The sequence below is a fragment of the Brachybacterium alimentarium genome, assembly GCF_002332425.1.
Lineage (GTDB): Bacteria > Actinomycetota > Actinomycetes > Actinomycetales > Dermabacteraceae > Brachybacterium > Brachybacterium alimentarium.
Genome location: NZ_NRGS01000022.1, coordinates 57,028 through 172,370 on the forward strand (window position 1 = coordinate 57,028; position 115,343 = coordinate 172,370).

At 70.3% G+C, this 115,343-nt stretch carries 95 protein-coding genes, 2 tRNA genes and 1 pseudogene (2 of these 98 only partly in view); 63 read left to right on the forward strand and 35 right to left on the reverse strand.

What is annotated here, in order from left to right; genetic code table 11:
- On the forward strand, positions 1 to 501 hold the 3' portion of the coding sequence (locus tag CIK71_RS17775; RefSeq protein WP_158541994.1) for an HAD family hydrolase. Its footprint begins 387 nt before the window's first position; only the last 501 of its 888 coding nucleotides appear in the window; its start codon lies beyond the left edge, outside the window; its stop codon occupies positions 499 to 501.
- On the opposite strand, the gene CIK71_RS12700 is transcribed toward CIK71_RS17775, so the two are convergent.
- The 3 genes from CIK71_RS12700 to CIK71_RS12710 form a co-directional block, all read right to left on the reverse strand.
- Positions 472 to 1,728, reverse strand: a complete 1,257-nt coding sequence (locus tag CIK71_RS12700) for an MFS transporter (RefSeq protein ID WP_096166051.1) — start codon at positions 1,726 to 1,728, stop codon at positions 472 to 474. The two genes, CIK71_RS17775 and CIK71_RS12700, sit on opposite strands and share 30 nt — an antisense overlap.
- A 61-nt stretch (positions 1,729 to 1,789) precedes the next feature.
- Positions 1,790 to 3,325: a UDP-N-acetylglucosamine 1-carboxyvinyltransferase gene (locus CIK71_RS12705; RefSeq protein WP_158541995.1), complete on the reverse strand. Its 1,536-nt coding sequence runs from the start codon at positions 3,323 to 3,325 to the stop codon at positions 1,790 to 1,792.
- 55 nt (positions 3,326 to 3,380) lie between these two features.
- Complete coding sequence (locus CIK71_RS12710; protein WP_241964120.1) at positions 3,381 to 3,959, reverse strand: HNH endonuclease; 579 nt, start codon at positions 3,957 to 3,959, stop codon at positions 3,381 to 3,383.
- 320 nt (positions 3,960 to 4,279) lie between these two features.
- Here CIK71_RS12710 and CIK71_RS12715 point away from each other — a divergent pair, with 320 nt between their 5' ends.
- Both CIK71_RS12715 and nagE read left to right on the forward strand, forming a co-directional pair.
- Complete coding sequence (locus tag CIK71_RS12715; RefSeq protein WP_096166053.1) at positions 4,280 to 5,983, forward strand: cation:proton antiporter; 1,704 nt, start codon at positions 4,280 to 4,282, stop codon at positions 5,981 to 5,983.
- A gap of 160 nt (positions 5,984 to 6,143) precedes the next feature.
- Positions 6,144 to 8,108 (forward strand): N-acetylglucosamine-specific PTS transporter subunit IIBC, encoded by a 1,965-nt coding sequence (gene nagE / locus CIK71_RS12720; RefSeq protein WP_096166054.1) that lies wholly within the window; start codon positions 6,144 to 6,146, stop codon positions 8,106 to 8,108.
- A 105-nt stretch (positions 8,109 to 8,213) separates the two neighbouring features.
- Here nagE and CIK71_RS12725 read toward each other — a convergent pair whose 3' ends face one another.
- On the reverse strand, positions 8,214 to 11,603 hold the full coding sequence (locus tag CIK71_RS12725; protein ID WP_096166055.1) for a phosphodiester glycosidase family protein: 3,390 nt from the start codon (positions 11,601 to 11,603) through the stop codon (positions 8,214 to 8,216).
- Positions 11,604 to 11,756: 153 nt separating this feature from the next.
- Between CIK71_RS12725 and CIK71_RS12730 the strand changes: the two genes are divergently transcribed.
- The 4 genes from CIK71_RS12730 to CIK71_RS12745 all read left to right on the forward strand — a co-directional run bounded on the left by CIK71_RS12730 (position 11,757) and on the right by CIK71_RS12745 (position 18,022).
- Positions 11,757 to 13,181: a hypothetical protein gene (locus CIK71_RS12730; RefSeq protein ID WP_176485644.1), complete on the forward strand. Its 1,425-nt coding sequence runs from the start codon at positions 11,757 to 11,759 to the stop codon at positions 13,179 to 13,181.
- 74 nt (positions 13,182 to 13,255) lie between these two features.
- Entirely contained in the window at positions 13,256 to 13,678 is a 423-nt protein-coding gene (locus tag CIK71_RS12735; protein WP_096166056.1) for a GNAT family N-acetyltransferase, read from the forward strand.
- Positions 13,679 to 13,854: 176 nt separating this feature from the next.
- Positions 13,855 to 16,041: an RNA polymerase recycling motor ATPase HelR gene (helR, locus tag CIK71_RS12740; protein ID WP_096166057.1), complete on the forward strand. Its 2,187-nt coding sequence runs from the start codon at positions 13,855 to 13,857 to the stop codon at positions 16,039 to 16,041.
- 193 nt (positions 16,042 to 16,234) lie between these two features.
- Entirely contained in the window at positions 16,235 to 18,022 is a 1,788-nt protein-coding gene (locus CIK71_RS12745) for a glycoside hydrolase family 2 protein (RefSeq protein ID WP_096166058.1), read from the forward strand.
- 94 nt (positions 18,023 to 18,116) lie between these two features.
- Here the strand turns inward: CIK71_RS12745 and CIK71_RS12750 are convergent, their stop codons facing one another.
- Together CIK71_RS12750 and CIK71_RS12755 are read right to left on the reverse strand one after the other, a co-directional pair.
- Entirely contained in the window at positions 18,117 to 19,529 is a 1,413-nt protein-coding gene (locus CIK71_RS12750) for a peptide MFS transporter (protein WP_241964124.1), read from the reverse strand.
- A 282-nt stretch (positions 19,530 to 19,811) separates the two neighbouring features.
- Positions 19,812 to 21,311, reverse strand: coding sequence for a phytoene desaturase family protein (locus CIK71_RS12755; RefSeq protein WP_096166060.1), 1,500 nt, complete (start codon positions 21,309 to 21,311; stop codon positions 19,812 to 19,814).
- Between the two features lie 168 nt (positions 21,312 to 21,479).
- Here CIK71_RS12755 and CIK71_RS12760 point away from each other — a divergent pair, with 168 nt between their 5' ends.
- The 6 genes from CIK71_RS12760 to CIK71_RS12785 all read left to right on the forward strand — a co-directional run bounded on the left by CIK71_RS12760 (position 21,480) and on the right by CIK71_RS12785 (position 28,935).
- A complete protein-coding gene (locus CIK71_RS12760) occupies positions 21,480 to 22,334 on the forward strand; it encodes a siderophore-interacting protein (protein WP_096166061.1) in 855 nt (284 codons plus the stop codon).
- 141 nt (positions 22,335 to 22,475) lie between these two features.
- Complete coding sequence (locus CIK71_RS12765) at positions 22,476 to 23,138, forward strand: DNA-3-methyladenine glycosylase I (protein WP_096166062.1); 663 nt, start codon at positions 22,476 to 22,478, stop codon at positions 23,136 to 23,138.
- A gap of 245 nt (positions 23,139 to 23,383) precedes the next feature.
- Positions 23,384 to 24,802 carry an O-acetylhomoserine aminocarboxypropyltransferase/cysteine synthase family protein gene (locus CIK71_RS12770; RefSeq protein WP_096166063.1) on the forward strand — a complete coding sequence of 473 codons (1,419 nt, stop codon included), beginning with the start codon at positions 23,384 to 23,386 and terminating at the stop codon, positions 24,800 to 24,802.
- A 50-nt stretch (positions 24,803 to 24,852) separates the two neighbouring features.
- Positions 24,853 to 26,037: an FAD-dependent oxidoreductase gene (locus CIK71_RS12775; RefSeq protein WP_096166064.1), complete on the forward strand. Its 1,185-nt coding sequence runs from the start codon at positions 24,853 to 24,855 to the stop codon at positions 26,035 to 26,037.
- 34 nt (positions 26,038 to 26,071) lie between these two features.
- Entirely contained in the window at positions 26,072 to 26,860 is a 789-nt protein-coding gene (locus CIK71_RS12780; RefSeq protein ID WP_096166065.1) for a PIG-L deacetylase family protein, read from the forward strand.
- Between the two features lie 206 nt (positions 26,861 to 27,066).
- On the forward strand, positions 27,067 to 28,935 hold the full coding sequence (locus CIK71_RS12785; RefSeq protein WP_096166066.1) for a transketolase: 1,869 nt from the start codon (positions 27,067 to 27,069) through the stop codon (positions 28,933 to 28,935).
- A gap of 292 nt (positions 28,936 to 29,227) precedes the next feature.
- On the opposite strand, the gene CIK71_RS12790 is transcribed toward CIK71_RS12785, so the two are convergent.
- The 3 genes from CIK71_RS12790 to CIK71_RS12800 all read right to left on the reverse strand — a co-directional run bounded on the left by CIK71_RS12790 (position 29,228) and on the right by CIK71_RS12800 (position 33,660).
- Positions 29,228 to 30,718, reverse strand: coding sequence for a sugar porter family MFS transporter (locus CIK71_RS12790; protein WP_096166067.1), 1,491 nt, complete (start codon positions 30,716 to 30,718; stop codon positions 29,228 to 29,230).
- A gap of 397 nt (positions 30,719 to 31,115) precedes the next feature.
- On the reverse strand, positions 31,116 to 32,954 hold the full coding sequence (metG, locus tag CIK71_RS12795; protein ID WP_096166068.1) for a methionine--tRNA ligase: 1,839 nt from the start codon (positions 32,952 to 32,954) through the stop codon (positions 31,116 to 31,118).
- A gap of 58 nt (positions 32,955 to 33,012) precedes the next feature.
- Positions 33,013 to 33,660 (reverse strand): HAD family hydrolase, encoded by a 648-nt coding sequence (locus tag CIK71_RS12800; protein ID WP_096166069.1) that lies wholly within the window; start codon positions 33,658 to 33,660, stop codon positions 33,013 to 33,015.
- Between the two features lie 277 nt (positions 33,661 to 33,937).
- Between CIK71_RS12800 and CIK71_RS12805 the strand changes: the two genes are divergently transcribed.
- Complete coding sequence (locus CIK71_RS12805) at positions 33,938 to 35,467, forward strand: ATP-binding cassette domain-containing protein (protein WP_096166070.1); 1,530 nt, start codon at positions 33,938 to 33,940, stop codon at positions 35,465 to 35,467.
- A 62-nt stretch (positions 35,468 to 35,529) separates the two neighbouring features.
- On the forward strand, positions 35,530 to 36,915 hold the full coding sequence (locus CIK71_RS12810; RefSeq protein ID WP_096166071.1) for a UTP--glucose-1-phosphate uridylyltransferase: 1,386 nt from the start codon (positions 35,530 to 35,532) through the stop codon (positions 36,913 to 36,915).
- A 196-nt stretch (positions 36,916 to 37,111) separates the two neighbouring features.
- Here CIK71_RS12810 and CIK71_RS12815 read toward each other — a convergent pair whose 3' ends face one another.
- The 3 genes from CIK71_RS12815 to CIK71_RS12825 form a co-directional block, all read right to left on the reverse strand.
- Complete coding sequence (locus CIK71_RS12815; RefSeq protein WP_096166072.1) at positions 37,112 to 38,389, reverse strand: glycoside hydrolase family 76 protein; 1,278 nt, start codon at positions 38,387 to 38,389, stop codon at positions 37,112 to 37,114.
- 86 nt (positions 38,390 to 38,475) lie between these two features.
- On the reverse strand, positions 38,476 to 39,660 hold the full coding sequence (locus CIK71_RS12820; protein ID WP_096166073.1) for an acyltransferase family protein: 1,185 nt from the start codon (positions 39,658 to 39,660) through the stop codon (positions 38,476 to 38,478).
- A 73-nt stretch (positions 39,661 to 39,733) separates the two neighbouring features.
- The gene (locus CIK71_RS12825) at positions 39,734 to 43,174 is read right to left on the reverse strand and encodes a bifunctional proline dehydrogenase/L-glutamate gamma-semialdehyde dehydrogenase (protein WP_096166222.1); all 3,441 of its coding nucleotides are present in this window, start codon (positions 43,172 to 43,174) and stop codon (positions 39,734 to 39,736) included.
- Between the two features lie 329 nt (positions 43,175 to 43,503).
- On the opposite strand from CIK71_RS12825, the gene CIK71_RS12830 reads away from it, so the two are divergent.
- Entirely contained in the window at positions 43,504 to 43,887 is a 384-nt protein-coding gene (locus tag CIK71_RS12830) for a hypothetical protein (RefSeq protein WP_096166074.1), read from the forward strand.
- Between the two features lie 176 nt (positions 43,888 to 44,063).
- On the opposite strand, the gene CIK71_RS12835 is transcribed toward CIK71_RS12830, so the two are convergent.
- Positions 44,064 to 44,675, reverse strand: coding sequence for a thymidine kinase (locus CIK71_RS12835; protein ID WP_096166075.1), 612 nt, complete (start codon positions 44,673 to 44,675; stop codon positions 44,064 to 44,066).
- Between the two features lie 222 nt (positions 44,676 to 44,897).
- On the reverse strand, positions 44,898 to 46,187 hold the full coding sequence (locus tag CIK71_RS12840; RefSeq protein ID WP_096166076.1) for a GNAT family N-acetyltransferase: 1,290 nt from the start codon (positions 46,185 to 46,187) through the stop codon (positions 44,898 to 44,900).
- Positions 46,188 to 46,251: 64 nt separating this feature from the next.
- Between CIK71_RS12840 and CIK71_RS12845 the strand changes: the two genes are divergently transcribed.
- The 8 genes from CIK71_RS12845 (at position 46,252) to holA (ending at position 57,611) form a co-directional block, all read left to right on the forward strand.
- Complete coding sequence (locus CIK71_RS12845) at positions 46,252 to 47,382, forward strand: sugar phosphate isomerase/epimerase family protein (RefSeq protein ID WP_096166077.1); 1,131 nt, start codon at positions 46,252 to 46,254, stop codon at positions 47,380 to 47,382.
- Between the two features lie 203 nt (positions 47,383 to 47,585).
- The gene (locus tag CIK71_RS12850) at positions 47,586 to 48,623 is read left to right on the forward strand and encodes a 3-oxoacyl-ACP synthase III (RefSeq protein ID WP_096166078.1); all 1,038 of its coding nucleotides are present in this window, start codon (positions 47,586 to 47,588) and stop codon (positions 48,621 to 48,623) included.
- Positions 48,624 to 48,673: 50 nt separating this feature from the next.
- Positions 48,674 to 51,316 (forward strand): alpha/beta fold hydrolase, encoded by a 2,643-nt coding sequence (locus CIK71_RS12855; RefSeq protein WP_096166223.1) that lies wholly within the window; start codon positions 48,674 to 48,676, stop codon positions 51,314 to 51,316.
- Entirely contained in the window at positions 51,313 to 52,308 is a 996-nt protein-coding gene (locus tag CIK71_RS12860) for an NAD-dependent epimerase/dehydratase family protein (protein ID WP_096166079.1), read from the forward strand. The genes CIK71_RS12855 and CIK71_RS12860 overlap by 4 nt, the downstream gene beginning before the upstream one ends.
- 51 nt (positions 52,309 to 52,359) lie before the next feature.
- Positions 52,360 to 53,190, forward strand: a complete 831-nt coding sequence (locus CIK71_RS12865; RefSeq protein ID WP_114306322.1) for a vitamin K epoxide reductase family protein — start codon at positions 52,360 to 52,362, stop codon at positions 53,188 to 53,190.
- Positions 53,191 to 53,284: 94 nt separating this feature from the next.
- Complete coding sequence (locus CIK71_RS12870) at positions 53,285 to 54,193, forward strand: ComEA family DNA-binding protein (protein WP_096166080.1); 909 nt, start codon at positions 53,285 to 53,287, stop codon at positions 54,191 to 54,193.
- Positions 54,194 to 54,229: 36 nt separating this feature from the next.
- Complete coding sequence (locus CIK71_RS12875) at positions 54,230 to 56,590, forward strand: ComEC/Rec2 family competence protein (RefSeq protein ID WP_096166081.1); 2,361 nt, start codon at positions 54,230 to 54,232, stop codon at positions 56,588 to 56,590.
- A gap of 34 nt (positions 56,591 to 56,624) precedes the next feature.
- Entirely contained in the window at positions 56,625 to 57,611 is a 987-nt protein-coding gene (holA, locus tag CIK71_RS12880) for a DNA polymerase III subunit delta (protein ID WP_096166082.1), read from the forward strand.
- A gap of 98 nt (positions 57,612 to 57,709) precedes the next feature.
- Here the strand turns inward: holA and rpsT are convergent, their stop codons facing one another.
- The gene (rpsT, locus tag CIK71_RS12885) at positions 57,710 to 57,976 is read right to left on the reverse strand and encodes a 30S ribosomal protein S20 (RefSeq protein ID WP_096166083.1); all 267 of its coding nucleotides are present in this window, start codon (positions 57,974 to 57,976) and stop codon (positions 57,710 to 57,712) included.
- A 413-nt stretch (positions 57,977 to 58,389) separates the two neighbouring features.
- Positions 58,390 to 59,040, reverse strand: a complete 651-nt coding sequence (locus tag CIK71_RS12890) for a type II toxin-antitoxin system PemK/MazF family toxin (RefSeq protein WP_096166084.1) — start codon at positions 59,038 to 59,040, stop codon at positions 58,390 to 58,392.
- Positions 59,041 to 59,102: 62 nt separating this feature from the next.
- On the opposite strand from CIK71_RS12890, the gene CIK71_RS12895 reads away from it, so the two are divergent.
- The 7 genes from CIK71_RS12895 to hemW all read left to right on the forward strand — a co-directional run bounded on the left by CIK71_RS12895 (position 59,103) and on the right by hemW (position 66,634).
- Complete coding sequence (locus CIK71_RS12895; RefSeq protein WP_176485649.1) at positions 59,103 to 60,791, forward strand: circularly permuted type 2 ATP-grasp protein; 1,689 nt, start codon at positions 59,103 to 59,105, stop codon at positions 60,789 to 60,791.
- Complete coding sequence (locus tag CIK71_RS12900) at positions 60,769 to 61,686, forward strand: alpha-E domain-containing protein (RefSeq protein ID WP_241963850.1); 918 nt, start codon at positions 60,769 to 60,771, stop codon at positions 61,684 to 61,686. The genes CIK71_RS12895 and CIK71_RS12900 overlap by 23 nt, the downstream gene beginning before the upstream one ends.
- A 15-nt stretch (positions 61,687 to 61,701) precedes the next feature.
- Complete coding sequence (locus CIK71_RS12905; protein ID WP_096166086.1) at positions 61,702 to 62,028, forward strand: hypothetical protein; 327 nt, start codon at positions 61,702 to 61,704, stop codon at positions 62,026 to 62,028.
- Entirely contained in the window at positions 62,025 to 62,669 is a 645-nt protein-coding gene (locus CIK71_RS12910) for a M23 family metallopeptidase (RefSeq protein WP_241963851.1), read from the forward strand. Before CIK71_RS12905 ends, CIK71_RS12910 begins: the two co-directional genes overlap by 4 nt.
- A 126-nt stretch (positions 62,670 to 62,795) precedes the next feature.
- A complete protein-coding gene (lepA, locus tag CIK71_RS12915; RefSeq protein WP_096166087.1) occupies positions 62,796 to 64,670 on the forward strand; it encodes a translation elongation factor 4 in 1,875 nt (624 codons plus the stop codon).
- Between the two features lie 66 nt (positions 64,671 to 64,736).
- Entirely contained in the window at positions 64,737 to 65,489 is a 753-nt protein-coding gene (locus tag CIK71_RS12920) for an MOSC domain-containing protein (RefSeq protein ID WP_096166088.1), read from the forward strand.
- Positions 65,486 to 66,634, forward strand: a complete 1,149-nt coding sequence (gene hemW, locus CIK71_RS12925; protein ID WP_096166089.1) for a radical SAM family heme chaperone HemW — start codon at positions 65,486 to 65,488, stop codon at positions 66,632 to 66,634. The genes CIK71_RS12920 and hemW overlap by 4 nt, the downstream gene beginning before the upstream one ends.
- 328 nt (positions 66,635 to 66,962) lie before the next feature.
- Here the strand turns inward: hemW and CIK71_RS12930 are convergent, their stop codons facing one another.
- Positions 66,963 to 67,979: a DUF4870 domain-containing protein gene (locus CIK71_RS12930; protein ID WP_096166090.1), complete on the reverse strand. Its 1,017-nt coding sequence runs from the start codon at positions 67,977 to 67,979 to the stop codon at positions 66,963 to 66,965.
- A 208-nt stretch (positions 67,980 to 68,187) separates the two neighbouring features.
- Complete coding sequence (locus CIK71_RS12935; protein ID WP_096166091.1) at positions 68,188 to 69,090, reverse strand: DUF3097 domain-containing protein; 903 nt, start codon at positions 69,088 to 69,090, stop codon at positions 68,188 to 68,190.
- Between the two features lie 94 nt (positions 69,091 to 69,184).
- Here CIK71_RS12935 and hrcA point away from each other — a divergent pair, with 94 nt between their 5' ends.
- From hrcA to CIK71_RS12965, 6 genes are all read left to right on the forward strand, one after another.
- Positions 69,185 to 70,195, forward strand: a complete 1,011-nt coding sequence (gene hrcA, locus CIK71_RS12940; protein WP_096166092.1) for a heat-inducible transcriptional repressor HrcA — start codon at positions 69,185 to 69,187, stop codon at positions 70,193 to 70,195.
- Positions 70,196 to 70,335: 140 nt separating this feature from the next.
- Positions 70,336 to 71,466 carry a molecular chaperone DnaJ gene (gene dnaJ, locus CIK71_RS12945; RefSeq protein ID WP_096166093.1) on the forward strand — a complete coding sequence of 377 codons (1,131 nt, stop codon included), beginning with the start codon at positions 70,336 to 70,338 and terminating at the stop codon, positions 71,464 to 71,466.
- Positions 71,467 to 71,503: 37 nt separating this feature from the next.
- Positions 71,504 to 72,292: a 16S rRNA (uracil(1498)-N(3))-methyltransferase gene (locus CIK71_RS12950; RefSeq protein WP_096166094.1), complete on the forward strand. Its 789-nt coding sequence runs from the start codon at positions 71,504 to 71,506 to the stop codon at positions 72,290 to 72,292.
- Between the two features lie 328 nt (positions 72,293 to 72,620).
- Complete coding sequence (locus CIK71_RS12955; protein WP_096166095.1) at positions 72,621 to 73,616, forward strand: ABC transporter ATP-binding protein; 996 nt, start codon at positions 72,621 to 72,623, stop codon at positions 73,614 to 73,616.
- The gene (locus CIK71_RS12960) at positions 73,613 to 74,440 is read left to right on the forward strand and encodes an ABC transporter permease (RefSeq protein ID WP_096166096.1); all 828 of its coding nucleotides are present in this window, start codon (positions 73,613 to 73,615) and stop codon (positions 74,438 to 74,440) included. The genes CIK71_RS12955 and CIK71_RS12960 overlap by 4 nt, the downstream gene beginning before the upstream one ends.
- Positions 74,433 to 75,302 (forward strand): ABC transporter permease, encoded by an 870-nt coding sequence (locus CIK71_RS12965; protein WP_096166097.1) that lies wholly within the window; start codon positions 74,433 to 74,435, stop codon positions 75,300 to 75,302. The genes CIK71_RS12960 and CIK71_RS12965 overlap by 8 nt, the downstream gene beginning before the upstream one ends.
- Before the next feature lie 104 nt (positions 75,303 to 75,406).
- Here CIK71_RS12965 and CIK71_RS12970 read toward each other — a convergent pair whose 3' ends face one another.
- Complete coding sequence (locus CIK71_RS12970) at positions 75,407 to 75,949, reverse strand: NADPH-dependent FMN reductase (protein ID WP_096166098.1); 543 nt, start codon at positions 75,947 to 75,949, stop codon at positions 75,407 to 75,409.
- A 78-nt stretch (positions 75,950 to 76,027) separates the two neighbouring features.
- Between CIK71_RS12970 and CIK71_RS12975 the strand changes: the two genes are divergently transcribed.
- From CIK71_RS12975 to leuA, 6 genes are all read left to right on the forward strand, one after another.
- Positions 76,028 to 76,390: a histidine triad nucleotide-binding protein gene (locus CIK71_RS12975; RefSeq protein ID WP_096166099.1), complete on the forward strand. Its 363-nt coding sequence runs from the start codon at positions 76,028 to 76,030 to the stop codon at positions 76,388 to 76,390.
- 6 nt (positions 76,391 to 76,396) lie between these two features.
- A complete protein-coding gene (locus CIK71_RS12980) occupies positions 76,397 to 77,446 on the forward strand; it encodes a PhoH family protein (protein WP_096166100.1) in 1,050 nt (349 codons plus the stop codon).
- A 3-nt stretch (positions 77,447 to 77,449) separates the two neighbouring features.
- On the forward strand, positions 77,450 to 77,911 hold the full coding sequence (gene ybeY / locus CIK71_RS12985) for an rRNA maturation RNase YbeY (RefSeq protein WP_096166101.1): 462 nt from the start codon (positions 77,450 to 77,452) through the stop codon (positions 77,909 to 77,911).
- Positions 77,912 to 77,957: 46 nt separating this feature from the next.
- A complete protein-coding gene (locus tag CIK71_RS12990) occupies positions 77,958 to 79,316 on the forward strand; it encodes a hemolysin family protein (protein ID WP_096166102.1) in 1,359 nt (452 codons plus the stop codon).
- Entirely contained in the window at positions 79,306 to 80,319 is a 1,014-nt protein-coding gene (era, locus tag CIK71_RS12995) for a GTPase Era (RefSeq protein WP_158541862.1), read from the forward strand. The genes CIK71_RS12990 and era overlap by 11 nt, the downstream gene beginning before the upstream one ends.
- Before the next feature lie 196 nt (positions 80,320 to 80,515).
- Positions 80,516 to 82,330 carry a 2-isopropylmalate synthase gene (gene leuA, locus CIK71_RS13000; protein ID WP_096166103.1) on the forward strand — a complete coding sequence of 605 codons (1,815 nt, stop codon included), beginning with the start codon at positions 80,516 to 80,518 and terminating at the stop codon, positions 82,328 to 82,330.
- Between the two features lie 131 nt (positions 82,331 to 82,461).
- On the opposite strand, the gene CIK71_RS13005 is transcribed toward leuA, so the two are convergent.
- A complete protein-coding gene (locus CIK71_RS13005) occupies positions 82,462 to 83,559 on the reverse strand; it encodes an EamA family transporter (protein ID WP_176485646.1) in 1,098 nt (365 codons plus the stop codon).
- 92 nt (positions 83,560 to 83,651) lie between these two features.
- Between CIK71_RS13005 and CIK71_RS13010 the strand changes: the two genes are divergently transcribed.
- Both CIK71_RS13010 and CIK71_RS13015 read left to right on the forward strand, forming a co-directional pair.
- Entirely contained in the window at positions 83,652 to 84,578 is a 927-nt protein-coding gene (locus CIK71_RS13010) for a LysR family transcriptional regulator (RefSeq protein WP_096166104.1), read from the forward strand.
- A 106-nt stretch (positions 84,579 to 84,684) separates the two neighbouring features.
- Complete coding sequence (locus CIK71_RS13015) at positions 84,685 to 85,452, forward strand: methyltransferase domain-containing protein (RefSeq protein ID WP_096166105.1); 768 nt, start codon at positions 84,685 to 84,687, stop codon at positions 85,450 to 85,452.
- A gap of 8 nt (positions 85,453 to 85,460) precedes the next feature.
- Here CIK71_RS13015 and CIK71_RS13020 read toward each other — a convergent pair whose 3' ends face one another.
- Positions 85,461 to 86,177, reverse strand: coding sequence for an EcsC family protein (locus tag CIK71_RS13020; RefSeq protein ID WP_096166106.1), 717 nt, complete (start codon positions 86,175 to 86,177; stop codon positions 85,461 to 85,463).
- A gap of 195 nt (positions 86,178 to 86,372) precedes the next feature.
- Between CIK71_RS13020 and recO the strand changes: the two genes are divergently transcribed.
- Together recO and CIK71_RS13030 are read left to right on the forward strand one after the other, a co-directional pair.
- Positions 86,373 to 87,107, forward strand: coding sequence for a DNA repair protein RecO (gene recO, locus CIK71_RS13025; protein WP_096166107.1), 735 nt, complete (start codon positions 86,373 to 86,375; stop codon positions 87,105 to 87,107).
- A 53-nt stretch (positions 87,108 to 87,160) separates the two neighbouring features.
- A complete protein-coding gene (locus tag CIK71_RS13030; RefSeq protein ID WP_096166108.1) occupies positions 87,161 to 87,967 on the forward strand; it encodes an isoprenyl transferase in 807 nt (268 codons plus the stop codon).
- Here the strand turns inward: CIK71_RS13030 and CIK71_RS13035 are convergent.
- From CIK71_RS13035 to CIK71_RS13055, 5 genes are all read right to left on the reverse strand, one after another.
- The gene (locus tag CIK71_RS13035; RefSeq protein ID WP_377805552.1) at positions 87,949 to 88,524 is read right to left on the reverse strand and encodes a DedA family protein; all 576 of its coding nucleotides are present in this window, start codon (positions 88,522 to 88,524) and stop codon (positions 87,949 to 87,951) included. The genes CIK71_RS13030 and CIK71_RS13035 overlap by 19 nt on opposite strands.
- Complete coding sequence (locus tag CIK71_RS13040; protein ID WP_096166110.1) at positions 88,524 to 88,937, reverse strand: Fur family transcriptional regulator; 414 nt, start codon at positions 88,935 to 88,937, stop codon at positions 88,524 to 88,526. Before CIK71_RS13040 ends, CIK71_RS13035 begins: the two co-directional genes overlap by 1 nt.
- A gap of 64 nt (positions 88,938 to 89,001) precedes the next feature.
- Positions 89,002 to 89,916 carry a metal ABC transporter permease gene (locus CIK71_RS13045; protein WP_176485647.1) on the reverse strand — a complete coding sequence of 305 codons (915 nt, stop codon included), beginning with the start codon at positions 89,914 to 89,916 and terminating at the stop codon, positions 89,002 to 89,004.
- Positions 89,913 to 90,677, reverse strand: a complete 765-nt coding sequence (locus CIK71_RS13050; protein WP_096166111.1) for a metal ABC transporter ATP-binding protein — start codon at positions 90,675 to 90,677, stop codon at positions 89,913 to 89,915. Before CIK71_RS13050 ends, CIK71_RS13045 begins: the two co-directional genes overlap by 4 nt.
- Positions 90,674 to 91,630 carry a metal ABC transporter substrate-binding protein gene (locus CIK71_RS13055; protein ID WP_158541864.1) on the reverse strand — a complete coding sequence of 319 codons (957 nt, stop codon included), beginning with the start codon at positions 91,628 to 91,630 and terminating at the stop codon, positions 90,674 to 90,676. The genes CIK71_RS13050 and CIK71_RS13055 overlap by 4 nt, the downstream gene beginning before the upstream one ends.
- A 137-nt stretch (positions 91,631 to 91,767) precedes the next feature.
- Here CIK71_RS13055 and CIK71_RS13060 point away from each other — a divergent pair, with 137 nt between their 5' ends.
- From CIK71_RS13060 to CIK71_RS13075, 5 genes and pseudogenes are all read left to right on the forward strand, one after another.
- The gene (locus CIK71_RS13060) at positions 91,768 to 93,159 is read left to right on the forward strand and encodes a glycine--tRNA ligase (protein WP_096166112.1); all 1,392 of its coding nucleotides are present in this window, start codon (positions 91,768 to 91,770) and stop codon (positions 93,157 to 93,159) included.
- 98 nt (positions 93,160 to 93,257) lie between these two features.
- Positions 93,258 to 93,425 (forward strand): annotated as a pseudogene (locus CIK71_RS18065) (DUF4037 domain-containing protein); the annotation flags it as partial.
- A gap of 137 nt (positions 93,426 to 93,562) precedes the next feature.
- Positions 93,563 to 93,853: a hypothetical protein gene (locus CIK71_RS18070; protein ID WP_241963894.1), complete on the forward strand. Its 291-nt coding sequence runs from the start codon at positions 93,563 to 93,565 to the stop codon at positions 93,851 to 93,853.
- A gap of 145 nt (positions 93,854 to 93,998) precedes the next feature.
- Entirely contained in the window at positions 93,999 to 94,700 is a 702-nt protein-coding gene (locus tag CIK71_RS13070; protein ID WP_096166113.1) for a ClpP family protease, read from the forward strand.
- On the forward strand, positions 94,697 to 95,299 hold the full coding sequence (locus CIK71_RS13075) for a ClpP family protease (RefSeq protein WP_096166114.1): 603 nt from the start codon (positions 94,697 to 94,699) through the stop codon (positions 95,297 to 95,299). Before CIK71_RS13070 ends, CIK71_RS13075 begins: the two co-directional genes overlap by 4 nt.
- Here CIK71_RS13075 and CIK71_RS18075 read toward each other — a convergent pair.
- Positions 95,277 to 95,693 carry a helix-turn-helix domain-containing protein gene (locus tag CIK71_RS18075; protein ID WP_096166115.1) on the reverse strand — a complete coding sequence of 139 codons (417 nt, stop codon included), beginning with the start codon at positions 95,691 to 95,693 and terminating at the stop codon, positions 95,277 to 95,279. The genes CIK71_RS13075 and CIK71_RS18075 overlap by 23 nt on opposite strands.
- A 269-nt stretch (positions 95,694 to 95,962) precedes the next feature.
- Between CIK71_RS18075 and dusB the strand changes: the two genes are divergently transcribed.
- From dusB to dnaG, 3 genes are read left to right on the forward strand one after another with little or no spacing between them, the layout of a single operon-like run.
- Positions 95,963 to 97,174, forward strand: a complete 1,212-nt coding sequence (gene dusB, locus CIK71_RS13085) for a tRNA dihydrouridine synthase DusB (protein ID WP_096166116.1) — start codon at positions 95,963 to 95,965, stop codon at positions 97,172 to 97,174.
- Between the two features lie 3 nt (positions 97,175 to 97,177).
- Positions 97,178 to 98,536 (forward strand): deoxyguanosinetriphosphate triphosphohydrolase, encoded by a 1,359-nt coding sequence (locus tag CIK71_RS13090; RefSeq protein WP_096166117.1) that lies wholly within the window; start codon positions 97,178 to 97,180, stop codon positions 98,534 to 98,536.
- 4 nt (positions 98,537 to 98,540) lie between these two features.
- Complete coding sequence (gene dnaG / locus CIK71_RS13095; protein ID WP_096166118.1) at positions 98,541 to 100,511, forward strand: DNA primase; 1,971 nt, start codon at positions 98,541 to 98,543, stop codon at positions 100,509 to 100,511.
- Here dnaG and CIK71_RS13100 read toward each other — a convergent pair.
- On the reverse strand, positions 100,453 to 101,199 hold the full coding sequence (locus CIK71_RS13100) for a DedA family protein (protein WP_096166119.1): 747 nt from the start codon (positions 101,197 to 101,199) through the stop codon (positions 100,453 to 100,455). The two genes, dnaG and CIK71_RS13100, sit on opposite strands and share 59 nt — an antisense overlap.
- Before the next feature lie 221 nt (positions 101,200 to 101,420).
- Between CIK71_RS13100 and CIK71_RS13105 the strand changes: the two genes are divergently transcribed.
- The 3 genes from CIK71_RS13105 (at position 101,421) to CIK71_RS13115 (ending at position 105,346) form a co-directional block, all read left to right on the forward strand.
- The gene (locus CIK71_RS13105) at positions 101,421 to 102,593 is read left to right on the forward strand and encodes a sensor histidine kinase (protein ID WP_096166120.1); all 1,173 of its coding nucleotides are present in this window, start codon (positions 101,421 to 101,423) and stop codon (positions 102,591 to 102,593) included.
- Positions 102,586 to 103,290, forward strand: a complete 705-nt coding sequence (locus CIK71_RS13110) for a response regulator transcription factor (protein ID WP_245857556.1) — start codon at positions 102,586 to 102,588, stop codon at positions 103,288 to 103,290. Before CIK71_RS13105 ends, CIK71_RS13110 begins: the two co-directional genes overlap by 8 nt.
- A 319-nt stretch (positions 103,291 to 103,609) precedes the next feature.
- Positions 103,610 to 105,346 (forward strand): glycoside hydrolase family 76 protein, encoded by a 1,737-nt coding sequence (locus CIK71_RS13115; RefSeq protein WP_245857559.1) that lies wholly within the window; start codon positions 103,610 to 103,612, stop codon positions 105,344 to 105,346.
- A gap of 239 nt (positions 105,347 to 105,585) precedes the next feature.
- On the opposite strand, the gene CIK71_RS13120 is transcribed toward CIK71_RS13115, so the two are convergent.
- A tRNA-Ile gene (locus CIK71_RS13120) sits at positions 105,586 to 105,662 on the reverse strand.
- A 144-nt stretch (positions 105,663 to 105,806) separates the two neighbouring features.
- Positions 105,807 to 107,078: a glycoside hydrolase 5 family protein gene (locus CIK71_RS13125; protein WP_096166122.1), complete on the reverse strand. Its 1,272-nt coding sequence runs from the start codon at positions 107,076 to 107,078 to the stop codon at positions 105,807 to 105,809.
- A gap of 166 nt (positions 107,079 to 107,244) precedes the next feature.
- Between CIK71_RS13125 and CIK71_RS13130 the strand changes: the two genes are divergently transcribed.
- From CIK71_RS13130 to CIK71_RS13150, 5 genes are all read left to right on the forward strand, one after another.
- The gene (locus CIK71_RS13130; protein ID WP_096166123.1) at positions 107,245 to 108,336 is read left to right on the forward strand and encodes a LacI family DNA-binding transcriptional regulator; all 1,092 of its coding nucleotides are present in this window, start codon (positions 107,245 to 107,247) and stop codon (positions 108,334 to 108,336) included.
- A 172-nt stretch (positions 108,337 to 108,508) separates the two neighbouring features.
- Positions 108,509 to 108,584, forward strand: a tRNA-Asn gene (locus CIK71_RS13135).
- 75 nt (positions 108,585 to 108,659) lie between these two features.
- Positions 108,660 to 109,190 (forward strand): OsmC family protein, encoded by a 531-nt coding sequence (locus CIK71_RS13140; protein ID WP_096166124.1) that lies wholly within the window; start codon positions 108,660 to 108,662, stop codon positions 109,188 to 109,190.
- Positions 109,187 to 109,675, forward strand: a complete 489-nt coding sequence (locus CIK71_RS13145; protein ID WP_096166125.1) for a peptide deformylase — start codon at positions 109,187 to 109,189, stop codon at positions 109,673 to 109,675. Before CIK71_RS13140 ends, CIK71_RS13145 begins: the two co-directional genes overlap by 4 nt.
- 94 nt (positions 109,676 to 109,769) lie before the next feature.
- On the forward strand, positions 109,770 to 110,261 hold the full coding sequence (locus CIK71_RS13150; RefSeq protein ID WP_096166126.1) for a DUF3145 domain-containing protein: 492 nt from the start codon (positions 109,770 to 109,772) through the stop codon (positions 110,259 to 110,261).
- Between the two features lie 86 nt (positions 110,262 to 110,347).
- On the opposite strand, the gene CIK71_RS13155 is transcribed toward CIK71_RS13150, so the two are convergent.
- The 5 genes from CIK71_RS13155 to aceE all read right to left on the reverse strand — a co-directional run.
- Positions 110,348 to 111,589: a beta-ketoacyl-[acyl-carrier-protein] synthase family protein gene (locus tag CIK71_RS13155; protein WP_096166127.1), complete on the reverse strand. Its 1,242-nt coding sequence runs from the start codon at positions 111,587 to 111,589 to the stop codon at positions 110,348 to 110,350.
- A gap of 71 nt (positions 111,590 to 111,660) precedes the next feature.
- On the reverse strand, positions 111,661 to 111,909 hold the full coding sequence (locus CIK71_RS13160; RefSeq protein WP_096166128.1) for an acyl carrier protein: 249 nt from the start codon (positions 111,907 to 111,909) through the stop codon (positions 111,661 to 111,663).
- 132 nt (positions 111,910 to 112,041) lie between these two features.
- A complete protein-coding gene (locus tag CIK71_RS13165; protein ID WP_096166129.1) occupies positions 112,042 to 113,043 on the reverse strand; it encodes a beta-ketoacyl-ACP synthase III in 1,002 nt (333 codons plus the stop codon).
- Position 113,044: 1 nt separating this feature from the next.
- On the reverse strand, positions 113,045 to 113,995 hold the full coding sequence (locus CIK71_RS13170) for an ACP S-malonyltransferase (protein ID WP_096166130.1): 951 nt from the start codon (positions 113,993 to 113,995) through the stop codon (positions 113,045 to 113,047).
- Positions 113,996 to 114,109: 114 nt separating this feature from the next.
- Positions 114,110 to 115,343 carry the 3' end of a pyruvate dehydrogenase (acetyl-transferring), homodimeric type gene (gene aceE, locus CIK71_RS13175; RefSeq protein WP_096166131.1) on the reverse strand. It continues 1,511 nt past the right edge of the window, so 1,234 of the gene's 2,745 nt are visible here — the last part of the coding sequence; its start codon lies off the right edge, out of view — the gene reads right to left on this strand; it ends in the stop codon at positions 114,110 to 114,112.

Genomic DNA, 115,343 nt, shown 5'->3' on the forward strand with positions numbered 1-115,343 from the left:
GAGGACCGGCCCGGGCTGGGGCCGGGCGAGGAGCTGGACATCGAGCAGGTCGCGGAGAAGGCCCCGCTCGACGCGATCGCCAAGGCGATCTTCCTCGGCGTGACCCCGGACGCCTTCGAACGGGTCCATCAGGCGCTCACGCCCGAGGGCTTCAGCGTGATCACCGGGACGATCACGCATCTGGGCACCGGTGGGGGAGAGGTCTCACTGGCCGGGGTGAACAAGGGCTCGGCAATCCTGGCCCTGCTCGACCAGCTCGGGCTGGACGTGGCCGATTCGATCGGGATCGGGGACAACAACAACGATCTGGAGATGCTGCGCATCACTGGCGTGGGCATCGCGATGGGTGAGGCGACCCCCGAGGCGCGGGCCGCGGCCGATGAGATCACCGGCACGGTGCACCAGAGTGGGATCGCGCAGGCGTTCGCCCGGCACGGTCTGCTGGATACGCCAGCTCCCGAGGGCAAGGGATCAGCGACTGCGGGCGCCGCGCAGCGGTGAGAGCAGCGCGACCAGCACGGCCACCATGAAGATCACCGCCACGACGGCGAACGTGGGCCGGAATCCGACAACGCCGACCAGCACGCCGCCGCTGGCCGCGCCGAGCAGCGCAGCGGTGCGGTTCGCCGAGCGCATGGTGGCGTTGACACGGCCGAGCATCGAGCGCTCGGTCGCAGACTGACGGAAGGCCATCTCGCTGGGCTCCTCGGCCCCCATCGAGAATCCGTAGATCCCCAGGACGACGATCAGGTAGGTCACCACGCCCCACGACTCCGCGTGGACGGGGGTCAAAGCCATCATCACCCAGGTCAGTGCGCACACGATCCGGGCCACGATGATGACGTCCCCCTCCCCGAGACGCACCGCTGCGCGGGTGGCGCAGAGGGCGCCCATGAGGCCACCGACGCCAACCGCCGTGAGCATCAGCCCATAGACGACGGCGGCCAGCCCCAGACCTCGCAGCACGAAGAGGGCGAGCACCGTCAGGGAGATGCTGTTGGCCAGGAACCAGATGTTCGTCGAGATGGCCAGCGGCGCGAGCGTGCGATGGCGATAGGTGAATCGAAGGCCATCGGCGATCGCGCGCCACAGCCGGGGATGATCGGGGCGGGGCGCAGGTTCGGGACGCCGAACCTTGCCGATCATCACCGCCGAGACGACACGACCTGCAGCGCTGATCAGCAGCGTCATCGGGGCCCCCACGATGCCCACGAGAGCTCCGCCGAGCGCGGGACCGGAGGTCTCCGCGACCGTCAGCGACTGGCCCACCCGGGCATTGGCGAGGACCAGGGCCCTGCGCGGCACCAGATCGGGCAGGTACGACCGCTCGGCGGCGGCGATGAACACTCCGCTGCAGCCGATGGCGAACAGGATGCCCGCCGTCGCACCGATAGTGAGCCCGCCGATCACGAACAGCACGGGTATCGCCGTGAGCATCATGGCCTGGACGAGATGGCCGACGACCAGAACGGGTCGGCGACGCCACCGATCGACATACGCACCGGCCAGCAGACCCAGCAGGAGATAAGGCAGGAACTGAACGGCTCGAACGAGCCCGACCTGCGCCTCCGACGCAGCGAGGATGTCGATCACGAGCACGTCGACCGCGACGGTCGAGACCGCGAGCGCGGTGAAGCCCGACGTGCTCGCCAGCCAGTAGCTGCGGAAGCCCCGTAGGGCGAGGGGCTCTCTCACCGTTCGGCGCCGAGCGGTCTCGTCGTCCCTCATCGCCCCACTATCGCGGGTCGAGTCCACGGAGTCGAGTGAGGGAGAGGGGCCGAGATCCTCCTCAGATGTCCTTGAACGTCTCGATCCGTGCGCCGAGCTTGTTCAGGCGCGCTGCGAGGTCCTCGTAGCCGCGGTTGATGACGTAGACGCTGCGCAGCACCGAGGTGCCCTTGGCGGCGAGCATCGCCAGCAGGATCACCACGGCGGGGCGCAGCGCCGGGGGGCACACGATCTCGGTGCCGCTCCAGCGGGTGGGGCCCTCGATGAGCACCCGGTGGGGATCCATGAGCTGCACCTTCGCGCCGAGCTTGTTGAGCTCGGTGAGGTAGATGGCGCGGTTCTCGTACACCCAGTCGTGCAGCAGCGTCTGCCCGTCGGCCGTCGCGGCGATCACCGCGAAGAAGGGCAGGTTGTCGATGTTCAGCCCCGGGAACGGCATCGGGTGGATCTTGTCGATCGGAGCCTTGAGCTGCGAGGGGTACGTGGTGATGTCCACCAGGCGGGTCTGGTCGTTGCGGGCGAGATACTCCTCGGAGCGGTCATAGCGCAGGCCCATCTCCTCGAGGATCGCCAGCTCGATCTCCATGAACTCGATCGGCACGCGCTGCACGGTGATGCTCGAGTCGGTCACGATGGCGGCGGTGATCAGGCTCATCGCCTCGATCGGGTCCTCGCTCGGGGCGTACTCGACATCGGTGCTGATCGAGCTCTTCCCGCGCACGGTGAGGGTGGTGGTGCCGATGCCGTCGATCTGCACGCCGAGCTTCTCGAGGAAGAAGCAGAGGTCCTGGACCATGTAGTTGGGGCTCGCGTTGCGGATCACGGTCTCGCCCTCGTACATGGCGGCGGCCAGGAGCGCGTTCTCGGTGACGGTGTCGCCGCGCTCGGTGAGCACGATCGGGCGGCGCGGTCCGGTGCCGGCCGTGGCGGTCGCCTGGTAGTGGCCCTCGGTCGCGACGACCTCGAGGCCGAAGGGGCGCAGCGCCGTCATGTGCGGCTCTACGGTGCGGGTGCCGAGGTCGCAGCCGCCGGCGTAGGGGAGCTGGAACTCCTTCTGGCGATGCATCAGCGGGCCCAGGAACATGATGATGCTGCGGGTGCGGCGCGCGGCGTCGGCATCGATCGAGTCGAGGTCGAGCGTGGCGGGCACGCGCAGCTCGAGATCGTTGTCGTCGTTCATCCAGCGGGCCTTGACGCCGATCGAGGTGAGCACCTCGAGCAGACGGTTGACCTCCTCGATGCGTGCGACCTTGCGCAGCACCGTGGTGCCGGTGTTCAGCAGCGAGGCGCACAGCAGCGCGACACCCGCGTTCTTCGAGCTCTTGACCTCGATGGAGCCGCTGAGCGTGGTCTGTCCCTCGACCCGCAGATGGCTCGGTCCGGAGGTCCCCATGCCGACCAGCTCGGAATCCAGCGCGGAGCCGATCCGGGAGATCGTCTCCAGCGTCAGGTTCTGCTGGCCCTTCTCGATGCGGTTCACAGCGCTCTGGCTCGTGCCGAGCTCGGTGGCCAGCTGGGCCTGGGTGCGGCCGGAGTGCTGACGGGCGTCCCGGATCAGGGTGCCGATGCGGGCCAGGTAGTCCTCGTTCTCAGTCATGATCCGACCGTATCTCACAGATGAGATAAGGGGACGGTGGAGAGTGCGGAGTCGGTCACACCCCGGCGAGGGCGGGGAGATGCTCGCCGCCGACGCCGACGCCGACGCCGACGCCGCCCCCGACACCGCCGCCCCCGACACCGCCGCGGCCGGCCCGCGTGGGGTCGTAGGGCGCGATGCACAGGGCCATCCCGGCCTCGGCCGGAGTGCGGTCCGCCTTGCGGTTGTTGCACTCCTTGCACGCGCACACCAGATTCAGCCAGGAGGACTCCCCGCCGCGGGAGCGCGGCAGGATGTGGTCGACCGTGGCGAGCAGGCCTTCGCGCGGAGGGGTCTTGGAGACGCTGCGGCCGCAGTAGGTGCAGGTCCAACAGTCCCGTTCGTGGATGGCCCGGTAGGAGAACCCGATCGAGCGCTGCCCGGCTCCTTCCACCCAGGCGCCGCTGAGCTCCCGGGTGAGCTCGAGCGCGGTGGGGATCAGGCGGTCCTCGATGATCGTGATCTCGACGGGGTTCGCGACCTCGCGGCGGATCATGCCGAAGGCATGGCGCACCGACGTGGTGTGCAGCAGCTCGCCGATCCCGGTGTCGACGTCGTACCCCAGGTTGTAGACCTTCACCATCGCCATCGTCATCACCGCCTCTCCGGAGCCGTCCTTCGCAGTGTGGCTCGTTTCAGATCCGGTCTCCACTGAATTCTGCGCTCTGGGGGCGTCGACATCGTGGCTCTCGCCTGTACGGCCAGGAAACTGTGCGTGTCGTCCGACTGCTGCCGACTGCTGCCGACTGCTGCCGACTGCTGTCGGCTGCTGTCGGCTGCTGCCGAACGGTGCCGACCGAGAATCCGGAGGAAAACCCCAGCCGGCGCCTCGGATCGATGGGAAACTGGTCCAGGCGTCACTGACGCCGGGCGCACCGTCGGGCGGCGGGGTGAGGTCGACGGTGAGGACACCCGATGGGATTGGAACAGTTCGAGCTCGTCGCTGTCCTGGCCGTGGTGATCATCGTGGCCGCGTCCTACTTCTCCAGCCGTTTCGGCGTCGCGACCCCGATCATCCTGGTGATCGTGGGCCTCGCCGTCAGCGTCATCCCGGGCATGCCGGCCGTCGCCCCGGAGCCCGAGCTGATCCTCGCTGCAGTGCTGCCACCGCTGCTGTACTCCGCAGCGGTCAACATGCCGGTGATGGACTTCCGGCGCGACCTGAAGACGATCGGAGCGCTCTCCGTCGTCCTGGTGCTGGTCTCCGCCTTCGGGATCGGGACCCTGCTGTGGTCGATCTTCCCGAACCTGAGCTTCGCGGCCGCCGTGGCCGTGGGCGCCGTGGTCAGCCCACCGGATGCTGTCGCCGCCACCGCGATCGGCAAGCGACTCGGGCTGCCGCCGCGCCTGCTCACGATCCTCGAGGGCGAGGGGCTGGTCAACGACGCGACCGCCCTGGTGCTGATGCGCACCGCCGTCGCGGCCACGGCCGGTTCCTTCTCCTTCTGGCACGCCGCCGGGGACTTCTTCTATGCGGTCGTGGTGGCCATCGTGATCGGTGCCGCTGTCGGCGTCATCGCGGTGCGCATCCGTTCGAAGATCGATCAGCCGGTGCTCACCACCGCGATCTCCTTCGTGGTCCCGTTCGTCGCGTTCCTGCCCACCGAGCTCGCGGATGCCTCCGGGGTGCTGGCCGTGGTGGCGGCAGGTCTGGTCACCGGCGCCAGCGGTGTGCGCCGACTCAGTGTCGCGGATCGAAATGCCGAGCGCACCAACTGGCTGACCGCCCAGCTGCTGCTCGAGAACGGTGTGTTCCTGCTGATGGGTCTGCAGCTGCGCACCTTGGTCACGGACGTCTCCGAGGGCGGGCTCTCGGTGTGGCACGCCGTCTGGGTGGGCCTCGCGGTCACGGTGCTGCTGGGTCTCATCCGCGTCGGCTTCGTGGTGCCCGTGGTGTTCACCGCCCGCCGCCGTCGACCGGACTACGAGGAGCAGGCTCGCCGCTTCGACGAAGCGCTGGACAGGGTCTCCTCCGACGAGCGATTCCAGCAGCACCCGCGCGGGGCGCGCTTCGAGCGCTGGCTGGAGCGTCGTCGGGCGGACGCGCGGTTCTACGCGGGCAACGGCCTGGGATGGCGCGGAGGGGCGGTGCTCGCGTGGTCCGGGATGCGCGGCGTGGTCACCCTGGCCGCCGCCCAGTCCCTGCCCACCGACTTCCCCTATCGCACCCAGCTGGTGCTGGTCGCGTTCGTGGTGGCGCTCGTGACCCTGGTGGGCCAGGGCGGGACGCTCCCGCTGCTGATCCGGGTGCTCGGCATCCGCGGCACCGACGAGGAGCAGGCCCGGCGCGAGCTCGCCCTGCTGCTCGTCGAGGTCAACGAGGCTGCCGCCGGTCAGGTCCTCGACAACCCCGATCTGCGTCGGCGCGGTGGGGAGAGGTTCGATCCGGCGGTGCTCGAGAAAGCGCGGCAGGTGCAGGCCCGCATCGCCGAGCCGCGGCGTGGAGCGGGCGCAGAGGACCCGGTGAGGGCGCAGTACGCCGAGCTCATGCAGCTCATCCTCGATGCCCAGCAGGACGCCCTCGACGAGGCGCGCTCCACCGGCTCCTACGACTCCAATACGGTCAAGCGCGCCCAGCGGCAGCTGGACCAGGGATCGGTGCGGTTCACGGGTCCCTGAGCCGGGCGGCGCCCCGGGATTGCGTTATCCGTCATGGTGCGCGGCCCTGAGGGTGGCCGGGCGCACCCTGGGGATGCACAATGGCGGCCGTTCCCGGAGCGCTCCTGTCGGCACCGTCGTCGGCTGTTCCCTGCGCTCTCGACCACCCCGAGAGGTACCCATGAAGTTCTTCCAGCGCCTCGGCAGATCGCTGATGCTGCCGGTCGCCGTGCTCCCTGTCGCCGCGATCCTCAGCGGCATCGGCTATTGGATCCAGACCGCGACCGGCAACGAGGAGAACGTCGTCGGCGGCTTCTTCGCGATCGCGGGCAATGCACTCCTGGACCAGCTGCCGCTGCTGTTCGCGATCGGCGTCGCGATCGGCATGGCCAAGAAGCCGGACGGGACCTCGGCGCTCGCGGGCCTGGTCTCCTGGCTCGTGGTCACCACGCTGCTGTCGCCGGAGAGCGTGGCGATCTTCAAGGGGATCGACGAGGGCGAGGTGAACCTCGCGTTCTCCAACATCGAGAACGTGTTCGTGGGAATCCTGTGCGGCCTCATCGGGGCTTACGCGTATGACCACTTCAAGGACGCGGAGCTGCCGGACTTCCTCGCCTTCTTCTCCGGCCGTCGCTCGGTCGCGATCGTCGCCGCCGGGATGTCGCTGGTGCTCTCCCTCGTGCTGTTCTTCGTGTGGCCGCTGGTGTTCACGGGTCTGGTCGCCTTCGGCGAGTTCATCCTGACCCTCGGTCCCGTCGGCGTGGGCATCTACGGCTTCCTGAACCGGCTGCTCATCCCGCTCGGCCTGCACCACGCCCTGAACTCCGTGTTCTGGTTCGACGTCGCCGGGATCAACGACCTCGGGAACTTCCTCCACGCCACCGGCACCTACGGCGTCACCGGCCAGTACATGACCGGCTTCTTCCCCGTGATGATGCTGGGCCTGCCCGGCGCGGCGCTCGCGATGTATGTGACCGCGAAGTCCGCGCGCCGCAAGGTCGCCGCGGGCGTGCTCTTCTCGAGCGCGATCGCCTCGTTCTTCGTGGGCGTCACCGAACCGCTCGAGTTCTCCTTCATGTTCCTCGCCCCCGGCCTGTACGTGGTCCACGCCCTGTTCACCGGCATCTCCATGGGCATCAGCGCGCTGCTGCCGGTGCGGATGGGCTTCGGCTTCTCCGGCGGCTTCATCGACCTGGTGCTGGGATGGGTGAACCCCATGGCGCAGAACCCCTGGGCGATCCCCCTGATGGGCATCTTCTGGTTCGTGGTCTACTTCGTCGTGTTCCGCGCGATCATCCTGAAGTTCGATCTCAAGACCCCCGGCCGCGACGAGGACGACCAGCTCACCGATGACGGCGTCACCCTCTCCGGCGAGAACAAGCACCTCGCCACCGCGACCGCCTTCCTCACCGCGCTCGGCGGTAAGGAGAACATCATCGACCTCGAGAACTGTGCGACCCGGCTGCGCATGGAGGTCGCCGACACCACGGTGATCGACGAGGCGGCGCTCAAGCGTGCCGGAGCCGCGGGCACCATGAAGCCCGGCGGCCAGTCGGTCCAGGTCATCTACGGCACCAGCGTCCAGTTCGTGAAGGACGCGATGGAGTCGATCATCACCGGCAGGTCCGAGCCCGTCGCCGAGGCGGCGGAGGTGGCGGCAGCGGAGGCCGCAGCGACCGGTGCCTCCGGCACGGCAGGTCCTGCGGCCGACGGCGCAGCAGGCACCGCCGTGCGGACGACGCACCTGGTGCGTCTGCGTCAGCCCCTCGCGGGCAGTGTCGTCCCGCTGTCCGAGGTCCCCGATCAGACGTTCGCGCAGGAGGTCATGGGCCCGGGCGTCGCGATCGATCCCACCGATGGTGAGGTCATCGCCCCGGCCGCCGGGACCGTCGGCCACGTCTTCCCCACAGGCCACGCCGTGGCGCTCGTCCTGGACGACGGCACCGAGCTGCTGATTCACGTGGGCCTGGATTCCGTGCAGATGAAGGGGGAGGGCTTCACCACGCTGGTCGAGCCGGGCCAGCGGGTCAGCGCCGGCACCCCGCTGCTGCGCGCGGACCTCTCGGCGATCCGCGTGGCCGGTCACTCCACGCTCACCCCGATCATCGTGATGAACGACAAGGACGCACGGATCGAACTGGTCTGACGGCAGAAGACAGCGGGAGACAGCGGGAGACCGCGTCAATCCCACCGCACGAGACAGCGGCCGCCCGGAGCATTCCGAGCGGCCGCTGCGTCGTCCGTGGCGACGTCAGCGGCCGGCGACCTCGACCGTGGCGGTCGCGGTGCGGCCGTTGACGGTGACGGTGAGCGTCGCGGTGCCTGGGCGCATGCCGGTCAGCTCCCCGGTCGCAGGATTCAGGCGCACGATCCCGCGGCGGTCGGATTCCTCCGCCTGTCCGCTGACGACCTGCACGCCCTCTCCGCCCCACTGAGCCGTGGCAGGCCAGGCGACCGGCACGGTGCGGCCGTCCTGGGTGAAGCTCGCATCCGCCTCGCCCCTGCCGCCCACGGCGAGCTGCTCGGGCGCTTCCACGGAGACCTCGTCGACCCACGGATGGGTCTCGGCCGCGAGCCAGTCGACCCGATCTTGCGGGGCGGGGTCGGCGCCCATCACACCGGAGCCGGGGTCGATCCCGAGCATGGTCCAGCCGGTGAACCCGCCGGTGGAGGGGGTGCCGGCCGGGTCCTTGCCCGAGTTGCCGTTGATCAGCGTGGTCACGCCCTCGACGGCCGCCCCGTGGAAGGCGCCCACATGGCCGTTGATCAGCGCGACGGATTTCCCGGAGGTGCGACGGAAGTCGGCCAGCAGGGCCTCGATCGCTCGGGCCTCGCGCTGATCGGTGAGCTGGCTGGACGCGCTCGGCAGGGGATCGGCCGTCGGATGGTGGAAGAACACCGTGAACCCGCTGAGGTCGTCATCCGCGGCGGCCTCCTGCAGCGAGCTCTCCAGCTCGGCGATCTGATCGATGCCGCCGCCGGCGAGCGTTCCCGCGGAGCTGTTCAGCGTGAGCACCTTGGTCCCGCCGAGGTCCTGCTCGGTGGTGACGGGGCCGAAGGCCTCCTCGAAGTTCTCGATCTCGCCGCCCATCACCTCGTGGTTGCCGGGCACATAGACGTAGGGGATCTCCTCGCCCCACTCCTCCTCGAGGATCCGCCCGGCGAGCTCGAAGTCCTCGGGGGAGGCCTCGTCGACGAAATCACCGTTGATCACCAGCAGGTCGGGTCGGGCTTGCCTGATCTCGCGCAGGGTGCGCCGAGCGCCCTCGACCGCTCCGGACTCCGGATCGGCCGCGATGAACTGGGCATCGCTCATCACCGCGATCTGCTGCGGGCGGTCGGCCACGCTCCCGGTGGACAGCAGAGCGGCGTCATGGACCGGCGCCTGCTCGGGGGAGTCCACGGTCGGCGTGGTGATCGCCCGCAGATCCTTGACCGCGATGTCGCCGTGGTACTGCGCCTCGGGCCGGGTCTCCATCATCCGCACCCGCTGCACGGTCAGCGGCTGGGCGAGCCCCTCGGGCACGGTGAAGCGCACCTGCTCCCAGCCCTCGTGGTCGATGGTCTCGCCGTCGAGGTTGGTCACGGTGCCCTCGGCGTCCGTCACCTGCAGACGGGGCCAGGCGCCGCTGGCGTCCCCGCGCACGTCCATCGTGAACGCCGTCGCGGTCCCGTCGATCTCGACCGGGTCGTTCGCGACGAGGTAGAAGCCGCGGGTCGCGGTGGAGGTGGTGAAGTCGTAGGTCATCTGGATCGCCGGACCGTCCACGGCGTTGATCTCCCCGGTCGCGCGGTCGGCGGCGGTCGTGAACGAGGAGACGTCGGAGAAGTCGAAGACGCTCTGCTGATCCGTGCCCCGGGTGAGCGCGACGGTGGTGCGCAGCTCGCCGACGGCGAGCTCCACGGTGCCGGTCTCCGCCTCCCCGGTGGCCGTGATGGTCCATGAGCCGGTGCCGTCCTCGATAGCCTCGAAGCCGTCGCTGACGGTCACGACCGCGTCGGCGGCCTCGATCCGGGCGCGCTGCCCGTCGGCGTCGACACCGCTGAGGGTGAGCTGCGCGGAGTCCTCGGTGTCCTGGAGGGCCAAGGACCGGGAGTCGGGCTCGAGGCCGACGGGCCGTCCGAGCACCCGCAGCTCCTGCTGGTCCGTGAAGCCGCCAGCGGCGTAGGTGACCGATCCGGTGCCGCGCTCGGTGCCGCGCACGATCGCGCCCTCCTCGTCGGCGGCGACGAGCTCGAGCGGGCCTGCGGCCGTGAAGTCGCCATCGGCCAGGAGCGGCTCGAGGTTCGCGCCGAGGCCGGTCGCGGTGAGGGTGCGCTGCAGGCCGGGGAACACGGCGGGATCATCGAGAGCGGGGGTGGTCTGCACATCGCTCAGCATCTCCTGCGGAGCGTCCGAAGAGAAGACGAGCGCGTTGGGGACCTCGCGCACGGTCCCGTCCGAGGGACTGTTCCAGATGGCCGAGGAGTCGGCGCCAGCGGTGCGCGCGGCGAGCGCGGAGGAGCCGCCGCCGTCGAGGTTGATCGCGTTGTGCGCACCCATGTCCAGCAGGATCTCTCCGGCCTCGGGCAGCGTCATCCCGCGGGACTCGGAGCTGCGGCCGTCGATCACCAGGACGAACAGTTCGCTGCCGTCGCGCGAGACCCCGACAGCGGTGCGTGGGTGCGCGGTGGTCACCAGGGACTCCTCGCCCATCTCGGGCACCTCCCCGTCCTCGAGGATCTGGTGGGAGCCGGCGATCCCCAGGTCGACGTCTTCGTTCGGGCCCACCTCGACGTCGACGCTCTCGCCCACCTCGAGGGCGGCGACCTTCCCCGCGCCCTCGTCGCGTCCCAGCAGCACCTGCTCGCCATCGGCGATATCCGGATCTCCGGCAGTGTCCTGCACGTCGCTGACCTCGGTGACGACGCCGTCGACGATGCTCGCGCGGGCCACCTCCTCGGCCGGGGCCTCCGGGGCGCCGACGGGGCGATCCAGCGTGTACTTGCCCCAGGCGGCGGTGTAGAGCCCGATGCCGTCGGGGGAGAGCTCGGGAGTGTTCACCCCGGCCAGGTCGAGAGCGGTGCCGCCGTCGAGGGTCGCGGTGCCGCTCGCGGACAGCTCCTGCACTGCCGCCTGCCCATCGGCCATGGTCAGCGCCGGCTGCGGTGCGGGCGAGCCCATCATCGTGCCGTCGCCGGAGAGGGAGGTGTAGATCGGGGCGTCGGAGTGGTCGATGTCGAAGAACGTGCCGTTGACCGCGGCGACGGCGCGCTCGCCCTGCTCCCCGGAGGTCATGATCTCCTGCAGCGGAGCACTCCCGGTGATCGATCCGCCGGAGGCCACGTCCCAGGAGAGGGAGGACGTGCCCAGATCGGCGCTCAGCACGCTGCCCTCGTTCCAGCCTCCCTCCTCCAGCCGCGAGAAGTTGGTGAGGTCCAGACCCGGGGCGACCTGGTACGTGCGCGAGTCGCGCAGCACCCCGCCCGCGGCGAGCTGCTCGTCGGTGACCTCTGCTGCTGCCGGTGCCGGTTCGAGCACCTGGAGGGCCAGGGCAGAGGGGAGCACCAGTGCGAGGGAGGTGACCAGGGAGGCCAGACGCGTCGACGGGGCGTGTGCGGGACGGGTGGAGGTACGGGAGGGTGCAGTGGGGAGGGCCATCACGATTCCGGAGGAGGAGGGGAGGAAGAGGGGTCGGGTCCACCCACCGTAGGGACGATCGCGGAGCGATGAGGGAGGAACGGGTGAACTGTCGATGACGATCCGAGGCGTGCTGCGGTGGCCGGAACCCCGTTCGCCCGTCATGCTGGAGGGATGGCGGAGACGATGGACGAGAGGTGGCGGCACGAGCGCGAGCTCGTGCTGTCCGAATACGGCACCTGGCGTCTCACAGCGGACGAGGACGCTCCGGTCGCGGCCGAAGTGGGAACCCTCGAGACCCTGCTGCGCCTGAAGGCGGAGCAGCAGGACAGCCCCGATCCCGGCCGATGGACCGAGGAGCTCGCCACGCAGCTGCTCACCGAGGTGGTGCCGCGCTCCGTGGTCCAGCCCCGTGAGCGCGCGATGGACATGGTGCCGACCCTCGGCCGTTTCTTCACCTACCTCGCCGAGACCGGCCGCTGGGACCAGGAGTCCATGTCCGTCACCGAGGGGCCCGCGATGCTCGATGCGCTCGAGTTCGCGACGCTCGAGGCGGCCGACGATCCCTCCCGCCGGTCGTTCTCCACGAATGTCCTCGGCCACGGATTGGGCCTCGGTGTCGATCTCGAGGACGACGAGCAGCTGGCCGGCTACATGCACTGGTACAACACCCTCCCGGACGACGAGCGGGTGGAGCTCAGCGATACCGGGCGGCTGACGGAGCCGTCGGTGCCCTTCGACCTGGAATCCTCGATGCTGGCCGCACGCGCAGACCATCGCTCGGTCGGTTCCTGGCCATGGTTCCTGCCCGCCCCCGATGAGGGCGACGGCCTCGCACTGGGCGAGCTGCCGCCGGGAGGGGACGAGGAGATCTACGCCGACAACGACTTCGTGCGTCGTGCGGAGGCGATCCTCCGGCTCGTGGCGGAGAAGGGGCCGCGCGTCACCGGGACCGGTGCCCTCGGGCGAGCCGACAGTACCGCGCTGCTCGCGGAGCTGGGTCTGCCCACGGCGGTGCGGACCATGTGGGAACGGCCTGAGCTGGCCGGCCCCTGGATCACGTTGCTGGACGGCGGCTGGCTCGACATCGATGCCGGCCGCGCGCACCGCGAGACCGGGCCGGTGCCGTACATCCCGCAGGAGACCGACGGCGAGCGTTTCGTGGAATTCGGTCATGCGGTGCTCACCGCAGCACTCTTCGGCCGGGACGCCCGCGACAGCGAGGACGGCGGCTTCCGCGGGATGCCCGACACCATCGCGGCCCTGCTGACTGCTTGCGAACCCTCAGGGCTGGTGCTCCACGAGGCGATGTCCGAGGATCCTGATGCACCGCAGGTGCCCGTCGATCCGTCGACCGGCCAATGGGACCGAGAAGAGCTCAGCCGGTTCGTCGCGGTCGAGCGCGATCTCGTCGATCTCGCCGAGATCGGGATCCTCGAGCGGGACGGGCGGCGGTTCACCGGATCCGAGGCAGTGATGGTCGCGCTGGTCGCGCTGATCAAGGACCAGGGCGATCCGCACGATCACGACGACAGCGACGACGATGGCGACGGTGACGGAGGCTGGCCAGACGTCGTCAGCCGCAACCCCGACGCGTAGGACTCCTCGAATCGGCACGCTCGAGAGGCATCCACGCATCCGGCAGCCTCGCCCCGAGGCCTAGGCTTGCTCGTATGGATCCTGCCGCCTCCTATGACTTCTCCGCAGACAGCTCGCGCCTGGATCCGGAGTGGATCCACCGGCTCCTGCGCAGTACCTACTGGGCTCAGGGGCGCAGCCGCGAGGACCAGGACCACCTGCTGCGGACCTCCCGCAACTACGGGGTCTATGTGTCGTCCACCGGGGCTCAGGTGGGATATGCGCGCATCGTCACCGACGAGGTGACGTTCGCGTGGCTGGCAGATGTGGTGATCGATCCGGCCCACCGGCGCATGGGGCTCGGGAGGCTGCTGATCGACGGCCTGCTCGAGGATCTCGCACCCATGGGGCTGAGGCGTGTGGTGCTCAAGGCCTCGCAGGAGGGCCGCGCGCTCTACGAGCAGAAGGGCTGGCAGCTGCTCGACGCTCCCGATGACTGGCTCGAACTGCGCCGCTGATCTCTGCTGCCCAGCCCTCTGCCGCTGCGTTCTGCTGGTGCACTCTGCGCTGGGCAGTGCTCTCTGCTGCGGCGTAGAGCCAGTATATGCCCTGGTGGGGGGCTTGCCACAAGGCCCCCACGGTGCGCAAGACTCACCGGCTGATCACGCAGAGCACGCGGAGCACCGGGGGAACCATGACATCGACCAGCACCTTCAACCTGCCCGAACGGGCAGCGCACAAAGCCGAGCCAGAGCGCATCGGCGCCGACGACGCCCGGTTCCGCCGGATCCGCGAGGCGCTCGCGGCCGACATCGCCGAGGTCCAGCGCAATCTCGACGCGGCGCTGCTGGCCCGGACGGGCGATGCCCAGGGCCGCGTCGAACGAGAGGCGAGCGTGGACCACTTCCGTCGTCGCCTGCGCGGGCTGCGCAGCGTCGAGCTCGACGCCGTGCTGGGACGGATGACTCCGGCCGATGGCTCGCACCCGCTCTATGTGGGGCGCCTCGCCGTGCACGGACCTGACGGGAAACCTCTGCTGCTGGACTGGCGCTCGCCGGCGGCCGAGCCATTCTTCGCCGCCACTCGCGCCGAGCCGAAGGGACTGGCCTCCCGGAGACGCTATCGCTGGGCGGGCGGCCGGATCCGGGACTACTGGGACGAGACCCTGCAGGACGCTCAGCCGGGGGAGAGCGGCGCTGCCGGCACCGGGAGCACAGCCGGCACGAGCCTCGATGAGGAATCTGCTCTGCTGGCCACGCTGGCGCAGGCCCGCACCCCGAAGATGACGAACGTGCTGACGACCCTCGCCGCCGATCAGGACGCGATCATCCGTGCGAGCTCCCGGCGACCGCTGGTGGTCGATGGCGGGCCGGGAACCGGCAAGACCGTCGTCGCGCTGCACCGCACCGCCTACCTCCTCTACACCGATCCCCGCCTGCGGGACCGCCGCGGCCGAGTGCTGGTCGTCGGCCCCCACCATCCGTACCTCCACTACGTCGCCGACGTGCTGCCCAGTCTCGGCGAAGAGGACGTGCTCACCTGCACTCTCGCCGATCTCGTGCCGGAAGGGGCCACGGCCGTCCCCGAGGGAGATCCGCGGATCGCCGCGCTGAAGAGCAGCTCCGCGCTCATCGCCGCGATCGAGCCCGCCGTCGCGCTGTACGAGGAGCCACCCGCCGTGGGGCACGTGCTGGAGACCGAATGGGGGGCCGTGCAGCTCGAGCGGGACGACTTCGCCGACGCCTTCGAGGCGGTCGACCCGGGCACGGCGCACAACCTCGCGCGGGAGGAGATCTGGGACGAGCTGGCCGAGATCGTCGCCGCGAAGCTCGCCGTCGGTGCCGACGCCGACGAGCGTCCGGATCCCGCAGACGTGCGCGGGCCGATGGCCGTCGACGAGGAGCTGGTCGCTCTCGTGCACCGTGCCTGGCCGCTCCTCGAGGCCGCCGACCTCGTCGGAGATCTCTTCGAGGTGCCTGCCTACCTGAGGCGCTGTGCCCCCTCGCTGTCCGCACAAGAGGTCGACCTCCTGCAGCGCGAGAAGGCCCGGGACTGGACCGTGGAGGATCTGCCGCTGCTGGATGCCGCTCGGCACCGGCTCGGCGACCCGAGTGCCGACGCCCGGAGCCGACGTCAGGACGCCGCTCGACGGGAGACCGTCTCGGAGGTCGCGCTGATGAGCGACTATCTCATCGAGTCGGACAGCTCCGACATGCAGGTGATGTCGATGCTCCGCGGGGAGGACCTCCAGAACGCGCTGGCCGAGGCCACCCCGGTGGAGGCGGCCTCCTCGGGCCGGTGGGACGGGCCCTTCGCGCATGTCGTGGTCGACGAGGCGCAAGAGCTCAGCGATGCGCAGTGGGCGATGATCCTGCGCCGCTGTCCTTCGGGCAGCCTCACCCTCGTCGGCGACAGGGCACAGGCGGCGCACGGCTTCACCGAGACCTGGGAGGAGCGCCTGGCCCGAGCGGGCATCGACCGCATCAAGCGGGCCACGCTGACCCTGAACTACCGGACTCCCGCCGAAGTCATGGAGCAGGCGGAGCCGGTGATCCGGGCCGCCCTGCCGGACGCGAACGTGCCCACCTCGATCCGCGAGTCCGGCCTGCCGATCCGGCATGGTCGCCCTGAGCAACTCGAGGAAGTTCTGGAGCGCTGGCTCGCGGAGCACGAAGAGGGCATCGTCGGCGTGATCGGTGAGGTGGAGATCGCACCGCGCGAGCGCGTCCAGGTGCTCACGCCTCGCCTGGCCAAGGGTCTCGAGTTCGACCTCGTGGTGCTCGTGGATCCCGAGTCCTTCGGGGTCGGCATCGACGGCGCGGTCGCCCGTTATGTGGCGATGACACGGACCACGCGCGAGCTGGTGGTGCTCACCTCCTGAACGCGCGGCGGTCCCGGGCGCGCACTGCGGCGGTGCCTTCCGGCCCTCCGGCCCTCCGGCCTTCCGACCTGCCGATCAACGGTCGCGGGTGTGCTGGCCTGAGGCCAGGCCAGCACATGATTCCCACGTGAGCATGGAGTGTGGCAAGCTGTGCGGACACCGCCTGCCCCACCCTGTTCAGGAGCGATCGACGATGACGCTGCGCGCCAGCACGCATGACGGCACCCACCCCCGGCCGACGATGATGCGGGAGACTTGGAGCTCGCTCGACGGCAGCTGGGCCTTCGCGCACGATGACGACGGCGTCGGCCTGGCCGAGCGCTGGTTCGAACCGTCGCAGGCCGAGGCCTTCGACCGCGAGATCACGGTGCCCTTCGTGCCCGAGTCCGAGGCCTCCGGCATCCACGAACCCGGTTTCCATCCCATCGTCTGGTATCGCCGCACGATCACCGCGAGCGCGGAGCCGGGCCGACGTGTGCTGCTGCACCTGGGGGCCGTGGACCACGAGGCGCACGTCTGGGTCGACGGGCGCCTCGCCGGTCACCACGTCGGCGGGCAGACCGCGTTCAGCTGCGACCTCACGGATCTCCTGGATGCCGGTGAGGAGCACGTGGTCGTGGTGCGCGCGTTCGATGACCCGCACGACGTCGAGCTGCCCCGCGGCAAGCAGGACTGGCGCGAGGAGCCGCACGGGATCTGGTACCACCGCTCCACCGGGATCTGGCGCAGCGTATGGCTCGAGACAGTCGGCGAGCAGCACGTGACCGCCTTCCACAGCGACTTCGACATGCCGCGCGCCTGCGTGACGGTGAGCCTGCGCCTGGCGAGGCGGCCCGAGCCCGGCACCACCGTGCGCATCGCCCTCGTCGCGGGGGAGGAGCGCCTGGGGGCCGTCGAGGTCGCGGCCCATGACACCCGCGTGGAGACCACGGTCGACGTCCCTGCCGTGCGCAACACGCAGGATCGCGACCGCCTGCTGTGGAGCCCGGAGCACCCGCACCTGGTCGACGTGTCCCTGGAGGTGCTCCGCGACGGCGAGGTGGTCGACGCGGCCGCCAGCTATCTCGGGCTGCGCACCACCGGGATCGATCGTGGCTGGTTCCTCCTCAACGGCGAGCCGTACTTCGTGCGCTCCGTGCTCGAGCAGGGCTACTGGCCGTCCTCCCACCTCACGGCTCCGAGCCTGGAGGCGTACCGCGCGGAGGTCGAGCTGATCAAGGAGCTCGGCTTCACCGCCGCACGCATCCATCAGAAGGTCGAGGACCCCCGCTTCCTGTTCTGGGCGGACACCCTGGGGCTGCTGATCTGGGGCGAGACCGCCAACGCCTACTCGTACTCGCCGCGCGCCGTCGGCGCGCTCATGGGGGAATGGACGGAGATCGTCGAGCAGGTGCGACCCCATCCGTCGGTCGTCACCTGGGTGCCGATGAACGAGTCCTGGGGAGTGCGCGATCTCGCCGACCACGCCCCGCAGAAGGACCTCACCATCGCGCTCACCGCGGTCACGCGCGCCCTGGACCCCAGCAGGCCCGTGGTCGCCAACGACGGCTACGAGATCACCGGCGGCGACATCCTCGCCCTGCACGACTACACGACCGATGCGGAGATCCTCGCGCGCCGCTACCGCGATGAGGCCGCAGTGCAGGACGTGGTCGAGAGCCGGGGCCCGCAGGGACGGCGCCCCATCGACGACGCCGCCCAGCACGTGACCGACGGCGCTCCGGTGATGATCACCGAGTTCGGCGGGATCGCCTACGCCGCCGAGGGCACCTGGGGCTACGCGACCGTGACCACCGCGGAGGAGTTCGAGGAGAAGGTCGGCGGGCTGTTCGCCGCGCTGAACGCGAGCCCTGTCCTCGCCGGGCACTGCTACACGCAGCTCACCGACACTCTCCAGGAGGCCAACGGGCTCGCGGATGCGCAGCGCCGGCCCAAGCTCGATGCGGCGAGGATCCGCGCGCTCGTCACCGGACGTCCGTGAGCAGCTGGACGTCCGTCCCGACCGGACGTCCGCAGACGGCGAGCCGCCCCTGCCCACAGGCAGAGGCGGCTCGCAGCGTCGGTGGCGGGAGGGGTCAGAGGACCCCGCGCATGCGCCGATGGACCGGCTTGGAGATCGCGAGCATGATCAGCCCGATCCCGATGGTCACCGCGCCGAGGACACCGAAGTATGCTCCCTCGGTCTCGGCGGAGTAGAACTGCGCGAGCGCACCGGACAGCGACGTGCCCAGGGCGACCGACAGGTTGTACAGCGCCATCATCATCACCGGGAAGGCAGCCGGGGCCAGCTTGGTGGTGAGCGAGAGGCCCACTGGGGACAGCGAGAGCTCGCCGAGCGTGGCGACCAGCATGATCAGCGCGATCCACAGCACCGGCACCGAGGCCACCGGCACCATCGGCAGGAACAGCAGGAACGCGGCGCCCATGAGCATGATGCCGAGCGAGAACTTCTTCGGCGTGGTGGGCTGGCGCGTGCCGAGCTTCGTCCACAGCGCGGCGAACACCGGTGCCAGCGTGATGATGAAGAACGGGTTGAAGGACTGCGCCCAGGAGATCGGCATCTCCCAGCCCAGCAGGTTGCGGTTCAGCCGCGTGTCCGAGTACAGCGTGATCACCGTGAACTGCTGCTGGAACAGGGCGAAGAACGCCGCGGTGCCGATGAACAGCGGAATGAAGGCCACCACCCGGGAGCGCTCGTCGGGCCCCACCTTCTTGGAGGTCAGCAGCATCGCGAAGATGACGATCGCGCCGACGACCGACAGCCCCACCATGATGTTCGCGAGGTTGCCGGGATTCATCATCCCGGTCGCCACGAGGATCAGCACCACCAGCACCACGAGCACGGCGATGGCCGCCCACAGCAGGTACTTCGAACGGGGGAGGGGATCGGGCACCACGTGCACGGTCTGCGGCAGGGACCTGCGCGTCAGCAGGTACTGGGTCAGGCCGATGGCCATGCCGATGGCGGCGAGGCCGAAGCCGAGGTGGAAGCCCCATTCCTTCTGGGCGAAGCCGGTGACCAGCGGCCCGAGGAGGCCGCCGATGTTCACGCCCATGTAGTAGATGGAGAATCCCGCGTCGCGACGGGTGTCCTTGAGGTCGTACAGCGATCCGACCAGCGTCGCCGCGGTGGACTTCAGGCCGCCGGAGCCGATGCCCACCAGCAGCAGACCGGTCACCAGTCCGGGCACGCCCGGGATGAGCGCCAGTGCGATATGACCGAACATGATCATCACGGCGCTGCCGAACAGCGTCCGCTCGGGGCCCAGCAGCCGGTCGGACACCAGTGCGCCGAGGATCGAGAAGATGTACACCGATCCGCCGTACGCCCCGACGATGCTCAGGGCGACGCTCTCGTCGATCCCCAGCCCGCCGGCGGTGGCCGAGAAGTACATGTAGATCGCGAGGATGCCCTGCATGCCGTAGAAGCTGAAGCGCTCCCACAGCTCGACGCTGAACAGGTTCGCCAACGGCCGGGGCTGGCCCATGAAGGTCTTGCCCGACGGGTTGTGGAGCCGTTCGCTGCTCAGGGCATCGAGGGCTGCGCCGCCGTCGCCGCCCGGACGGTCGGGGGCGGACGTCGGACCAGGATCGTCAGAGGAATTCACGGTGACCGATACTGCGACATCTCGCGAGCCGGTGCCAAGGCCCGGGAGCGCCATGTGACAAGTCAGTCGTCAGTCAGATGTCAGAAAAATACGCTGTCCGGCGACAGGCGCGGGCGACGAGTCCGGGCGGCAGGACCGGCGGTGAGCACGAGGACGCCCACCTCAGTCGCGCGGATCGGGGGACAGGTCCGGCATCTCTCGGATCCCGAACTCCTGGCGCAGCACCCGCCGGGCCGCGTGCCACCCGTTCATCCCGTGCACGCCCGGGCCGGGCGGTGTCGCGGCCGAGCAGAGGTACCAGCCGGTGTCGGCCAGACGATACGGATCCCAGCGCGCGGTGGGACGGGCGATCATGTCCCACATCGTCACCCGCCCCATGGAGATGTCGCCGCCCACCAGCGACGGATTGTGATGGGCCATCTCGGAAGCGGGGATCCCGCGCGAGGTGACGATGACGTCGCGGAAGCCCGGGGCGAACCGCTCGATCTGTCGGGTGACCAGCTCGGTCGGATCGATCGTGCTCCCCGCCGGCACATGTGCGTACGTCCACAGCGGGCGCAGGCCCCCGTGGATCCGGGAAGGATCGACGAGCGACGGATCGCTCACCAGCGTCACGGGATGCTCGGGGACCCGTCCGGCGGCGACCTCCGCCTCCGCTGCGGCCATCTGATGACGGGTGCCGCCGAGATGCTGGGTCCCCGCGAGCGCCACGTCCGGATCCCGCCACGGCACCGGACCGGACAGCACGAAGTCGACCTTCGCCGCGGCGTCACCGTGCCGGAATCTCCGCAGCGCGGCTTCCAACGGGCGCGGCAGTCGGTTGGCGAGGATGTCTGCGGCGGCGCCTGCGGTGGTGTCCAGCAGCACCGCCCGGGCGGGAGGCACGTCGCGCCACGTGCGCACGCGATGCCCGGTGGTGAGCTGTCCGCCGTGGGCCCGGAGATCCGAGACCAGGGCGTCCATGATCGACTGCGACCCGCCGACGGGGATCGGCCAGCCCACGCCGTGCGCGATGGTGCCCAACAGTGCTGATGTCGCGCTCAGCGCGAGCGAGGGCAGGCGCCCGATGGCATGTGCGCCGACGCCGGTGAGCAGGGCGCGGGCGCGCTCGGTGCGGAAGGGGAGCGACCAGGCGGGAGTGCCCTGCAGTCCCAGCAGTGCCCCGAACAGCGGTGCGGCGGCGAGCGTGCGCGGAGTCACCAGGGCTTGAGGGATCGAGCGCTTGTCGCCGAGGGAGAGCTCGACCACCAGATCCTGATCGCGGGAGAGCGCTCCGAGGGTGGCGCGCCAGGCAGCGGCGTCCGCACCGAGCCCGTCGGCCGTGCGCTCCGCGTCGCGCCACGCGATCGCCGCCGGCTCGGCATCCAGGGGCTGCGCGTAGGACGCCTCGGGCGCCACCAGCTCGACCCCGCGGGCCCGCACGTCGAACTTCGTGAAGAAGGGACTGGCGAGGGCCAACGGATGACCCGCCGAGCAGATGTCGTGGAGGATCCCGGGGGCGAGCCCGAGGTCGAGAGTGCGCGCACCGCCGCCGAGGGTCTCCTCGGATTCGAGCACCTGGACGCTGAGACCCGCTCGGGCGAGGGTGACGGCGGCGGCCAGGCCGTTGGGTCCGGAGCCGACGACGACCGCGTCGAACTCGTGGGCCGGGGGAACGCTCATGGAGCCAGCTTAGTCAGGGCGGGGGAGGCGGAGTCAGCGCAGGAGCGTCGACAGTGAGCCCTGATCGATGCGCCCGGACATGCGGTGAGCCGTAGGGAGAGCGAGGAGGGCCCTGTCCGTGGACTGGCCTCTCATTTACGAAACACCGATGTCGCGTAATGTGGAGGGATGGAGACCACGACGACGCCCACCCCGCCCCCTGCCGCCGCCGAGCGCGGGGCACGCCGCCCGCGCAAGCAGGCCGTGCTCGAGGTGATCGGCAAGACCCGCATCACACCGCAGCTGCTGCGCGTCACCCTCGGAGGGGACGGTTATGACGACCTCAACCGCAACGAGCACAGTGATGCCTACGTGAAGCTGCTGATCGCCGATCCGGCCACCGGCCTCACGCCCCCGTACGACCTCGATGCGCTGCGTGAGGAGGCTCCCGAGCAGCTGCCGGTGCGCCGCACCTACACGGTGCGCCGCTGGGACGACGAGGCTCGCACCATCGACGTCGACTTCGTCCTGCACGGCCACGGTGAGGACGCCGGCACCGCCGCTCGCTGGGCCGACGAGGCGCTCCCGGGCGACCGCATCGCGATGAACGGCGCCGGCGGCGGATACACGCCCGACCCGGCGTCCACCACGCACCTGCTGATCGGCGATCACGCCGCGGTGCCGGCGATCGCGGCCTCGCTGGAGACGATGGACCCCGGCGCCACCGGCCTCGTCCTCATCCACCTCGATGAGGAGTCCGACGTCCTCACCCTCGAGCACCCCGAGGGCATCGAGGTGCGCTGGGTGATCGGCGAGCGCGAGCAGCTGCTCGACGCGGTCAGCGCGCTGGACCTCGAGACGGACGGGCTGCAGGTGTTCTGCCACTGCGAGCGCGGCCTCACCAAGCAGCTGCGCCGGGTGCTCGTCAAGGAGGCGGGCATCCCGCGGGACCAGATCTCGATCTCGGCCTACTGGGCCCTGGGCCGGATCGAGGACCAGTTCCAGGCCGAGAAGCGCGAGGCGATCGGGAAGATCGATGACTGAGATCGCTGGGATCGCGGGGACTGCTGAGATCGCTGGGATCGCTGGGATCGTGGGGACCGCTGAGATCGCCGGAACCCGTGGGGTCGCTGGGAGAGCAGAGCCAGCGCTCTCCGAGGTCTCGACCGCGGCCGAGCGGACCCGATGACCGACGGGACGGAGCCGCCCTCGCTGGTCGTGGGTGACGACGGGCTCGCCCGCCCCGCCTGGGCCTCGGTGCACGAGGACCTGCGTACCTATTACGACACCGAGTGGGGCCTGCCGGTGCACGATGAGCAGGGCGTCTTCGAGCGCCTCGCCCTCGAGGGCTTCCAGTCCGGGCTGTCGTGGGCGACGATCCTGCGTCGCCGCGAGGGCTTCCGCCGCGCCTTCGCGGGCTTTGCTCTCGAGCCCGTCGCGGCATTCGGCGAGCAGGAGGTGGCCGAGCTCCTCCAGGACACCGGGATCATCCGCCACCGCGGCAAGATCGAGGCCACGATCGCCAACGCCCGCGCGGCCATCGCCCTGCGTGAGCTGGACGGGCTCGGGCCGCGCGGCGATCTCGGGCCCGGCAGCCATCTGGGTCAGCTGGTGTGGTCGTACCGGCCCGAGCGCACACCGCAACCGGCTGCGCCCGCCGAGGTGCCCACCACGAGCACCGAATCGGTCGCCCTCGCCAAGGAGCTCAAGCGCCATGGCTTCCGCTTCGTGGGCCCCACCACGATGTTCGCCCTGATGGAGGCGCTCGGCGTGGTCGACACCCACCTGCTGGGCTCGCATCGTCGCGGCAGCTCCGGCGTCTGGGCCGAGGACGGCACCCCCGCCTGACCTCACCGCCCCCTGCCCCGGGCGGTCGGCTGACCGTCGGTGCCCCGTGACCGCGCTGCGCGCCACCGACGCAGGTGGCGCAGGCTCTCGCTCGAAGAGCCCGGAGGACCCGGTGCGAACTGCGGTCGCCCGACGACGTCCACAGTCCGTCATATTCTTCGCGAGCTCCGCTGGACCTGATGTGTGATGTGTCAGCACGCGCCGCATCCAGCGCGGAAAACGGCAACGATATCGGGGAGGCCGACGTGAGCACTGCATCCATCCACGCGGGCTGGAGAGCCGAGGACATGCACGGCGCCGTCACCCCTCCGATCTACAGCTCGAGCGCCTACGCGCACGACGACCACAGCTCGTTGAAGAACCTCTTCGCCCGGCGCAGCGAGGGCTTCGCCTACTCCCGCTCCGGGAACCCCACCACCGCTGTGCTCGAAGAGCGCATCTCCGCCCTCGAGGGCGGGATCGGAGCGATCGCGGTCGCCAGCGGGCAGGCGGCCACGACCGTCGCGCTGTGCGCACTGCTGGAACCGGGCAGCCACGTCGTCGCCTCCGAGCTCCTCTACGGAGGCACCACCGAGTTCCTCGATGACACCCTCGCTGACCTGTCCGTGACCAGCACGAGCGTGGACCCGTGGGACCTGGAAGCGTGGGAACGGGCGATCACGCCCGATACCCGCGCCGTGATCGTCGAGTCCATCGCCAATCCCGGTGCGCAGCTCGTGGACCTCGACGCGATCAGCGCGATCGCCCATGCCCACGACGTCCCGGTCGTGGTCGACGCGACCCTGTCCAGCCCGGCGCTGTACCGCCCGGGCGAGCACGGGGCCGACGTGGTGGTCCATTCGGCCACGAAGTACCTCTGCGGCCACGGCACCACCATCGCGGGGCTGATCGTGGACACCGGCAGCTTCGATCCGCGGCGATGTCCCGACCGATGGCAGCGCCTCACCACGCCCAACCGACGCTTCGGCGTCACCTTCGCGGACGACTACGACCGCGGCGGCTCCGGACTGCTGTCCTACGCGCGCGCCAAGTACGTCACCGATTTCGGGGCCACGCTCCCCGCCACCAGCGCCCAGCAGATCCTGGTGGGCATCGAGACCCTCGATCTGCGCATGCGCAAGATCAGCGCCGACGCCACCGCTCTCGCCGCTCGCCTGCACGGGGCGACCGGCGTGGAGCGCGTCAACCACCCCACGATCCCCGGCAGGCCGGACGCCGCTCTCGCCGCGCGAGACTTCCCCCACGGCACCTCCGGAGTGTTCTCCCTCGACCTGGCAGGAGGAGAGACCGCCGCCGCGGCCTTCTGCGATGCCCTGGAGCTGTTCACCCTCGCCGTCAACATCGGCGACGCCCGCTCGTTGGTGTGCCACCCGGCCACCACTACGCACTCCCACCTGCGGGAGGAGCAGCGCCGGGCGTGCGGCGTGCTCCCCGGCACGGTCAGGCTGAGCATCGGTCTCGAGGACATCGAAGATCTCGCTGCGGACCTCGACCGGGGCCTCACCGCCGCCGCCCGGGTCGGGAACGACCGCGCCACGTCGGCCGCCGCCGCGGCCCGGGCCGGACACGACCGCGGTGGCGCGTCGGCAGCCGCCTCCGCGGCACCGGACGCCGCGCCGACCGCCACAGCCTCCCCGGACGCGCTGCTCGCTCGGCAGGGGTGATCCCGCTCGCCCAGCGGAACATCCTGGCCCGGCCGCGAGTTCGAGTGAGCATGGAGGGAGCCCTGCGCACCGCGGACGTCGTCGTGATCGGCGCCGGCCAGGCCGGCCTCTCCGCCGCCTACCACCTGCAGCGACGTGGAGTGTCCTCGGTCGTGGTGCTCGACGCCGAGGCCGGGCCGGGCGGGGCCTGGCGGCATCGCTGGGACAGCCTCACCATGGCCACGGTCAACGGCATCCGCGAGCTGCCGGACATGCCCGCCGTGGAGGCGGAACCCCAGGAACCCGCCCGGCGGGCCGTGCCGGACTACTTCGCCGCGTTCGAGCAGCGCTTCGACCTGCAGATCGAACGGCCGGTGCGGGTCACCCTCGTCGAGGACGAGCCGTCGGCAGCATCTGGGGCCCACACCGATGCCGCGCCCCCTCCGAGTGCTCCGGCCGAGGCCGATGCGGGAGCTCTGCCACCGCTGCTCGTGCACTCGATCGATGCCGACGGTGAGCGCCTGCCCCCGATCCTCACCCGCGCGATCCTCAACGCGACGGGAACCTGGACCAGGCCGTTCCTGCCCGCACTGCCCGGAGCCGATGAGTTCCGCGGCCGGCAGCTGCACACGGTCGACTACGTGCGCGCCGAGGACTTCGCCGGCCAGCGGGTCGGGATCGTAGGCGGCGGCATCAGCGCACTCGGCTTCCTGCAGGAGATCTCCGAGGTCGCTGAGACCTTCTGGTACACCCGGCGCGAGGTCGAGCTCTCGGAGCGCTCCTTCGATCGAGAGGCCGGGCGGGCCGCGATCGCAGGGGTCGAGGACCGCGTGCGCCGAGGGCTGCCCGTCGGATCCGTCGTCTCGAACACGGGACTGGTGTGGACCCCCGCACTGCGCGAGGCCCAGCGGCGCGGCATCCTGGAGCGTCGGCCGATGTTCACCCGCCTCACCCCGCAGGGCGTGGTGGAGGCCGACGGCACGCTCACCGAGCTCGACACGCTCCTCTGGGCCACCGGATTCCGTCACGAGCTGCGGCACCTGCGACCGCTCGGGCTGAGGAGCGACCTCGGCGGCATCAGGATCGACGGCACCGCCGCCGCTGCGGACCCCCGGATCCACCTGCTCGGCTATGGACCCAGCGCCTCCACCATCGGTGCCAATCGCGCCGGTCGCGCGGCCGTGAACACGCTGCTGAGGACGTTCGACCTCGAGCGCGAGGGCACCCCCGCCCGCCGCAGCACCAGCGCCGCCTAGAGTGAGAGGCCCGGTCCCCTCGCGAAGGAGCGTCATGTCCGACAGCCTCACGTCCTCTGATCAGGCTGCGCATTCTGATCTGCCCGCGCTGCCGGCGCTGCCCGAGGACGGCGTCCAGCGGGTGCTGTGCGTGGTCGCCCACCCCGACGACATGGAGTACGGGACCTCCGCCGCGGTGCGGGCGTGGACCCAGGCGGGGGTCGAGGTCACCTATCTGCTGCTCACCCGCGGCGAGGCGGGCATGGCCGAGGCCCCGGAGGTGGTCGGTCCGCTGCGTGCCCTCGAGCAGCGCCGCGCCTGCGACCTCGTCGGCGTCAGGGACCTGCTCTACCTCGACCACCCCGACGGCATGCTCGAGGCGGGCCTGCCCCTGCGACGGGACATCGCGCGCGTCATGCGCCGGGTGCGGCCGCACCTGGTCCTCACCGCGAACTTCGACCTGGAGGCCTACGGCTCCTACAACCAGGCCGATCATCGGGCCGCAGGGCTCAGCGCCGTGGACGCCGCCCGCGATGCCGCGAACCCGTGGGTGTTCCGTGAACTGCTCGAGCAGGAGGGGCTCGAGCCCTGGAGCGCCCGCGCGATGCTCATCGCCGGGCATCCCGACCCCACCCACGCCAAGCAGGTGGACGCGGACCAGGTGCAGGCGGCGGTGGAGTCCCTCAAGGCCCATGAGGCCTACCTCGAGCACGTCACCGGCCACCCCGCGCCGGAGGAGTTCATCCCGGAGATCCTTCGCCACGGCGGCGAGGCGGCGGGCACCGCTCACGCCGTCACCCTCCGCGTGGTCGACCTCGGCGGGCTGAGCGGCTCCGAGGAGTAGCACCCGGCGACGAGGAACCGCGCCCCGCCGGCCCCGGCAGCTCCCGCTCGCACGCGGCGCGCGCCCGAGAGCAATCGGACCGCTTGGTCGTCCGTGGCATGTACGCCGACCCCGGAGCCTCCTAGTGTGGAGGTGTACAGGACGACATACCACGGTGCCCCGGCGCGCCCAGCAGCGCGCACGAGGGCCCACGGAAGGAGCAGTCCATGTCCACCACCCAGCACGAGGGTTTCGACCTCTCCCAGATCCCCGGGCTCGCCGCGCAGCTCCGGGTCGACTCGATCCGCTCGTCCACGAGCGCCGGATCCGGCCACCCCACCTCCAGCATGTCCGCAGCGGACCTCCTGGCCACGTTGATGAGCCGTCACCTGCGCTACGACTGGGACTCCCCGGAAGCCCCCGGCAACGACCATCTGGTCTTCTCCAAGGGACACGCCTCGCCGCTGCTGTACGCCGTGTACAAGGCCGCCGGCGTCGTCTCCGACCAGGAGCTGATGAACGGCTACCGCCGATTCGACGAGCGCCTCGAGGGTCACCCCACCCCGGTGCTGCCGTGGGTGGATGTCGCCACCGGCTCCCTCGGCCAGGGTCTGCCCGACGCCGTGGGCATCGCACTGTCGGGCAAGTACCTCGAGAAGGCCCCGTACCGGGTGTGGGTGCTCTGCGGCGACAGCGAGATGGCCGAGGGCTCGATGTGGGAGGCACTGGACAAGGCCTCCCACTACGGGCTGACGAACCTGGTCACGATCGTCGACGTGAACCGGTTGGGCCAGCGCGGCCCGACCGACCTCGGCTGGGACCTGGAGTCCTACCAGCGCCGCGTCGAGGCGTTCGGCGCACGTGCCGTCGTCATCGACGGGCACGACATCGCACAGATCGATCACGCGCTGGCCGAGGCCGACGGCGACCTGGACAAGCCCCTGGTGATCCTCGCGAAGACCGTGAAGGGCAAGGGCTTCTCCGAGGTCGAGGACGCCGACGGCTGGCACGGCAAGCCGCTGCCGCAGGACAAGGCGGAGAAGGCCATCGCCGAGCTCGGGGGCGAGAGCAACCTGCTGGTCCGCGGGCCGGCCGCTCCCCAGATCGATCGCCCCGAGCCGACGGTGGGCACCGCGTCCATGCCGACCTTCGAGAAGGGCGAGGGGGTCGCCACCCGCAAGGCCTACGGTGCCGCGCTCGCCGCCCTCGGCGACGCCGATCCGCGCGTGGTGGCGCTGGACGGCGAGGTCTCCAACTCCACCGGGACCGGCACCTTCGTCGACGGGCATCCGGAGCGCTTCTTCGAGATGTTCATCGCGGAGCAGCAGATGGTCGCCGCCGCCACCGGGCTCTCCACTCGCGGCCACATCGCCTTCGCCTCGTCGTTCGCGGCCTTCCTGACCCGCGCAGCGGACTTCATTCGCATGGCGCCCGTCTCCCGCGTCGACCTGCGGATGGTCGGCTCCCATGCGGGCGTCGAGATCGGGGCCGACGGTCCCTCGCAGATGGGCCTGGAGGATCTCGCCCTGTTCGCCGCCACGCAGGGCTCCACCGTGCTCTACCCGGCGGACGGCACCTCGACCGCAGCCCTCGTGCAGCAGATGGCCGAGACGTCCGGTGTGAGCTACATGCGCACCACCCGCGGTGAGTACCCGGGGCTCTACGAGGCCGGGGAGGAGTTCCCGCTCGGCGGCTCCAAGACCCTGGTCTCGTCCGAGAACGACGACGTCACCCTGATCGGTGCCGGCGTCACGCTCCACGAGGCGCTCTCCGCGGCGGCCACGCTGGCCGAGCAGGGCACCCGCGCACGCGTGATCGACGCCTACTCGATCAAGCCGATCGATGTCGAGGGCATCAGCGCGGCCGTCGAGGCCACCGGCGGTCGAGTCGTCGTCGCCGAGGACCATCATGCCGAGGGCGGACTCGGGGCCGCCGTGCTCGCGGGCCTCGCCTCCGCGCCGATCACGGACCTGCACCTGGCGCATCTCGCGGTCGACGGAGTGCCCGGTTCGGGAACCAGCGCCGAGCTGCTCGACTGGGCCGGGATCGATGCTGCGCACATCGCGTCGGCGGCGCGCAGCCTGCTGGAGGGCTGACGCCGTCGGGAGGGCCGGGCCCTGAGAGCCCGGCCCTCCCGCTGCGGCAGGGCCATCCGCAGCGGACCCTGCCGTCCGTCGCTGCCTCCGCAGAAGAACCGACCGGCCGCACCACAGAGCCGACGGGCCGCAGAGCCGATCGGCGGCAAAGCTGATCGACCGCACCGCAGAGCCGACGGGCCGCAGAGCTGACGGGCCGCATCATGCAGACGTCCGCCCCGGNNCCGGGGCGGACGTCTGCATGAAGCTCGCGTGAGCTCAAGAGCTCAAGAGTTCAAGAGCTGGAGAGGTGTCAGGCGCCGTCCGTGCTCGGTGCCGTCTTCTCGGCGTCCTTCTTGCGATGACCCAGCTGCAGGTCGTCCATGTCTTCGAGCTCGCGGTTCTTCGTCTCGGGGACCCAGAGGAAGACGAACAGCAGACTGATCAGTGCGAAGGCCGCGTACAGTCCGTACGCGAAGCTCAGACCGATGTTGGACAGCGCGGGGAAGGTTGCGGAGACCGCCCAGTTCGCGGCCCACTGCGCGGCGGCCGCGACCGCGAGCGCCGAGGCACGGATCCGGTTGGGGAACATCTCTCCCAGCAGCACCCAGACCAGCGGACCCCAGGTGGTTCCGAAGAACATCACGAAGGCGTTCGCGGCGACCAGCGCGACGGTGGACCACGGATCCGGGAGGGTGATGGAATCGGCGCCCGGGGCGATCTCGCCGAAGGAGAACGCGAGCGCCATCAGACCCAGGGAGACGGTCATTCCGGCCGAGCCGACCAGCAGCATCAGCCGGCGACCGACCTTGTCCACCAGCAGGATCGCGATGATCGTCGCGACGATGTTCATCACCGAGGTGATCGTGCTGGTGAGCAGCGCCTGGGACTCGTCGAAGCCGACGGACTGCCACAGCGTGGTCGAGTAGTAGAAGATGACGTTGATGCCGACGAGCTGCTGGAACAGGGACAGCAGCACGCCGATCCACACGATCGGCTTCAGCCCGAATCGGCCGCCCAGCAGGTCCCGCAGGCTCCCCTTGTCCTCGCGCTCGAGAGTGCGGCGGATCTGTTGGATCTTCAGGTTGACGTCAACCTCACCGGTGAAGTCGTAGAGCACGCGCGACGCCTTGTCGAGGTCTCCCTTGCCGATCAGATAGCGGGGCGACTCCGGCAGGAACAGGGCCATGATCCCGTAGACGGCGGCGGGCACCGCCTCGATCATGAACATCCAGCGCCAGGCGTCCACGCCGAACCACAGGGATTCAGCGGCGCCGCCGGCGGTGTTGGCCAGCAGAGCGTTGGACAGCAGCGCGGTGAAGATCCCCAGCACGATCGCGAGCTGCTGGAGCGAGCCCAGGCGACCGCGGAACTTCGCCGGGGCGACCTCGGCGATGTAGGCCGGGGCGATGACGCTCGCGGCGCCCACGCCGAGCCCGCCCACCACGCGCCAGATGATGAGGTCCCACACGCCGAAGGCCAGGCCGGAGCCGATCGCGGAGGCGAAGAACAGGATGGCGGCGATCACCATGACCGGGATGCGGCCGTAGCGGTTGGACAGGGCGCCGGCGAACCAGGCGCCGACGGCGCAGCCGATCAGCGCGGAGGAGACGGCGAAGCCGGTCAGCCCGGCGCCGAGGGCGAACTCGTCCGACAGTGCGTTGACGGCGCCGTTGATGACGGAGGTGTCGAAGCCGAACAGGAACCCGCCGATAGCAGCAGCGATGCTGATGACCAGGACTTTCGGGTTCAGACGTTGGATCTGGTGGGCCGAGGCGTCGGCGGGCGTCGCGGACGAGGACATGGGAAGCTCGCCTTCGTTGAGGGACGGGAACTCCTGCCACGCTATACCTGGTCCGCCAGGCGGGCATTACCGCGCAGTCACCCCAACAGTGGATCTCATCGGGGCCGACGCGTCCGAGCATTCACGCGCCGCGCTCGTCTCCCCGGCAAGATCCCTCTCGACCAGCAGCGTCGGCCTCGACGAGCAGGCTACGCCGTCGCTACGCCTCGAGGCCGCACAGCCGTCCCGCACGCGGAGGATCCCGGAATGCTGCCGCACCCGGTGGCGCGACCGTCCGGTCGTCCCGACCGCCCGGTCGTATCCTGAAGGATGCCGGGCGCGGAGAGCGGGGCGCGGGCAACGCGGCGCGCATCGTGCCGGAGCAGGCACGTCAGGAGCCGTCGGAGCGAAGTCCGCCTCAGTCGTCGGCCACGGCGTCGGCGTCGGCCGCTGCGGCAGCAGCTTCCGCCTCGGCCTCCAGCCGCTCGAGCTCCTGCTCGGCGACCTCGGGGTCGAGCTTCACGAAGATCGGGGTGGGCTTGACGACGGTCTGGCCCACCGGGACCGGACGGTGCTCCCAGGCAGGGACTCCCGTGTAGTCACCGGTGATGACCGGGTAGCCGGGGCCGCCGTCGAGATCCTCGACCTCGTCGATGCGCGGCATCGGGGCAATCATCAGGTCGCCGCCGAGAGCCTTCTCCACGGCGTTCGAGGACTCGGGGAGGAAGGGCGCCATCATCGTGTTGAGGTCGGTGACGGCCTGCGCGAGCACATGCAGCACGGTCAGCAGCCGCGGACGCTGCTCCTCGGCCTTCAGCTTGAAGGGCTCGGTCTCGGAGACGTATCGGTTCGCCTCGCCCACCAGGTGCATGACCTCGGCGATCGCCGCGCGCTGGCGGTGCGCCTCGATCAGGGATCCGACCACGCCGAAGCCGTCGCGGATGGCGCTCAAGAGCTTCTCGTCGACCGGCTCGAGCTCGCCGGCCTCCGGGATCTCGCCGACGTTCTTGGCGATCATGGCGGCGGTGCGGTTGACGAGGTTTCCCCAGCCGGCCACCAGCTCGTTGTTGGTGCGCGAGATGAAATCGCTCCAGGTGAAGTCGGCGTCCTGGGTCTCCGGGCCGGCGGCCGAGATGTAGTAGCGCAGCGCGTCGGGCTGGTAGCGCTCCAGCATGTCCCGCACGTAGATGACGACCTTCTTGGAGGAGGAGAACTTCTTGCCCTCCATGGTGAGGAACTCGCTGGAGACCACTTCGGTGGGCAGGTGCAGCTCGCCGAACTTCCCGGGCTCGCCGCCCTTGTCGCCCTTGCCGTTCTGGGCGATCATCTCCGCCGGCCAGATCTGGGAGTGGAAGACGATGTTGTCCTTGCCCATGAAGTAGTAGGCGAGGGCGTCCGGGTCGTTCCACCATGCGCGCCACGCGTCCGGGTCGCCACTGCGCCGCGCCCACTCGATGGAGGCGGAGAGATAGCCGATCACCGCGTCGAACCAGACGTACAGGCGCTTGTTGGGCTGGTCCTCCCAGCCCGGCACCGGGATGCCCCAGTCGATGTCGCGGGTCATCGCGCGCGGCTTGATGTCGTCGAGGATGTTCTGGCTGAAGCGGATGACGTTGGGGCGCCACAGTCCGGTGGCCTCCCGCTCGTCGAGCCAGCGGCCCAGCTCGCCCGCCAGGGCCGGGAGGTCCAGGAACCAGTGGGACGTCTCGACGAACTGCGGAGTCTCACCGTTGATGCGGGAGATGGGATCGAGGAGATCCGTGGGGTCCAGCTGGTTGCCGCAGTTGTCGCACTGATCGCCGCGGGCGCCGCCGGCGCCGCAGATCGGACAGGTGCCCTCGATGTAACGGTCCGGCAGGGTACGACCGGTCGACGGCGAGATCGCGCCGGAGGTCGTCTGCTCCACCATGTAGCCGTTGTCCCGCACGGAGACGAACATGTCCTGCACCACCTGGTAGTGGTTGCGGGTCGTGGTGCGGGTGAAGAGATCGTAGGAGAGTCCGAGCGCGACGAGGTCCTCGACGATGAGGCGGTTGTTGCGGTCGGCGAGCTCTCGGGCGGTGATGCCCTCGGAGTCGGCCTCCACCAGGATCGGGGTGCCGTGCTCGTCGGTGCCGGAGACCATGAGCACGTCGTGGCCGGCCATGCGCATGTACCGGGAGAAGACGTCGGAGGGGACGCCGAAACCGGCGACATGACCGATATGGCGGGGACCATTGGCGTACGGCCAGGCGACCGCGGACAGGACTGTGCTCATGGGAGTCGATTCTAGGGGAGAGCGGGCGTGTTCTCCGACGGGACCGGGTTTCGCGTTCTCACTCGGTGTGGTGGAGCACCGCATGCCACCCGTAGGCAGCGGCACCGCGCACGTGCCGCGGGGAGTCGTCGAGGAACGCGACCTGCTCGGCGCGCAGGTCCTCGCCCAGCTCGTGCTCGATCCGCGCATGCGCGAGGGCATAGGCCTCGCGGTCCGGTTTGGCTGCGCCGAGATCCGCCGTGTTCAGCAGGAAGCGTCGGCCCGGACCGAGGAAGGGCGTGATCCCCAGGTCGTCGAGCTCCTCAGGCACCCGGTCGGTGCCGTTGGTCAGGATGAACACCGGGATCCCCGCGCCGCGCAGTGACTCCAGCTCGTCCAGGACCTCTCGATCGATCCGGGCGGGGGAGGACAGCCAACCGCGGATCACGGCGTCGGCGCCCTCCGGGGTGCTGCCTGCCGCCACCAGCGCGGACGCAGCCTGCTCGCGCCATTGGCGGTGAGTGCCGCGGCCTCGCACCACCTCGTCGAGGAAAGGGTGACCGAGCACCGCCTCGTAGACCGTGCCGTCGGGGACCTCGGCGACCGCATCGAGCTCGCCCCACAGGGACGGGTCGAAGCGCCGCAGCACCCCGTCGAGGTCCGACACCACCGCTCGGAGGTCGTGATCGTGCACGAGACCGCGCAGCTGAGTCAGGGAGGTGCTCATCGCGCCATCGTACGGAGGGCGGCGCCGAGGAGCGGGAGCGGCGCTGAGCAGACGATGCGGCGCGATGGTGGCACTGGAGTATTCGCGTGACGCCACGCCGCGGGTGCTCTACGGTCGGCGGCATGTCGTTCTCCTGCCTGTGCTTCGCGACCATCGCGCCGCGCCCCCGCGCCCGCCGCTGACGGCGGCGCCACAGCACCCTTTCTCGCGCCGTCGTCCGGAACCCGACCGGGCGGCGCCCCGCCATGCCCGGTGACCTCCCACCGGAAGGCACGACATGACTTCGCACATCTCTGTCCGCACCACCACCGGCACCGCGCACCTGCGCGCCCGGGGCCTCCACCTCGCCCGCGGCGGCCGCGTGCTGCTGCGCGGGGTGGATCTCACCCTCGCTCCGGGCGACCGCCTCGCCGTGGTCGGCGAGAACGGACGTGGCAAGACCACTCTCCTCGCGGCGCTCGGCGGCGACCTCGACCCCGATGCCGGGACGATCGAACGACACGGCAGCCTCGGCATCGTGCCTCAGGAGCTGGCCGTGGACGACTCGGGCCCGCGCACCGTCGGCGCGCTGCTCGACGTCCTCCTGGCGCACCCGCTCGGCGTGCTGCACGTCCTCGACGAGGCCGCCGCAGCGCTCGGCGAGGACACCGGCGCCGCCGCGGCGCAGCGCTACGACGACGCCCTCGCCGCGGCGACCGCGATCGATGCCTGGGATGCGCCCCGCCGCCTCGAGGTCGCTCTCGAGGAGGTCGGCGCGATCACCGACCGGGGGCGCCGGCTCGACACGATGTCCGTGGGCCAGCGCTACCGGGTGCGCCTGGCCGGGGTGATCGCCGCCCGGGCCGATCTGCTCCTGCTCGACGAGCCGACGAACCATCTCGACGCCCGGGCGCTCGACCACCTGACCCAGGCGATGCGCGAGCATCCGGGGGCGGCCGCGATCATCTCCCACGACAGGGCTCTGCTCGCCGAGATCGCCACCGCATTCCTGGATCTGGACCCCACCAGCGACGGCGAACCGCTGCTGGTCAGCGGCGGCCTGGAGCAATGGCAGGAGGCCAGACGCCGTCATCGGGCCGCATGGGAGGACGCGCACCGCGCGCAGCAGGAGGAGCACGAGCGGCTGCGGTCCCAGGCCGACGCAGCACGTTCCCGTCTCTCCACGGGATGGCGACCCGACAAGGGCACCGGCAAGCATCAGCGGCAGAGCCGTGCCCCGGGCGCGGTGCGGGCGCTGAACGATCGGATCGATCGTCTTCAGGAACATCGGCTCGATGTGCCGACGCCGCCTCCGCGGCTCCGGCTCCCCGCCTCCGACACCCGGGCGGGGGCACCTCTGCTGCGCGTCGAGGAGGTGGAGATCGAGCGGGGAGCAGGGCTGCCGCCGCGTCTGCCCGCGACCTCCCTGCGCCTCGAGGGCGGCGACCGCCTGCTGGTGGTGGGGCCGAACGGCGCCGGCAAGACGACGCTCCTGCGCGTCCTGGCCGGGGACCTGGCCCCTATGAGCGGATCGGTGCGGCGCCTGAGCGATGCGCGCATCGGACTGCTCGAGCAGGAGGACGACCGGGCGAGGTCACCCCATCGGGGCAGCCCGGGGGAGCGGCGACGGCGGGCGCTGGCCGCTGTGTTCACCGCTCGGCCTGACATCGTCCTGCTCGACGAACCCACCAACCACCTGGGGATCAGCGGCGTCGACGACCTGCTCGACGCGCTCGAGAGGACGCCGTCTGCCGTGGTGCTCGCCACCCACGATCGGTCCGTGCTGCGCGCGCTCGCACACTGGCCGCGGCTCGAGCTGGGCGGCTGAGCTTCGCCGGGTGATCGGGACGGACGCAGCAGAGCACGCGCCCGTCCCGATACCCTGGTGGCATGAGCATTGAAGGACTTGCCGCAGCGCAGCAGAAGATGGCCGATGACGGGGTGGCCCAGACCGCGATCGACGTCTTCTCCCACTACTACGGGCAGCTCGAGGACGGCGTCACCGGGTCCATCCCGGAGGACACCATCGAGCCCTACCTCGACCCGCCGAAGCTCGAGGACGTCTCGATCGATCCCGGTCACGCCAAGCAGGTCTTCGACCAGCTGGCGATCATCAACCTCAACGGCGGCCTGGGGACCTCGATGGGGCTGGACCAGGCGAAGTCCCTGCTGCCGGTGCGTGAGGGCAAGAGCTTCCTGGACATCATCGTCGAACAGGTCCTCGCGGCCCGTCGGGGCACCGGGTCGCGCCTGCCGCTGATCTTCATGAACTCCTTCCGCACCCGCGAGGACACCCTCGAGGTGCTCTCGAAGTACGAGGACCTGCCCGTCGGCGACCTGCCGCTGGACTTCCTGCAGAACAAGGAGCCCAAGCTCCGCCAGGACGACCTCACCCCCGTGACCTGGGACGAGGATCCGGCGCTGGAGTGGTGCCCGCCCGGCCACGGCGACATCTACACCGCGCTGCAGACCTCCGGTCTGCTCCGGCAGCTGCTGGACGCCGGCTTCAAGTACGCCTCGGTCTCCAACTCGGACAACCTCGGCACGGTCCCGAACCCGGTGATCGCCTCGTGGTTCGCGAGCACCGGCGCCCCGTACGCCGCGGAGCTCTGCCGCCGCACCCCGGCGGATCGCAAGGGCGGTCACCTCGCCGTGCGGAAGTCCGACGGCCGACTCATCCTGCGTGACACCGCGCAGACCCCGGCCGAGGAGATGGACTACTTCACCGACGAGCACCGTCATCCGTTCTTCCACACCAACAACCTGTGGTTCGACCTCGAGCAGATCGACGCGGTGCTCAAGGAGCGCGAGGGCATCATGGGCCTGCCCCTGATCCGCAACGAGAAGACGGTGGATCCGGCCGACAAGGCCAGCACGCCCGTGTACCAGATCGAGTCCGCGATGGGCGCGGCGATCGAGGTCTTCGACGGCGCCACCGCGATCGTCGTGGGCCGCGACCGCTTCCTCCCGGTGAAGGCCACGAGCGACCTGCTGCTGGTGCGCTCGGACGCCTACACGCTCGATGGACGGGGAGCGCTCGTGCAGCAGGTCGACACGCTGCCGGCCGTATCGCTCGCCCCGAACTCCTACAAGCTCATCCAGGACTTCGAGCCCCGGTTCTCCCACGGCGTGCCGTCCCTGCGCGAGGCCGCGACCCTCGATGTGCAGGGCGACTGGACCTTCGGCGCCGACGTCACCGTCGTCGGCGATGCGGTGCTCGGCGAAGAAGGCGGGGAGGTGCCCGAGGGCGCCCGCGTCGGGACCGCCACGTCCTGACCTGCTGACCTGTCGTGGGGCGGGCTGAACCCGCTGCCCGTGGCCTGCAGCCCGTCGCCCGCAGCCTGCTGCCTCCCGCTCGGCGTTGTACGCGTCGGGCGGGAGGCGGCGCTCTGTGCGGGCGAGACCTCCCGGGAAGCCCGGGAGCCCGGGGAACCCGGACATCACGGAGTGTTCGGGGAGCTCGCCGGATCGGTCAGTTCAGGTGCGTCCACTGGGCTCGCGGCATGGCGGCCAGAGCGAGGGTGCGGGCGAATCCGGCCTGGTCGAGCAGGTGGGTGCCCTCGTCGGTCTCGCGGGATCCGTTGATGAGATCGGTCTCGGGATCCCGTCGGTTCTCCCACAGACGCTGTGCGTAGGACTGCGTGATCTTCCGGCCCGGGATGTGCCCGCCCAGGATCGATTCCGCCATCAGCAGGTTCGACAGCAGGATCGCGTTGAACTGGATCGGCTGGTCATCGAACGCCGAGTCCTCGACGAACGGCGAGTAGTGCGCGATGACCGCGTCGGCCAGGGCGGCGGCGCGCTCGCGGTGGACGGGATCGCCGGTGATCTCGAAGGCGAGTGCCTCGCAACCCAGCGGCACGCCCTGGTTGTAGGTCCAGAACGTCTTGTCGACAGTGCCGTCGAGATCGATGTTGTCCCAGAACAGGCCCTTCTCCGGATCGAGCAGGGTGTCGCGGCCCCAGTCCATCCAGCGCAGGGCGTCCTCGAGGGCCTGGTCCTCGCCGGTGATCTGGTGCAGCCGCAGGGCGACCTTGGCGGAGGGGAAGGTGGAGACGGTGTTGCGGCAGGTGTTCCAGTCCCCCTGCGTCCAGAAGATGCCGCCGGGGCAGGGGAGCGACGGATCGGTGGACTCCCCGGAGCGGAACAGCTGGAGCAGCGTGCCGGCGCGCTCGAGATCGCCGGCGTCGGCGCCGGTGAGGAGGTGCTGCTCGATCTCCAGCAGCGCGATCCAGTCGTTGTCGTCGTAGAAGAAGTCGCCGTTGGCGCCCTGTGCCGAGTCGGTGGCGGCGGTGTAGCCGGGCAGGCCGGTGGTGCCGCCCTGCGGGTACCAGTAGTGCTCCTGCGCCCGGATCAGTGCGGCGTCGGCGGCGGCCAGATCTAGCTCCCCTGAGTCGTGCTCGCCCCGGGAACCGCTGACCGCTGCGATCAGCTCGGTCACGGCGGCGCGCGCCTGGGAGAGCGGCCAGACGTAGGTGAACTCCGGGTCCTCCTCCTGGCGCGGCACGCGCTCGATGAGCATGTCCGGATCGGTCTCGGCCCGGAAGCTCTCCAGCAGCGCCTTCGCTGCGGCGAGGGCACGGGAGGTCGCCTCGTCGGCAGGGAGCGGGCGGGAGGGCTGGTTCTCGGTCATGGCGGGTTCGGTCCTCTCACCGGGGGCGGCGACGGCGGGCGATACGGCCAGCCCGCCACCTCCCAGGGCAGTGGCGGCGAGGACGCCGCGGCGGGACGGACTGTGCGGAGCGGTCATGACGGGGGCACCTCGATGTGCACTCGGGAGTCGGCCGCCCTCACGGTAGTCCCAGCCGGCGGGCCGCGCACGGCATTCCGCTGAGCTCAGGCCCCGACCGGGCGGGAGGCCTTGGGCTCCTCCGGCTTGACCAGGAGGTTCCCGATCGGCGGATCGGTCAGCCAGCGGGTCAGCTTCCCGACGATGCCGCTGCCCAGGACAGCGGTGAGCACGACGGCCGCGGCGATCAGGCCGAGCGTTCCCCACCAGGTCGACGTCACGTCCGGCACCTCATCGGCGTAGCGGAACGGCATCAGGAAAAGGGGATGCAGCAGATAGATGGTCAGCGAGCGCTCGCCCAGGGCCGTCAGCGGGGAGCGGCCGCGGGGCGAGACGAGCAGCAGCGCGACCGAGGCGATCACGCCCACGACCAGCACGGCCACACGCAGGGCCATGCTCATCAGGATGCCGGAGTCCTCGCCGTAGGCCGAGCGCAGGAAGAAGATCGAGGTGCGGAAGTCCTCGCGCAGGAGGAAGGCGCACGCCAGCGCCGCCAGCAGCACGACGCCGCCCACCCAGCGATGGCGGAAGGCCTTCAGCCGTTCGAGGGCCTGCGGCGTGGTCACGAGCCCGAGCACGAAGAACGGGAGCATCCCCACCAGGCGGCCCAGGGTGAAGGTCGAGTCCAGATCGGCATCCAGGGGAGAGATCACCGCGATCGCGACGGCGAACACCAGCGGGTAGCGCAGCTGGCGCAGCACCGGGGTGGCCAGGCGCCACAGCAGCAGCGCGAGGAGGAACCACAGGGTCCATGCCGGCAGGAAGAGCTGGAGGTGGAACTCGTGGCCCTGCAGCAGCATCTTGGCGAGCTCATGGATCACCTGGAAGATCAGGTACGGCACGACCATCGCCGTGAGCAGACGGCGCACCTGGCGCGGCTCGTTGCGGTAGGAGCGCGAGAGATAGCCCGAGATCAGGACGAACGCTCCCATGTGGAACGAATAGATCCACGTGTACACGGTGTCGGGGAAGACCTGGGAGCTCTGGAAGAAGCACTCGATGGTGTGCGCGACGACCACGAGGGTGATGAGGATGCCGCGGGCGTTGTCGAGGAACGGATCGCGGGGCCGACGTGCGGTCGAGGGCGGGCCCTCGGGGGTCGCCTCGCCTGACCCCGCGCCCGACGGGGCAGCGATCCCCGAGGAGCCGGTGGAGTCGGCGGAGTCGGAGGAGCGGGGGCGGCGACTGCGCGGGGTGCCGCGCCGCCGGGTCGTCGAGTCTCCGTCGGGCATGAGGCTCCTTCGAGTTCGAGCGTGATCTGGGGGCGGACCCGAGCAGAGTACGACGTCGGACCGAGGCGAGCGCTCAGGCGGTGCCGCGCAGCCAGCCCTTTCCACCGGTGAGGTCCATCGGGTGGGGCAGCGGGTTCCCGTAGCGATGGTCGGTGGCGCTGATCGCCTGCTCATGCAGGAAGGCCAGCTGCTCCACGCGTCCGCTCCTCACGACAGCGCCGGTGAACAGGGCGACCTCGATCCGGTCCGCGATCGCGTGTCGCAGGGCGTCGTCGGCCGTACCGATCAGACGGATGCGGGCCTGCTCGACCTGGGGGACACGGCTCGAGAACTCCTCGGCGTCCTCGATCTGCACGTCACCCGCCTCGAACCCGCTCGCGGTCGCGGCCTCCATGAGCTCGGCGTCGGCGAGGGACACCTCCACCTCGGCACCCACCGTGGCCGCCGCATGCAGCACCCGGGTCAGTTCGGCGGCGGTGGCGTCCGCAGCGGCACGCACCAGAACCGGCAGCGGGAGGTGCCGCAGCACGTTGACCTCGCCCTGGAGGTCCTGCACGTCGCGGGGCGCGAAGGTCGAGGACCAGTGCTCGCGATCGGAGTGCCGGGCGGCGGCCAGCCACTCCTGCGTCGCGTCCGCGCCCGCGGTGCGGTCGACGGCCTCGGCCTCGGGATCGGAGGCATCCATGAGATGCACCAGGTAGTTCGGGCCGCCTGCCTTGGCGGTCTGGCCGATCGCGGAGCGCTTCCAGCCGCCGAAGGGCTGGCGCTGCACGATCGCACCGGTGATGCCGCGGTTCACGTAGAGGTTGCCCGCCTCGGCGCCCTCGGTCCAGCAGGCGATCTCCTCCGGGTCCAGGGAATGCAGGCCCGCAGTGAGCCCGAAGTCGGTGCCGTTCTGGATCCGTATCGCCTCCTCGAGGCTGCCGGCGTGCATCATGCCCAGCACCGGGCCGAAGTACTCCGTGAGGTGGAAGGCGGAACCCTCCGCGACCCCGGTGCGCACGCCGGGGGAGTAGACACGCCCCTCCTCGTCGAGCTGATGCGGCCGTGCCAGCCAGGACTCCCCGTCGCCGAGCTCCGTGAGGCCCGCGGTGAGCTTCTCGCCGGGCTGCTCGATCACCGGACCCATCTGGACGGTGGGATCTGTCGGCTCGCCGACATGGAGACTGAGGACGGCGTCGGCGAGCTGTGCGGAGAACCGCCTCGAGTGGGAGACGGATCCGACGGTGATCACGAGGGAGGCTGCCGAGCACTTCTGGCCGGCATGGCCGAAGGCGCTGGCGGCGACATCGCGGGCGGCGAGATCGAGATCCGCGTGCGGGGTGACGATGATCGAGTTCTTGCCGCTGGTCTCCGCGAGGATCCGCAGCTCGGGCCTCCAGGACGCGAACAAGGCCGCGGTGTCCGAGGCGCCGGTGAGGATCAGCTGGTCCACGCGCGGATCCGAGATGAGCGCCCGACCCACCTCGTTCTCGGGCACGTCCACCAGGGTGAAGACCCCCTCGGGCACCCCGGCCTGCCGCAGGAGGCCGCCGATGTAGGCGCCGCAGCGGCGAGCCTGCGGGGCGGGCTTCATGATCACCGAGCTGCCGGTGACCAGCGCGGCCAGCGCGCCGCCGGTGGGGATCGCGACGGGGAAGTTCCAGGGCGGGGTGACGAGAGTGAGCGCCCGTGGGGTGAAGGAGACCTCGTCGAGCGATGCGAGGCGCTCGGCCTGCTCGGCGTAGTACAGCGCGAAATCGATCGCCTCGCTGACCTCGGGGTCCCCCTGCTCGAGGGTCTTGCCGGTCTCCGAGGCCATCACCTCGAGGATCTCGGCGCGGTGCGCGGCGAGCGTGCCGGCGACCCGGCGCAGCACCAGTGCCCGCTTCTCCACGCCGAGCCCGGCCCAGCCGGGCTGCGCGTCCAGGGCGGCGGTGATGAGCTCGTCCACGCCCTCGACGCTGTCGACCCGGGCCGCGCGGATCTCCTCCTCGCCGAGCACGGAGCCGCGGATCCGGTGGGTGACCTGCTCGGCCCAGGCCTGGTTCGCCGGGGTGGACAGGTCGGTGTCCGGGGTGTTGCGGAAGGCGCCGGGCACGGCGGGCAGGGCCGGGCTGCCCAGCGGGATCATGCCGCCGCGGGACTCCGTCGACCGGTCCTGATCGCGATGAGTGGGCACGGAGCTCTCGCGCAGGGCACGGTCCAGGGCGCGAGCGAAGCGCTGCTCCTCGCGCTCGAAAAGGTCCGGGGCGGTCTCGAGCTCGAAAGCTGCGGAGAGGAAGTTCTCGGAGGAGGCGTTCTCCTCGAGCCGGCGCACGAGATAGGAGACCGCGACGTCGAAGTGACGCGGATGGACGACCGGGACGTACAGCCGCATCGTGCCCGTCGCCTCGCGCACCACGGCCTGCTGACCGGGAGCCATGCCGGCGAGCATCTCGAACTCGACCCCGCTGCCCTCGCCCGCGGAGATTCCGCGCTCGCCCATCAGCAGGTGCGCGAAGGCGACATCGAAGAGGTTGTGGCCGGCCACGCCCATGTGCACGGCCTCGAGCTGCTCGGGATGCAGGGCGTCGAGCAGGATCCGCTTGTACTGCGCGTCCGTCTCCTCCTTGCTCATCAGCGGCGCCTGGGTCCAGCCGTGCACAGAGGCCTCGACCTGCTCCATGGCGAGGTTCGCGCCCTTGACCAGACGCACCTTCACCGGCGCTCCGCCCGCGGCGACGCGTCGTTCTGCGAAGCGGCGCACCCGGGCCATCGCGGAAGGGGCGTCGGGCAGGTAGGCCTGCAGCACGATGCCGGCGTGGAGCTGCTCGAGCTCGGGACGGTCCAGGAGCTTCTCGAAGACCTGCAGCGTCAGCTCGAGATCCTGGTACTCCTCCATGTCCATGTTCAAGAAGGTGGGTCGGTCCGAGCGGGCGGAGTCCAGGTACAGCGGGAGCAGGGTCTCCACGATGTGGTCGACGGTCTGGGCAGCGGCCCAGAGCGGGAGATGGTCCACGATCGAGGACACCTTGATCGAGGCATAGTCGACATCGTCGCGGGCCACGATCTCCCGCACTCCCTGGAGCCGACGGCTCGCCTCCTGCGCACCCAGCACGGCTTCGCCCAGCAGATTGATGTTCAGCGTCGTCCCGTCCGCGGTCAGTCGGCTGATCGACGCGGTCAGCGGTGCGCTGCGGGCATCGAGGATCAGGTGGGAGACCATCCTGCGCATCGCGGCCTGGGCAGTCGGGACCACGAGGGACGGGGCGACCCGCGAGGTCATGCCGCCGAGGGCGACGACGCGGCGCAGCGCGCGGGGGAGGAAGGCGGGCGGGTCCTGCGCGAGGCGACGCAGCTCGACAGCGGCGGCGTGCGGGTCCTCGGGGCGGACCACCCGGTCGACGAAGCCCAGCGTGAAGTCCAGACCCTGAGGATCCTGCAGCAGGTCCGACAGCATCTTCGCCGGTCCCGGCACGGGCCGGGTCGCGGCCGCGTCGACCCAGGCGTGCACCTGTGCGGAGACGTCCTCGAGGGACAACGTGGTGGTCATGCGCTCATCGAGCGGGAACTGCGACGGGGACAACGTAGGTCTTCTCCTCGGTCGCCGTGCAGGACGGCGGTGACGGCGGTGCGGGCTTCTTCGCCCTTCCCTGATCGTAGAGCCTGCGGGACGCCGCGGAGCCCACGAACCGGGGTTCGTCCGGCGTCGGACCCGAGGACGGTCCGAGGTCGCCGACGACGGAGGATCGACCGAGGCGAGAGGGCGCCGACCCTGCGGCCAGTGCCGCGAGGTGGACCGCTCGGTAAGGCAGAACCGGTGATCGTGATGCGGCTGTGACACGATGCCGTCCACGACACCGACGTTCCCTGGAGGCAGTGATGAAGAAGCTCATTTTCCTGACCGGACTCGCGATCGGCTTCGTGGTCGGCTCTCGCGCAGGCCGTGGGCCGTACGAGTCGCTCGAGCGCACCGCACGGCAGGTGGCCGATGACCCCGAGGTGCAGCGACGCGCCTCCGAGGCGAAGGAGAAGGCGAGCCAGACCGCTCGTGACACGGCGTCGACCGTGAAGGAGAAGGCCCCTGAGGTCGCCTCCGCCGCGCAGGGCGCGGTGGCCGGAGCGGCCTCGAACGCCAAGGACCGTCTCAGCGGCGACCAGGACGAGCTCGACGAGGACGCCTCGGCCCTCGCCGGGAAGTCCGAGGACACCGCGAGCACCGGCGGCGACGCCGCGGTCGGCGAGGATCATCCCCTCAGCTCCTGAGAGCCGCGGGCCGCGCGGCGCGTGAACGCCACCGCGTGGACCCCATGACGTAGCGGGCACCGTGCCTCCCCTCGGGGAGCGCGGTGCCCGTTCAGGTGGCGCGGCTCGTCGAGTAATCCGCACCGGGCGCCTTGAGGCGCCGGGGCCGGCCGACGGAAGATCCCGGCACGATCACCTCAACCGAGCAGGCTCACCCCGGCGTGCTCCTGCTCCTGCATGAAGCAGGGGCCGCACAGCGACACATAGCTGACATCCCCCACCTCGTCGATCGCGACCTGAGCGCCCTCGAACACATGGCGACCGTCCACGACGCGTCGGTTGAACTCGGCCTGCGAGCCGCAGCGGCACATCGTCGGCAGCTTCTCGACGTTGTCCGCCAGCTCGAACAGGCGCCGTGCCCCGGGGAACATCTCGGTGCGGAAGTCGGTGCGCAGCCCGTAGCAGATCACCGAGATGCCGTCGCGCTTGGCGATCGTGAAGAGATGGTCGATCTGGAGCGGCTCGAGGAACTGCGCCTCGTCGACCAGCACACAGTGCAGCGGGCGCAGGTCTCGCTGGTCGGCCATCGCGGGGATCCGAACGCTGAGGTCCTCCCCGGGGTGGGCGAGCACGTCCACCCGGCGCCGGGCACCGCCCCGCGCGACGACCCAGCTCTCGCCCTTGGTGTCCAGGGCGGGCTTCACGGTGAGGGTGGCCAGGCCCCGCTCGTCATAGTTGTACGCGGTCTTGATGAGCGTGTCGGACTTCCCGGAGTTCATCGCTCCGTACTTGAAATGCAGCTTGGCCATGCGAGGGAACTCCGAGGTCGGTGGGCTGGGGCCGGGTGGGACGGCCGCCCCAGGGTACGGGGCCTGCGGCGGCGATGCTGAGTGCCTGGAGACGGAAGCTGCGGAAGCCGCGGCTGCGCCGAACGCCGGTGCCGCAGACGCCGCAGACGCTGCGGATGCCGCGGACGCAGCAGATGCCGACGGAGCGGACGGCCTCGTGCGCTCCGTGCGGCAGAGCGCGCCTCAGAAGGCGTCCAGCACGCTCGGTCGAGGGCCGGCCAGCAGCGCATCCAGGAACTGCTCCGCGGCGGGGTCGGCGATCGCGGAGAGCCCGAGACGACGCGCATCGGCCAGCGTCCGCCCGCCCATCAGCAGCAGACCGGCGGCGTGGATGTCCCACCGGGCGGTCCCGAGCACCTCGGCGGCTTCCCCGCCCGGCGAGCTCGCCGCATCGGGGACGCCCGTGTCACCCGGGATGCTCCCGTCCTCGGGAGCGCTCCCCTCATCGGGGGATGCGGCGACCCTCCCGTCGGCCGCCGAGAGCAGCCACGACCCCGCAGACCGGCAGGTGCCCTCGGGCACGGTGTCGTCCTCGACGACGAGGCGCACCGCGCCGGCGAGCCCGGCCGGAGCACGACGTGCCTCGAAAGCCGCAGCGGTGTCGATCACCCGCATCATCACCAGCGGCAGGCCGTCGACAGGCCGGGCGCCGGACCCGGGAAGCACATCGAGCACGGGATCCTCGGTGCGCACCCGCAGCACGACGCTCTCGGTCACCGTCGACCAGGAGCCCAGCGACCGCAGCAGGGCGAGGCGATCCTCGCGGGTGCGACCCAGGATCTCGTGCACCTCGAGGCCGGCTCCACCGTTCTCGCCAGCGGTGCGGGTCCAGGACACGTAGCCGTGCGCGATCCCGTCATGATCCTCCAGCAGCAGCGCGGACCATCCTCCGGAGGGCAGGCCGGCCGGGAACAGCGGCCCCTCCCTCGTGAGCATCCCGTTGTCCTCGGCGGTCAGCTCGCGGTAGAGGCCGTGCAGGCGCGGCATCGAGGCCCCGGTCACGGGCACCAGACGACGGTCCGGCATCTTCGGCAGATGCTGCAGATCCACGATCGGGACGAGCAGCCGCTGCACCGAGGCGACCACCTGGTACCCGGCGCGGCGATAGATCGCGGGGTGCGAGGGATACAGCATCGACATCGGCAGCTGCTCCTGGGCGCAGCGCGCGATGGTCGCGGTGATCAGTTCCCGGAACAGGCCGTCACCGCGGTGCGCGGGGTGCACCGCGAGCCCGCTGATCCCGCCGCAGTCCACGACCCCGCCGCCGAGCGTGATGCGGTCATGGCGGATGCGGGCGCCGGCCGCGACCACACCCGGGGCACCGCCGGGCAGCTGCTCGGAGCCGATGCCGATGGCGGTCTCCCCGGCGGAGAACGGTCTGCTCTCGACCGCCTCGAACCCGCCGCCGAAGGCTCCGGCGCTGAGGGATCGGTAGGCCACGTTGTCATCGACGGTGAGTTCTCGGACGCGCATGATCGAGAGTCTAGGGTGCCCCTGTTGCATACTGGCACCGCCCATCCGATGCCGAGGAGATGCCGTGACGCCACGCCGTGACCGTCAGTCGACGAGTGCGCCGCGCAGCGGTGCGCGCAAGCCGCTGACCCGCCCGAACCGTGCTCAGCGCACCAGCCGGGAGACGCTCTCCAGGCGCCTGTCGGCCGGGGACCCGCGCAGCGAGCAGCATCCTCAGCGGAGGATCCCGGTGGGTCTGTCGACCTCGTCGGTGTTCCCCGCCGGGGTCGAAGAGGCGTTCCGGCTGGCGGATCTGATCGGGTATGACGGCATCGAGGTGATGGTGTCCTATCCCAAGGACAGCCAGGACCCGGAGATCCTGCGCGAGTACTCCGAGCGGTACGACCAGCCGATCCTCTCCCTACACGCGCCGACGCTGTTCTTCCTGCAGGGGCTGTGGGGCCGCGACGCCTGGGTGAAGGTCGAGCGGACGGTGCAGATCGCGCAGGAGCTCGGTGTTCCCACCGTCGTCGCGCATCCGCCGTTCCGCTGGCAGGGGAGCTATGCGCGCGGCTTCGTCGACGGGGTGGCGGCGCTCGAGGAGAAGTACGGCGTCGCGATCGCGGTCGAGAACATGTACCCCTGGCGGCTGGGCGTGCGCGAGCTGCTCAACTACCTGCCCGACCACGACCCCACCGATGAGGACTACTCCCATGTCACCGTCGACCTCTCCCATGCGGCCACCGCGGGCGACGATGCGCTGGAGATGATCGACCGGCTCGGGGACCGGCTCACCCACCTGCATCTGGCGGACGGCTCGGGCCGCACCACCAAGGACGAGCACCTGCCGCCGGGGGAGGGCAACCAGCCCTGCGCGGAGGTGCTGCGGCGGCTGTCCAATCGCGGATGGCAGGGATCGGTGCTGCTCGAGGTGAGCACGAGCGGGAGCGCCGAGACCCGTGAGCAGACCCTGCGTCAGTGCCTCCTGTTCGCCCGCCACCACCTGGGGCATCACCTCGACGACGACGACCTGGGTGCGGACCTGGACAGCGGTCGCGTGGACGCCGGGGACGCCGGGGGTCCCGTGGACGACGTGGACGACGTGGATGACGGAGCCGGCGGCACCGTCTCCGACGCACCGGGCCCTGATCAGACGTCGGGATCCCCGGAGTCGCGGGACCAGGGGCCGGCAGACGCCGACCGCCCCGCCCCATGAGATGCTGGTTCCTGGGTGAGCGCTGGACCGACGTGGGATCCGCCACCCGAGCAGGCAGCCCTCAGGTGCCGGTGGGACAATGGCGACCGCATGTGCCGGACCCCGAACTCGAGAGAACCTTCGGAGCCAGGCAGCCCGCGACGGCCTCGGCCAGCGGTCATGCCACCACGAAACGTCCACGATGAACGAGGTAGCGCACGCAGATGGCGAACGGGAACGGGAACACAGGATTCGTCCACCGGAATGCCTCCTTGCTCTCGGTCGAGATGACCCTCCCGCAGGTCACGGTCACCTCTGACGAGATCGACGAGATGCTCTCCCCGGCCCGCAAGCGACTGCGGCTGCCCAAGGGAGTGCTGCAGAGGGTCGCCGGCGTCTACGAGCGCCGCTGGTGGCGCGATCCCCAGAACGGATGGAAGCAGGGCGTGGTGCTCGCCGCCGAGCGGGCGATGGCCAAGGCCGGGATCATGCGCGACCAGGTCGGTCTGCTGATCAACGCCTCCGTCTCCCGTCAGCACCTCGAGCCGGCGGTGTCCACCGGCATCCATCATTCGCTCGGCATGCCCTCCAGCTGCATGAACTTCGACATCACCAACGCCTGCCTGGGCTTCGTCAACGCGATGACGATGGCGGCGGGCATGATCGATGCGGGCCAGATCCAGTACGCCCTGATCGTGGGTGCCGAGGACGTCGAGCAGGTCCAGCGCGGGACCATCGACCGCCTCAACGCGAAGAACTCGACCCGGGCCGACTTCAACAACCAGTTCGCCTCCCTGACCCTGGGGTCCGGGGCGGCCGCCGCGGTCATCGGCCCGACGGACAAGCATCCCGAGGGTCACCGCCTGAAGCACACCCAGTCCCGTGCCGGCACGGAGCATCACGAGCTGTGCGTCGCGGACATGCAGGACATGCGCACCGACTCCGCCGGGCTGCTGGAGAACGGGATCCAGCTGATCCTGGACACCTGGAAGGGCGCGAACGAGGACGGCCTCGACTTCAAGAGCATCCACCACGTGATCCCGCATCAGGTGTCGATGGTCTACACCCGCAACTTCTCGAAGATCACCGGCGTGGGCATGGAACGCATCCCGGTGACCTTCCCCGACTGGGGGAACGTGGCCGCCGAGGCGGTCCCGATGACCCTGGCCAGCATCCAGGACGACGTGAAACGGGGTGAGCGCGTGCTCCTGATGGGAGTCGGCTCCGGCTTGAACACCGCGATGATGGAGGTCGAGTGGTGAACGCCGCCGCCAAGGGCCGCCGCCGCGCCGCCACCCCCGAGGTGCCCGGCATGCCCGGCGTCGACCCTCGTATCAGCCGCACCGTGGAGGTGCGTGATCACGCCGGCGAACTGCGCCGCTGGCACCTGCTGGACTCCGGTCCGCTGCTGGCCGAACGGGGCATCACCCCGCAGGGCACGCTCCTGGCCGTGCACGGGAACCCGACGTACTCCTTCCTGTTCCGCTCCCTGGTGCGCGAGGACATCCCCTGGCGCCTGATCGCGGTGGACCAGCTGGAGATGGGCTGGTCCGAGCGCACCGGCACCAACCGTCGCCTGCAGGACCGCATCACCGACCTGTCGCTGCTCACCGACGCGCTCTCCGTGCGCGGCCCGGTGGTGACCGTGGGCCACGACTGGGGCGGCATCGTCTCCGTCGGCTGGGCCCTGGACAACCGCCATGACCTGGCCGGGATGATCCTCACCAATACGGGCATCCATCAGGAGCTGGGGGAGAAGCTCCCCAAGGCGCTCCAGCTGGCCACGGCTCCTGCCTTCCTGCCCGCCTCGACCTCGCTCACCGACGGGTTCCTGCGCACCACTCTCGCGCTGTCGCGGCCGCCGCTGCCCCGCGAGGTCCAGGACGCCTATCTCGCGCCGTACCGGTCCCGTGCGCGCCGCAAGGGCATCGAGCACTTCGTCGCCGACATCCCGGCCGAGGCGACGCACCCCTCGCGCCCCACGCTCGAGCGGCTCGCTGCCGGCATCGGCGATCTCCAGGTCCCCACGCTCCTGGCCTGGGGCCCGCGCGACGTCACCTTCTCGGACCGCTATCTGCGCGATCTGATCTCCCGCGTCCCCCACGCCGACGTGCATCGCTTCGAGAAGACCTCCCACCTCGTCTGGGAAGATGCCGACGTCGCCGGACTCGTCTCCGACTGGCTGCGTGAGCGGTTGGACCCGTCGGCCGCCCAGAAGGAACCCGCCGAGCGGATCGCGAGCCCGCGCCCGGTCTCGTCGTTTGCGGAGCAGGTCCCGGAGCGTCATGTGGGCGCACCGATCGCCCGCCTGGCCTCGGACCCCGCCCACGCGCACCGGCCCGCCGTGGTCGAGATGTCAGGGCCCGACGGCGAACGCCGCGAGATCTCGTGGTCGCTGCTGAACCGTCGCGTGGACGACATCGCGGCCGGCCTGCTCGGCCACGGCGTGCGTCCCGGTGATCGCGTGAGCATCCTGATCACCCCGGGCGCCGACCTCACCGGCGTGCTCTACGCCTGCCTGCGCATCGGGGCCGTCGCCGTGATCGCGGACGCCGGACTCGGCATCCCCGGGCTCACCCGCGCCGTGGTCGGGTCCCATCCGGACTGGTTGATCGGCATCAAGACCGCCCTGGTGGGCGCCCGCGCCATGGGCTGGCCCGGCCGACGCCTCAGCGTCGAGCAGCTGCCCACCGTGGACCGCGCCGCCCTCGGTGTGGAGAGCTCGATCGCGCAGCTGGCGACCTCCGGCTCGCTGATGCGCGACCTCGGTGCACCGCTGGACGCCCCCTGGCCCGATGCCGACGCGGATGCCGCGATCCTGTTCACCTCCGGCTCCACCGGACCCGCCAAAGGCGCCGTGTACACCCATCGGCAGATGAGCGCAATGTTCACCGCGGTGGGCGACACCCTGCAGCTGGACCCCGAGCGCGGCCTCGTGGCCGGGTTCGCGCCCTTCGCCCTGCTGGGCCCCGCCCTCGGCGCGCCCACCGTCGTCCCGGACATGGACATCACCCGTCCCGGTGAGCTCACCGCCCCGGCTCTCGCCGAGGCGATCGACGCTCTCGGCGAGCCCGCCGTGTTCACCGCCCCTGCGGCGCTGCGCAACATTCTGGACACCTCTGCCCAGCTGGACGAGTACGGGCGCGCCGCCATCGCGAGCGCGGCCAGCTTCTTCTCCGCCGGTGCCCCGATCCCCGCGCACCTGCTGCGCGAGCTGCGCACGCTCATGCCGCATGCCCGGGCGCTCACGCCGTACGGGATGACGGAGTGCCTGGCCGTGGCCGCCATCGATCTCGAGGGGATCGAGGCGGCCGGCGAAGGCTCCGGCGTGTGCGTGGGCAGGCCCGTTCCCCGCGTCGAGATCGCCATCGCCGAGATGGACGGGGAGGGTCGCACCACCGGCGAACTCTCCGACGTCCCCGGACGCAGCGGGGAGATCCTCGTGCGGGCACCGCATGTGCGCGACCGCTACCTGATGCTCTGGGGCACCACGCACCACTCGATGCGCTTCGAGGGCTGGCACGCGACCGGCGATGTGGGCCATCTCGACGCCGAGGGCCGGCTCTGGGTGGAGGGCCGCGCGGACCATGTTCTCGCGACGGCCGACGGGCTGTTCACCCCGGTGCAGATCGAGGAGGCCGCGGAGACCGTGCCGACGGTGCGGCGTGCCGGCGCGGCCGCCGTCGGGCCCCGTGGCACCCAGCAGGTCGTCGTCGTCCTCGAGACCGAGGAGGGCTATAGGCCCGGCAGGCCCGGCAAGCCGCGCGCCGCCTCCACGTCCCTCCAGGAGGCCGTGCGCCGCAGCGTCCGTGAGCGCTCCGGCGCCGAGGTGGTGGCCGTGTTCACGACCAGCGCTCTGCCCACCGACATCCGGCACAACTCGAAGATCGATCGGGCGGCGCTGTCCCGCTGGGCGGGCCAGACGCTGCGCGGCGAGAGGGCCGACGCCCTGTGAGCGCCCCGACGATCCTGGTCACCGGCGCCTCCGGAATGCTCGGGGGCGCTGTGGCGACGACCCTGCGTGACCGCGGTGCCCGCGTGCGCGCCTTCCAGCGCCGCCCCGCGGGGATCCCCGGCGTCGAGGACGTCACCGGTTCCCTCACCGCGCCCGACGAGGTGCGGCGCGCGGTCGAGGGGGCCGACGCCGTCGTCCATCTCGCGGCGAAGGTGTCGATCTCCGGACCCGAGCACGAATACCGCGCGATCAACATCGACGGCACCGCCAACGTCCTGGACGCCCTGCGCGCCCAGGGCGGCGGCTCGCTCGTGAACGTCTCCTCGCCGTCCGTCGCCCATCTCGGACGGGCGATCGAGGGACTCGACGCCGCCCCGGCCGACCCGGAGCGCGCTCGCGGCCCCTACTCGCGCACCAAGGCCTCGGCCGAGCTGCTGGCCATGGCGGCCGATGGCGAGGACGACCTGCTGGTGACCACCGTGCGCCCGCACATCGTGTGGGGCCCGGGGGACACCCAGCTGGTGGGGCGCATCGTGGATCGTGCCCGCAGTGGCCGGCTGCCGCTCCTCGATGAGGGCATGGCCCTGATCGACACCACCTACGTGACCAATGCCGCCGAGGCGATCATCGCCGCCTACGACCGCATCGAGGACGTCCACGGCGAGAGCTTCGTGATCACCAACGGTGAGCCGCGCACGGTGCGCGACGTGTTCAACGGCTGGTGCGACGCCGCCGGCGTGCGTCGTCCCACCCTGCGCGTCCCCGGTTCCGTCGGCCGCTTCGCGGGCCGCGTCGTGGAGAAGATCTGGGAGAAGCGCCCCGGCTTCGACGAGCCGCCGATGACGGAGTTCCTCGCCGAGCAGATGTCCACGGCGCACTGGTTCGATCAGCGCCGTACCCGCGAGCGCCTGCAGTGGACGCCCCGCGTCACGATGGACGAGGGCAATGAGCATCTCGCCGCCTGGTTCCGCGAGCACCCGGTCACCGACTGAGCACTCGCGGCGCCGCACGAACCCCTCCGCACGGAAGATTCGGGAACCGACATGAGCCAGCACGACGCCGCCTCCGACCGTGACAGCACCCGTGACGACCTGCCCGACGACAGCACGGAGCACGTCGCCGGCCGGGGGTCGCGTGGGTCGAGCTCCGGACCCGACGGAGCTGACGGAGTCGACGGATCCGTCGTAGTCGCCGGATCCTCCGGCTCCGGGGGGACGACTGGACCCACGGACGACGAGCTCCTCGCGGAGATCGACGCCGAGCTCGCCGCGGAACGGGCGGCCGTGCGCCGGGCCGGGCCCCGACGCACCGGGGCCGTACTGCTGATCGGCTCGCTCCTGGGATGGATCGCTGCACTCGCACTCCTGCTGGACAAGGAGGTGCTGCTGGAGAACCCCGGAGCTTCGCTCTCCTGCGACATCAACCCGTTCATCTCCTGCGGGAACGTGATGATGACCTGGCAGGCCTCCGCGCTGGGGCTGCCCAACCAGGCGATCGGACTGGCCGGGTTCGCGATCATGGGCGTCGTCGGGGCCCTCATGCTCAGCGGCACGCAGCTGCCCGGCTGGTTCCGCTGGGCTCGGCTGGGCGGGGTGACCTTCGCCTTCGGCTACGTCCACTTCCTCGCGATCTCCGCGATCTTCTTCATCCGCGCGCTGTGCCCATGGTGCATGGTCGTCTGGACGGTCAGTGCGCCGATGTTCTTCGCGACCCTCGCGCGCACCGTGGAGAGCGGCGACCTGCGCCCGCCCGCCGGCGTCGCGGCAGTCCTGCGCCACTGGGTGGTGCTCTCCGTGGTCTGGTACCTGCTGGTGATCGTCGCGATCCTGGCCCGGTTCCGGCACCAGTGGCTGGCCATGATCGGGATCGGCTGACAGCGGCCGGGACCTTTCCTCCCCAGGGGTCCTGCATCCCCACTCGCCCGCCCGGGAGTGACCGGTTCGCCGGCCGCTCCCTAGGGTCGCGGGCATGGGAGAGCACGAGGGGTCCTCGAGAACGCCGCGCGGCACGGCGGCGCGCCATCGGCGCACCGGACAGGCGCTGATCGAGCGGCGCGATCACACGGCGCAGAAGCCGTCCCGGCGCCTAGCGCTGCCGGCTCCAACGCCCTCGGCATTGGTGGGGATCGCCGTGCTCGTGCTGATCGCGGTGGGCGTCATCCACCTCTCCAGCACCGGATCGGCGGTCCCGGTCGATGACCCGGGCAGCGTCGTCGCCGTGCCGTCCGGTGCCTCCGGAGAGCCCGACGCGGAGACTGCGGAGGCCGCGGGCGGCGCGCCGATCGGCAGCAGCGATGACGACGCCGACGGGGCGGACGGGGCCGGAACGAACGGCTCCGCCTCCGCCGGCGCGTCGCCCGATACGGGCGGCGCAGGTGCTCCGGGTGACGCCGACGGACCGGAGGAGCTCGTCGTGCACGTCTCCGGAGCGGTCGCTGACCCCGGTGTGGTCCGCCTTCCCCCCGGCGCACGCGTGGACGACGCCCTGAGCGCTGCCGGCGGCCCTCGGGACGACGCTGATCTGGAGTCGGTGAACCTCGCCCGTCCACTGGCCGACGGCGAGCAGATCCACGTGGCGGTGCCCGGTGAGGACCCGCCGGCCGGAGCGGCGCCTGCGCCCGGAGCCGCTCCACCACCCGCGTCCGGGGGCGCACCGGAGACGTCGTCGTCGACCGGCGGCGACGGCGCACTGATCAACCTCAACACCGCTGATGCCGCCCAGCTCGAGGAGCTGCCCGGGGTGGGGCCGGCGATCGCCCAGCGGATCCTCGAGCACCGAGAGAAGAACGGCCCGTTCACGTCGGTCGATGGACTGCTCGAGGTCTCGGGCATCGGCGCAGCGACCCTCGAGAAGATCCGGGACCAGGCGACGGTATGAACCTCGCAGCCTCCGCACCACTCGATGGACCGCCCGGTGCAGCGCGCTGATCTGCGGCTGCTCCCCGCTGCCGCCTGCATCTGGGCGCTCGCAGTGCTCGGGGTGGCCGCCGGCGCAGCTGCCGCTGTCGCCGCAGGGGCGCTGCTGATCTCCCTCGCGCTCACCGTGATCGTGCTGGCGGGCCACGGGCCTCGTCAGGCCCTCTTCGCCCATGTGGGAATCGTGGTGCTCGCCGGGGTGCTCCTGTTCCCGGCCCTCCTGCGCCACGGCGACGCCGCACAGACTCTCGAGGACGCCGCTGCCGAGGGCGTGGTCGTGGAGCTCACGGTCATCGCAGGAGGTGACCCCTCGCCCCCTGCGTCCGGCCCCGCCTGGTCGCAGGGCGGTCTCCAGGTGATGGCTCGTACCGAGCGCGGGCCCGCACGCCTCGGTCGCGAGCAGGTCACGCTGCCCGCCTCGTTGCCGCTCCTGGTGCGCGCCCAGGGCGAGGCGGCACCCGGTCTCGCGCGCGCTCGTGATGGCGACCCGATCCGGATACGAGGAGTGCTCCGCACCAGCGGTTCGCTGGTGGTGCTGTCCGCTTTTGAGGCGACACCGCTGCACGGGAGCGGACCGGGAGCCTGGGCCCAGACCGCCCGGCATGCTCTGCGACAGCAGGCCCGCGCCGCGACCGACCACCTGCCCGCCGATGAAGCCGCCCTCGTGCGCGGGATGACCAGCGGCGACACCACCGGTCTCAGCGAGGAGTCCGAGGAGATCATGCGTCGCGCCGGGATCTCCCACCTGGTCGCGGTCTCGGGCGCGAACATCGCCCTCGTCCTGGCCGCCGTGCTCGGCCCGCTGCTGCTTGCCGGAGTGCGCCGACGCCCGCGGATCGTGATCGCAGGGGCAGTGGTCGCCGGGTACGTCTGGCTGGTGGGGGACGAGCCCAGCGTGCAGCGCGCCGCCACGATGGCCGTTCCGCTGCTCGCTGCGCGGTTCGCCGGAGTGCGTGCCTCGCCGGTCGCAGTGCTCGCGCTCACGGTGGCCCTGTGGTCGGTCCTGGATCCGGTGACCGCGGCGTCGGTCGGCTTCCTGCTCTCCGCCCTCGCCACCGCAGCCATCCTCATCGCGGCCCCGCCGCTCGCCTCCGCGATCGCGGAGGCGAGCGGGCAGCGGCTGGGGGAGGGGCTGTCACTGGTCATCGCCGTTCCGCTCGTCGCCCAGCTCGCGTGCACCCCACTGCTGATCCTGCTCACCCCCGAGATCTCGCTCTGGGCGGTGCCGGTCAACATGCTCGTCGGCCCGTTGGTCGGGCCCTCCACCGTGGTCGGGCTCCTCGCCCTCGTCGTCGGCACGCTCTGGCCCGCTGCCGCCCGCCTGCTCGACACCGTCGCCGCCGGAGGCGCCCATCTGGTGCTCCTGATCGCCCGTACCGCTGACGCCCTGCCCGGGTCCCGGATCACCGTGCCGGCCGGTGCCACCGGCGTTCTGCTGGCGATCTCGGCGATCCTCGCGCTCACGATCGCGATCGCCGCGCGCCGAGCACCGCTCGTGCGCTGGGCGACGGCCGCCGTCCTGGTCGCAGCACTGGCTCCCGGACTCGCGCGGCACCTTCCCACGCACGGCGCGCCCGAGTGGACGATGGCCGTCTGCGCTGTCGGCCAGGGCGACGCGATCCTGCTGCGGTCGGCGGACGGCACCGCGGAGCAGACCACCGTGCTGCTGGACACGGGCCCGGACCCAGCGGCCCTGCGCGACTGCCTGGACCGACTCTCCGTGCACCGTCTCGATCTGCTCGTGCTGACGCACCCCCACGCCGACCACACCGGAGGTCGGGAGGCGCTGACCGGGAGCAGGGCGCCGGATGAGCAGTGGATCTGCCCGCTGCCCGACGCGGCCCGCTCCGTGGTGCCGGACGTACCCGTCACGGTCGCCACCACGGGGCACTCCTGGCAGCGCGAGGGGCTGGCGCTCGAGGTGCTCTGGCCGGGGTCCGCGCAGGATGCGATCGTCGCGACCGCCCGGGAGGACGGATCCGGCGAGGGGGACGCGGCCAACGACTGCTCCGTCGTGGTCGCGGCGACCTGGCCGGACGGGACCCGGATGGTCTCCCTGGCGGACCTCGAACCCGCCGCGCAGGAGCAGGTGGCTGCCGCGGGTCCGGGACGGGCCGACGTCGTCAAGGTCGCCCATCACGGCTCGCGGCGCCAGCACGAGGAGCTCTACGACCTGCTGGGCGCCGATCTGGCCCTGATCACGGTGGGGCAGGACAACACCTTCGGGCACCCCACCGACGACGTCCTGCAGCTCTTGCGGGAGGACGGCACCGCTGTGATCCGCACCGATCAGCACGGCACTGTCGTGCTTCCCTCGGCGGATCCAGCCGCGGCTCGCGCTGTCGGCCCCGCCCGATAGGATCATGCAGGTCCCCGAGCAGTGAGGAGCTCCCGTGAGCGATGTCGAGTGGCACAGTGTCGCCCTCGCACCGATCGTGCTCGTCCACGGCACCGAGGCGCTGATCGCCGACCGTGCCGTGCAGCGACTGCGAAAGCTGGCCAAGGCGGCGGATCCGTCCGTGGCGATCCATGAGCTCTCCGCCGATGCCGCCGGTGTCGGCGCGCTGTCGCAGGTCGCCAGTCCGTCCCTGTTCGGAGAACCGCGCTTCGTGCTGGTGCCCGATCTGCAGTCCGCTCCGGACGCCCTGGTGCTCGAGCTGCTCGAGTACGTGAAGAGCCCCGAACCCGAGGTGGCTCTGGTCCTGGTGCACCGGGGCGGCAACCGGGGCAAGAAGCTGCTGGACGCCTTGAAGAAGGCCGGCGTGCCACGGGTCGATGCCAGTCCGGTCAAGCGTGCGGGGGACAAACAGGCGTTCGTGGCCGCCGAGTTCGCCCGCGCCGAGCGTCGGATCCAGCCCGATGCGGTGACGGCGCTCGTCGACGCCTTCGGGACGGACCTGGCCGAGCTCGCCGCCATCAGCCGTCAGCTCATCGAGGACACCACGCCGGACGAAGGGGAGCAGGCCACTCCGATCACCAGCTCCGAGGTGCATTCGGTGACCGCGGGTCGCGTGGAGTCCACCGCCTTCGCCGTGGCGGACGCCGCGATCGCCGGGCGCGAGCAGGAGGCGCTCCAGCTGCTCCAGCAGGCCCAGCTCGCGGGTGCCGATCCGGTGCCGATCGTCGCGGCCATCGCATCGAAGATGAGGTCGCTCGCGAAAGTGACTGCTCCCGGTGCGAATGCGCGCACCCTCGGCATGCCCGACTGGATGCTGCGGAATCTCTCGCGCGAGGCCCGGAACTGGAGCAGTCGCTCCTTGGCTCGCGCGCTCGAAGCAGTGGCCCGCGCCGATCACGAGGTCAAGGGCGCAGGTCGAGATCCGCGCTGGTCCGTGCAGCGCATGGTGATGGAGATCTGCCGAGCGCGCCGCGCGCGCTGAGCCCAAGGGGGCAGGCATAGACAAAGGGCCCGACGCGGATCATTCCGCATCGGGCCCTTCCTCATGCTGTCAGGCGGGGGTGCCGCCGACGAGCATCGTCACTTGGCGGAGCCGGCGACCAGCTTCGCGAGACCGGACTTGCGGTTCGCAGCCTGGTTCTGGTGGATGACGCCCTTGGAGACAGCCTTGTCGAGCTTGCGCGAGGCGGCCTGGAGCGCCTTGTCGGCAGCGTCGGCGTCACCGGTGGAGACGGCGGCCTTGACCTTGCGAATGTAGGTCTTCAGCTCGGACTTGACGGTGCGGTTGCGCAGACGCGCCTTCTCGTTCGTCTTGTTCCGCTTGATCTGGGACTTGATGTTTGCCACGAAAGACTCTTCTCTAGTGCTGCTGAGGTGGATCATCCATGGCGGCCGAGGAACGGAACCGACGGGGACGGCGGTGGGGATTCGCCTGGAGACGTCGATACCGGGGTCGCTGCCACGGGTACTCGCCCGGGTCGCACCGCCATCACCCCCTGAGACACAACGGGATCACGGCATGCGCACACCGAACGGTATGTCACACATACGAGGTAAGACCTTACCAGAGCAGCTTCCTCGCACGCACCCGGTGTGCGCGGTGTCTCGTCGTCGTACGGACCGACCTCTCCTGCGTGCCGTGGAGGGGCGAAAGCCGAGGTCAGCCATGACCAGCCGAGGTCAGTCAGGGTCAGTCCTGGTCAGGCGAGGCGGGGCGAGGCCTGGCCTGGCAGGGTGAGCGCAGGTGAGCGCAGGTGAGCTCAGACGGGCCAGCCGTGCGTGGAGCGCACCGCGTCGGCGACCCGGTCGAAGCGCGACCGGTCCAGCCGTCCGCCCTCCCGCCGCACGGTCGCTGGGTCCAGCCGCAGCAGTCGGTCCGCGCGCACCTCGGAGGGCCGTCCCTTGCGGTCCCAGTCACCGGCACCGATGTCCACCCAGGTGGAGCCGTACTCATCGGTCGTGATCTCGCCGGCCCTCGCCCGGTCCCGCGAGGTGAGCATGAGCGCCACCAGCACCTGGCCGGAACCGTCGGCGCCCCCGGCGGCTGCCGCCTCCTCGGCGAGCACGAGCACGGGTCGGTCCTTGCCCTGGCCCAGGTCCTCCTCGTAGTGGACCCACGCCCACACGACCTCGCCCGGATCGGGGCGGTCATCGGCGTGCGGGGAGTAGCTGATCGCGACGGGGCTCGAGGGCTTCCGGTCCTGGAGCACCTGATCAGAGACCGCAGCGCTGGAGCGGGACGCATCGGAGCGGTGCCCGTCAGCGGGGGACCGGGTGCCGGACTCGCCGCGTCGTCCGGTGGTCGACACCGCGCGGACGGCGGCACGACCCAGGTCGCGCGCCCCACGACGAACTGCGGGAGAGCGGGCTGCGAAGCGCAGCACGGAGGACAACCGGGAGGACAGGGACATGATTCTCGATTCCAGGATGCAGCACACCCCGTCGGCGCGGGTACGGTGTATCGATGGTAGGCATGCACGCTAACTCGCTGTTCCAGCGCGCCGAGACCGGATCGACCGGCGACGAGATGTTCGCTCCCGATGGCTCGGTGCGTCCCACCTATGCCGCGCTGCACGACGCCTTGTCGGGACTGGGCCACGAGGAGTTCCGGACACGCTCGGAGTCTCTCGCCCGCAGCTATCTCGACCAGGGCATCACCTTCGACTACGCGGGAGAGGAGCGCCCCTTCCCCGTCGACGCGATCCCTCGCGTCATCGCCGCCGAGGAGTGGTCCCGGGTCTCACGCGGCATCGCCCAGCGGGTGCGCGCACTGGAGTGCTTCCTGGACGACCTCTACACCGAGCAGTCCGCCGTCACCGACGGCGTGATCCCTGCCGAGCTGATCAGCTCCTCCACCTACATCGTGGACGAGATGCGGGGCTACCGGCCGCCCAACGGCGTGCGCATCCACATCTCCGGGATCGATCTGGTGCGCGACGGTGACGGTGAGTTCCGGGTGCTCGAGGACAACGTGCGTACCCCCAGCGGGGTCAGTTACGTGCTCTCGAACCGCAGGGCGATGGCGCAGACCTTCCCCGAGCTCTTCGGCGACCGTCCTGTGCGGCGGGTGGGCGAGTATCCCGGTCGTCTGCTGGCCGCGCTCCAGGCCGCCGCTGCGGAGATCGCCGACGAGGATCCCACCGTCGTGGTGCTGACGCCCGGGCGCTACAACAGCGCCTACTTCGAGCACTCCCTGCTCGCACGGACCATGGGCGTCGACCTGGTGGAGGCCGGCGACCTGGTCGAGCGCAACGAGCGCATCTACATGCGCACCACCGCCGGGCTGCGCCGGGTCGACGTGATCTACAAGCGCACCGATGACGATTTCATCGACCCGGAGGTGTTCCGGCCCGATTCGATGCTGGGAGTGCCGGGTCTGGTGCGCGCGGTGCTCGCCGGCAACGTGGTGCTCGCCAACGCCATCGGCAACGGGATCGGCGACGACAAGCTGACCTACACCTACATGCCCGATCTGATCCGGTACTACATGAACGAGGAGCCGGCGCTGCCCAACGTCGACACCTGGCGTCTCGAGGAGCCGGATTCGCTCACCGAGGTGCTCGACCGGCTCGACGAGCTCGTCGTCAAGCCCGTGGACGGCTCCGGCGGCAAGGGCATCGTGATCGGCCCGTCGGCCTCTCGCCGAGAGCTCGACGGGCTGCGGGATCGCCTGCTCGCCGATCCTCGCGGTTGGATCGCTCAGCCGGTGGTGCAGCTGTCCACGATCCCCACCCTGGTCGAGTCCGGGCCCGAGCCGCGCCACGCGGATCTTCGGCCGTTCGCGCTGAACAGCGGCGACGACATCTGGGTGCTTCCCGGCGGACTCACCCGCGTGGCGCTCCCCGAGGGCGAGATGATCGTGAACTCCTCGCGCGGAGGCGGTTCTAAGGACACGTGGGTGCTCGCGCGTCCTGCGGGTTCCGGACCTGCTGCAGCGCCTGCGGAGACCTCCGGGACTGAGGACGAGCGGATCGAGGATCCGCTGGACGACGACTACGACGAGTTCGACGACCTGCCCGAGGACCATTCCGAGGAGCCCACGCGGGAGCCCGATCCCGTGACCGCGGCGATCCGGATCCTGGATGATCAGGACGTCGACGTTCCCGAGACGCACGACACCGCCACGACGAAGGGGGCCGATGATGCTCAGCCGGATCGCTGATTCCATGTTCTGGATCGGCCGCTACGTGGAGCGCGCGGACCAGACGGCCCGGATCCTCGACGTCACGCTCCAGTCGATCACCGAGGACGCCTCGGAGGACGTCGAGCTCGCCTGCGCCGGCGTGTACGAGATCTTCGGCATCACCGATGACGCGAGCGCCGACCTCAGCGTCCAGGGCGTCATCGACCGTCTGGTGACCGATCGCCAGAACCCCTCGTCGGTCTCCGGAGCGCTGCAGACCGCTCGCGAGAACGCCCGCGGAGCCCGTGAGGTGCTCTCGACCGAGGTGTGGGAATCCCTGAACACCACCGCGCTGGGGATGCCGCGCGGCGTGCGCCCCTCGCGCATGCACGGCGCGTTCCAGCTCGCCAAGGACCGGTGCGCCGTGGTGAGCGGTCTGGTGGACGCGTCGATGACGCGTGACGAGGCCTGGCTGTTCCTGCGCATCGGCATGCTCCTGGAGCGGGTCGACATGATCGCCCGGATCCTGCAGGCCCACGATCTGGAGGACAAGTCCGACGGAGCGACCGTGATGCTGCTGCGCAGCTGCAGCGCCCACGAGGCGTACATCCGCTCCTACCGGGGCCGGGTGCGTGCCGCACAGGCGATCGAGTTCCTGCTGCTGGACTCGATCTTCCCGCGGTCGGCCGCCTATTGTCTGCTGGAGATCGACGAAGCGCTCGAGACGCTCGCCAAGCTCCACGGCAGCAGCTTCGACCGCATGGGCACGTCCGAACCGGGCCGACGGATCGTCGGCCGCGCCGCCGCGAGCCTGCGCTTCCGCTCGCTGGACGACATCGTCGCGGACTTCGAGGACGAGATGGAGCAGCTGCAGAAGGTCACCGGCGCGGTGACCCGAGCGCTCGGCACGACCTACTTCAACCCCGCCGCCTAGATCAGGAGGCACGACGTGCGACGTGGACCGCTGGTCACCGCTGCCGCGGCCGGAGTGCTCTGCGCCAACTCCCTGCCGCACCTGGCGACGGCCGCTGCAGGCCGGACGATGCTCACCCCTCTGGCGGGTCGTGACTCGCCCGCAACGGTGAACGCCCTCTGGGGGGCGACGAATCTCCTCGCGGGGCTCGTGCTGATGCGGGCGGCCTCAGGGCGGTCCGCCGAGGCGGGAACTGCGCGCGAGGCGTTCGGGATCGGCGTCGTCGCCTTCTCGGCCTGGGCCGTGATGGGGGAGCGGCTGCTCGGGTTCAACAGCGCTCCGCATCCTGACGGTCCTCCGTGACCGGGGCGGACGAGCCGACCCGCGTCATCGGTCTCCAGCTGCCCATGCGGGGGCTCATGGTCGCCAGGAACAGCCCTGCCAGCCGCGTGCCCAGTCACGGCACCGAGCTGTTCGCCACCGCGCAGGCCCTGGACCTCGTGCCGGTCGACGACCGGGGGCGCACCGCGCCCGTCGGCCTCCGCGCGCTTCTCGTCCCGCAGCGCCCCGAGGAGTTCCCCGGGTTCGGCCGGGAGGTTCTCTCCCCAGCTCCGGGGATCGTCCACGCGGTGCACGACGGGGAAGCGGACCATCCTGCCCACCGCGGCCTCCCATCGCTCCGCTACGCCCTCACGCAGTCCCGGCGCGCGGCCGCGGGATGGGCCTCCCTGGCCGGCAACCACGTCCTGATCCGACTGGGCCCGCCGCAGGACCGCGTGTTCCTCGCGCTGTGCCATCTGCGCCGAGGCAGCATCGAGGTCGTGCCCGGGGAGACGGTCGAGACGGGTCGACTGCTGGCGAGATGCGGGAACTCGGGCAACAGCACGGAGCCCCATCTCCACCTGCAGCTGATGGATCACGCGGATCCGGTCACGGCGACACCCGTCGCGTTCGACCTCCCCGGAGGGCTTCCCCGCGACGGCGGGCTCCTCGGGGAGCCGTGACCCCCGGTGTGACGTCGGCCCCCGCACGGCGGCGTTGCAGGAACGCATCGCGGCCCCATGAGACGATGAGCCGATGCTCCGCGCGCCCGCGGAGCGGAATACGCACGGACGAGAGGACGTAAGCCGGTGACCCCGAGGATCGCGGCCGACCAGGCCCGGGACATCCTTCCCGCGTCGACGCCCCAGGAGCGGCTGCGGAACTTCTGCATCATCGCGCACATCGACCACGGCAAGTCGACGCTCGCCGACCGCATGCTCCAGATCACCGGCGTGGTCGAGGAGCGCGCCATGCGCGCCCAGTACCTGGACCGCATGGACATCGAGCGCGAGCGCGGCATCACTGTGAAGAGCCAGGCCGTGCGCATGCCGTGGCAGGTCGACGGCACGAACTATGCGCTGAACATGATCGACACGCCGGGGCATGTCGACTTCACCTATGAGGTCTCCCGCTCGCTGGCCGCCTGCGAAGGCGCGATCCTGCTGGTCGACGCCGCTCAGGGCATCGAGGCGCAGACCCTCGCGAACCTGTACCTCGCGATGGAGAACGACCTCACCATCATCCCCGTGCTCAACAAGATCGACCTGCCCGGCGCCGAGCCCGAGAAGTACGCCGCAGAGATCGGCCAGCTGGTGGGCGTCGACCCCGATGACGTGCTGCGCGTCTCCGGCAAGACCGGCCTCGGCGTCGAGGACCTGCTCGATCATGTCGTCAAGACGCTCCCGCCCCCGGTGGGCGAGTCGGATGCCCCGTGCCGTGCGATGATCTTCGACTCCGTCTACGACACCTACCGCGGCGTGGTCACGTACATCCGGGTGGTCGATGGCTACCTGAAGTCCCGCGACCGGATCGACATGATGTCCACCGGAGCCCACCACGAGCTGCTCGAGATCGGCGTGAGCTCCCCGGAGCCGCATCCCACCCCGGGCATCGGCCCCGGCGAGGTGGGGTACCTGATCACCGGCGTGAAGGACGTGCGCCAGTCCAAGGTCGGCGACACCATCACCACCTCCGTCCGCGGAGCCGAGGAGCCCCTCGAGGGCTACGCGGATCCGAAGCCGATGGTGTATTCCGGGCTGTTCCCGATCGACGGCTCCGACTACCCGGTGCTGCGCGACGCCCTGGACAAGCTCAAGCTCAACGATGCCGCGCTGAACTACGAGCCGGAGACGTCCACCGCCCTCGGCTTCGGCTTCCGCGTCGGCTTCCTGGGCCTGCTGCACCTGGAGATCATCCGCGAGCGGCTCGAGCGCGAGTTCAACCTCGAGCTGATCTCGACCGCCCCGTCCGTCGTGTATCAGGTGATCATGGAGGACGGCACCGAGGTCGAGGTCATGAACCCCTCCGACTTCCCCGAGGGCAAGGTCGACGAGATCAGTGAGCCGATCACCAAGGCCACCATCCTGGTGCCCAGCGAGTTCATCGGCGCCGTCATGGAGCTGTGCCAGTCCAAGCGAGGCATGCTCGGCGGCATGGACTACCTCAGCGAGGACCGCGTCGAGCTGCGGTACACGCTGCCCCTGGCAGAGATCGTCTTCGACTTCTTCGACCAGCTGAAGTCCAAGACGCGCGGCTACGCGTCGCTGGATTACGACATCTCCGGCTCCCAGGTCGCGGATCTGGTGAAGGTCGACATGCTCCTGCAGGGCGAGCCGGTCGATGCGTTCAGTGCCATCGTGCACCGCGACAAGGCCTACAACTACGGCGTCGAGATGGCCGGGAAGCTCAAGAAGCTCATCCCTCGCCAGCAGTTCGAGGTGCCGATCCAGGCCGCCATCGGGGCGCGCATCATCGCTCGCGAGAACATCCGCGCGATGCGCAAGGACGTGCTGTCCAAGTGCTACGGCGGTGACATCTCGCGCAAGCGCAAGCTGCTCGAGAAGCAGAAGGAGGGCAAGAAGCGCATGAAGAACATCGGGTCCGTCGAGGTCCCGCAGGAAGCCTTCATCGCCGCGCTCTCCTCCGACGAGGGCGACATGCCCAAGGACTCCAAGAAGAAGTGACGACGCGCGGCGGCATGACCGCCGCATGATCGCGCTCGGGACCGACCCTCGAGGAGGACCGGACAGATGACCGCACCCACCACCCTCAGCGTCGACATCGACCGCACCGCACCGGGGCGCATCGCCGCCGTCTGCACCGTCGCGCAGCTGTTCCCCGTCGAGGCCAGCGGCCTGATGAGCGGGATCGACAAGCGTCCCGTCGATCAGCCGATCCGTCTGCTCACCCATGGCGTCCTGGGGGATGTCCAGGGCGACCGCGAGCATCACGGCGGACTGTTCAAAGCCGTCTACGCCTTCTCCCGCGAGGTGCGCGAGGCCCACGCCGCAGCACGCGAGCTCGATCTGCCCGACGGTTCCTTCGGCGAGAATCTCGTGACCCTCGGCCATGACACCGACGAGACCGTGATCGGAGAGCGCTGGCGGATCGGCTCGGCGCAGATCGAGGCGACCACACCGCGCAATCCGTGCGGCACCTTCGCCGCCTGGATCGGTGATCGTCGTTGGGGTCGACACTTCACGGCCGCCGGCCGGGCCGGGGCCTACTTCCGCATCGTGGACGAGGGCGAGGTCTCCGCCGGCGACGAGATCGAGGTCCTCCATCGGCCCGAGCACGGGGTGAGCATCGGGGACGCCTTCCGCGGACTCACCGCGGAGCAGGCGCACGCACTGCTGGACTGGGCGCAGGAAACGGAGACCGTGCTGTACGACTCGCTGGTGGCCTCGGCTCGCACCGTGCTGTCCCGCGCCGGGGAGCAGAACGACTTCCCTGAGCGCCTGGCGTCGACCGGTCGCGGGCTCGGACTGGGGATGGGGCTGTGAAGGACCTCTCCGTCTACGTCCATGTCCCGTTCTGCGCGGTGCGCTGCGGATACTGCGACTTCAACACCTACACCGCGACAGAGCTCGGCGGCGGCGGATCCCAGGCGGAGTACCCCACCAATGCGATGCGCGAGATGGATCTGACCCTCGCCGCCGATCGCGCCGCGGGCTACGACTACGACCAGATCTCGACCGTCTTCTTCGGCGGCGGCACTCCCACGCTGCTGCCGGCCGACGATCTCGTCGCGATGCTCACCCATCTGCGCACCCTGCTCCCGCTCGCGGAACGCGCCGAAGTCACCACCGAGGCGAACCCGGACTCCGTGACGAAGGACTCGCTGCAGCAGCTGGCAGACGGCGGGATCACCCGCGTCTCCTTCGGCATGCAGTCCGCAGTGCGCTCGGTCCTGCGCACTCTGGATCGCACTCATGATCCCGAGCGGGTCCCACAGGCCGTCGCCTGGGCGCGTGAGGCGGGACTCGCGGTGAGCCTGGACCTGATCTACGGCACGCCGGGGGAGACCCTCGCCGATGTCGAGACCTCGGTGAAGGCCGCGCTGGCCTGCGGCGTCGACCATATGTCCGCGTACTCCCTGATCATCGAGGGCAACACTGCGATGGCCCGTCAGTTGCGTCGGGGCGAGCTCGAGGCTCCCGACCCGGACGACATGGCAGACAAGTACGAGCTGGTCGACGATCTCGCAGCGGCCGACGGACTCTCCTGGTACGAGGTCTCCAACTGGGCGCGCACCGAGGAGCATCGCTCGCGGCACAACCTCGCCTATTGGCGCGGGGGCGACTGGTGGGGGATCGGACCCGGGGCGCACCGTCACCGCGACGGCCTGCGCTCCTGGAACGTGAAGCACCCCAGCCGGTACGCGGCCGCGATGACCGACGGCAGCCTCCCGGTCGCAGATTCCGAGCGGCTGAGCGCTCAGGACCGTCTGCTCGAGAGGATCATGCTCGAGCTGCGCATCGCCGACGGTCTGCCCGTGCACGAGGTGCCCGAGGAGACCCGCTCGATGCTCGCCGTGCACCGCGAGCGTGGCCACCTGGACGCGGTCGCCCTGGACGCCGGGCGCGCGGTGCTGACCCGGGAAGGCCGGCTCTTGGCTGATGCGGTCATTCGCGACCTCGTGCCCTGAGCCCGTCGACGAGCTCGCCTCGTCCGAGGCCGACCAGGGCAGCGTGACGCTGCCCTGGGGATCGAGGTCCCTACCGAGCTGCTGCCGCGGAGGATCGCTCCCCGGATCCGGCAGTGCGAGGACGACGGCGTGACGTGGATGCCACGGGCAGCTGTCGTCCCTGCGCTCCCGAGGAGAGGTGCACCCCCGAGGGAGCGGACGGCGTCGAGAGGAGCTGAGGCGCTGACGGCATCGAGGCTCGTCGAACGCCGGAGGGGGACGGACGAGGGCCCTGCGATCCACGGATCGCAGGGCCCTCGTCGACCAGGTGCTCCCGGGGGAGCTCAGATCACTTCACCAGACGGATGTTCAGCGGGTAGCTCCACCACTGACCCTGGTTCGCCTTGACGGCGCCGATGATCGAGAACACCAGCTGAACCAGTACTGGAACACCGGCGAGCGGGAACAGTGCCCATCCGAGACTAAGAGTCAGGATACCGAATATGCCGATCGCGACCCAAAGGACGACGGTGGCGATCGCGACGCTGATCGCTCCGTTGAGGGCCTCCGCCGCGTGGAAGCGCACGAAGCGGTTGCGGTCCTTGTAGACCAGGAAGATGATCAGCGGTCCCACCCAGCCGAGGAAGCCCCAGGTCATGACGTGGCCGAGGGTCACGCTGAGCTGGGAGAGCATTCCCCAGAGGCGAGCGTCGGAGTCGTTGACCGGCTGACCGGTCAGGGGGCCTTCATACACGCCCTCGGTGCCGGGCGGCGGCGCATCGACCCCGGCCGGGCCGGGATAGGGAGCCTGCTGCTGGGCGTACGGCCCCTGCTGCCCGGGCTGACCCTGCTGGTGCTGCCCCTGCGGGCCTGCCAGAACGGGCTGGCTGTACTGACCCTGGCCCGCCTGGCCCGCCTGGCCCGCCTGGCCCGCCTGGCCCGACTGGTCGTAGGAGCCGGGCTGCGCCTGCCACGCCGCGCCGGCACCGGAGCTCGCCGCATACGGGTCCTCAGCCCCGCTGGCGGACGCCGCGGAGGCGCCGTACGGGGACGCAGCGGAGACCTGCTCGGGATCGGCCGACGCACCGGCGGGCTGGGCGCTCGCGGAATAGGCGAAGGGATCATGCGGGTGCAGGGCCGGATCGGAGGTCGGGCTGGCCTGGTCCTCGTCCGCGGCAGAGGCGGTGAAGCCCTCGCGGGACGCATCCTGCCCATAGGGGTCGACGGGGTTCTGGCCGGCCGCGGCGTTCTGGTCGCCGGCGGCGGGCATGGAGCCCGCAGGGGCCTCGGGGACCGACGGCTGCTCGGGGACGCCGTGTCCCGGCTCGGTGCCGTACGGATCGTTCGGGTGCGGGATCTGGCTCATGATTCCTCTTTCGGGTCGGGCCGACCGCAGGGGCCGACGACAGCTGATGCAACCAGCCTAGTCAGCCCGGCGTGCCGGGTCCCCAGGGGGAACCGCAGACTCGAGCGGGGGATTACCCCCATGCCCGTCCGGTGCAGGAGCGTCGCAGGGGGCACGCGACAAGTGATGCGAGAGAACGAGGAAGCGACGGAGCAGGTCCAGGGCAGGGTCAGGCGGGGTCCATGGTCACGAAGTCGATGAGCTCCTCGATCCGGCCGGAGAGGGAGGGCTCGACGTCGGCATATGAGCGCACGGTCGACAGGATCCGCTTCCATCCCAGCCCGATGTCGGCCTGGTCCTCGTGAGGCCAGCCGAGCGCGGCGAGGGAGCCGACCTTGATGTCGGTGCCCTTGGGGATGTGCGGCCATGCCTCGAGGCCCACCCGGGCCGGGCGCACGGCCTGCCAGACATCGACGTACGGGTGGCCGAGCACGGTCACGTTGCCGCGGGCGCCGGGCAGCCGCATCACGTCCGCCGCGATGCGGGACTCCTTCGAACCGGGGACGAGGTGGTCCACGAGGATTCCGAGCCGCCTGCCGGGGGCGGGGGAGAAGTCCTGGACGCGTTCGACGAGATTGTCGGCGCCCTCCAGCTGCTCGACCACGATGCCCTCGATACGCAGATCATGGCCCCACACCTTCTGGACCAGCTCGGCATCGTGGGTGCCCTCCACCCAGATGCGGGAGGCGCGGGCGGTGCGTGCTTTCGCGCCCTCGACATAGACCGATCCGCTCGCGGAGCGTCTGCGCACCGGCGTCTGCGGAGCCGGGGCGGTGGCGCGGACGAGCACCACGGGCTTGCCGTCGATCATGTAGCCGGGGCCGAGCGGGAAGGTGCGGCGCCTGCCGCGCCCGTCCTCGAGCTCGACGATCAGCTCTCCGGCGATCTTCTCCACGCGCGTGATGGCGCCGGTGAAGCCGGTGGAGGCCTCCTCGACGACCAGGTCCCGCTGGGCGGGGACCTCACGGGCCGCGGGACGGCGACGGTGATGGGCGGGAGGACCGGAGGACAGCACGTCATGGCCGTACCGGTCGGGGAAGCTTCCGGATGCTGCAGGCACGCGCGACACCATACCCTCGTGGCGAACGCCTCCCTGCGAGCATCGCCGGGGGCGCGTAGGATTGGCACTCGGCACGGGTAAGTGCCAGCCGCACGCAACGCAGGAGGTGAGGGACACGGACGCCCGGAAACTGCAGATCCTCGGTGCGATCGTCGAGGACTATGTCTCCACCCGTGAGCCCGTCGGCTCCAAATCGCTGCTGGATCGCCATGAGCTCGGCGTCTCGGCCGCTACCGTTCGCAACGACATGTCCTCGCTCGAGGAGGAAGGGCTGATCCATCAGCCCCACACCTCGGCCGGGCGCATCCCGACGGACAAGGGCTACCGCGCCTTCGTGGACCACGTCGCGACGGTCAAACCGCTGTCGGCACCCGAACGTCGCGCCATCCAGACCCTGCTGGAGGACTCCGGTGACGTCGAGGAGCTGCTAGGCCGGACCGTGCGTCTCACGGCGCAGCTCACCCAGCAGGTCGCGATGGTGCAGTATCCGGCCCGTCGGCAGGCGCGCATCCGCCACGTGGAACTGGTCAAGGTCGCCGAGTCCCTGCTCCTGGTCGTCCTGATCACCGAATCGGGTCGGGTCGACCAGCGCACCGTCCCGGTGATCTCCGGCCAGCCGGTCGAGTTCTACGCAGATCTGCGCGATCAGCTCAACCGCGCTGTCGCCGGCCGCGAGGTCACCGATCTGCGGCGTCCTCTCGCGGATCTCTGCGAGACCCTGCCGCTGTCGGAGCGCCCGGCCGCCGTCGAGGTGGTCGATGCTCTCTCCGCGCTCGCTGCGACCCGCACCGAGGACCGGATCATGCTGGCCGGCACCGCCAACATCGCCCGCGCCGCGCAGGATTTCGCACGCGACGTCGAGCCGCTGCTGGACGTGCTCGAGGAGCAGCTGGTGCTCATGCGCCTGTTCACCGAGATGCATGCCTCCCCGGGCGCGGTCGAGGTGCGCATCGGCGCCGAGCTGCAGGATCAGGCGCTGCATCAGGCGGCGCTCGTCGGCGCCGGGTACGGTGCGGGATCGCACCTGGCGATCCTCGGCCCCAGCCGCATGGACTACGTCTCCGGCATCTCGACCGTGCAGGCCATCGCGCGCTACGTGTCGCGATATCTCGAATGACACCGCGGGCACCGCGCCGCTGCGCGCATGCGCCCGCACCGTCAGGTCCTCTCGGACCGTCCCACCCATCCGTCAGCATCACACCGCGTCCGCCCGCCACGGCTCCTGACGCCCCGACTCACCGGTAAGGATCCTCCACCGTGAACGACGACTACTACGAACTCCTCGGCGTCTCCCGAGAGGCCTCCACCGAGGAGATCAAGAAGGCGTACCGGAAGCTCGCCCGCAGCCTCCACCCGGACGTCAACCCCGACCCCGAAGCCGCGGAGCGGTTCAAGAAGGTCTCCCAGGCCTACGAGACGCTCTCCAATGCCGACAAGCGCCGTCAGTACGACATGGGCGGCGGCCCCGGCATGGGCGGGGGCGGCTTCGGCGGCTTCAGCGGCGGCGCCGGTTTCGACGTCAACGACATCTTCGACATGTTCGCCGGCGCCGCCGGGATGCGCGGGCGCAACCAGGGCCCCGTGCCCCGCCAGCGCCGCGGCGGGGACGTCCTGCGTCGCGTGAAGATCGACCTGCGCGACGTCGTCTTCGGCACCGAGCAGGAGGTCAACTTCCGCACCGCAGTGCTGTGCGAGCATTGCGGCGGCGCCTGCGCCGAGCCCGGCACCAGCCCCACGCGCTGCACCGCCTGCAACGGCAGCGGCCACGTCCAGCGCGTCGCCCAGTCGCTGCTGGGCCAGATGGTGACCATGGCGCCGTGCCCCACCTGCGAGGGCCACGGCGACGTCATCGAGACGCCCTGCACGAGCTGCGCCGGCCACGGCCGCACCCCGTCGGACCGCTCCGTCACCGTCCGCATCCCCTCCGGCGTGGAGAACGGCACGCGCATCCAGCTGCGCGGCGAGGGCGAGACCGGCGAGGCCGGCGGCCCCTCCGGCGACCTGTTCGTCGAGCTGGCCGTGGCCGACCACGACGTCTACGTGCGCGACGGCGACGACCTGGTGATGACCATGGCGGTCCCGATGACCTCCGCTGCGCTCGGCGCGACCATCCCGCTGGAGACCTTCGACGGCGCCCAGGAGATCGACGTGAAGCCGGGCGCCCAGCCCGGCGACGAGATCACTCTCAAGGGCCTCGGTGTGACCCCGCTGCGCCGCGAGCGCCGGGGCGACATCCGCGTCGTCCTCGACGTCGCCGTGCCGAGCTCGCTGACGGACGAGGAGCGCGAGCTGCTCGAGCAGTTCGCCGCCCTGCGCGGCGACGAGAGCACCCGCCGCAAGGGTCACGGTCCGTTCTCCAAGCTGCGTGACCGCCTGCGAGACCTCTGAGCCGACGTCCGCATCCCCTGACCGCACTGGAGCCGACATGCCCACCACCCCGCCCGGGTTCCTGATCCTCGACGATTCTCTGAGCTTGGCGCGCGAGGGCGATCTGCTCACCCTGGACGGGGAGGAGGGCCGCCACGCGGCGAAGGTCGCCCGGATCGGTGTGGGGGAGAACCTCCAGCTCACCGACGCTCCCGGGCGCCAGGTGCTCACCGAGGTGGTCACTGCCCGCAAGGAGGCGCTGGACCTGCGGCTGCTGGCGGACCCGTCTGCGGCGATCCAGCGGCTGCCGAAGCTCACGCTGGTGCAGGCGCTGGCGACCGGCGGTCGCGACGAGCAGGCCGTGGAGTCGGCGACCGAGCTCGGGGTGGACCGCGTGGTGCCGTGGATCGCCGAGCGCTCCGTCTCCGTCTGGCGCGGGGAGAAGCTCACCAAGGGCCGTGCCCGCTGGGAGGGCACCGTGCGCGCCGCCGTGAAGCAGTGCCGCCGGCCCGGCATCCCGTCCGTCGACCCGGCAGCGACGAGCAAGCAGCTCGTCGGGGCGCTTGCGGAGGCCGCAGCCGACGGCGCACTCGTGCTGGTCCTGCACGAGCAGGAGCACGTGGGCCTCATGAGTCTCAGCGACGAGCTGCGCACAGCCAGCGCGGACGATGTCGCCGAGATCATCGTGGTCGTCGGCCCCGAAGGCGGCGTCAGCCCCGACGAGCTCGCCGCCCTGCAAGGGGCGGGCGCGCGCTCCGTGCTGCTGGGCCCGGAGGTGCTGCGCACCTCGACCGCGGGACCCGCCACGATCGCGGTGCTGAGCTCGCTGATCGGCCGTTGGGGTTGACCGGCCCCGAAGGCTGACCGGCCCTGGAGGCTGCCTGGCCTCCGGCGTCGGCCGTCGGTCGGCCGCTCGTGCTGACCAGGACCTGGTTCGGGTGGGGGCACGGGCCCCGCGGGACGTGCGACTGACGGACAGAGGTCGCTGACGGAGACGGGCCGCTGACGGACGATGCGGTCCGACCAGTCGTCGAGTCCGGCTGGCACCCTGCGATGCACTGTCTCGGTGAAAGCGTGTGACCGGCGGCACTCCTGCTTGTAGAGTCGTCCACCATGATCTCCGACTCCTTCCTGCCCGTTCTCGGACTGGCGGGCCCCGGCGTCGGGATGCGGCGATGATCCGGGCCGAGACCCTCGTCAAGGAGTTCACGCGCCCGCAGCGCGTGCAGGGACGCTTCTCCGGGCTGCGCTCCTTCCTCAGCACCAGGACCGTCACCACACGGGCCGTCGATGACGTCTCCCTGCGCATCGACGACGGCGAGATCGTCGGCTATCTGGGCCCCAACGGCGCGGGCAAGTCGACCACGATCAAGATGCTCACGGGCGTCCTCGTGCCGACCTCCGGGCACGTCGAGGTCGAAGGGATCGTCCCCTGGAAGGATCGCCGCGCCAACGCGCGCAACATCGGTGCGGTCTTCGGCCAGCGCAGCCAGTTGTGGACCGATCTGCCGCTGCGGGAGTCGTTCGACCTCATCGCCTCGCTGTACGGCCTGGATCCCGTCGACTACCGGCGTTCCCTCGACGGATTCGTGGACCTGTTGGAGATGGGCCCCTTCCTGGACACCGCCGTGCGCTCACTGTCGCTCGGACAGCGGATGCGCGGGGACATCGTCGCGGCGATGCTCTACCGCCCGCCGGTGCTGTACCTCGACGAGCCGACCGTCGGCCTCGACGTGGTCGCCAAGGCGCGGATTCGGGACTTCATCGCGGAGCAGAACCGCACCGAGGGCACCACCGTGCTGCTGACCACGCACGACATCTCCGACATCGAGCAGCTCGCGCGGCGGGTGGTGATCATCGACGACGGGCGGATCCTCTACGACGGCGGCCTGGAGAGTCTCCGCGACCGCTATGCACCCTTCCGCGAGATCGTGGTGAGCGCTCCGCGCATTCCGGACTCCACCGATGTCCCCGGGCTGACCCTGACGCGCACCGTCGCCGCCGGGGACGAGGTGCGCGCGACGTTCCGCTTCGATCCCGCCGACCTCTCGGCGCCCGCAGCGATCGGCCGTCTGACCTCGTCACTCGCGATCACCGACCTCTCCTCGCGGGAACCCGACGTCGAGGACGTGATCCGCCAGATCTACACCGACCGCGGCGTGGTGGCATGAGCACCGCCACGGCGCGGCTGCCCGCCCGGCGGGTACGCGCCGGGCTGCGGGCCTCTGTGCGGCACGCCGCACGCTCCCAGTTCGCTTTCCGTGCGTCGACCTGGACGGGGATCGTCGGCTGCGTGCTCCAGGTGATTCTCGTGCATCTCGTGTGGACCGCCGTCTACGGGGAGCGGACGGTCGTCTCCGGGGTGGCCCAGGGCGATGCGGTCACCTACGCGGTGCTCGGCGTGCTCACCACCACGATCTTTCAACCGTTCATCTTCGATTCGCTGTTGGGCAGGCTCCGCACCGGAGCGATCGCGTTCGACGTGATGCGGCCGATCTCCGCAGTGCCGGTGGCGCTGGCCCGCCAGCTGGGCGGCACGCTCGCCCAGCTGCCGGCGGCCGGGGCAGCGCTGGTGGTGGGTCTCGCGCTCGGGGCGATCTCTCAGCCGGGGTCCTGGCTCTCGGGAGCCGCCTGCTTGCTCTCGCTCATGCTGGGCTTCACCATCGCCCTGATCGTGAACTTCACCGTGGGCCTGGTGGGCTTCTGGACCCTCGAGACGGGCGGAGCGTTCCTCATCTACCGGATGCTCGCCCAGTTCTCGTCAGGAGCGCTGATCCCGCTGTGGTTCATGCCCGCCTGGCTCCAGGATTCCCTGACGCTGCTGCCCTTCTCCGCGCAGGTGTTCGTGCCGCTGTCGATCTACGTGGATCAGGATCCCGGCTGGCACACCGTCAGGGCCCTCGGCCTGCAGGCCATGTGGGTCGCGGTTCTGGTCGCCCTCGCGACGCTCGTATGGCATCGGGCGATCCGGAGGCTGGTGATCTTCGGTGGCTGACTCTTCCGCCCCCTCGTCCGCCCCGCAGGGGAGCCCGCGGCAGGGCACCCTCGCCCGGCCCGTCCCGTCCTGGCGCACCTACGCGATCCTGCTCGGGGCGACCTGGCGGAGCATGCGCGTGCACCGGATGAATCTCGTGCTCACCTTCCTCGGCAGCGCCGCGCTCCAGGGCACGCAGCTCGCCTTCATCGGCGTGCTGCTGAACGCTTTCGGCACCATCGCCGGCTGGGACGTGGCAGAGGTCGCCTTCCTGTACGGACTGCGCCTCACTGCCCACGGGGTGTGCACGATCAACTTCGGCCAGCATCGCGCGAGCGCGCTCGCGGTGCGCAACGGGGACTGGGACCGCTACCTGCTGCGCCCGGCACCTCCGTTGATGCAGCTGCTGACCAGGTTCTTCAACCCCGGCACCCTGGGCGATCTGGTGCTCGGTGCGGCGATCCTGCTCGCCGCCGCGTCCCGGGTGGACATCACCTGGTCGGCGTGGTCCGTGGTCTACGTGGCGCTTGCGGCGATCGGCGGAGGATTGGTCGAGGCAGGCCTGCAGATCGGGGTCTCCGGGCTCGACTTCCGGATGGGACCCACCACCCGCGTGAAGGACACCATCGACCGCGTGCTGACCGATTTCGGTGCCTATCCGATGACGATCTTCGGGACGGTCGGCACCTGGCTCCTCACGTTCCTGCTGCCGTTGGCCTTCATGGCCTACCTGCCGGCCACCGTCGTGCTCGGACACACCGAGGGCCTGGTCGTGCCGTTGTGGCTCGCTCAGCTCTCACCGCTCGCAGGACCCGTGATCCTGGTCGCCGGCGTGGCCGTGTTCCGGTACCTCTCGCGCTGGTACGCGAGCCCGGGGCACTGACGGCGTGGGCCCCGTCGGCAGCTCGCCGGCGGGGACCACGGGCCAGAGCGCCTGGAGGAGCGCACGGGCAACGGACGGACCAGCAGGTCCGCCGGATCGGGTGGTCACGCGGCGGGGGTGAGCACCTTCTGCTCGATCGTCTTCAGAGCGGTCTGCAGCGCGGCGACCTTCTCCTCGGTGACGAACAGCTCGCCCTCGACCGAGAGGTCGTCGCGGAAGCCGAGCCCCACGCTGCCCACCACATCGGCATCCAGGCGCAGCATCAGACGTTCCAGCATCGGCAGCACCTCGTTCGCGGCGCCCCAGCCGTAGCCGACCAGCACAGTGGGCAGGTTCTGCCATTCGGCGTAGAGGAAGTCGATCGCGTTCTTGAGCGCGCCGGGGTAGGCGCCGTTGTACTGCGGGGTCAGGATCACCACGGCGTCCAGGGCGCCGATGCGCTCCCCCCAGGTCCGACCGTGATCAGTGGTCTTGTCCGCACCGGACTTCGGGCTGCTGGGCTCGTCGAAGCTGGGCAGAGCGACCTCGCGGAGGTCGATGAGATCGATCTCGAACTGGTCCGAGGCGGAGGCGGCGACCCACCGGGCCACCTTCTCGCCGACGCGGTTCGGGCGGGCACTGCTGAGGATGATTCCAAGCTTTGTCATGATGGCTGAAACTTCTCATACTTCTGGGGGAGTTCCCAACCCTCTTGTGCCGAGTCTCGCTCCCGTAGACTTCGGAGCATGGGAGACACCGCCACCGACAGCCGCGACCCGGACTGCCTCTTCTGCAGGATCGTCGCGGGAGAGATCCCCTCCGAGCGCGTCCACGAGGACGACCAGGTGATCGCCTTCAAGGACCTGCATCCGCAGGCCGCGGTCCACGTGCTCGTGGTGCCGCGGGAGCACCGGCGGGACGTGCGCGAGCTCGCCGAGCGGCCGGAGCTGCTCGGCCATGTCGCGTCCGTCGCCGGAGACATCGCCTCTGATCTGGGCGATGGTGACTTCCGTTTGATCTTCAACACCGGCGAGAGCGCCGGACAGACCGTGTTCCACGTGCATGCGCACGTCCTGGCGGGCGGGCCGCTCGCAGAAGGAGAAATGTGACTGATCTTGGCTGATGCCCTCACCCCGCCGCCCGGACGCGCCCCCCAGGTGCTCGAGCGGAAGCTGGCGATCCCGGAGCATCTGAGCCCCTTCCAGGTGCTCGGCGAGAACGATCAGGCACTGGCCGCGCTCGAGGATGCAGTGCCGGACACAGACGTTCATGTGCGGGGCCACGAGGTGACCCTGCGCGGCACCGAGGATGCTCTGCGTCGCAGCGTGCACATCATGCGCAGCCTCATCGAGCTCGCCGGGAGCGGCCAGGCGGTCACCACCGAGGCGGTCCAGCGCGCCGCGAACCTGTATGGGGACGAGCGAGCCTCCGGCGAGAAGCTCGAACAGGTGCTCACCCGCACGGTGCTGTCCGCCCGCGGCCGCAGCATCCGGGCCAAGACCCTCGGCCAGCAGAAGTACATCGAAGCGATCGATTCCTCGACCATCACCTTCGGGATCGGACCCGCCGGCACCGGCAAGACGTATCTCGCGGTGGCGATGGCGGTTCAGCAGCTGCTGAGCAAGGAGGTGAACCGGATCATCCTCACGCGCCCCGCCGTGGAAGCGGGGGAGCGGCTCGGCTTCCTCCCGGGAACGCTCAACGACAAGATCGATCCGTACCTGCGACCGCTCTACGACGCGCTGCACGACATGCTCGATCCCGAGTCGATCCCGCGCCTGATGAGCGCCGGCACCATCGAGGTGGCGCCGCTCGCCTACATGCGCGGTCGCACCCTGAACGATGCTTTCGTGATCCTCGACGAGGCGCAGAACACCACGCCCGAGCAGATGAAGATGTTCCTCACCCGTCTCGGCTTCAACTCCACCATGGTGGTCACGGGCGATGTCACCCAGGTCGACCTGCCGGGCTCCCAGAAGAGCGGACTGCGGGTCGTCGAACAGGTGCTCTCGGGCATCGACGACATCTCGTTCTGCCGCCTGTCCTCCCGCGACGTCGTGCGCCACAGCCTGGTCACCGACATCGTCGAGGCCTACGGACGCTGGGAGATCCGCCCGGGAGGCAGCCGGGACTCCCGCCACCGCACCACCACCACGGGGAACTGACACATGACCATCGAGATCCGCAACGAGACCACCTACACCGTCGACGAGACCGAGTTCGTCGACTGCGCGCGCTCCGTGTTCGAGGCGATGCACCTGCACCCTGCGACCGAGATGTCGATCCTCTTCGTCGACGAGGACGCGATGGAGAAGCTGCACGTGCAGTGGCTGGATCTGCCCGGCCCGACCGATGTCATGAGCTTCCCGATGGACGAGCTCATCCCCGGCACGGCCGAGCACCCGGCGCCGGAGGGGCTGCTCGGCGACGTCGTGCTGTGCCCGAGCGTCGCGGCGAAGCAGGCGGCCGAGGCCGGTCACAGCGCCATCGAGGAGATGCTGCTGCTGACCTGCCATTCGATCCTCCACCTCCTGGGCTACGACCACATGGAGGAGGATGAGCGGAAGGTCATGTTCGACCTCCAGCGCACCCTGCTGCTGACCTTCCTCGCCTCCCGGGGGAAGAGCTGAGCGCCCTCGCCATGCCTGCGGCGCGGCCTGACCGGAACGGTCGATCATGCTGAGCACAGCCCTGATCGTCCTGGTGCCGCTGGGCCTCGTGGCGCTCGTCGTCGCGGGCGTGCTGATGGCCGTCGACGGCGCCTACCTCTCCGTCTCCCGCGGCTCCCTCGAGAAGGTCCTCGCCGAGCAGCCCGAGGCGGTCCGCTCCCAGGTGCTCGCCCAGCACTCGGACGCCGCTCGCACGCTGCTGTCCGTCTCGCTGGGCCGCATGCTCGCCGAAGCGGTGACCGTCACCTCGATCGCCGGCGTCGCCTTCATGGCCGCCGATCAGCTGGGCATCGGCGCCAGCTGGCTGGCCCCGACCGTGGTGACGGTCGTCGGCGCCGCCCTGCTGCTGCTGGTGATCCTCGTGATCTCTCCGCGCACCATGGGGCTCAGCCGACCCGAATCGGTGCTGATCTCGTGCCGTGCCCTGGTGGGCGCGGTGCGTGTGGTGCTCTGGCTGCCGACGACGGCGCTGACCAGCGTGGGTGCGAATCTCGCGGCCCGCCCGGGGTCCCAGGACGGCACCGATGACGGTGCGGAGAAGGCCCGTCAGAACGTGGACCGGGCCCTGGAGGACGAGCACGTCCACGACGGCGAGCGGGACATGATCCAGGGGGTCTTCGATCTGCGCGGCACGATGGTGCGCGAGCTGATGGTGCCCCGCACCGACATGGTGGCGATCTCGGCGGAGTCCACCGCCGCCGACGCGGTCCAGCTGTTCGTCCGCTCCGGCTTCTCCCGGGTCCCGGTGATCGGGGAGAGCGTCGACGACCTGCGCGGCATGCTGTACGTGAAGGACCTCATGAAGGCGATCCACTCGCCCTGGGATCCGCGACCGGACCGCCCCGTCGGCGAGATCCTCCGTCCCGCTCGTTTCGTGCCGGAGTTCGTCACGGCCGACGAGGTGCTGCGCCAGATGCAGACCAGCCACGTGCACATCACCGTGGTGGTCGACGAATACGGAGGGGTCTCCGGGATCGTCACGATCGAGGACATCCTCGAGGAGATCGTCGGCGAGATCGCCGACGAGCACGATCCCGTCGAGCCCGAACCCGAGGACCTCGGCGACGGACGCTTCCGGGTACCCGCCCGAGCAGGCCTCTCGGAGGTGGGCGAGCTGTTCGACCTCGACCTCGAGGACGACGACATCGACAGCGTCGGAGGCCTGCTGGGCAAGGTGACCGGCCACGTGCCGATCGTCGGATCCCGGGCCGAGGCGTTCGGACTGGTGCTCGAGGGCGAGGCGACCTCGGGGCGCCGCAGACGACTGTCCACCGTGATCGTGTCGCGGGTCCAGGACGCACACGACGCGCAGGATGAGCACGACGACATGCAGGACACTGACCAGGAGACCCGCGATGACCGATGACCTCGACCCCACCACCGCCGCCGCACCCGACCCGTCGACCGGAGCCGCGGGGGGCGGCGAAGGCGCCGAGCGCCCCGCCCACCGCTCGGGCTTCGTGGCCCTGGTGGGCCGGCCCAACGTCGGCAAGTCGACGCTGACCAATGCACTGGTGGGGGAGAAGGTCGCGATCACCTCGAGCAAGCCGCAGACCACCCGTCGGGCGATCCGCGGCATCGTCACCGGTGAGGACTCCCAGATCATCCTCGTGGACACCCCGGGAGTGCACCGTCCGCGCACGCTGCTCGGCGAGCGGCTGAACGACCTGGTGCGAGAGACCCTCGGCGAGGTCGACGTGGTGGGATTCTGCCTCCCGGCGGACCAGAAGGTCGGCCCCGGCGACCGCTTCATCTGCGAGGACCTGGTCGAGATGCGCACCGGCCGCCGCGGCCCCCGCGTGGTCGCGATCGTCACCAAGACGGACCTGGTGAGCCGTGATCGCCTGGCCGAGCACCTGATGGCCGTGGATCAGATGATGGACTTCGACGAGATCGTGCCGATCTCCGCCGTACGCGGGGACCAGATCGACGTGCTGCTCGAGGTGATCGCGAAGCAGCTGCCCGAGGGTCCGCAGCTGTACCCCGATGACCAGCTGACCGAGGAGTCCCGCGACGATCGGATCTCGGAGCTCATCCGGGAGGCCGCGCTCGAGGGCGTCCGCGAGGAGCTCCCGCACTCGATCGCCGTGGTCGTCGAGGAGGTCGTGGAGACGGATCCCGACGACCCGTTCGCCGACGTCGCCCCCGGCGAAGGGCGGCTCGTGGTGCGGGCGACGCTGTTCGTCGAACGCGACAGCCAGAAGGGCATCATCATCGGCAAGGGCGGTTCCCGCCTCAAGGAGGTCGGGTCGCGGGCCCGTGCCGAGATCAATCACCTGATCGGCCGCAAGGTGCACCTCGACCTGCGCGTCAAGGTCGCCAAGGAGTGGCAGCGCGATCCCAAGCAGCTGGGCCGCCTCGGCTTCTGAGCGCCGAGCTGCGTCTCCTGGCCGGACTGTTCGCATCGTGAGCGGCCCCGAGGAGCCGGAGCGACGGTGTTAACGTTGCGGCATGCGTGGATCGCTGCTCCTGCTTAGCCGCCGCGACGGGACCTGAACGCCGGGACCCCGCCGCGGCTGACGTTGTGTCCGGCGACCGGTACCCCAGCGAGAAGGATTTCCCCTGATGACTGATTCCACGATCACCTCCGCTTCTGACATCGCCGCCGTGCGCGACCCGTCGGAGCCCGTCGTCGGCACGAGCGGCGACGCCCCGCAGCAGCCCTCCGGCATGCCGATCCACAAGTACCTGCCCTTCGATCAGCAGATCACCGTGGATCTCCCGGATCGCACCTGGCCCGCTCGCCGCATCACCCGCGCCCCGCGCTGGTGCGCGGTGGACCTGCGAGACGGCAACCAGGCCCTCATCGACCCGATGAACTCCGAGCGCAAGCTGCGGATGTTCGAACTGCTCGTCGCGATGGGCTACAAGGAGATCGAGGTCGGCTTCCCGGCCGCCTCCGGCACGGACTACGACTTCGTGCGCACCCTGATCGACGAGGACCGGATCCCGAGCGACGTCTCCATCCAGGTCCTCACCCAGTCCCGCGAGCATCTGATCGAGCGCACGTACCAGGCGATCGCCGGCGCAGAGCGCGCCGTCGTGCACCTGTACAACTCCACCTCGGTCGTCCAGCGCGATGTCGTCTTCCGCGCCGACGAGGACGCGGTGCTCGACATCGCCGTCCAGGGCGCTCTGCTGTGCAAGAAGTACGAGGAGACGATCCCGGAGACGCGCGTCACCTACCAGTACTCGCCCGAGTCCTACACGGGCACCGAGCTCGAGTACGCCGTGCGCGTGTGCAACGCGGTCATCGACGTCGTGAAGCCCACGCCCACGGACAAGATGATCATCAACCTCCCGGCCACGGTCGAGATGGCGACCCCGAACGTCTACGCCGACTCGATCGAGTGGATGCACCGGAATCTGGATCGCCGGGACTCCGTGGTGCTCTCGCTGCACCCCCACAACGACCGGGGCACCGGCGTGGCCGCGGCAGAGCTCGGCTACCTCGCCGGCGCGGACCGCATCGAGGGCTGCCTGTTCGGCAACGGTGAGCGCACCGGCAACGTGGACCTGGTGACCCTGGGCCTGAACCTGTTCAGCCAGGGCATCGACCCGCAGATCGACTTCTCCGATCTCGACGAGGTGCGCCGCACCGTCGAGCACTGCAATCAGATGCCGGTGCCCGAACGCAGTCCCTACGGAGGCGACCTCGTCTTCACCGCCTTCTCCGGATCCCACCAGGACGCCATCAAGAAGGGCCTGGAGCGGATGGAGTCCGACGCCGAGAAGGTCGGCAAGGACGTCGATGATCTGGTGTGGCGGGTTCCGTACCTGCCCGTGGACCCGAGGGACCTCGGCCGCTCCTACGAGGCGGTGATCCGGGTGAACTCGCAGTCCGGCAAGGGCGGCATGGCCTACCTGCTGCGCACCGAGCACGGCCTGGATCTCCCGCGTCGCCTGCAGATCGAGTTCTCGGGCATCGTCCAGCAGAAGACGGACGCCGACGGCGGGGAGGTCAGCCCCGAGAAGCTGTGGGACGCCTTCACCGACGAATACCTGCCCGCCACCGACGACTCCCGGCGGTGGGGTCGGTTCGCGATCACCGACATCCATCAGGAGTCCACCGGTGAGGGTGCGGACCGCATCACCGTGACCCTCGTGGTCGACGGCGAGCAGCACATCGTCACGGGCATCGGCAACGGGCCGCTGGACGGCTTCGTCAAGGCCCTGGCCGAGCGCAAGATCGACGTGCGGATCCTCGACTACGCCGAGCATGCCCTCACCGAGGGCGATGACTCTCTGGCCGCCTCGTACATCGAGTGCGAGATCGGCGACCGGATCTTCTGGGGCGTCGGCATCGACGGCTCGATCACCCGGGCCTCGCTCGAGGCGATCATCTCGGCCCTGAATCGGGAGCAGCGCGCCCGGATCTGATCAGCGATCCCGCACCTGGCCAGCAGGCTGCCGTGCAGGGGGTGCAGGGGTGCAGGACGTGCAGGGCGAACGGGGCGTGAGCAGCAATCCTGCGATGACAGTCGTCAGCAGGTGCCGCTCACGCCCCGTTCTCATTCCGCCGCGCGCGGTCCGTCCTCGGCCGGCTGGCCGTCCGCGACCAGATCCTCCGCGATGAGATTCTCAGCGATGAGATCCTCCTCGGTGAGCATCGGCATCTCCCCGGTGAGCGTCGCGTGCGTGGGCGTGGGGAGCTCCCATCCCGGAGCCTCGTCGACCGGCTGCGGCTCACCGGGCGCCGTGCTGCGAGCGGTGAGTGTGATGCCGACGCTCGCACCGACGACCAGCACAGCCGCGGCGACCCGCAGGGCGGTCGCCTCCTGCCCGATCAGCAGCACGCCGGCGAGCAGGGCGATCACGGGCTCGAGGCTCAGCAGGATCCCGAAGACATGGCGCGGCAGTCGCCGCAGCGCGGCGAGCTCGAGCGTGTAGGGGAGCACCGAGGCGAGCAGAGCGGTGCCGACCGCGAGCGCCAGCAGGTGCAGGTCCAGCACACCGGTGACAGCCCCGGAGGCCCCGAAGGGCAGCACCAGGAGAGCACCGACGGCCATCGCGACGGCGAGACCGTCCTGACCCGGCACGAGCTTGCCCACCCGTGCGCTGGTGAGGATGTACGTGCCCCAGAACACCGCGGCGACGAGAGCGAAGAGCACCCCGAGCCCGTCCAGCGCGGCCGCACCCGTGAAGGACTCCACGCCGAACAGGCCGACGCCGCCGAGAGCCAGAACCACCCACAGCAGGTCGGAGCGCCGCGTCGAGAGCAGGGCGGAGACGGCCAGCGGCCCCAGGAACTCGATCGCCACCGCCGTGCCCAGCGGTATGCGTGCGATGGCGGCGTAGAAGCTGCCGTTCATGGCTCCGATCGCCCCGCCGAACAGGAGCACGGCGATCCACTGCTGACGGGTGAAGCGGTGCAGTTTCGGGCGCACGATCACCAGCAGCACGATCGCGGCGATGCCGAGGCGCAGTGCAGTGGTGCCCCAGGACCCGAGCGCGGGGAAGAGCTGGGTGGCCAGAGCTGCGCCGAACTGCAGGGATATGCACGAGCCGAGGATGAACAGGACCGGGGTGAGCGGCACACCGGAGCCGCCGCGGGAAGCGACCGCGACGGGCGCCTGAGCGGTGGGAGCGGAGGAAGCGGAAGTCGTCACGGCTCTACTCTGGGGCCTCGCCTCCAGCCGGGTCCAGTGAATGTTCGCGACCTGTACCGTGAAGCAGAACTTCACATTACTCGGAGGTCGACGTGCTGAACCTGCACCGGTTGTTCCTGCTGCACGAACTGCACAGGCTGGGGACGATGTCGGCGATCGCGCGAGCGCATTCGATGTCGCCCTCTGCCGTCTCCCAGCAGCTCTCGCTGCTGGAGCGGGAGACCAAGGTCACCCTGTTCGAGCAGGTGGGGAGGCGGGTCGTGCTCACCGAACCCGGGGTCCGGCTCGCCCGTCGCGGCGAGGAGATGCTCGCTCTGTCGGAGACCGCCGAGGCCGAGCTCGTGCTCGCGCAGGGCGAGGCCTCCGGAGTGCTGCGGGTCGCCTCCTTCCAGACTCCGATGATCGCGCTCGCCCCGGCCGCGGTGGGCGTGCTCGCCCAGCACCACCCGCTGCTGCAGCTGGAGATGGCGCAGCAGGAGGTCGGCGATGCCTATGACGGTCTGCTCGCGCATCGGCACGACGTGATCCTGGGGGAGGACTATCCGGGCGGACAGCGCGTGGTGCGGCGCGGGACCGACCGCGAGGCGCTGCTGCGCGATCCGCTCCTGCTGGTGCTGCCGGATGCGGGCCAGTGGTCGCAGGCGGGCGCGCTCGGCGACCTCGTCGAAGCGCCGTGGGCGCTGGACCCGTCCGCCTCCCGCACGGGCATCTGGGAGCGCACCTATCTGCGCTCGGCGGGCATCGAGCCGCGCACCCGCTTCACCACCCCGGACCCGCTGCTGCAGGTGCACCTGGTCCGCTCCGGGCACGCGGTCGCCATCGTCCCGGGAATCATCGCTGCGGAGCACCTCGGCGGCACTCGCGTGCTGCGCCTGCCCGGCGACCCCCACCGCTCCCTCTACACCGCGGCCCGCGCCGGGGCGGCGAGCCATCCCTCGCTGCTGGCCTTCCGTGCGGCCCTGCTCGAGGCGGCCGGACGCGTCTCCGACCTGCAGGGGCTGGAGACCCTGGGGCGTTGAGAGAGCCTCCTGGGCGCGTGCAGGCCGCGCGGCCCGTGCCCTGCTTGTGGGGCATCCCTGCGCAAGGTACCTTGGTCTCAAGATACTTTCGGTGGGAGAGGTCGCGATGACGCACAGCTGGAGCCCGGAGCAGTACCTCCGCTACGAGGACGAGAGGGCGCGTCCGTTCCTCGAGCTCACCGCGAGGATCCACGCCGACGCTCCGCGACGCGTGGTGGACCTCGGTGCCGGCCCCGGCACCCTGACGTCGCTGCTCGCCGAGCGCTGGCCGGACGCCGAGGTGACCGCCGTCGACTCCAGTCCGGAGATGATCGAGCGAGCCCGAGGGATCGCCGGGATCTCCGCCGTGCGAGCGGATCTCCGCTGCTGGGAGCCGTCCGCACCCGTGGACGTGCTCGTGTCCAACGCGGCCCTGCAATGGGTGGACGACCATCTCACGCTGCTTCCGCGCCTGGTGGGGATGCTCGCACCAGGTGGCTGGCTCGCGATGCAGGTGCCGGGCAACTTCGAGGAGCCCAGCCATCGGATCCGGCGCGATCTGGCCGCGCAGGAGCCCTTTGCCCAGCACGTGCGGGACGTGACCGTGCCCTCCTCGCACGATGCGGCGACCTACCTGCGCACCCTGCAGGGTCTCGGACTGGAGACCGACGCCTGGGAGACCACCTACCTCCACGTCCTGCACGGGGAGGACCCGGTCTTCGAGTGGGTCAGCGGCACCGGAGCCCGCCCCACGCTCCAGGCACTGCCGGCCGATCTCCGTGCAGCCTTCGAGCAGGAGTATCGCGACCGACTGCGCACGGCCTACCCGGACTCCGGCCACGGAGTCGTGCTGCCCTTCCGGAGGGTCTTCGCCGTCGGCCGTCGTCCACGCTGAGGCCCGCCTCAGCGGACCGGCGGGAAGCTCTGCCGCGCGGCCGTCGCGATCCGGTTCAGCTGCGAGCGGTCCGAGAGGGCGCCGAGCACCGCACCGAGACCCGGGATCGCCTTGCCGAACAGTCGGGTGGAACGCAGCCCGAAGCGACGCACCAGGCGCGCGCCGATCGCGCCGACGACCTCCGACTGCGGGTTCTTCGGCAGCCTCCCGGCCACGCCGCGAGCCGCAGCGCCGGCGACCGGCCCCAGGCCCACGCTCTTGAGCACGTCCCCGGACTCCTCGCCGACCAGCGCGGCCAGGACCCGCACCCTCACCTCCTCGTCGTCGAGGTCGTAGCCGCGCACCGCAGCGATGGCGCCGACCATGCGCGTGGCCTGCACGTAGAACTCGAGCACATTGGTGGGCAGCAGGATCGGCAGGGTGACGAAGCCGCCGAGACCGGTGACGAAGCCGCCTGCGGTCACGCCCCGGCGGTGGCGGCGCACGAGGCGGCGCACGGCCACCTCGGGCCGACGCCTGCCGTGGCCCCGCTGCGCCCGTCGGGCGGTGTCCGCGGCGGAGGAGTACGTGAGCTTCCCGTCCAGGCCGATGTTGCGGATCATGGTGACCGTACGCTCGAGGGCGCCGCCTGACGGCGCGTCCTCCCCCTTGCGCGCCTCCTTCATCGCGTCGCGCGCCGTGGACTTCGCGGATTCGTCGCTGCGCAGCATCGAGAAGATCCCCATGGCCGGCCTCCCTCGTTCTGGTGCGCCGCGTCGAGAGCGGCGCTGCGGATGATGCGCCCATCATGCCGTGCCGCGCCCGCTGGGCACCGGCTGCCGACCGCTCGGTGGGGCGGCGCGGTGCGTGACGGACCTCCTGCTCGACACCGAGGTCTCCTGCCTCCGGTCGTCCGGCCTGCGCCGTAGGCTCAGGGCACCATGCAGCAGAAGCTCTATCGAGACGATGCGATCGTCCTGCGCACCCATCCGCTGGGCGAGGCCGACCGCATCATCACGCTGCTCACGCGACGCCACGGCAAGGTGCGCGCGGTGGCCAAGGGAGTGCGGCGCACGGGAAGCCGGTTCGGCGCCCGCTTGGAGCCGTTCACCCTCGTGGACGTGCAGCTGCACGCCGGGCGGAATCTCCACACGGTCACCCAGGTGGTCACGATCGAGGCCTTCGCCGTCGGCATCACCGCGGATTACGGGCGCTTCACCTCTGCCAGCGCGATGCTGGAGACCACCGATCGCCTGACCGACGAGATGGTCGACCCTCACCAGCGCGGCTTCCTGATGCTGGTCGGTGCGCTGCGCGCGATGGCCGAGGGCCGGTATGCGCCCCCGCTGGTCCTGGACTCCTTCCTGATCCGCACCCTCGCCATCTCCGGCTGGGCCCCGGAACTGCGCGTCTGCGCGACCTGCGGCGCGCCCGGGCCCCACCACGCCCTGGACATCCGTGCCGGCGGGCTGGTGTGCACCGCATGCCGACGCCCCGGAGCCGTCGCGCTGCGGCAGGCCACGATCGAGCACATGATCTTCCTCCTCGCCGGGGACTGGGAGAATGTGGTCGACGCCGACGAGACCGTCATGCAGGAAGCGGGCCGTCTCATCTCCGACACCATCACCTGGCATCTCGAGCGCTCCGTGCGCTCGATGAGCTACGTCGAACGCTGACCCCGCCCGCCGTCACCCACGAGCCGCCCTCATCCACACGACCTGGAGGATCCATGTCCGGTGCATCCGCGATCGCCTATCGGGAGCCGTTCGAGCACCCCAGCGGTGCTCGGCCTCCGCAGCTGCCGGCCCCTACCGTCCCCGGCCATGTCGCTGTGGTGATGGATGGCAACGGTCGCTGGGCGAACCGGCAGGGTCTGCCGCGCACGGCCGGCCATGAGGCCGGGGAGGCAGCGCTGCTGGACGTGGTCGCCGGAGCGCTCCAGATCGGGGTCACCCATCTGTCGGCGTACGCCTTCTCCACCGAGAACTGGAAACGGTCGCCGGAGGAGGTCCGCTTCCTCATGGGGTTCTCCCGGTCGGTGCTGCGCCGCCAGCGCGACACCCTGAACTCGTGGGGCGTGCGGATCGTGTGGATCGGTCGCGAGCAGCGGCTGTGGGGGAGCGTCATCAGGGAGCTCAAGGAGGCCGAGGAGCTCACACGCTCCAACACCTGCATGACGCTCTACATGTGCGTGAACTACGGCGGCCGGGCCGAGATCGTCGATGCGGTGCGGGAGCTCGCCGTGGAGGTCCGCTCGGGCAGGCTCAGCGGGAGGGCGATCACCGAGAAGTCGATCGCGCGGCATCTGACGGACCCGGACATGCCTGACGTGGACCTGTTCCTGCGCACGAGCGGCGAGCAGCGCACCTCGAACTTCCTGCTGTGGCAGTCCGCCTATGCCGAGCTCGTGTTCGTCCCTGAGCTGTGGCCGGACGTGGATCGCGTGGTCCTGTGGCGTGCGATCACCGAGTATGCCCGTCGTCACCGGCGCTACGGGGGAGCGGTCGACGCTCCCGATCAGCCCTCCGAGGCCTGATCCGCGGGACGAGAGTGATCGGCGGGAAGCTGCCCGGACGGGGCAGGCTCGGAGGCGGTCGGTTCGTCGCCGACACCCTGCGGGGTGAGTGTGCCCCCTCCCGTGCGGCGACGGTGCCGCAGCAGCACGGCGACCAGGACCACCAGGAGTCCGAGCACGGCGACAGCGGCCCACGGGGAGCGCAGGAACAGCTCGAACCAGGCGGCGAAGGCGACGAGGCCGATCGTGGCGTAGATGACCGCCCAGGCGAGGCCTCCGACGGCGAGTGCCGGCAGGTAGCGGCGCAGCGGCATGCCGGTGAGTCCGGCGGCCGCGTTGGCGGCGGTCTGGAACCCGATGGTCAGGAAGCTCAGGGCCACGACGGGCGCGCCCCAGCGGTTGACGATCTTCGTGGCCCGTGCGACCCGCGGTGAGGCGAGGAACGCGGCGATCCTGCCGCGGTTGGCGGCTTTGCGAGCGGCGCGGCCCAGCGCGTACGTCGAGCCGGCACGCAACCAGATCACGAGGTAGAGCAGCGCGATCCCCTGCAGCAGCGGGAGCGACTGCACCCAGTCCATCACCGCGCGTCACCGCCGTCGTCGGCGGCGAGCTGCGCATGCTCGGCGCACAGGCCGAAGACTTCGAGCGTGTGGTCCAGATCGGTGAAGCCGTGCTCCTCCGCGATCGCGGTCATGGCGTTCTCGAGCTTGGGGGCGAGGAACTCGACGGTGCGGCCGCACTCCCGGCACACGAGGTGATGGTGATGCCCGGTGTCCTCGCACTGGCGGTACAGGGCCTCCCCGTCGGCGGCGATGAGGACGTCCAGCCGACCGGAGGAGCTGAGCGCCTGCAGGTTGCGGTACACGGTCGCCAGGCCCACGGTCTCGCCGTCGGACCTCATCTGCTCGTGGATCTGCTGGGCGCTGCGGAATTCCGCCTGCTGGGCCAGCGTCTCGAGGATCGCAGCTCTCTGGCGGGTGTTCCGTTGCATGCCTCGATTATCCACCATCGCGAGCGGGACCTCTATCCTCCGTGAGGGGATCGACGGTGCTGGATCAGCGGACCCGGAGGGTCGTCTCCCCGGCGGGCGCCCGCGTGCTCTCGGCGACCTGGTCCGTGCGGACGGCACGCCTCTGCAGCAGCGGTCGGGAGAGCAGAGCGAGCACGTAGACCGCGATCGTGGCCAGCACGATCACGCCTCCGGGCGGCAGGTCGACGTAGACGGTGACCAGGAGTCCGCCGAGGGAGCACACGACGGCGATCACCATGGCGGTGCGCATGGTGCGGGTGAAGCCGACGACGAGCTGCTGGGCGGCGGCGACCGGCACGATCATGAGCGCCGAGACCATGAGTGCGCCGACGATCCGCATCGAGAGGGTCACGGTCAGCGCGGCCATCACGGCGATCAGCACGTTGACGGTGCGCACCGGCAGGCCGGAGGCCCGGGCGAACTCCTCGTCGCCGGTGACGGCGGCGAGCAGCCCGCTGAGGCCGATGCCGATGCCCAGGACGACGACGGCGAGCACCAGGGCGATGACCAGATCCGGCGCCGTCACCGTGGACAGCGAGCCGAAGAGGTATCCCATGAGGTTCTGGGAGGTGCCGCCGGCGAGCTGGATGATCACGACGCCGCCGGCGATGCCCCCGTAGAACATGATCGCCAGCGCCACGTCGCGGCTGGTGTGGCTGACCTCGCGCACGTACTCGATGGCCAGGGCGGCGAGGACGGAGGCCGCCAGCGCCCCGGGGATCGCGAGCAGGTCGGCGGGGGTCGCCGTGACCCAGGCGCCCACCAGCCAGCCCACGGCGACGCCGGTGAGCGCGACATGGCCGAGCCCGTCGCCCAGCAGCGAGAGCCGCTTCTGGACCAGATAGGTGCCGACCACGGGAGCGGTCAGCCCGATGAGCACCGCGATGATGAGCGGGTAGCGCAGCAGGTCGGAGGTGAGGATGTCGAGGGGGGAGATCATGCCGGGTGGATCTCCTGTCCGAGGCATTCGTCGAGCGGGGCGGCGTCTTCGGGATGGCCGTGCCCCGGGTCGAGGTGGGGGCGGTCCTTGGCGGGGCCGTCGTGCACCACGTGACCGTGGTCCAGGACGACGGCCCGGTGGATGTCTCCCTCCAGGGAGCCGGTCTCGTGCAGGACGACCAGGATCGTGGTGCCGCGGGCGGAGAGCTCGCGGAAGAGGACGGAGATGAGCTGCTGGGTGGGCAGGTCCACCCCGGAGAACGGCTCGTCCAGGACGAGGAACTCGGGATCACGCACGAGGGCACGGGCGATCATCACCCGCCGACGCTGGCCGCCGGACATCCGGGTGATGGGGCGCCCGGCGAGATCCTCGAGGCCGACGGCGCGCAGGGCGTCGGAGACGCGCGAGTCGCGCGTGCGCGGCCACCATGACCGCGATCCCAGCAGTCCGGCCGCGACGGTCTCCCGCGCGGTGGCGGGGATGGACCCCGCCTCGGCGGAGTCCTGGGGCACGTAGCCCATGCGGTCGTGAGCGCGGGCCTGCTGCACGGGGGAGCCGAAGAGGCGGGCCGTCCCGGTCTCCACCGGCAGGACGCCGACGATGGCGCGCAGCAGCGTGGACTTGCCCGACCCGTTGGCTCCCAGCAGGGCGACCAGCTCACCGGACTCGATCGTGAGGTCCACGTCGTGCAGCACGCGCATGCTGCCGCGGCTGACGGAGATCCCGGAGACCTCGACGACCGTGGTCCGCTGTCCGCTCATGCCCAGCTCTCCAGGAGCTTGCGGCTGTTCTCTCGCATCACGGCAGGATAGTCGGAGTCCGCGGACAGCTGGGTCTCGAGGTTGTCGAGCTCCTCACTGGTCACGCCGGCGTTCTGGGCGAGGGTCTTGGCGACCTTCGGCGAGGCGGTGGTCTCGAAGAAGATTGTGCTGACGCCCTCCTCCTCGATGACCTTCTCGAGCTCGAGGAGCCGCTGCGGGGACGGCTCGGTCTCCGGATCGACACCGGCGATGCCGACCTGGTGGAGGTCGTACCGATCGGCGAGGTAGGCATACGCCGCGTGGCTCGTGATGAAGGTGCGTTCCCCGTCGACCGACCCGAACTGCTCGGCGAGCTCGGCATCCAGGGCCTCCAGGTCGCCGCGCACCTCGGCGGCGGCAGTGGTGAAGGCCTCGGCGCTCTCGGGCTCGAGCGCTCCGAGACGATCGGCGATCGCGTCGCCGATGTCGGCCATCCGCAGCGGGTCGTGCCAGAGGTGAGGGTCGGTCGGGCCATGGTCGTGGTCATCGTCCGTCTCGTCGGCGCCGTCCTCCTCATGGGTGTGGCCGTCGGTGGGGAGCAGCTCGATCACCGAGGTGACGTCCAGTGCGTTGTCGCCGTCGCCGGAGGAGATCGCGTCGTCGAGGGAGGCCTGGTAGCCGGGGATCTGCAGCACCAGGGCCGCCTCCTGGACCGCGAGCACCTGACGCACGGAGAGCTCGAGGCCGTGCGCGTCGGCCCCCGGCGTCGCGAAGTCGGTCACGTCCACCCGGTTGCCGCCGATGCGGGTGACCAGGTAGGTGAGCGGATAGTTCGAGGTGGCCACCGTGAGCCCGCCGCTGCCGCTCTCGGCCCCGTTCCCGTCGTCACCGCAGGCAGCGAGCACGACAGCGCCCGCGCCGAGACCGGCGAGGGTGAACAGGGAACGGCGGGAGGTGTGCGGCAGCAACGACATGACAATGATTCTCACCAGCGCGCGGGGTGCGCGCAAGTCGAACTGCTCACTCGACCCCACTTCCGTGCGCACGGTCACAGCAGTGCCGTCGCTATGCTGGGGTGGATCCGATCCATCCCGTCACCAGGAGTCTCCCCGTGGCCAAGGCCCCCGCCAGCACGCTGGACAACGTCATCGCTCTCACGAAGAAGCGCGGCTTCGTGTTCCCGGCGGGAGAGATCTATGGCGGTACCCGCTCCGCATGGGACTACGGACCGCTCGGAGTCGAGCTCAAGGAGAACATCAAGCGCCAGTGGTGGCGGACCTTCGTGCAGTCCCGTGCCGACATGGTGGGCCTGGACTCCTCGATCATCCTGCCCAAGCGCGTCTGGGAGGCCTCCGGTCACGTCGCCACCTTCACGGACCCGCTGGTGGAGTGCAAGAGCTGCCACAACCGCTTCCGCGAGGACCACCTGATCGAGGGCTTCGAGCAGAAGAAGGGCCGCGCCCCCGAGGGCGGCCTGGCCGAGGTGCCCTGCCCCAACTGCGGCACCCGCGGCGAGTACACCGACCCCCAGCAGTTCTCCGGCCTGATCAAGACGTATCTCGGCCCGGTGGACAGCGAGGCCGGCCTGACCTACCTGCGCCCCGAGACCGCACAGGGCATCTTCGTGAACTTCCTCAACGTCGTCACCGCGACCCGCCAGAAGCCGCCCTTCGGCATCGGCCAGGTCGGCAAGGCGTTCCGCAACGAGATCACCCCCGGCAACTTCATCTTCCGCACCCGCGAGTTCGAGCAGATGGAGATCGAGTTCTTCACGCCGCCCTCCGAGGCGGACGCCTTCTTCGCCTCGTGGGTCGAGGAGTGCTGGAACTGGTTCATCGACCTCGGCATGAACCCGGACAACCTGCGTCGCTTCGACGTGCCCGAGGACGAGCGCGCGCACTACAGCGCCGGCACCATCGACTTCGAGTACCGCTTCGGCTTCCAGGGCAGCGAGTGGGGCGAGCTGATGGGCATCGCCAACCGCACCGACTACGACCTGGCCAGCCATACCGAGGGTTCCGGCACGAAGATGCAGTACTTCGACCAGGCCGCCAACGAGCGCTACACGCCCTATGTGATCGAGCCGAGCTTCGGCCTGACCCGCTCGATGATGGCGTTCCTGGTGGATGCGTACACCGAGGACGAAGCCCCCAACGCCAAGGGCGGCGTCGACAAGCGCACCGTGCTCAAGCTCGACCCGCGCCTCGCGCCGATCAAGGCCGCGGTGCTGCCGCTGTCCAAGAGCGAGGAGCTGATCCCGCAGGCCACCCGCCTCGCGGACCAGCTGCGCAAGCACTGGAACGTCGAGCTGGACGTCACGCAGGCCATCGGTCGCCGCTACCGCCGACAGGACGAGATCGGCACGCCGTTCTGCATCACGGTGGACTTCGACACGGTCGACGACCTGGCCGTCACGATCCGCGAGCGCGACACCATGGCGCAGGAGCGCGTGGCCCTCGACCAGGTGGAGTCCTACCTCGCCGCTCGCCTCATCGGCGTCTGAGCAGGTCCCGGGCTGCGTCGGGGACGGGAGTCGCTCTCACGCTCCACGACGGGCTGTCCTTCACGGGGCAGTCCGTCCTCGAGGTGACTGCCGGTCCGGTGTTCTGCGATGGACCGGGAGCCCTCACCCGGATCCGGGAGTCGCTCGCCTGGTATCCCGATGCCGTGTGGCGATACGCGGTGGCCGCTGACTGGTCCCGGCTCAGGCAGGAGTTCCGCGACGTGGGCCGCGCGGGGCTGCGTGGCGACGAGGACGGCTCGGCCGTGATCGCCGCGCGTCATGTGCGCACTCTGCTCCACCTCGCCCATCTGCTGCATCGCTGCTGGCCCCGTACGGGAAGCGGCTCGCGCACTCCGCGGCCCGTCTGCCGGGCGGCACGGCGCTGCGCGTCACCGTGCTGGAGGTGCTGCGGGCGCCGGAGTGGCGGTCGCGCCAGAGCGCGCTGGCCGACGCCGTCGAACAGCTCGCTGTGGTCCAGGGCGAGCAGGGTCTGCCCACTCCGAGCCCCGCGACCGAACCGTTCTTCGACCGCCCCCACATCGGTCTGCGGGAGATGGCCGAGCTGGTCACCGCACAGATCCGGGGCCCTGCAGTCCGGGCGCTGCCGGTCGGTGCCGGCACCGCCGAGCAGATCAGCGACAACGTGAGCGTGCTCGTCGACGCCGACGCGCGGCGCCGTCTTGTGGGCGGCTGAGGCGCTCGAGCACGACCGGTGCCGCCGTCGGAGCCTCCCGGCGGAGGGGGCCGACGGCTCGGGCCCGCGCCCCGCTCTGCTCAGCGCTGATCAGCGCAGGACGGATCCTCTCCCGTCCCTCCCTCGGGGCGCGGATGCTGGAGCCATGACACGCACAGCGACACTTCCGCACCTCGAGGATTCCGCGGCCGCACCCGCAGCGGCCGGCCTCGGAGCCCTCACCGCCACCCGACTGCTCCACCACCGGGTGCTGATCCTGGACCGAGAGCTGGACCAGGACAACGGCGCCCAGCTCAGCGCGCAGCTCCTCCTGCTGGCCGCCGAGGACCCGCGCCAGGACATCACCCTGCTCATCAACTCTCCGGGCGGCCTGGTCCCCGCCATGCTCGCGATCGGCGATCTCATGGACCTGGTCCCGTGCGATGTGCGCACCGTCGCCCTCGGCATGGCGTACAGCGCCGGACAGTTCCTGCTCACGCACGGCACCCCGGGCAAACGCATGATCCTTCCCCACGGGCGGGTCCTCATGCACCAGGGGTCCGCCGGCTTCGGAGGCAGCGCCGCGGACATCGAACTGCAGGCCGAGGATCTGCGCCGCAGCCGAGATCTCCTCATCGCTCTGACCGCGGAGCGCACCGGGCAGAGCGCGGAGACCATCGCTCAGGACTCGGACAGGGATCGGCTCTGGGATGCCGAGGGTGCTGTCGAGTACGGCTTCTGCGACCGCATCGTCACCTCCCTCGACGAGGTCCTCCCTCTCGGCATCGGGGCACGGACAGGCACCTCTCTGGGAGTGACCGGCGTGGTCGCCTCCCCCCACTCCGCACCGTCAGGAGATGCACGATGAGCACCTACACCATCCCCAGCGTCATCGAGCGCACCCGGACCGGGGTGGAACGCAGCGCAGACGTGTATTCGCGGCTGCTGTCGGATCGCATCATCTACCTCGGCACGCCGATCGACGACGGAGTCGCCAACTCGGTGATCGCGCAGATCCTGCACCTGGAGAACGAGTTCTCCGACGCCCCGATCCATCTCTACCTGAACTCCAGCGGGGGCGATGCCCAGGCCGTGCTGGCCATCTACGACACCCTGGCGTACGTGCGCAGCCGAGTCGCCGTGACCTGTGTGGGCCAGGTGGTCGCGGCGCCCGTTGTGCTGCTCGCAGCAGGCACGCCCGGGCTGCGCTCAGTGCTTCCCCACACTCGCGTGGTGCTCCATCCGCTGGAGGCGCAGGGTCGCGGCGCCGTGCCCGATCTGATCCTGGCCACGGAAGAGGTGGAACGGATCCGGCGTGCCCTCGAGCTGCTGATCGCCGAGCACTCCGGGACCTCTCTGGAACAGGTGCGCCGGGACCTCGAGCGGGAGCAGGTGCTGGACGCCGAGGCAGCCGTCGCCTACGGGCTCGCCGACGAGGTGCTGCTCAGGCGGCCGCCAGCAGCGTGAGACCGGGCCGGGCGGCGAGGGCGACCTCGCCGCCTCCCTGCCCGGCGGCACGCGGCCTCGCCACGGGGGAGGACACGGAACGGTACGGGCGGGACGGCCGCGGCGAGGAGGCCAGCTCCAGGGAGAGCGGATAGTCGCCGAGGGTGTCCGGGAGCAGCGCGGGTTCGGCGGCTCGGAGCAGCAGCTGGGAGACGCTCACACCGAGGGCCCCGGTGATCGCGGCCAGCAGCTCGGAGGACGGATCCTTGCGGCCCCGTTCGACATCGGAGAGGTGCTGCATGCTGATGCCCGCCGCTTCCGCGACCTGGGCGAGCGTGCGGGCCTGGCGCCGCCGCTCGTCACGGAGCACGGCGCCGACGAGCTCGCGCAGCAACGGATCCAGATGCCCACTCATGACCCGAGGCTACGCCGGCTCCTCCCGCTCGTCGGGTGCCTCCGCTGTGAGCAGAACACGTCAGAGCTGACGTCGCAGCGCAGGAGTCCCCAGGCCTGCGCGCGACGTGGGGCGCGGTCACCCCGGTCCGGAGCAGTCGGGAGGGCGGGAGCAGGCCGGCCGGTGCAGTGGCTGCTGGATGTCGTGAACCTTCCTCCCCAGCGTCATCCGATGCACATCACCCTCGTCACCCCTCCCGAGCGACGGGGCGAGGTGGGACAATCACGGTGATGACCACCCTCGATGCTCCCACTACCCCGCCCCTCCAGGCTGCCGGGGGCACTCGGCGATCCCTGAGGATCGGCCCGCACACGATCGACACGCCTGTGGTGCTCGCCCCGATGGCCGGGATCACCAATATGGCGTTCCGCCTGCTGTGCCGTGAGTTCGGCGCGCTCCACAGCGAGGACGACGGCGGTCTGTACGTCTCCGAGATGGTCACCACGCGTGCCCTCGTGGAGGACCACGGGGAGTCCTGGCGCCTGGTGACGATGGGGGAGCGGGAGACGCCGCGCTCCGTCCAGCTGTACGGGGTGGACCCCTCGACGGTGCGCCGAGCCGTCGAGATGATCCGCGAGCGCGATCTCGCCGACCACATCGACCTCAACTTCGGCTGCCCGGTCCCCAAGGTGACGCGACGTGGGGGCGGCGGTGTGCTGCCCTGGAAGACGGAGCTGTTCACGAGGATCGTGCGCGCCGCGGTCGAGGCCGCGGGACCCGAGGTGCCCGTCACCGTCAAGACGCGCATCGGCATCGACGACGACCACCAGACCTTCCAGGACGCCGGCCTGATCGCCCAGGAGGTCGGCGCCGCCGCGATCGCCCTGCACGGCCGCACCGTCGTGCAGCACTACTCGGGCACCGCCCGCTGGCAGGCGATCACCGAGCTCAAGGAGCGGGTCACCGACATCCCCGTGCTCGGCAACGGCGACATCTGGTCCGCGGAGGATGCGCTGTCGATGATGGATCAGACGGGCTGTGACGGCGTCGTGGTGGGGCGCGGATGCCAGGGGCGGCCGTGGCTCTTCGCGGACCTCGCCGCCGGGTTCGCCGGCAGGCCCGATCGGGTGCAGCCCTCCATGGGCGACATCGCCAGGATCATGCGCCGTCACGCGGAGCTCCTGGTGGAGTACTTCGAGGACGAGGGCCGTGCCGTGCGCGATCTGCGCAAGCACGTGGCCTGGTACTTCAAGGGGTACCCGGTCGGCGGCGAGATGCGCCACCGCCTCGCGACCATGGAATCCCTCGCCGATCTCGACGCGAAGCTCGCCGAGCTGGATCTGGACAGCCCCTACCCGGGCGACGCCGTCGAGGGTCCCCGGGGGCGGGCCGGCACCCCGAAGCGGGCCGTGGTGCCCGAGGGCTGGATGACGTCCCGTGAGCTGTCCGCCGATCACGCCGCACGCCTCCACGAGGCCGAGCTCGACACCTCAGGGGGCTGAGCAGTGACCACGTCGCACCATCCGAACGCCGACCGGGGCCAGAGCCGTCCGCAGGATCCGGTCGCGGAGCCCGCTGTCGGCTACACGCACGCCGACGTCGAGCGCTGGGCCGACGAACCCCCGAAGTCTCAGGCCCGCACTCCGTTCCAGCGGGACCGGGCCCGGGTGCTGCACTCGTCGGCCCTGCGCCGGCTGGGCGCGAAGACCCAGGTCCTGGGCGCCGGCGCCAACGACTTCGTGCGCACCCGCCTCACGCATTCGCTCGAGGTGGCCCAGGTGGGTCGCGATATCGGCCTGGAGCTGGGATGCGACCCCGACATCGTCGACGCCGCCTGCCTCTCCCACGATCTGGGTCATCCGCCCTTCGGGCACAACGGCGAGAAGGTGCTCGACGCGATCGCCGCCGACTTCGGCGGGTTCGAGGGCAACGCCCAGACCCTGCGTCTGCTCACCCGTCTCGAGCCCAAGATCCTCGGCGAGGACCGCCCCTATGGGCTGAACCTCACCCGCGCGAGCGTGGACGCAGCGATCAAGTACCCCTGGGCCCGGGGCGAAGGTCCGGACCCCAGCTCCCCGAAGTTCGGCGCGTACGCCGATGACCTCGACGTCTACCAGTGGGCGCGCCAGGGCTCGATCCCCGGCCGGAAATGCTTCGAAGCGCAGGTCATGGACCTCGCCGACGACATCGCCTACTCCGTCCACGACATCGAGGACGCGATCACCGGGCTCACCCTGGACCTCGGGAGGCTGCAGGACCCGATGGAGAGGTCGGCCGCCCTGTACGTGGTGCAGGACTGGTACATGCCCGATGAGTCGATCGATGAGCTCGATGCCGCTCTGCAGCGTCTCGAGGCCGAGCCGTACTGGATGCTCACCTTCACCGGCACGGTGCGTTCCGCCGCCGGGCTGAAGGACATGGCCAGCCAGCTCATCGGCCGCTTCACCCGGTCCGCGATCTCCGCCACCCGCGCCGCCCACGGCACCGGGCCGATCTCCCGGTACGGCGGCGACGTCCTGGTGCCGGAGCAGACTCATCTGGAGATCGCGGTGCTCAAGGGTCTGGCCGCCGCCTATGTGATGTCCTCCGCCTCGCAGCAGCCCGTGTACGAAGCGCAGGAGGAGATCATCCGCGACCTCTACTCGCGTCTGTGGAACTCCGGCACGCAATATCTCAGCCCCCTGTTCGCCGAACTGTGGGAGGCTTCGGGCGACGACGACACGCGACGCCGTGTGGTCATCGATCAGATCGCCTCCTACACGGATGTCACGGCGCGACGGCTCCACGAGGTGCTGTTCGACCGCGCGATCACCCACATCACGGCAGCCGACACCCCGCTGCCAGGACTCGGATCGGAGCTGTGAGGAGTTGGCCCAGGGACTGATCCGGCGTTCCGACGTGGAGCTGGTGCGAGAGCGCTCCCGTCTCGACGAGGTCGTGGGCGAGCACGTCACGCTGCGCACGGGCGGGATCGGCTCGATGAAGGGCCTGTGCCCCTTCCACGACGAGAAGACCCCCTCCTTCAACATCCGCCCGCAGCTGGGCCACTGGCACTGCTTCGGCTGCGGCGAGGGGGGTGACGTGATCTCGTTCGTGCAGAAGATCAACCACCTCAGCTTCGTCGAGGCCGTCGAGATGCTCGCCGGGCGCTACGGCGTGCAGCTGCACTACGAGGAATCCACCGGAGGCGGCGGCGACCGCCCGGATTTCGGCACCCGACGTCGGCTGCTGGATGCGCACGCCATCGCCGAGGAGTACTACCGCGAGCAGCTCGACACCCCGGCGGCGGAAGTGGGACGCCGTTTCCTCGCCGAGCGGGGCTTCGACCGTGCCGCGGCCGAGCGCTTCGGCGTCGGATTCGCTCCCGAGGGCTGGGACTCGATCACGTCCGTGCTGCGCAAGCGCGGCTTCACCGAGGACGAGCTGACCGCTTCGGGCATCGTCTCCCAGGGGCAGCGCGGCGTCTACGACCGTTTCCGCGGGCGGCTCATCTGGCCGATCCGCGACATCACGGGGAACACGATCGGCTTCGGTGCCCGCCGTCTGCTGGAGTCGGATCAGGGCCCGAAGTACCTCAACACCCCCGAGACCGCGATCTACCACAAGTCCCAGGTGCTCTACGGCCTGGACCTCGCGCGCAAGGACATCTCGTCCCAGCGGCGCGTGGTGGTGGTCGAGGGGTACACCGACGTGATGGCGGCTCACCTCGCAGGGGTGCCCACCGCCGTCGCATCGTGCGGCACGGCCTTCGGTGCGGAGCACGTGAAGGTCGTGCGCCGGGTGATGGGCGATTCGAACCGGAGCGCTGGTCTGCGCCTGAACACTGACGGGCGCGGACTGTCCGGAGAGGTCATCTTCACCTTCGACGGAGACGCCGCCGGCCAGAAGGCCGCCCTGCGTGCCTTCGAGGAGGATCAGAAGTTCGTCGCCCAGACCTACGTCGCCGTCGAGCCGAACGGGATGGATCCGTGCGACCTCCGCATCAGCCAGGGTGACCAGGCGGTCATGGACCTCATCGACTCCCGCAAGCCGATGTTCGAGTTCGCGATCCGTTCGGCCATATCCCAGGTGGACCTCGACACGGTCGAAGGACAGGTCACCGCATTGCGGATGGCGGCCCCCGTCGTCGCGAGCATCCGCGACCGCGCCATGCGCCCCGAGTACGCCCGTCGGCTGTCCGGCTGGCTCGGAATGGACGAGCGCACCGTGCTGCGCGCCGTGCACGACGCCGCCCGCAGCGAGGGCCGCACCGGCCGCCACGTCGAGGAGCCGCTGAGCACCCAGCGCCCCGGCACACAGACGGAGGGCGCAGACGACTCCCCGGCGATCCCGATGGCCCGCTTGGCGGACGTCGTCAGTCCGCGCGACCCCGTCGGCCAGGTCGAGACCCAGTCGCTGGCTGTCATGCTGCAGGCACCCCAGCTGCTGTCGACCGAGACCGTCGGCGCGCTGCCGGACGATGCCTTCCACGTCCCCGCCCTGCAGGGCGTCTGGGACGTGATGCTCGCGGCCGGCACGCTGCTCGACGCGGTGATCGGCACCCTCCACCCTGCCCGCTACCTCGAGCAGGTGATGGAGATCGCGGGGGAGACCGTGCGTCCCCTCATCGTGGAGATCGCGAACCTCGATCTGCCCGCCCGGGACGAAGCAGGCCTCAAGCGCCTGGCCGAATCCCTGCTGGCACGGCTCAGCGAGCTGTCGATCACCCGTGAGTACTCGGTGCTCAAGCAGCGCCTGCAGCGCACGGACCCCTCCGACGGCGAGCGCTATCAGGAGATCCTCACTCGACTCGCACAGGTCCAGGACAAACGGCGAGCTCTGCGCCAGGCGGACGACTGATCCTGGGCCGACCGGCGACGCCGGCGCGAGCACCCGCCCGGGAGCGTCGGGCCGCGGTGCGTCGTCCGTCCGCACCGGAGGGACGATCGGTGCCGGGACGACGGCGGGCACGGATCGCCCGCACCGCTTCGCTGATGCCGCCGACGGCGAGCGCGAGCCCGATGCCGAGCGCGACCCCCAGCAGGGGCTGCTCATGGAAGGCGAGCCCGCCCAGCATGCCGATGCCCACGCTGTAGAGGGACCACAGAGCCGTGGAGACGGCGGCCACCGCGAGGAACCGGCTTCGCGGGTATCCGATGATCCCGGAGGCGAGGGTCGACGCGGTGCGACCGCCGGGGATGAACCGCGCGGTGATCAGCAGCGTGCCACCGCGTACCCTCATCTCCTCCTCGGCCCAGCCGAGCAGGGAGCCGCCCCAGCGCCGTCTCCGCAACCACTTCGCCACAGGCCCTGCGCGGCGTCCCAGGAGATGGGCGATGACATCGCCGAGCAGAGCGCCGCTCCACGTCGCGAGCAGCACCAGCAGCGCATCGGGCTGTCCGGTGGTGGCGTACGCCGCGGCGGTGATGACGACGGTCTCGGCCGGCAGGAGGGGCAGCACCGCGTCGACCAGCACGAGCGCCAGGATCAGCGGATAGAGCCAGGGTGAGGTGAGCAGTGAATCGGCGAGCTGCAGGACGGCGTCCATCTCGGATCTCCTGGGAACGGGTGGTGAGGTGATGACGACGCTACGGAGCATCGCGGGGGCCCGAACAGCGGGTCGGCCCCGGCGACCTCGGCAGTCATCAGCGTGCCGACCCTGCAGGAAACCGTAGAGGTGACGAGGGGAAGCACCCTGCGAGCCGGAGGCGCCGACTTGCTAGGTTTCCGGTGACGCCGCACAGCGTCCCCGTCCCCAGGAGCTCTTCGATGCGTCTTCCCGACCTCTCGGCCATCTACCTGCCGCGCGAGCCTGCCCGCCTCCTGCGCCGGTCGCTGCGTCACATCGTGGGGACCCTGGCCGGGCTGGTCCTGGGCCCGCTGCTGGTGCTCACCTCACTGCTGATGCTGGTGCGATGGCGCGGCCCCTTCGCTCGAGTGCGAGGCTGGGAGCTGCGGCGCCTGCAGCAGGCCTATCGCCTGCAGCTCGAGGACGGGACCGGACAGTTCCTCGGCGGCCGCCGAGCACTGCTCCACGGCGTGCTCATGGCCGTGCTCGGATACCTGATGATGGATCTGCTGCTGCTCGTGTTCGCCATCGTGCTGGGCAGCTTCACGCAGTCCTTCTACGGCAGCCCGGTCACCCTCGAATTCGATCTGTGGGTGATCAGCAGGCCCGCCCCGGCCGTGCTCATCATCTTCGGCACTTCGAGCCTGCTGGCTGCTGCCCTCTATGCCGAGTTCGCGGTGTGGGTGCAGGCCCGGCTCCTGCGGCGCTGGACGGGCATCGTGCGCACCGATGCCCTGGAGAGCCGGATCAGCCGGCTCCTGATCACCCGGCGCGGAGTGGTGGTCGCCATCGACGACGAGCGTCGACGCATCGAGCGCGACCTGCACGACGGCGTCCAGCAGAACGTCGTCTCGCTCTCGGTCACCCTGGCCCGTGCCCGGCGCGCCGCGGATCCCGAGCGCGCCGCCGCGCTGCTGGATCAGGCGCACAGCCAATCGCAGGAGCTGATCGAGGAAGTGCGCCAGGTGGCCTGGAGGATCTATCCGACGGCGCTGGACGAGCACGGTCTGGCGTCGGCTCTGGATGGGGTCGCCGCCACGAGCCCGATGCCGGTCCAGGTCGATGTCCGGCTCGAGGGGGAGGTGCCGCCCGCCGTCGAGTCCGCCGCGTACTTCGCGGCCCGCGAAGCGGTCACCAACGTGGTCAAGCATGCCCGGGCCGACCATGTCCGGATCACCGTCGTGACCGTCACCGAACCGGACCGCCGGGTGCTGCGCCTGAACGTCGTCGACGACGGCATCGGCGGTGCGGACCCCGAGGGAGGCGGTCTCCAGGGTCTCGCGCGCCGGGTCGCCGCGCTGGACGGTAGCGTGAGCGTGGACAGCCCCGCCGGCGGGCCGACGACCATCTCTGCGGAGGTCCCCTGTGACTGAGCCCGACCACCGAGCCGATCCTGCGACCGACGGCCCGTTGACGGTGGTCCTCGCCGATGACGCGGTGCTGCTGCGCGAGGGGGTGCGCAGCCTCCTGGTCGACGAGGGCATCGAGGTGCTGGCCTCGGTCGGGGACGGCGAGGCGCTGCTGACAGAGGTCGACCGTCTTCGACCGCGCGTGGCCATCGTGGATGTCCGCATGCCGCCGACCCACACCAACGAGGGGCTGCTCGCCGCCCTGCGGATCAAGCGGGAGCACCCGGACGTGGGAGTGCTGGTGCTCTCCCAGTACGTCGCCCGCGAATACGCGAGCGACCTGCTGAGCACAGAGATGCCCGGCATCGGCTATCTGCTCAAGGACCGCATCACCGAGATCGACAGCTTCCTACGCGCCGTGCACGACATCGCCACCGGCGGCACCGTGATCGATCCGGCCGTCGTGCGGGCGCTGCTGCGCAACCCGGAGCAGCAGAAGGCACTGAGTCGAGTGACCCCGCGGGAGCTGGAGGTGCTCGAGTCGATGGCCGAGGGGCTCTCCAACCGCGGGATCGCCGAGCGTCTGTTCCTCTCGCTCAGCACGGTGGAGAAGGCGATCAGCGCGATCTTCGACAAGCTCGAGCTGACGGGCGATGAGCAGACCAGCCGACGGGTGCAGGCCGTCCTGCGCTACCTCGATGACGAACGGTCCTCCAGCTAGGATGACGAACGGTTCTCGAGCGAGTTGAGGCCCCGAACCGTCCGTCCAGGCCGTCCGCAGTCATTGACGCTCGGCAGCGGCGGTGGAATGCTCGTCGTCGTCCGTGGGCCCGCACGGGACGCACAGTGCGCTCGATGACCGAGCGCCATGATCGGGAGTCCCATCGATGACGATGACACGCCGCACCCTTGTCGCCCTGACGGCTGCCGCCCTGCCTGCACTCGGAGCGGCCTCCGACGCCCACGCCGCTCCACCGGGAGAACCGCGTGTCCGAGGAGCAGAGGCACTCGCGCGAGCACGAGTCGCGGCGGACGTGCTGATGTCCGACTACGACGAGGACAAGGCCTGGTTCCCGTCGAGCTGGTGGAACTCCGCCGTGGCCCTCCAGACCATCGGGGACTACATGCTGCGCAGCGGCGATCGACGCTACCTGAAGCAGCTCGACCGCACCTTCGAGCGGAACAAGGGCCCGTTCCCGGCCGGCGAGCTCTCCGGGGACGAGCTGTACGGCAACTTCACCAGCCGCGCCATCGACGACTCCGGCTGGTGGGCGCTGACCTGGATCACCGCCTATGACCTGACACAGGACCCGAAGTATCTGGACATGGCCGTGACCATAGGCGAGTTCATGAACGACTTCTGGGATCCCGCCACCTGCGACGGGGGCATCTGGTGGGACGAGGAGCGCACCTACAAGAACGCCGTCACCAACGGCCAGTGGATCCGGATCACGGCCGAGCTGCACAATCGGATAGACGGTGACACGGTGTGGCTGGACCGCGCCCAGGTCGCTTGGGACTGGTACGCGGACAGCGGTCTGCTCAACGAGCGCGGCCTGGTCAACGACGGGCTGACCGACGCCTGCGAGAACAACGGCGATCGTGTGTACACGTACAACCAGGGACTGGCGATCGGGGCTGCGCTGGAGTTGTGGCGGGCCACCGGGGACGCGGAACTGCTCGAGGCCGCGCGATATGTCGCCGATTCGGCACTGGTAGAGGGCGCCCTGGTCACCGACGGGATCCTCACCGAGTGGACCGACGTGCTGGGGGAGACCACCAACGACAACCACAAGCAGTTCAAGGGCATCTTCCTGCGCTATCTGATGGATCTCGCGGACACCACGGGGGAGGACCGCTACCGGCAGGCCGTGGCCACCCAGGCCGCGACGATCTGGGAGGACGACCGCACGATCGGCGACGAGCTCGGCGTGCGATGGGCCGGGGCGAGCACCGAGGACTCCCCGAACGTCTTCGACTGGCGCACCCAGGCCAGCGCCCTGAGCGCTCTGATCGCGGACCTCGCGGACTCCGGTGTGCGCCGCTCCCTGTCGGCCTCCCTCTCCCGACCGCCGGTGGTGATCCCTGACGGCGAGCCCACGTCGGTGCAGCTCGACCTGGACGTCGCCCTCACCTCGACCGCCTCCAGGCCGGTCCGCGTGGGCATCGAGGGGGAGGGACCGGACGGCTGGAGGATCGAGGTCGCGGGCAGCATCGACCTGGACGTGCCGGAGGACGAGGGCACGCCGATCTCCACGACCCTCCCGGTGCAGGTGACGATCCCGGCGGAGGCCGATGACGGACACCATCTCGTCTCGGTGACGGCCACCGCCCTCGGTGGACTGGAGTTCGTCGCCCGGTCCGAGGTCCTCGTGGCCCGCGCGATCGACTTCGACGGCGGTACCGAGGACGGGCCGTGGCTGTGGGACGTCGGCGGCTCGGGTGTCACCGACGAACCGGGCCGCTTCGCCGACGGGACGAGCTTCTTCGTCTATCGCTTCCCGTTTCCGGCGAGCACGACCGCCGCGGAGCTCACCGTGACGATCAGCAACCAGTTCCTGGTGGACGTGGGACCGGACGGGGAGACCTGGACCCGGGTGCTGGCCGAGGACGAGCCCCTGCGGGATGCCTCGAACCGGGGCGACCACACGATCGATCTGACGCCCTATCTCGGCGACGAGGACAAGGACGTCTACCTGAAGGTCTCCGATGCCTTCCCGGAGGATGGGTGGGGCGGCCAGGTGCACCACGTGAGTGCGCAGTACAGCGGGGCGTGAACGAACCGCTCGATCAACCGTCCCGAGACGGTTTCCGTCGGCGTCTCCTGCTCGGCGTGAAGCTCGGTATGACCACGTCGATCAGAAAGCCGACGACGAGTTCGAGGAGTACTCCGAGCAAGCCCATTCAGAGAGAATACGGGATACCCCGCTGCTCCGCAGGCCGGGCGATGCGTCATGAGGGAACGTGTCCACTGCGTACCGAAGAGGCCGTGCAACTCCCGACTACGGCTCTGACCTGGTAGCCCAGGCGGGGCTTGAACCCGCGACCGACGGATTATGAGTCCGCTGCTCTGACCGGCTGAGCTACTGGGCCATGACCCTGCGCAGGGCCGGGAAGAATCTACCACGATCACCCATCGTGACCTGGACAGATGCATGGGCGGGCCGGACGTGGGCGGAGGTGAGTCGGCGCGACGCACTCTGCGTCCGCGGCGAACGCTGTGCCGGAGGCCTCGTGTCAGACCTCGGCGCGGGTCGCGACGGCGCCGCCCGTGCGGGTGTCACCGGCGACGGCGTCGTGGGCATGCTCCCTCACCACCTGGAGCGTCGGCCGGTCGCCGGCCCGTGACGCCCTCATCCACTCCTCGAAGACGGAGCCGCCCGGTGCGGCGGCGCTGCGATGCAGAAGCGGCTGGGGACCTACGGGCAGCTCGATCGCGCGTCCGCGTGGAGCCGGGGGAGCGGCCTCCCGTGCGGCGGAGATCGCATCGCGGAAGGCTTCTCCGGCGCCTTTGATCCTGCCGTGCTCGTCGAACAGCCCCAGCGTGTGCTCGAGCGGAGGGAAGTCGGACAGTTCACGGGAGACGTCGTGGGAGCACCACCAGGTGATGCCCCAGAGCTCGGGGCACTGCAGCGAGTTCTCCACCGTGCTGCGCACGAACCAGGGGACGTCCGACTCCTCGAGGATGCTGCGGGGCGCACCGACCTCCTGCAGCCACAGGGGCCGCTGAGGGGCGGGGGAGAAGGCGCGTGCGAGCTCCAGGTAGTACTCGGTGCGATGCGCGACCTCGTAGGAGCGTGCACCGTAGCGCTGACCGGTGCCGTCGAAGATCCAGGAGTGCACGACGGTGGCATCTCCGAGCTGAGCGGACTGATCGGGGGTGAACGCGTGATCGTCCATGAACCAGGCGGCGTCATAGTTGGCGACCGTGTGCATCCCGCTCGGGGAGCCGGCGCGGGCGGCATCCAGCATCGTCGCCGTCCACACCCTCGCCTGATCGGTCGACAGCGGGTCGGGGTCGGGATGGTTGGAGGCCGAGAACTGGTTGACCTCGTTCCCGATGGTCAGGCCCAGGAGGTTCGGGGCATCGGCCAGCTGGGCGGCCAGGGCTCGTACCAGCTCTGCAGTCGCAGAGACCACCTCGGGATCGGTGAACATGTTGCGCCGGTGCCAGCTGCTGAGCCAGCTGGGCACGAAGTCGAAGCTCGAGAGATGGCCCTGCAACGCGTCGACCACCACGTCGAGGCCCACGGCCGCAGCCGCATCGACGACGGTCCTCACGTCCTCGAGGGCGCGTGGCCGGATCAGCGTGCGGTTGGGCTGGAGCAGCGGCCACAGCGGGAAGATCCGCACGTGGTCGACCCCGAGCGAGGCGACCGCGGCAAGATCCTCGGCGACCGCATCCGGGGCCAGATCCAGCCAGGAGTGGAACCATCCGATGCGTGGCGTGTAGTTGACGCCGAAGCGCGGGGTGAGGGAGCCGGCGGCAGCCGGGACGGGGCGGAGCATCCTCGTCCTTCCGTCGTAGGTGGTGAGAAGGTCGGCGAATCGGCGGCGGCGCCGACTGATCGGGAGGGGAAACACCCGGTGAGAGAGGTTCCCGACTGTTACTATAGCGCTCAAGTACCGGCATGATGAGCTTGTTCGTACAGTTCCCGACCTGAGGGGCCGACCCATGTCCACCAGTAGAGTCTCCACGCCGCGCGGAGCCGGTCGCCCCCGCCGCGTCACCATCGCCGACATCGCCGATCGCGCCGGAGTCACGGCCGCGGCCGTCTCGCTCGCGGTCAACGGCAGGCCCGGAGTGTCCGATGCGACCCGTGCACGGATCATGGACATCGCTCGGGAGCTGGACTGGGAGCCGTCCCCGGCGGCGCGCGCCCTCACCGGCGCCCCGGTGCTCGCGGTCGGCATGGTGCTCGCCCGACCGGCCGAAGTGCTCGGCAACGAGGCGTTCTTCGGCGCCTTCGTGGCGGGGCTGCAGGAGGTGCTGAGCACCGAGGACTACTCCCTGCAGATGAAGATCGTGGAGTCCACCGAGGCCGAGATCGAGACCTATCGACGATGGTTCGGCCAGCGGCGCGTGGACGGCGTGGTGATGGTGGATCTCCGGCAGGACGATCCCCGGGTCCCCGCACTCGAGAAGCTCGGCCAGCCGGCCCTCGTGATCGGTGGTCCCGGCCACCACGGGAGCCTCCCCGCGGTCTACGTCGATGACGCGGTGGCCACGACGCTCCTGGTGGATCATATGGTGGGCCTCGGCCACCGACGCATCGCGCGGGTGGCGGGCACGGCGGAGTTCTTCCACACCGCTCAGCGGGACCGTGCCTTCCTCGATCGCTGCGAGGAGCTCGGTGCCACCGGAGTGCTGCAGGATGCCGGCTATGGCGCTCAGGGAGCGGCCGCAGCCACCGAGGGCCTGCTCGCCGAGGAGGACGCGCCGTCGGCGATCATCTTCGACAGCGACGAGATGGCCCTCGCGGGCAGCCAGGTGCTGCTCGAGAACGGGATCCGCATCCCGCAGCAGATGGCCGTCGCCAGCTATGAGGACTCCGCCCTGGCCCGCACGCACCGACCGGCCATCACGGCGATCGGACGCTCTGCGGTGCAGTACGGCCGCGTCGCCGCGACCCGTCTGCTCGAGATCATCGACGCGGACCGTCGCCGCCCCCTGCCCGACGCAGCGCAGGCAGCGACCGGCGAGGTGCGAGCGATCGATCCGCAGCTCATCGTCCGCGCCTCGACCGCCGGCGCCGACGCCGGTTGAGCGGCCTCCGCGCGCCGCGCCCGACCGGCACCGCTCCGAACCTGCCGCGCAGCCTCCCGCAGCCGCGGCGCACCACCCTCCGACTCCCTCGTTAGATAGGTCATACTCCCCGGTGGGAGCCGCAATCGAGGGTGCACCGCCGGCCGGGTACTGCTACTGTTATCCAGGTCGATCCCGCATAGCTCAATCGGCAGAGCATTCGACTGTTAATCGAAGGGTTGTTGGTTCAAGTCCAACTGCGGGAGCCACAGCAGGAACGCAGCCCCGGGGATCTCCCCGGGGCTGCGTTGTTTCGTCCGTCCGTGTTCTCACGAAGGAGAGCGATGACCGCCGTTCCCGATGAGCGCTTCCCGATCCCGGAGCAGGCCGGCCCCGGGAGCGTCTGGGCCGATCGCACCGGCAGCCGCACCCTGAGGGGGCACAACCGGCGCGGGGTCGAGATCCCCATCGGCAAGGGTGAGGGGGAGATCAGCCCCGGGGAGCTGCTCAAGCTCGCACTCATCGGCTGCGCGGGAATGTCCTCGGACGAGAACCTGGCACGGCGCCTCGGCGAGGACTTCGACATGCGCCTGTGGGCGCACGGAGACTCCGATGCGTCCGAGAACCGCTACACGACGCTGGCCGAAGAGGTGCAGCTGCCGCTCGAGGGACTGACCGAGGCGGAGATCGCCAGGATCGTCACGGTGTTCGAGCGAGCCGTGGCAGCTGCCTGCACCGTCGAGCGGACGATCGTCCCCGGTGCCCGAGTGACCCACACGATGCTCCGGGACGACCAGGAGTCCGAGGCCGTGGCCTCACGCTCGGACGTGACCGCGTCCGAGAGCCCGAACCAGCAGGAGACCACGCAGCGATGAGCATCCGACCGATCCGCATCGTCGGCGACCCGGTGCTGCGCACCCCCTGCGACCCGGTCCGCACGATCACCGACGGCACACGCCGTCTGGTCCAGGACCTCATGGACACCGTGGATGACGAGGGCCGGGCCGGCGTGGCGGCGAACCAGATCGGCGTGAGCCTGCGCGCCTTCTCCTGGAACCTCGAGGACCACGGCATCGGCTGCATCCTCAACCCCGTCATCGTCGAGCTCTCCGAGGAGCTCCAGCATGACGACGAGGGCTGTCTCTCCGTGCCGGGCCTCTTCTTCCCGCGCACCCGCTCCGTCTACGCCCGCTGCGTGGGCATCGACGTGGAGGGCCAGGAGATCGAGCTGGCAGGCGAAGGCATCACCGCGCGACTCATCCAGCATGAGGTGTCCCACCTCGACGGCGAGCTCTACATCGACGGCCTCGAACGCTCTGTGAAGAAGAAGGCGTTGCGCCAGATCAGGGAAACCCTCTAAGCTCGGGGGCGCATGCAGAGAAGTCCGGCATCTCACACGCTCCGGGCGGTTCCGATTCGTTGGGGAAGACGCATCGGAGACCGGAAGGAACGAGATGACTCAGGGTGTTCTCTACATCCACTCCGCCCCGCGCGCCCTCGCACCGCATATCGAATGGGCCGCCAACGGAGTCCTCGGCGCGCCCGCACGGATGCGCTGGGAGGACCAGTTCGTCGCGCGCGGGCTGCTACGGGCCGAACTCACCTGGCGGGGTCGTGAAGACACCGGGGCCCGGCTCGTCAGCGCTCTGCGCGGCATGCACGAGGTGCGCTTCGAGGTGACCCAGGAGGCCACCGTCTCCAGCGACGGCACTCGCTGGAGCTGCACGCCGGAGCTCGGCATCCACCATGCCGCCACCGACCGCGCCGGGAACATCGTGCTCACCGAGGATCACGTGCGCGGCTGCATGGAGCGCGCCGGCGACGACCCGCTCGCCCTGCGTCGAGAGCTCTCCATCGCGCTGGGGGAGCCCTGGGACGAGGAGCTGGAGATCTACCGGCATGCGGGCGACGGTGTGCCCATGCGCTGGCTGCATCGCGTCAGCTGAGACGGACCGCGCCCGGGACATCGCACCCGGAACAAGGACGCGGCTGCCGGAGCATCTCCGGCAGCCGCGTCGTCTTGCGTCGAGCGTCAGGCGTTGGTGAAGGTCACGGCGATGTCGTGGCCTCCGAAGCCGAACGCGTTGTTCAGCACGGCGATGTCGCCCGAGGGAAGCTCCACCGGAGCGTTCTGCGCGATCCGCATCGGGGTCTCGGGGTCGAGCTCGGCGATGTTGACGGTCGGCGGAGAGACGCGATGGTGCACGGCCAGCGTCGAGAAGATCGACTCGAGCGCACCGGCACCGCCCATCAGGTGCCCGGTCATCGACTTGGTCGACGTCACCACGATCTGGTCGGTGGCGCCGTCCAGCGCGTCGGAGACCGCGTTCAGCTCACCGATGTCGCCGAGCGGGGTGGAGGTGCCATGCGCGTTGACGTGCACGATGTCCTTCGCGGCGAGGTCGGCGTCCTGCAGGGCCTCGCGCACCGCACGGGCCTGGCCCTCCGCTGAGGGAGCGGAGATGTGGTGCGCGTCCGAGGCCATGCCCCGACCGGCCGCATAGGCGTACACCCGGGCACCGCGCGCGGCCGCATGCTCTTCGCTCTCGAGCACCAGGATGGCCGCACCCTCGCCGAGGACGAAACCGTCACGGTCCACGTCGTAGGGACGCGAGGCATGCTCGGGATCATCGACGCGGCTCGAGAGGGCACGGATGTTCGCGAACGCCGCGAGCGTCATCGGGTGGATGCACGCCTCGGTGCCGCCCACGACCACGACGTCTGCGCGACCGTCGCGGATCATGCCCATGCCCAGCGCGACGGCCTCCGACCCGGAGGCGCACGCGGACACCGGAGTGTGGGCGCCTGCGCGGGCACCGAGCTCCATGGAGATCTGGGCGCTCGAGGAGTTGGCCATGAGCATCGGCACCGTGAAGGGATTGACCCGTCGGGCGCCGCGCTCACGCACGGCGTCCCACTGGTCCAGCGTCGTCCAGATGCCGCCGATGCCGGTGCCGACCACCACACCGAGGCGCTCGGGGGCGACGTCCGGGGCTCCGGCGTCGGCCCAGGCCTCACGGGCCGCCACCATCGAGTATTGACCCGACGGGTCGAGCTTCTTGGCCTCGGGGCGCGTCAGGGAGTCGACGGCGCCGGGAACGATCTGGCAGGCGAAGTCCACGGACAGGCCGTAGCGCTCCTTCCAGTCGTTGTCCAGGGTTCGCGCGGTCGACGTACCGGCGAGGGCGGCCTCCCACGTGGAGGCGATGTCGCCTCCGAGCGGGTTGACGGTGCCCAGGCCGGTCACGGCGACACGGGGGCGGGAAGCGGACATACGGACCTCCGGGTCGGATGGCGGGAAGACAGCGACGCCCGGGACAGGCAGCCCCGGGCGTCAGGCGGAAATCAGGACTGAGCGCCCTCGATGAACTTGACGGCGTCGCCGACGGTGGCGAGGTTCTTGACCTCTTCGTCGGGGATGCGCACGTCGAACTTCTCCTCCGCGTTGACGACGATGGTCATCATGGAGATCGAGTCGATGTCGAGGTCGTCGGTGAAGGACTTCGCGAGCTGGACGTCCTCGGTGGCGACACCCGTCTCCTCGTTGACGATCTCGGCCAGGCCCTCGAGGATCTCGTTCTCGGTGTGTGCCATGGGGTTCTCCTTAGGTGAATGGGATGTGTGGCGGTGACAGACTACCTGCGCGACGGACGGTCTTCCGTCAGCCGTGGCGATGTGGTCCTTGTGGCGTGATACGGGTGACAGCCCGACCGCACGCCGCGGGGATCAGGGGAGGATCAGCACCTGGCCGGCGTACGCCAGGCCTGCGCCGAAGCCGAACTGCACGAGCACGTCACCGCTCTTCGCAGTGCCCTCCTCGAGCAGGCGATGGGTCGCCAGCGGGATCGAGGCCGCGGAGGTGTTGCCGGTCTCGGCGATATCGCGGGCGATGACGACGCTCTCGGGGAGCTTGAGCTGCTTGGCGAGCTCGTCGACGATCCGCATGTTCGCCTGGTGGGGGACGAACACGTCGATGTCCTCGACGGTGAGGCCCGACTGCTCGAGCATCTCGCGGATCTTCTTCGCGGTGTGCCAGACGGCCCAGCGGAACACGGTGCGGCCGTCCTGCTCGAGCGTGGGCCAGCCGCCGTCCCCGTCGCGGTAGTCCACGAGGGAGTTCGTCATGCGGATGGTGTTCCAGCTGTCACCGTCGCTGCCCCACACGGTGGGGCCGATCCTCGGCTCGTTGCTGGGCCCGACGATCGCGGCGCCCGCGCCGTCGCCCAGCAGGAAGGAGATCGAGCGGTCGGTGGGATCCACGAAGTCGGAGAGCTTCTCCGCGCCGATGACCAGCACATGGCGTGCGGCGCCGGTGCGGATCAGGGCGTCGGCCTGGCCGATGCCGTAGGCGAAGCCGGCGCAGGCGGCGGAGATGTCGTACGCGATGACGTCCGGCCGGCCCAGCTCTCCGGCGAGGAGCGTCGCGAGCGACGGCGTCGGGTACGGGAAGGAGATCGTCGAGACGATGATCGCGTCGAGCGTCCCGATGTCGATCCCGGAGCGCTCGACGGCCTCGCGGGCGGCGGTGAGGGACAGGTCCTTGACGCCGACGTCCCTGCTCGCGCGGGTGCGGGTGATGATGCCGGTGCGCTGCTGGATCCATTCGTCCGACGAGTTGATCGGCTCGATCAGGTCGTCGTTGGGGACGACGAGGTCGCCGCGGGCCGCGCCGTAGGCGAGGACCTGCGAACCCGGGACGATGGGCTTGGGCTGGAGGGAAACGGCCATGTCAGTTCTCCTGGTCCGCGGTCGAGGGCACACCGGCGTGATCGCGCACGAGGGCGCGCGCGGCGTCGAGGTCGTCAGGGGTGTTGAGGTTCGCGAGGGCGATGCCCTTGAGCTCGCGCTTGGCGAGTCCGGTGAGGGTGCCGGCGGGTGCGACCTCGACCAGCGCCGTCACGCCGCGTTCACGCAGCGCGTCCATGCAGGCCTCCCAGTCCACCGGGGAGGCCACCTGGGTGACGATCAGGTCGAGGTAGCGCGATCCGTCGGTGACGATCTCGCCCCCGGCGTTGGACACCAGCGGAACCGTCGGAGCGGTGGGGGAGAGCTCCGGTGCGAAGGCGGCGAGCTCTTCGCGGGCAGCGGCCATGTACGGGGTGTGGAACGCGCCCGCCACCTGCAGCGGGATGACGCGGGCCTTGGCGGGACCGTCCTCGCCTAGCGCCGCGATCGCGTCGAGGGAGCCGGCGGCCACGACCTGCGCGGCGGAGTTGATGTTCGCGGGGTGCAGGCCATGGCGCTCGATGGCCGCCAGCACCTCGTCGCGCGTGCCGCCGACGACCGCCGCCATCCCGGTGGGCTCGGCCGCGGCGGACTTCGCCATCGCCTGGGAGCGCACCGCGACCAGACGCATCGCGTCCTCGTCGTTCAGCACGCCGGACAGCGCAGCGGCGGTCAGCTCTCCGACGCTGTGCCCCGCGATCACGTCCGCCACGGGGAGGTCCGTGCCCGCACCCAGCTGGGCGGCGGCGACGATACCGGCGGCGACCAGCAGGGGCTGGGCCACGGCGGTGTCGCGGAGGGTGTCCGCGTCGGACTCCGTGCCATGGCGCACCAGATCCACGCCGGCCCCCTCGGAGAGGGAGACCAGCGTCTGCTCGACGCCGGGCAGCTCACGCCACGGGTTCAGGAATCCGGGCTTCTGCGCCCCTTGGCCGGGGCAGACGATAGCGAGCACGGGAACCTCCAGGAAGAGAGAGACGAACGGGCCCCGCCGCCGCTGAGGGCGAGGCCCGGGGAAAAAAGACCACCGGACCGCCCCTCCCGCAGGAGGGATGGCCCGGTGGGGTGATCAGGACTCGCCGCCGAAGGAGCCGGACTGGCCCGCGTTGACGTTGGCGAGGTCGTACTTGTCGATGGCCTGGCGCACCACGGAGGCGTCGACCTTGCCCTCGCGGGCGAGCAGCTGCAGGGCCTTCACGACCATGGAGTGCGCGTCGATCTTCAGATGACGACGGGCGGCCGGACGAGTGTCCGAGAAGCCCCAGCCATCCGCGCCGAGCACGCCGTACTGGCCGGGGATCCACTCACGGATCAGGTCCGGCACCAGGAAGTCGTAATCGGAGGTCGCGACGAACGGCCCCTCGACGCCCTGCAGACGCTCCGAGATCCACGGGGTGCGCGGCTCCTCGGGGTGGAGCAGGTTGTGCTTCTCCGCCTCCTGGGCGTCCTTGCGCATCTCGGCCCACGAGGTGACCGACCAGACCGTGGCGCGCACGCCCCAGTCCTCCTCCAGCAGCTCGCGGGCGTGGCGCGCCCACGGCACGCCGACGCCGGAGGCGAGCAGCTGGGCCTCGGGGCCCTCGCCCTCGGGAGCCGACTCGAGCACGTACATGCCCTTGAGAAGGCCCTCGACGTCCAGGCCTTCGGGCTCCGCCGGCTGCACGATCGGCTCGTTGTACACCGTGATGTAGTAGAAGACCTCCTGCAGACGGTCGTCCTCGCCGTACATGCGCTGCAGGCCGTCCCGGATGATGTGTCCGAGCTCGTAGCCGTACGCGGGGTCGTAGATCACGGTGCCGGGGTTCGTGTAGGCCAGGATCGGCGAATGGCCGTCCATGTGCTGCAGGCCCTCGCCGGCGAGCGTCGTCTTGCCGGCGGTCGCGCCGATCACGAAGCCCTTGGCCATCTGATCGCCCGCGGCCCAGAAGAAGTCACCGGTGCGCTGGAACCCGAACATCGAGTAGAAGATGTAGAACGGGATCATCGGGAAGTCATGGGTGGCGTACGAGGTGCCCGCCGCGGTGAACGCCGCCGTGGAGCTGATCTCGTTGATGCCCATGTGCTTGATCTGGCCGGAGGTGGACTCCTTGTAGGCCAGGAGCAGATCGCGGTCCACGGACAGGTAGTTCTGACCGTCCGGGTTGTAGATCTTCGCGGTCGGGAAGAGCGAGTCCATCCCGAAGGTGCGGGCCTCGTCCGGCACGATCGGGACCCAGCGCTTGCCGGTCTCCTTGTCGCGCATGAGGTCCTTGAGCAGTCGCACGAGAGCCATCGTGGTGGCGATCTCCTGCTTGCCCGAGCCG

Coding starts and splice junctions, on each gene's coding strand:
- CIK71_RS12755 (WP_096166060.1), bottom strand. CDS start 21,311: ATGAGCGTTCCCCCGGCCCACGAGTTCGACGCGGTCGTCGTCGGCTCC.
- CIK71_RS13020 (WP_096166106.1), bottom strand. CDS start 86,177: ATGGGGATCTTCTCGATGCTGCGCAGCGACGAATCCGCGAAGTCCACG.
- CIK71_RS13140 (WP_096166124.1), top strand. CDS start 108,660: ATGACCGCCGTTCCCGATGAGCGCTTCCCGATCCCGGAGCAGGCCGGC.
- CIK71_RS13050 (WP_096166111.1), bottom strand. CDS start 90,677: ATGAGCGGACAGCGGACCACGGTCGTCGAGGTCTCCGGGATCTCCGTC.
- CIK71_RS12705 (WP_158541995.1), bottom strand. CDS start 3,325: ATGACTGAGAACGAGGACTACCTGGCCCGCATCGGCACCCTGATCCGG.
- recO (WP_096166107.1), top strand. CDS start 86,373: ATGCAGCAGAAGCTCTATCGAGACGATGCGATCGTCCTGCGCACCCAT.
- CIK71_RS13130 (WP_096166123.1), top strand. CDS start 107,245: ATGTCCACCAGTAGAGTCTCCACGCCGCGCGGAGCCGGTCGCCCCCGC.
- CIK71_RS13115 (WP_245857559.1), top strand. CDS start 103,610: ATGTCCGACTACGACGAGGACAAGGCCTGGTTCCCGTCGAGCTGGTGG.
- dusB (WP_096166116.1), top strand. CDS start 95,963: ATGACCACCCTCGATGCTCCCACTACCCCGCCCCTCCAGGCTGCCGGG.
- CIK71_RS12725 (WP_096166055.1), bottom strand. CDS start 11,603: ATGGCCCTCCCCACTGCACCCTCCCGTACCTCCACCCGTCCCGCACAC.
- CIK71_RS12935 (WP_096166091.1), bottom strand. CDS start 69,090: ATGGTGTCGCGCGTGCCTGCAGCATCCGGAAGCTTCCCCGACCGGTAC.
- CIK71_RS13075 (WP_096166114.1), top strand. CDS start 94,697: ATGAGCACCTACACCATCCCCAGCGTCATCGAGCGCACCCGGACCGGG.
- CIK71_RS13035 (WP_377805552.1), bottom strand. CDS start 88,524: ATGGACTGGGTGCAGTCGCTCCCGCTGCTGCAGGGGATCGCGCTGCTC.
- CIK71_RS12835 (WP_096166075.1), bottom strand. CDS start 44,675: ATGGCCAAGCTGCATTTCAAGTACGGAGCGATGAACTCCGGGAAGTCC.
- CIK71_RS12760 (WP_096166061.1), top strand. CDS start 21,480: ATGGAGACCACGACGACGCCCACCCCGCCCCCTGCCGCCGCCGAGCGC.
- CIK71_RS12850 (WP_096166078.1), top strand. CDS start 47,586: ATGGCGAACGGGAACGGGAACACAGGATTCGTCCACCGGAATGCCTCC.
- CIK71_RS12790 (WP_096166067.1), bottom strand. CDS start 30,718: ATGTCCTCGTCCGCGACGCCCGCCGACGCCTCGGCCCACCAGATCCAA.
- CIK71_RS13145 (WP_096166125.1), top strand. CDS start 109,187: ATGAGCATCCGACCGATCCGCATCGTCGGCGACCCGGTGCTGCGCACC.
- CIK71_RS13040 (WP_096166110.1), bottom strand. CDS start 88,937: ATGCAACGGAACACCCGCCAGAGAGCTGCGATCCTCGAGACGCTGGCC.
- CIK71_RS12855 (WP_096166223.1), top strand. CDS start 48,674: ATGCCCGGCGTCGACCCTCGTATCAGCCGCACCGTGGAGGTGCGTGAT.
- CIK71_RS12805 (WP_096166070.1), top strand. CDS start 33,938: ATGACTTCGCACATCTCTGTCCGCACCACCACCGGCACCGCGCACCTG.
- era (WP_158541862.1), top strand. CDS start 79,306: ATGACCGATGACCTCGACCCCACCACCGCCGCCGCACCCGACCCGTCG.
- CIK71_RS12800 (WP_096166069.1), bottom strand. CDS start 33,660: ATGAGCACCTCCCTGACTCAGCTGCGCGGTCTCGTGCACGATCACGAC.
- CIK71_RS12895 (WP_176485649.1), top strand. CDS start 59,103: ATGCACGCTAACTCGCTGTTCCAGCGCGCCGAGACCGGATCGACCGGC.
- CIK71_RS13030 (WP_096166108.1), top strand. CDS start 87,161: ATGTCCGGTGCATCCGCGATCGCCTATCGGGAGCCGTTCGAGCACCCC.
- helR (WP_096166057.1), top strand. CDS start 13,855: ATGACATCGACCAGCACCTTCAACCTGCCCGAACGGGCAGCGCACAAA.
- CIK71_RS12830 (WP_096166074.1), top strand. CDS start 43,504: ATGAAGAAGCTCATTTTCCTGACCGGACTCGCGATCGGCTTCGTGGTC.
- CIK71_RS12960 (WP_096166096.1), top strand. CDS start 73,613: ATGAGCACCGCCACGGCGCGGCTGCCCGCCCGGCGGGTACGCGCCGGG.
- CIK71_RS12710 (WP_241964120.1), bottom strand. CDS start 3,959: ATGACGATGGCGATGGTGAAGGTCTACAACCTGGGGTACGACGTCGAC.
- leuA (WP_096166103.1), top strand. CDS start 80,516: ATGACTGATTCCACGATCACCTCCGCTTCTGACATCGCCGCCGTGCGC.
- CIK71_RS12890 (WP_096166084.1), bottom strand. CDS start 59,040: ATGTCCCTGTCCTCCCGGTTGTCCTCCGTGCTGCGCTTCGCAGCCCGC.
- CIK71_RS12765 (WP_096166062.1), top strand. CDS start 22,476: ATGACCGACGGGACGGAGCCGCCCTCGCTGGTCGTGGGTGACGACGGG.
- CIK71_RS12775 (WP_096166064.1), top strand. CDS start 24,853: ATGGAGGGAGCCCTGCGCACCGCGGACGTCGTCGTGATCGGCGCCGGC.
- CIK71_RS12955 (WP_096166095.1), top strand. CDS start 72,621: ATGATCCGGGCCGAGACCCTCGTCAAGGAGTTCACGCGCCCGCAGCGC.
- CIK71_RS12785 (WP_096166066.1), top strand. CDS start 27,067: ATGTCCACCACCCAGCACGAGGGTTTCGACCTCTCCCAGATCCCCGGG.
- CIK71_RS12840 (WP_096166076.1), bottom strand. CDS start 46,187: ATGCGCGTCCGAGAACTCACCGTCGATGACAACGTGGCCTACCGATCC.
- CIK71_RS12975 (WP_096166099.1), top strand. CDS start 76,028: ATGGGAGACACCGCCACCGACAGCCGCGACCCGGACTGCCTCTTCTGC.
- CIK71_RS13125 (WP_096166122.1), bottom strand. CDS start 107,078: ATGCTCCGCCCCGTCCCGGCTGCCGCCGGCTCCCTCACCCCGCGCTTC.
- CIK71_RS13015 (WP_096166105.1), top strand. CDS start 84,685: ATGACGCACAGCTGGAGCCCGGAGCAGTACCTCCGCTACGAGGACGAG.
- CIK71_RS13105 (WP_096166120.1), top strand. CDS start 101,421: ATGCGTCTTCCCGACCTCTCGGCCATCTACCTGCCGCGCGAGCCTGCC.
- CIK71_RS13045 (WP_176485647.1), bottom strand. CDS start 89,916: ATGATCTCCCCCCTCGACATCCTCACCTCCGACCTGCTGCGCTACCCG.
- metG (WP_096166068.1), bottom strand. CDS start 32,954: ATGAGCACAGTCCTGTCCGCGGTCGCCTGGCCGTACGCCAATGGTCCC.
- CIK71_RS13100 (WP_096166119.1), bottom strand. CDS start 101,199: ATGGACGCCGTCCTGCAGCTCGCCGATTCACTGCTCACCTCACCCTGG.
- CIK71_RS12900 (WP_241963850.1), top strand. CDS start 60,769: ATGATGCTCAGCCGGATCGCTGATTCCATGTTCTGGATCGGCCGCTAC.
- CIK71_RS12815 (WP_096166072.1), bottom strand. CDS start 38,389: ATGACCGCTCCGCACAGTCCGTCCCGCCGCGGCGTCCTCGCCGCCACT.
- CIK71_RS12820 (WP_096166073.1), bottom strand. CDS start 39,660: ATGCCCGACGGAGACTCGACGACCCGGCGGCGCGGCACCCCGCGCAGT.
- CIK71_RS12920 (WP_096166088.1), top strand. CDS start 64,737: ATGACCGCACCCACCACCCTCAGCGTCGACATCGACCGCACCGCACCG.
- CIK71_RS12950 (WP_096166094.1), top strand. CDS start 71,504: ATGCCCACCACCCCGCCCGGGTTCCTGATCCTCGACGATTCTCTGAGC.
- CIK71_RS13155 (WP_096166127.1), bottom strand. CDS start 111,589: ATGTCCGCTTCCCGCCCCCGTGTCGCCGTGACCGGCCTGGGCACCGTC.
- CIK71_RS12970 (WP_096166098.1), bottom strand. CDS start 75,949: ATGACAAAGCTTGGAATCATCCTCAGCAGTGCCCGCCCGAACCGCGTC.
- CIK71_RS12865 (WP_114306322.1), top strand. CDS start 52,360: ATGAGCCAGCACGACGCCGCCTCCGACCGTGACAGCACCCGTGACGAC.
- CIK71_RS12930 (WP_096166090.1), bottom strand. CDS start 67,979: ATGAGCCAGATCCCGCACCCGAACGATCCGTACGGCACCGAGCCGGGA.
- CIK71_RS12750 (WP_241964124.1), bottom strand. CDS start 19,529: ATGGGCCAGCCCCGGCCGTTGGCGAACCTGTTCAGCGTCGAGCTGTGG.
- CIK71_RS12735 (WP_096166056.1), top strand. CDS start 13,256: ATGGATCCTGCCGCCTCCTATGACTTCTCCGCAGACAGCTCGCGCCTG.
- CIK71_RS13165 (WP_096166129.1), bottom strand. CDS start 113,043: ATGGCCGTTTCCCTCCAGCCCAAGCCCATCGTCCCGGGTTCGCAGGTC.
- ybeY (WP_096166101.1), top strand. CDS start 77,450: ATGACCATCGAGATCCGCAACGAGACCACCTACACCGTCGACGAGACC.
- nagE (WP_096166054.1), top strand. CDS start 6,144: ATGAAGTTCTTCCAGCGCCTCGGCAGATCGCTGATGCTGCCGGTCGCC.
- CIK71_RS13070 (WP_096166113.1), top strand. CDS start 93,999: ATGACACGCACAGCGACACTTCCGCACCTCGAGGATTCCGCGGCCGCA.
- CIK71_RS12810 (WP_096166071.1), top strand. CDS start 35,530: ATGAGCATTGAAGGACTTGCCGCAGCGCAGCAGAAGATGGCCGATGAC.
- CIK71_RS13150 (WP_096166126.1), top strand. CDS start 109,770: ATGACTCAGGGTGTTCTCTACATCCACTCCGCCCCGCGCGCCCTCGCA.
- CIK71_RS12870 (WP_096166080.1), top strand. CDS start 53,285: ATGGGAGAGCACGAGGGGTCCTCGAGAACGCCGCGCGGCACGGCGGCG.
- CIK71_RS13055 (WP_158541864.1), bottom strand. CDS start 91,630: ATGTCGTTGCTGCCGCACACCTCCCGCCGTTCCCTGTTCACCCTCGCC.
- CIK71_RS18075 (WP_096166115.1), bottom strand. CDS start 95,693: ATGAGTGGGCATCTGGATCCGTTGCTGCGCGAGCTCGTCGGCGCCGTG.
- CIK71_RS13160 (WP_096166128.1), bottom strand. CDS start 111,909: ATGGCACACACCGAGAACGAGATCCTCGAGGGCCTGGCCGAGATCGTC.
- CIK71_RS12780 (WP_096166065.1), top strand. CDS start 26,072: ATGTCCGACAGCCTCACGTCCTCTGATCAGGCTGCGCATTCTGATCTG.
- CIK71_RS12990 (WP_096166102.1), top strand. CDS start 77,958: ATGCTGAGCACAGCCCTGATCGTCCTGGTGCCGCTGGGCCTCGTGGCG.
- CIK71_RS12715 (WP_096166053.1), top strand. CDS start 4,280: ATGGGATTGGAACAGTTCGAGCTCGTCGCTGTCCTGGCCGTGGTGATC.
- CIK71_RS12825 (WP_096166222.1), bottom strand. CDS start 43,174: ATGACCACCACGTTGTCCCTCGAGGACGTCTCCGCACAGGTGCACGCC.
- CIK71_RS12700 (WP_096166051.1), bottom strand. CDS start 1,728: ATGAGGGACGACGAGACCGCTCGGCGCCGAACGGTGAGAGAGCCCCTC.
- CIK71_RS12730 (WP_176485644.1), top strand. CDS start 11,757: ATGGCGGAGACGATGGACGAGAGGTGGCGGCACGAGCGCGAGCTCGTG.
- CIK71_RS12745 (WP_096166058.1), top strand. CDS start 16,235: ATGACGCTGCGCGCCAGCACGCATGACGGCACCCACCCCCGGCCGACG.